This is a genomic window from Cognatundibacterium jejuense, from assembly GCF_014284255.1.
GTDB classification, from domain to species: Bacteria; Pseudomonadota; Gammaproteobacteria; order Burkholderiales; family Burkholderiaceae_D; genus Undibacterium; species Undibacterium jejuense.
Genome location: NZ_JACOFV010000005.1, coordinates 115,344 through 230,686 on the forward strand (window position 1 = coordinate 115,344; position 115,343 = coordinate 230,686).

A 115,343-nucleotide genomic window follows, 5' to 3' on the forward strand; every position below is an offset into this window, starting at 1 on the left:
TAGAAGAATGAGAAATAGCGTGAAATAGTGTGAAGTAGCGCGGACTTATCGCCGGAAAGCTACTCAGTGTATGAGTGAGCGCGGCGGTAGTCCTGGAAGTCTTAACAGTTTATTTTGTTGTTTATTTATTGTTGTATAGTCCTTTGGAGATAAAACCATGACGATTCGCGTCGCAATTAACGGCTATGGCCGTATCGGCCGCAACATCCTTCGCGCTCACTACGAAGGTGGCAAATTCAAAAACGAAATCCAGATCGTTGCTATCAACGACCTCGGCAATGCTGAATCTAATGCCCACCTGACACGCTACGATACAGCGCACGGCAAGTTCCCTGGCACAGTCAGTGTTGAAGGCGACACAATGATCGTCAACGGCGATAAAATCAAAGTGTTTGCAGAACGTAACCCAGCGAATATCCCTTGGGGTGAATTGAATGTTGACGTTGTTCTGGAATGCACAGGCTTTTTCACGACAAAAGAAAAAGCATCTGCCCATTTGGCTGGCGGCGCGAAGAAAGTCATCATCTCCGCTCCAGGCGGTAAAGATGTCGACGCGACAGTGGTGTACGGCGTGAACCACGGTGTTCTGAAATCCACAGACACAGTGATCTCTAACGCTTCTTGCACAACAAACTGCTTAGCACCACTGGCAAAACCATTGAACGACGCGATCGGTATCGAAAGCGGTTTGATGACAACGATCCACGCATACACGAACGATCAGGTATTGACTGACGTGATGCATGAAGATTTGCGTCGTGCTCGCTCTGCCACCATGAGCATGATCCCGACTAAAACTGGTGCAGCTGCAGCAGTTGGTCTGGTATTGCCAGAATTGAACGGCAAGCTGGATGGTTACGCAATGCGTGTTCCAACCATCAACGTTTCTGTTGTTGATCTGACTTTCATCGCTAAACGCGACACAACCGTTGAAGAAATCAACAAAGTCCTGAAAGAAGCATCCGAAGGCGCGTTGAAAGGTATTCTGGATTACAACACAGCACCGTTGGTATCCGTTGACTTCAACCACAACCCAGCATCTTCTACTTACGACGAAACGTTAACTAAAGTAAATGGTCGTCTGGTTAAAGTCTCCAGCTGGTACGACAACGAGTGGGGCTTCTCTAACCGTATGCTCGACACGACAGTGGCATTGATGAGCGCAAAATAAGTCTTATTTTTGCGATCTTAAAAATACCCCGAACTTTCGGGGTTTTTTTTTGTCCAAAACTCACCCTCAAACGAATTCACTGCATTCATGGTATTCATGGCATACAGGGCATTTAGGGCATTCAGGTTTGTGTGCGGTCAGTGAGTCAACGGATTTTCAGGCATTCAGTTATGCAGGAGACTTTACGATGGATATGAAGAAAGTAGTTGCCGACAACAAAGGTTTTTTAGTGTTCATGCTCGGCATGGTGTTGGTCAGAAGTGCTGTCGCTGATTATTATTCTGTGCCATCAAGTTCCATGTATCCGACCTTATTGGAAGGTGATCGCGTAATTTGTGACCGCATCGCTTACGATTTTAAGCTGCCATTTACGGATGTGATCGTAAAGCATCTGGATGATCCTCAGCGCGGTGATATTGTTACTTTTAGTTCACCCGAAGATGGTACGCGTCTTGTCAAACGTTTGGTTGCGATACCTGGTGATGTGGTTGAAATGCGCGATGAGCATTTATACATCAATGGTCAGGCAGCTAATTACGAACCTATTTCTGTTGCCAATGCCGATCACCTGACCCCACAACGTGAGTTCTCCGGAGAGCAGCGTGTCTACAAAGAACGCCTCGGTAGTCTTGATCATCACATCATCGTCATGCCCGAGCGTTTTGCTCTGCGTACTTTCGCGCCAGTGAAAGTGCCGGACGGTCAGTACATGATGCTTGGTGATAATCGCGATAACAGCAAAGATTCACGTTATATCGGATTGGTAAAGCGCGAACTCATCACCGGGCAAGTCAAGCGTCTGATGTTTTCTTTAAACGGCGATCACTATTACTTGCCGCGCTTTGAGCGTTTTGGTTCTAAAGTGTAGTTGATCGATAAAATTGGCGATGAAGTTGATTCCAAAAGGAATTCCATGAAATTCAATTATTTGCTTGCCGTTGCCGGCATGCTCGCACTAATTAATGCGCCAGCTTGCATGGCGGCATCGAGTGACACGTTTCGCTGTCAAAATGACTTGGTGAGACTTGGTGAAACTAAATCTTCTGTCTCGCAAAAATGCGGTGAACCAGTTTTTAAGGACGCATTTTGCAAACCTGCTGACAAAGCGCCTGCTGCAAACAATGCAAATGTCAGCGTTGTTCCATGCGAAGCTGTCGATGAGTGGACTTATAACCCGGGCACCGGGCAATTTATGACGACTTTGCGCTTCGAAAGTGGCAAACTGGTTTCCATTAAGTATGGGGCGAGAGCGAAGTAGTTTTAAATTCTATTCGTTCAAACTTGTTTGCAAAGCCGTGCAATGCCAAGCAATCATAGTCCTTAAACTCCTCACTCCCGTGCAGGCGGGAGCTGAGTGGTAAATCAACGCCTAACTATGCTGATAAGCAGACTAACCCTGTCAGGGAAATCTGCATGCAGTTTTAAATACGATAACCAAGTGCTGCAGAAATCTGTTCGGCGGTGTCGGTCAGATTGCTAAGCCAGTCTTCTTGCAAACGATCAGCTGGAGCGGAAATCGATAAACCTGCGATCATCTTGCCGCTATCGTCGCGTATGCCTGCCGCCATGCAGCGTACACCGAGTTCGAGTTCTTCGTTATCTCTGGCGTAGCCATTGCTACGCACGTCTGCCAATTCTTTTTCCAGCTTCGACAGATCAGTGATTGAATTTTTGTTGTGTCCTGCTAATCCGGTGCGTGTTGCGTAGGCGCGGATCGCTTTTGGTTCATCCAGCGATAAAAATAATTTACCGGTAGAAGTGAGATGCAGCGGGGCACGACCACCAATGGCCCGTACAACTTGCATGCCTGAACGTTCGGAATAGGCGCGATCGATGTACACGATCTCATCGCCCTGGCGCACGGACAAATTGATGGTTTGATTCGTTTGTTTATGTAAAGCACGCATAAAATCGACGGCAGCTTCACGCACATTCAGGCGGCTTTTGACGATATTACCCAGCTCCAATAAACGCATGCCCAGTTGGTAATAGCCTGTCTCAGCACGATCTACAAAGCGGGTAGTGACTAGGTCATTCAGGATGCGGTGTGCAGTTGATGGATGAAGGCCTGTCACGATGGCGAGTTCTTTGAGACTAACCGGGTCTTGATAGCGCGATAGCGCATCAAGCAATGAAACCATGCGTTCTATGACCTGAATAGAAGTTTTATCAGTAGCTGTAGCGTCGATTTTCATAGGATCTGTGATGCAATGCAATAGGATTGTTATACCATAATGTGAAAAGTTCGTCATTGATTCGCGTTGTAAAAGCCCATACAAAGCCAAGATAACGAAAAAAATGATGCAAATTTGCGAATTTTTAAATAAATTGTTCACTTAACTTGGCTGCAGTGCAACATTTGGTTTGCAGGTACTTCTTTTGCTATTTTGACGATCTTTCAAATTTTCTATTAATCGTAAGTAACACTGAAAAATTAGCGCAAGATTGCGCGGGAATGCGCAGCTTTGTCATGTAAAATTCCGCGGCGAGATCAGTGCACCTCAGTTGGTGCTCAGTTGGTGCTCGGTTGGTGCTCAGTTAGTGATTAGTCAGCGCTTGCAAGAGATGTCGATCTATTGGAATGTCTTGTTGTGTCAGCGTCTCCCGATTGGGTAGCGTAACGAAGCACAATGATTTCATGTATGCCTTATAGAATTCTGTCGAAGGAAGATGTATGCCAGTCAAAGAACAAGCTGTGAGCGAATTTAAAAGTAAGAGTGGTTTTAAACGCATTTTCTCAGCGTTTTTTTACTCTATCGATGGTTTTAAATCCGCATGGAAAAACGAACATGCGTTTCGCCAGGAATTAGTATTGGTCGTGATCGGGATCGTGGCCGCATTGGCGTTGCCAGTTTCTTCATTTGAAAAATTAATGATGATCGCGGTGCTGCTGCTGATATTGGTAGTGGAGTTGCTTAACTCAGCGATTGAGGCCGTGGTTGATCGCGTTTCTTTAGAGCGCCACTCTTTATCAAAAAACGCCAAGGATTTTGGTAGTGCAGCCGTACTGCTCACATTAATTATCGCGGTGGCGACCTGGTCTGTTATTTTATTTAATCGTTTTTACTACTGATCACTGACATGATGGCAAGCTTACGTAGCACAAAAAATACCGATCTCGAAGCAGCATTGGCTGCCGCAATTAATAACAAAACCAAGCCCTTGGGTAGCCTGGGTCGTCTGGAAGAATTGGCAGCGCAAATAGGCTTGATTCAGCAAACAACTACACCCAAGTTAAACGCCCCAGGCATCATGATTTTTGCTGGCGACCATGGTGTAGTTGCTGAGGGCGTATCGGCGTATCCGCAGGATGTAACGTGGCAGATGGTAGAAAATTTTCTGGCGGGTGGTGCGGCGATTAATGTGTTCGCTAAACAGAATGGTATTGATCTGCAGATTGTTGATGCTGGCGTCAATCATGATTTTGGAGCACGTGAATTTTTACACAATTGCAAGGTTGCGAACGGTACCTGTAATTTTGCACAAGAACCCGCAATGACTTCGGCACAATGTCAGATGGCTTTGCAAAACGGCCGCGATCTGGTCGCTCGTTTGAGCGGTAATGTGCTCGGTTTTGGTGAGATGGGTATTGGCAATACGACCGCTGCGGCAGCGTTGATGCATAAATTAAGCGGCGTCGCCGTTGCCGATTGTGTTGGTGCTGGTACCGGTTTAAATAGTGCTGGTATCTTGCATAAGCAAAAAGTCATCGAGGCTGCAGTGGCCTTGCATGCAAAGGTGACTGAACCGCTCGATGTTCTGGCATGTTTTGGCGGCTTTGAAATTGCGACCATGGTAGGTGCGATGCTGGCTGCGGCCGAACGCCGCATGGTTTTGCTGATCGATGGATTTATTGTAACCAGTGCCTTGTTGGTGGCAGCAAAAATGGAACCGGCGATCTTGGATTACTGCGTCTTTTCTCATCAATCCGATGAGAGTGGACACGCGCGTATGCTGCAAGTATTAGGCGCAAAACCTGTGTTACAACTGGACTTGCGTCTGGGTGAGGGAACTGGTGCTGCTTTGGTTTATCCTATGCTCCAGGCAGCGGTCAATTTCCTGAATCAAATGGCGACATTTGGTTCCGCCCAAGTTAGCGAAAAAAGTGCGGGCTAAGTCACTATTATGATAGCTAGTCTGCGCCATCACTGTTTGCATCAATTGCGTCTGTTCTTCATCGCGATGCAGTTTTTTACACGTATCCCTATCCCGCAATGGGTGGGTTTTGATGCGTCATGGTTGCATCAGGCGTCGAGGTATTTTCCTGCCGTTGGCTGGGTGGTCGGTAGTGTGGTTGCTGCGGTGTATATCGCAGCTCTGCAATGGTGGCCTGCGGCGATTGCTGTCGTGCTTTCTATGGTGGCGGGGATTTTACTGACGGGCGCTTTTCATGAGGATGGATTTGCCGATGTATGCGACGGCTTCGGTGGTGGCATAACACCAGAGCGCGTGTTGGAGATTATGAAGGATTCTCGCGTCGGTGCTTATGGGGCGATCGGTATCTGCCTGATGCTCTTGTTGAAATTTGCCTTGTTGGTGAGTTTGCCGACAGTACTGGTTGTGCCCGCTTTATTAATTGCACATCCTTTATCGCGTTTGGTTTCTTGCAGCCTGATTTGGTTGCTGGATTATGCCAAGTTAGAGGGCAAGGCCAAGCCCTTAGCTCAGCATATGAGTTCGAATGAATTTGGTGTCGCTTGTCTGAGCGTGATTTTGCCGCTCGGTGCGATTCTGTTGTGGCAGCCAGTCATACTTGAACGATTACTTCCTGCTTTGATACTGATGCCATTGGCCGCGTTTTTTCTGGCGAGAATATTTGTTAAGCGCATCGGTGGATATACTGGCGATTGTCTGGGCGCTGTTCAACAAATAACCGAAGTTGTTTTCTACCTCGGCTTACTGGCTCACGCTCCTGGCTAAACATGCGTCTGTATCTGATCCGGCATACTAAACCTGACATTGCATCGGGTATTTGCTACGGTCAGAGCGATGTTCCAGTCAAAGAGAGTGATATTGCTGAGCTGGTGCCGACTTTTCTTTGTCATTGGTCTGATAGTATTCCTGTGTACACCAGTCCACTGTCGCGTTGCTTGAAACTGGCGCAACAACTTCACTCTCATCCCATCGTTGATGCCCGTCTTATGGAGTTGAACTTTGGTGCGTGGGAGATGCAAGCATGGGAACAAATTCCTCGCTGGCAAATCGATGCATGGGCGGCGGATACTGTTCACTATGCCCCCGGTGGCCGCGAAAATGTAATGCAAATGACGACCCGCGTCATCGCATTTATTTCTGACTTGCAAGAGCATGCTGTTGAACAAGCTGTCGTTATTTGTCATAGCGGAATCATTAAAATTCTGAGTGCTTGGCAGTGCGGAAATACTTCTGTCGATTTAGCGCAACGGGTAACAGAATTGCATGCCAATATTGAATTTGGTTCTTGCACTCAACTAGAAATACTGATGTAGTACTAACATTGTTTTTTTGTATATTGCTTGTGCAATTTGACCTGCATGGTTAGCTTTCTGTGGCGCAATTTCTTTTGCGTTCTACGGTTTGACTGAGTCATGAGTCCTGAGTACTGATACCGCGTGTTAAGCGTTAAGCAAATGATAGAGCTAAGAAAAGCCCCAAGAATCAATGTTACCTGGCGTACCGGCATCAAGCTCAAGGACGGTAGCTTGATGTTTTGTAGAGCCGTCAATATTTCTAAAACAGGGCTGCTGCTCGATTGCCCCCAAAGATTAATGCGCAATCAAACCTATCACGCAATGATAGAAATTCCCTCCATAGAAATTCGCAGCGAAATTATCCGTGTTAGTTGTCAATGCGAGATCAAACACATTGTATTAACCGACGATCATTACCGGGTCGGTATTGCCTTAGACGGATTATCTGATTTGCACCAAGAACTCATCAACGCCTGGGTATCAAAGGCAAATCAAAAAGCCACTGTCGAATAGATAACATTTTCCTACTATTTGTGTGGCTACACCTCTGCCTCCACCATATCACCTTGCCCGCATCGCCATCCATCTATAGAATGGCGGGGTTTTGGTGCTCGCGGACGTGTCCATGTCTGCGGTTAAACGGGAAACATGATGTTATTTCTGTATCAAATCAATCAGGCTTTGTCGCTGTATCGCATCGCTATGTTGATTTCAAATAAGACTTAACGTGAATGTGCTGCCCCCGCAACGGTGAACAAATTGCTGAACTTAGTGCTCAGCCAGCCATCTTCCAATACCACTGTGCTATTTGCATGGGAAGGTCAGATGGTGATATTTGTCAGCCCGGATACCGGCCAGAATACGTGAAGTAATACGAACGGGGAGTTTCGTCGTTAGCTGACGCCAGGCGTCTGACTAAGTTTGGGTAGTGTAAGCACCCGACGATCTTTGTTCTGCGATTATTTTGTTCTATGCAGCCTGCGGGGACGTTGGCTGCGTGCTCTATTTATTATCTATATCATGAATCTAGTTTTAAAACCTCTTGCCATTTCTTTGGCTGTGGCTGCCGCTTTTTCAGCGAATGCCTCCGCGCAATCTGTCCCAAATAATGCACAAAATGTCGTTGTAACCGCTGGCCGTCAGGTTCAGGCCGCCAAAGATGTGTTGGCAGACAATGTCGTTATCACTTCTGAGCAAATTGCAAACGCAGGTTCCGAATCTTTGGTTGATTTGCTGCAACAACAACGTGGTATTGAAATTACCCGTAATGGTGGCGCTGGCACGACTTCTTCCGTGTTAATGCGCGGTGGCAGCAATGCGCAAAACGTGGTCTTGATTGACGGTGTACGGTACAGCTCATCCACACTCGGCGGTGCTAGCTGGGAAACCATTCCACTTGGACAGATCGACCACATTGAAATCGTCTACGGACCACTCTCGAGTTTGTATGGTGCTGATGCAATGGGCGGCGTGATTCAGATTTTTACTAAAAAAGGCAATGGCCCTGCAGCATTGACAGCTTCTGTTGGTGCCGGTAGTTATGGTTTGCGTAAAATGCAGGCGGGTGTTTCTGGCTCATCCGGCAATGAATTCAATTATGCGTTGAACGTCGGTCATGAAAACAATATTGGTTTTTCTGCGACCAATCCGAATGCCGGAAAATATAGCTATAACGCGGACAAGGATGGCTATAAACTTGATAGCGCAAGTGGTAATTTCAACTGGCAATTGGCGCCAGGATATGAAACTGGTGTGAAGTTCATGCAAAGCCGACTGAACGCGCAGTTTGACGCAGGTTCATCGTATGATGACCACTCCGTTGAACAGTTGCAAACCATTGCTGTATATGGCAAAGCAAAGGTCAATGACATCTGGACGGCTAATCTGCAAGTTGCTCAGTCGAATACGCTCGGCTATACCGATGCTTCATATGGTCAAAGTCAGATCGATACGCATCAGAATCTGTTCAGCTTACAAAATGATATTCGCCTTGGTAAAGACGTATTACAAGTGATCGCAGAAAGTCGTCAAGAAAAAGTCAGAGGTACTACTGCAGAATTGAACCAGAAACGCACCACTAATTCAGTTGCAGCTTCTTACGTATGGAAGTTAGACGCCCATTTAGCTAGTGTTAGCATTCGTAATGATAATAGCTCTGTGTACGGTTCAAATACGACTGGCAGCCTTGCTTATGGCTATCGTTTGACGCCAGACTGGCGCGTCAATGCCAGCTACGGCACAAGCTTCCGTGCGCCGACTTTTAATGAGCTTTACTATCCAGGCTATGGTATTGCGAGTAACCAGCCGGAAAAAGCAAAAAATGCTGAAATCGGCGTGTATTACGAGCAAGGCAGCAGCCAATTAAGTGCCGTCTATTACCAGAATAAAGCAACTAATTTATTGGTCAGCACCAATGTTTGTCCAGTTCAACAATCTACGCATCGATACGGGTGTGCTTATAACGTCGACAAAGCAACCATGTCTGGTTTGACCTTGGGTGCCAATACCCGTTTCGGTGACCTGGCTTTGCGCGGCGCTTTAGATATCCAGAATCCGGTCGATGATACAACAGGCAAACGTCTGGCACGTCGCGCTAAGCAGCATGCGAGCTTTTCTGCCGAATATACTTTGGCACAAGCGAAACTCGGCGTAGAAACAATTTTCTCTGGCGATCGTTTTGATAACGTCACTAACACGCGTACATTGAGCGGTTATAGCCTGATGAATTTGTATGGCACTTATGCGTTGAACAAAGATCTGTCCGCGGTAGCACGTTGGAATAACGCGTTAAACAAAGATTATGCTTTGGCATATGGTTACAACACGCCAGGTTCGAATGTGTATGTTGGCCTGAACTACGGTTTCAAATAAATCAGGATAGTCGAAAAATCATCCCGGCAAAGTTAGTGTTACTCGCTGGGATGGTTTTTTCAGAGCGGGAATTTCAAAGTAGTACCAGATGTTTTAACGAAAATTCGGTGACCTCGCACGATCTTGGAAACCAATTTTTTGATGCAAAGGCTAAACGCTAAATTTGATTGTCAGCGTTTAGCCAATTTTTAAGCCAGAGTGACGAAACTGTCTGTCAGTATTTTCGTTTCTTTCGCTTCCCCATTTTTATGGTTCAGGCATGACAAAAATGTCTCTGTGTTCTTTTCGTCAGGTTCCGCACCAGCCTTTGCTCTTGGCTGCGAAGCGCGCCAGTCTGATTATTCCTCTTTTAATTTTCTTATCTGTTTTCAGCATTGTCATTGCCTGCCTGACCGGCTCGGTGAGTTTGAGTCTGAGCGAATTGTGGCATGCCATGATGGAGCTGATACATGGAGAGCCCTCGTCACTCGCTGCCAGTTTGTTGGAACTGCGACTCGGGCGTGCTTTGAGTGGCTTTATTACTGGTGCCACGTTGGCGCTCTCTGGCGTCATGATGCAGGCCTTATTGCGTAATCCGCTCGCTGATCCGTATGTGCTCGGGATTTCTGGTGGTGCGTCGGTTGGCGCTTTGGCGATGATTTTATTTTATGGCGCGTTCTGGATGGTCGATTTAGCAGCGTTTGCCGGCGCGATCGCTGTTGCCTTGTTATTGTTTGCATTGGCATATCGCGATTTGCGCGGTAGTGGTAGCAGCGATGGTAGTGCGCCGATTTTATTGCTGACGGGGGTGATTGTAGCGTCTGGTTGTGGTGCCTTGATTACGCTCATGCTGTCAGTTGCACCAGACAGCCGTTTGCGCGGTATGGTGTTTTGGATGATCGGTGACTTGTCGAACACGCAGGGCAGCTCTATGCCCTGGATCGTTGGCGTGTTGGTATTGATATTTGCGATGCGTAATGCGCGTGGCATCAATGTAGCGGCAATGCATGCGGACAACGCCACGACGCTGGGTGTGAATATCGGTCGCTTACGCCAGTTATTATTTTTGTGCTCAGCTTTGCTGACGGCAAGTGCTGTGAGTACTGCGGGCAGCATTGGTTTTGTTGGTTTGATTATGCCGCATGCATGCCGCTTTGCATTGGGGCCTGATCATCGCTTGTTGATTCCTAGTGCAACTTTGGCGGGGGGAAGCTTTTTGGTGTTAGCTGACACCATTGCCCGCACCGTCGTGGCGCCGCAGCAGTTACCTGTGGGCGTGATCACGGCGATGATCGGTGTGCCGATGTTCCTGCTGCAATTGCATCAATTGCGGAGACGCTAATGGAAACCCGTTACCTGAGTTTGAAGGCTGGTCAGCGGCTATTAATCGATAAATTAAGCTGGCAAGTGAAAGCCGGTGAATGCTGGTGCATCATTGGTCGTAATGGTGCGGGTAAAAGCACGCTGTTGCGTACCTTAGCTGGCTTGCGTGAAGCGGATGGCGGACAAATTTTTTTACACGATAAACCTTTGCCTGCATGGCCTTTGCTGGCGTTGGCGCGTGAGCGTGCTTTTTTGCCGCAAAGCCGAGTCGATGCTTTTGCCTATAGCGCCATTGATACGGTGTTGAGTTCGCGCCATCCATATCAAGGCACCCAGTATTGGGAATCGAATTCAGATTTAGAAATCGCTATGCAAGCATTGCGTGATCTGGATGTGGAAGAACTCGCGCAACGCGACGTGCGCAGCTTGTCGGGTGGTGAACGTCAGCGCGTTGCTATCGCCGCTTTGCTGGCGCAGGATGCGCAGTTGATGCTACTAGATGAACCGGCGAACGCGCTTGACCTCGCGCATCAGGTCAGCGTGATGCAGTTGTTTTCAGTGTTATGTCGCGAGCAAAATAAGTCAGTCGTCATGGTCAGTCATGATTTAAATCTGGCTTACCGGATCGCGACCCATGCTTTGCTGTTGATGGGGGACGGCAGTTGGGTCGCTGGTCCAGCTGACAACATACTCAATGCCGACCAGCTTAGCTTGTGTCTTGGACATCCTATAGAACGTTTTACCCATCACGGCCAGACCTTGTTTTTGCCCCGCGATTAATGAAAGTCATCATGAGCAATTTAAATTCACCAGATAGCAACGTTGGTCATCAGGAAGTCACCTCAGCCGCAGAGGCCGATACCATCAATACCCGCCACCAACGCCGTATGCAACGTAAGAAAGCATTGATGGATGAAAAAATCGATCAGGCGCAACGGGCAACCGGCGTGCTGCTAGTTCATACCGGTAATGGCAAGGGCAAGAGCTCTAGTGCTTTCGGCATGGTCATGCGTGCTTTGGGACATGGTATGAAAGTCGGGGTGGTGCAGTTTATTAAAGGGGCAATGTCGACCGGTGAAGAAATTTTCTTACGCCGTTTTCCGGATGAAGTGCAATTTCATGCGATGGGTGAAGGCTATACCTGGGAAACGCAAAACCGTGAACGCGACATCGAAAAAGCAACGCTCGCCTGGGAACAAGGCAAGAAGTTTTTAAATGATCCAAGCATAGGTTTAGTCGTTTTCGACGAGCTCAATATTGCGCTCAAATATCACTACTTGGATATCAACACAGTCATTGCAGATTTAGACGCACGACCAGAAATGCAGCACGTGGTTGTGACTGGGCGTGGCGCTTTGCCAGAACTGATTGCGATTGCCGATACCGTGACCGAAATGCAGGTCGTCAAGCACGCGTTTAAAGACGGTATTGTTGCTCAGGCAGGTGTTGAATGGTAGGCGTATCAGCGAAAGTCGTGCTGGTTTCGGCGATCGCTTCTGGGCAAGGCAAAACCACGACTACCGCAGCCCTCGCAAGAAAATTAGTACAACTCGGAAAAACGGTTCGTGTATTTAAAACGGGACCGGATTTTATTGATCCCATGATGCTGGAACGCGCTTGTGGGTCACCTGTTTTTTCACTTGATTTGTGGATGGTCGGGCATGCCGCATCGCAAATGATGTTGGCGCAAGCGGCACAACACGCGGATGTGATTTTGATTGAAGGCGTGATGGGTTTGTATGACGGTAACCCTTCATCGGCTGATCTGGCGCGCGCATTTGGCGTACCCGTATTAGTCGTATTGGATGCGTCAGCCATGGCGCAAACAGTAGGTGCGCTGGCTTTGGGCTTACGTGATTTTGGTCCGGTCAATCTGGCGGGGGTGATGGCGAATCGGATTGCTTCGCCAGGGCACGCACAAATGGTGGCGGAAGCGATGCGCGATATCCCGCTACTTGGCAGCCTCACACGTCAGGAGCAAGCATTGCCTGAGCGGCATCTTGGTCTGGTACTGCCACAAGAAGTTCTGCAAATTGAAACAATTGTGGATCAGATGGCGACACAGCTAACGCTGGATATGCAAGCCTGGGATGCGTTACCTGAAACCCACTTTGAACTCGATACTGAATCCAGTATTGATGCGCAATCATCTTCAACACCGCTACAAGGAAAAACAATTGCGATTGCAAGTGATGCTGCTTTCGCTTTTTTATATCCAGCGAATTTGCAATGTTTGCGCGGCATGGGCGCAGAGCTAGTCTTTTTTTCACCGCTCGCCAATCAAGCAATACCCGCTTCAGCCGATGCAGTGTATTTGCCTGGCGGTTATCCTGAATTGCATGCGCAAACGTTAACCCAGGCAAACGTTTGGCTGGCATCGATTCGCGCCGCACATGCATCTGGAATGCCGATCTGGGCAGAATGCGGTGGCATGATGTCGATCACCGAAGCTCTGGTTGATCAGAATGAGCAAGCCTGGCCCATGGCTGGCTTGTTGACTGGAACCGTGCATATGCAAAAACGATTGGCCGCCTTGGGTGGGCAAAAGTGGACGCATTCTGATGATTCTGGCGAGCCTGCAGAGTTGCGAGGGCACACTTTTCATTACTCGCGCTTTGAAACCAATTTGCAGCCGATCTCGCAAACGACGAAGCAGCGCGATGGCGCTGCAGGTGAAGCAATTTATCAATCTGGAAGTTGTCGTGCGTCGTATTTTCATGCGTATTTCCCGTCAAATCTGTCTGCAACTGCAGATTTATTTTTACCGGTGCAATCATGAAACGTATGCTGGTCTTTGGTGGCGCTCGCTCAGGCAAAAGCGGCTTTGCAGAGCGTATTGCGCAACAATGGAGTGAGTCTGAAAAACGAGTGATTTATGTTGCTACGGCTAGCGCATCGAGCGATCCGGAAATGCAGGCGCGGATAGCCCATCACCAAAGTCAACGTCCAGCCCATTGGACGACGGTTGAGCAGAAACTTGAGCTGGGTGCCATCATTGAAAAGTACAGCCAGCCGGATACCGTAGTGCTGATTGATTGCCTGACCGTCTGGTTATCGAATTGTCTGTTTGCTGAAGCGACAGAGTTTCCTGAGATCGGCATCATCACGCCACCAACAACGTTCACGCAGCAAAGGCAAGCACTGCTCGGTGCGCTCGCGCACGCCAAGGGCGACGTGATATTGGTATCGAACGAAGTGGGCATGGGTATCGTGCCTATGGGGGCGATTTCAAGGTGGTTTGTTGATGAAGCAGGGCGCTTAAATCAAGCTGTCGCAACGATCTGTGAGCAGGCGGTGTGGGTCGCTGCTGGATTACCTCTGTATTTGAAAGGACAGACATGCTGATGATGAGTGCGACTGTTCTCGCTTGCTGTGTCGTGCTGGGATTGGCGCTGGACATGTCGATTGGAGAAGTCCGTCGCTACCATCCTTTGGTTGGCTTTGGCAACATGGCGAATGTCATTGAGCGTAGGTTAAATCATCCAGAAGCAAGTCGTTGGAAAGGCGCGTTGGCGTGGTGCGTGACGGTAATACCTTTGGTGTGTTGTACGCAAGTTGTGCTGATACTTGCCGCCCGCTTTAGTTTGTGGCTTGCCCCTTTATTGAATGTGCTACTGCTGTATTTTTGTGTCGGCTTGCGCAGCTTGCGTGACCATAATTTGCCGATACAGTCCGCTTTGCAACAGGGTGATCTGGACACTGCCCGCCGTTTGACATCGTATATTGTCAGTCGCGATACCGCACATGCTGATGAAGAATATCTGGCCAAAGCCAGTGTTGAGTCGGTGTTGGAAAATGGTTGCGACGCCGTGTTCGGAACCTTGTTCTGGTTTGTGTTGCTCGGTGGTGCAGGTGCTGTTTTGTATCGCGCATCAAACACGCTGGATGCAATGTGGGGTTATCGCAATCAACGTTTCTTACGTTTTGGTTGTGTTGCTGCACGCATTGACGATGTCATGAACTGGATACCGGCGCGACTGACAGCACTTAGTTATGCTTTACTGGGGCAAACACGGCTGGCTTTAAAGTGTTGGCGCACGCAGGCACCGGCTTGGTCTAGCCCGAATGCGGGGCCAGTAATGTCGTCTGGTGCTGGCGCGTTGGGTCTGGCTTTAGGTGGCAGTGCCAGTTACGATGGGGTCGATGAAGTGCGTCCACCATTAGGCATGGGGCGAAACGCAACAGCGCAAGATATACAAAGTGCCTGGCGACTCGTGCTGAATGTCAGTATTTTGTGGACTGGTATTTTGGTATTGGCCGTTATCGTCATGAGCGGAACTTTGTATGCAGCATAACTTGTTGGCCCATGGTGGCAATTTACGTGACGCCGTAAAAAATTTTAAGCGTCCTTTAGAGCAATGGTTGGATTTGTCGACCGGAATTAATCCGCATTTTTATCCTGCACCGGTATTGGCTGACAATGCCTGGCACCGTTTGCCAGAGCATTCAGACGAACTCATCATCGCGGCACAAACTTATTACGCCGCGCCCACAATGTTGGCGGTTGCTGGTACGCAGGCAGCGATTCAGGCATTGCCTTTGTTACGTCATCACTTGCATGGTGTCGCGAGAGTCGTGGTGTCTGCCCCCTCGTATGCTGAACACGCTCACCAATGGCGACGCGCTGGAAATCAGGTGACCGAAGCTAATTATGTTTCGGTCGATAGCATGGTCGATCAAGCTGACGTGGTTGTGTTATGTAATCCGAATAATCCCACCGGCGAAATCATCGCGCCTGAGCAATTGTTGAAATGGGCTGAACGCCTCGCACAGCGTGGTGGCTGGTTAGTCGTCGACGAAGCTTTTGGTGATACCTTACCGATGTTGAGCGTCGCGGCAGAAACGCAGCAATCTGGTTTGATAGTGCTACGGTCTGTCGGTAAGTTTTTTGGTTTAGCAGGAATACGCTTAGGCTTTGTCGCAGCGCAGACTGAGCTATTGCAACAACTCGCAGCAATGCTGGGGCCATGGGCTGTGAGTGGTCCTGCTCAGCAAATCGCCATCGCGGCGTTAAACGATCGCGTCTGGCAAATGGCGACCCGCACGCTATTGCATGCGCAAGGTGAGCGTTTGCGAAGCCTGTTGAAGCAACATGGGATCAACTCGTCGGGGACAGATTTGTTTCAATGGGCAAGCCATCGTGATCTGGATGGACAAACCGAAATTTTATGGCATTTCATGGCAGAACGCGGTGTCTGGTTGCGCTGGTTCCCGGAAGCTTCGGATCGTCTGCATGGTGGGCCTCACGGTTTGCGTTTTGGTTTGCCGGGAAGCGAAGCAGGTTGGCAGTTATTAAGCAGTACTTTGAATGAATGGACACAGCAGCATGTATAAATCTCTTTGGCTCGCTTTGGCGACTTGTCTGATGGCATTATCAGCGAGCAGTTTTGCTGCTATCACAGTGACTGACGACTTAGGAAATATCGTTACGTTAGAACGCCCGGCACAAAGAGTCATTAGCCTTGCGCCGCATGTCACCGAATTGATTTTTGCGGCAGGCGCCGGAAGTAAAATCGTCGGTACCGTCAAGTATAGCGATTACCCTGAATCGGCAAAAAGTATTCAACGCGTCGGTGACTTACGTCAGGTAGATCTGGAACGTATCATCGCCTTAAAACCAGATTTATTAGTCGTATGGATGCATGGCGCTTTTAATCAACAACTAGAAACGCTACGTAAATCAGGCATTCCATTTTTCTTTAGCGAACCACAAAAGCTCAATCAAGTTCCCGACACGTTGACTAAATTTGGCCAGATGATGGGTACGGAAAATGCCGCGCAAGCCGCCGCGACAAGCTTTAGCCAGCAGTTGCAACAACTCAGTTCGCAGTATCAGAATAAGCCTAAGGTCAGGACTTTTTATCAAGTCTGGGGTCGTCCGCTCTATACCCTGAACGATAAGCACATCGTTAGCGATGCGATTCGTCTTTGTGGCGGTGACAATATTTTTGGTCAACTGTCGGCCTCCGCACCTGTTGTGACAGTGGAAGCCGTATTGCAAGAAAATCCTGAACTGATCATCGGTACTGATGCCAAAGGCGAAAGCAAGAACGATATTGTTCAATGGAAAAGCTTTAACACCTTGCTGGCAAATAAAAATCATAATTTGTTGTCCATTGATGGTGATTTAATGAATCGACCGGGGCCAAGAATTATTGATGGCGCAAAAGCGATCTGTTCTGCATTGGAGCAGGCACGCCAACATCGCAGTAGCGCTTCAGGTAAAGGCCAAAAATGAGTATGTATCAACGTGTAGCCTGTCTTTCGACTGAGGCCGTCGAGGTGATGTACGCATTAGGGGCTGAGGATTTAGTTGCAGGTATCTCCGGTTACACCGTCAGACCAGCGCGGGCACGTGAAGAAAAGCCAAAAATCAGCGCGTTTTCTTCAGGTAAGGCGGAACGCGTGTTAGCGGTGCAGCCTGATCTGGTACTGGCATATTCCAATATGCAGGCAGAACTGTGCAAAGAATTAATTAGTACTGGGGTAGAAGTACACGCATTTAATCAACGCACTATCGCGGGGATTTTGCGAATGATTAAAACGGTCGGCAATCTTGTCGACAAGCAGGCAGAGGCTAACGCGCTGATTGCCAGCTTACAGACTCAGATTGATTACATTAAGGCACAGACCAATGATGACCAGCCTCGTCCCAAGGTCTATTTTGAAGAATGGAACGAACCTTTGATGTCAGGTATTGGCTGGGTCTCAGAGTTGATCTCGGTTGCGGGTGGTAATGATGTGTTCTCTGATCTGGCGGTGCACTTTAGCGCCAAACAAAGAATTATTGCCGATCCTATGGAAGTTGTCAGGCGTGCTCCGGACATTATTATCGGTTCTTGGTGCGGTAAAAAATTTCGTCCAGAAAGCCTGAAGGAACGTGAAGGCTGGAGACAAATACCAGCTGTCCGCGAAGGTTATGTATTTGAAATCAAATCGCCAGACATTTTGTCGCCAGGTCCAGCGGCGATTGAGCATGGCTTACTTCAATTGCGTCAGATTATTGGCACATGGCAAAAAAGCCATGTTTAGTCCAAATTTGAAACTATCCATGTCATTTTTCTTGAAATATTAGCGATACAATCAACTTTCTTATTTTCCGCTACAATCCGCTTGCACCGATTTTTGTACCTTTGCGGAAACTATGAGTCCCAAGGTATTTTAAATCGCTAAGTCATGCAGTTGCGCGTGTTTTTCATTGTTTTGACATTGTTGTTGAAGAGCTGAACCAATGATTAAATGTCTGCGCCCTGTCCAAACTCCGTTTCCAGGTTAAAACATGTGGATTGTTCAGATAGCACTTAGACGCCCTTACACTTTTATTGTAATGGCCCTGCTCATTTTATTGTCTACGCCGTTGGTTTTAACCAAAATGGCGACCGATATTTTGCCTGACATTAATATTCCGGTCGTGAGTATTATCTGGAACTACGGAGGTTTGTCAGCGCAGGAAATGGGGCAGCGTATTACTGCTACCAATGAACGCAGTCTGACGACGACAGTCAACGATATTGAGCACGTCGAGTCGCAATCTCTGGCAGGCATTGCCATCATCAAAATTTTCTTTCAGCCTAACGTCAATATTCAGATGGCAATCGCACAGGTTGTGGCGATTGAACAAGCACAGTTACGTCAATTACCAGCGGGGATTACGCCACCGCTGATCATCAAGTACTCGGCGTCGAGTATTCCTGTCATCCAATTAGGCTTGTCGAGCCCGACCATGACTGAGCAAGCCCTCGGTGATACGGCAATTAACTTCTTGCGTCCGCAATTGATTACCGTGCCTGGGGCAGCAATTCCTTATCCTTACGGCGGGAAGATGCGTGTGGTGTCGGTGGATTTGGATAATCAGGCCTTGCTGGCAAAGGGTTTAACGCCGACCGACGTGGTCAATGCAGTCAATGCACAGAATTTAGCCTTGCCTTCAGGAACAGCAAAAATTGGCGGTACTGAATTTAACGTCGCCATGAATGGTTCGCCGGATACGATCGCTGGTTTGAATAATATCCCGGTGCTGGCAAAAAACGGCAGCACCACCTATTTATCGGAAGTTGCCAGAGTGCGTGACGGTTTTACTCCGCAAACCAACATTGTCCGTCAGGACGGGCAGCGTGGTGCTTTGTTATCGGTGTTGAAAAATGGTGGTTCTTCGACGTTGGATATCGTCAACACACTCAAAGGCATGTTGCCCGCAGTGGCGCAGGGTGTGCCTAAAGATTTAAAAATTTCTACTTTGTTTGATCAATCGGTCTTTGTCAAAGCGGCGATCAGCGGCGTGATTCATGAAGCTTTAATTGCTGCCTGCCTGACCGCTGCAATGATATTGCTGTTCCTTGGTAACTGGCGCAGTACTTTGATTATTGCGGTATCGATTCCTTTATCAATTTTGTCTTCGATTCTGGCTCTGTATGCGATGGGAGAAACCATCAATATTATGACGCTGGGCGGTCTGGCATTGGCGGTGGGTATTCTGGTCGATGATGCGACAGTGACGATTGAGAATATCGAGCGACATTTACATCAGGGCGTCGATCTGCACAAGGCGATTTTGGACGGCGCCGGAGAGATCGCGATTCCGGCACTGGTATCGACGCTGTGTATTTGTATTGTGTTCGTGCCTATGTTTTTCCTGGCTGGGGTCGCCAAGTATTTGTTCGTACCTTTGGCAGAAGCCGTGGTGTTTGCCATGTTGGCATCGTATGTCTTGTCAAGGACATTGGTACCGACGATGGTTATGTTGATGATGGATCACGCGCACATCGATCCGAATGCCAAACCAAGCCTGTTACAGCGCGTGTATCGCCGTTTTGATGCTGGATTTGAAAAATTCCGCGGTGGCTACATCATCATCTTGTCTACCTTGTTGACGCATCGTAAAGCGTTTGGTGGCGTATTTCTGGCGTTCTGCGTATTGTCTTGCGGCCTGGTATTTACCTTAGGGAGAGACTTTTTTCCTGCCGTTGACTCGGGGCAGATTCGCTTACACATGCGAACTCCTACCGGTACCCGATTGGAAGAAACCGCGCGGATTGCTGACGAAGTCGAGAAGGTGATACGAACTGTCATTCCTGCGAAAGAGCTTGTTACGGTACTTGATAATATCGGCTTACCATACAGCGGTATTAACTTGTCGTACAGCAATGCAGGTACCATCGGTAGCATGGATGCCGAAATTTTGATGTCCTTATCCGAAGACCATCAAGCGACAGCAACGTATGTTGATCAATTACGTCGCGAGTTACCTAAGCATTTTCCGGGTGTAGAATTTTTCTTCCAACCTGCTGATATCGTCACGCAGATTCTGAACTTTGGTTTGCCTGCGGCGCTGGATATCCAGATTGCTGGCGCTGACTTACATGGCAATTATCAACTCGCTAGTAAGTTGATGAAGCAGGTTAAAACAATACCAGGAGCGGTGGATGTGCATATTCACCAAAAAAATAATCTGCCGACCCTGGCATTGAATATGGATAGAAGTCAGATCAAACAACTAGGTTTAAATCCGGTCGATGTGGCGCAGAACTTATTGGTTTCTTTGTCAGGCAGTTTTCAGACAGCACCAGCGTTTTGGCTCAATCCTGCCAATGGCGTGGTATATAACATCGCGGTGCAGACGCCTCAATATCAAATCAATGATCTCGACGCTCTATTGCGTACACCAGTAAAAGCAGCGAATGCTGTACCGAATGCCAACGGTAATATGCTGACGCAAATGCTGCGCAATCTGGTGGATGTGAAGCCTGCAGAACAGTTTGCGGTAGTTTCCCATTACAACATCAAACCAGTCATCGATTTGTATGTCAGCGTAGAAGGTCGTGATCTGGCAGGCGTCGCTGGTGAAACAGAAAAATTGGTCAATCAGTTACGTGCAGAATTGCCACGTGGTACCACAATTAATATTCGTGGCCAGGTCGAAACGATGAAATCCTCATTCGTTGGTTTGGGCATTGGTCTGGCAATGGCGATCGTATTGGTGTACCTATTGATTGTCGTGAACTTCCAGTCGTGGATAGATCCATTCATCATTATTACGGCATTACCTGCAGCGTTGGCAGGTATTGTCTGGATGTTGTTCTTAACTGGTACGACGTTGAGCGTACCCGCCCTGACGGGGGCGATTATGACCATGGGTGTGGCGACGGCAAATAGTATTTTGATGGTGTCGTTTGCGCGTCAATGTATGAATGAAGGCTTGCCACCATTGTCAGCCGCCTTGGAAGCCGGGGCGACTCGGATACGTCCGGTGTTGATGACTGCATTGGCCATGATCATTGGTATGATTCCAATGGCAATCGGTTTTGGCGAAGGTGCTGAACAAAATGCACCGCTAGGTCGCGCCGTCATCGGTGGCTTGCTATTTGCAACCGTTTCTACTTTGTTTTTTGTTCCTATTGTGTTCGCTGGCATTCACCGTTATTTGAATCACCGCCAGGAAAAAATCAATCAGCGCGGCGGACATACTGATCATGCCGTACCTGCCAGCGCACCAGTTGTAGAAGAAGGGAAGTCTTAAGATGTCTGAACAATCTGAAAAACGTCATGCCAACATCGGTATTCACGGAAGCCAGCATCATCACGCAGCGCATCCGCATCGCGGCCCTATTTTGCGTCGTGCCCGTCTGATCAGCCTCGGTGTGTTGATTTGCCTCGGTTTAGGTGGCGTTGCGACCTTCGCTTTACGTGCCAACCATGCCCATGCTTTGGAACAAGCAACAGCAGAACATAGCAAATTGTATGTGACAACGGTCAATGCGAAGCCTGCTTCTGGTAAAGGCGAACTGACTTTGCCAGGCACTTTGCAAGGCATAATAGAAGCGCCGATTTACTCACGTAGTAGCGGTTACGTTTTACGTTGGAACAAAGATATCGGTGCGCGTGTTGCCAAAGGTGATGTGTTGGCAGAAATCGATACGCCAGAAATTGATCAGCAACTGGCACAAGCCATTGCCGCTCGTGATCAGGCCGCATCCAGTCTTGATCTGGCAAAAACCTCTGCTGAACGCTGGGAAGCTTTACGCAAAAAAGACGCGGTAACGCAACAAGAATTGAATGAGCGTAGCAGCGCCTTTACGCAAGCGAAAGCCAATCTGGCAGCGGCGAATGCGAATGTGCTACGTCTGCAAAGACAAGAGCAATTCAAACGTATCATTGCTCCTTTTTCTGGTGTCATCACACGTCGCAATGTAGAAGTTGGTGACCTGATCGACGCCGGTAACGGCGGCGCTGCTAAAGCCTTATTTAGCCTGGCGCAGGTTGATACTTTGCGGGTTTATGTCTATGTGCCGCAAGCTTATGCTCAACGTATCAAAGCGGGTGATACGGTCAGTATTTCGCAAAAAGAATTATCAGGACAGATTTTTCATGGCACGGTGGCGCGCACTGCGGGTGCTATCGACGTGGCAACCCGCACCATGCAGTTGGAAATTAATTTGCCGAATAAAGACAACACGCTGTTAGCGGGGGCGTATGTTGAAGTCGCCTTACCAGTTGGTGGAACCAGCAACATCTTAACCGTGCCATCGAATGTCATCCTGTTCCGTCCTGAAGGAACTCGCGTGGCGATTGTGGATGCCAAAGGTACCATCCAATTGCGGACGGTCAAAATCGGCCATGATTTAGGCAATAAGCTGGAAATTCTTGATGGCATTAGCGTCAACGATAAGCTGGTCTTAAATCCTGCTGATTCGCTGGCGGACAAAGATACAGTCATCGTTTTACCAGCCAAGCCTGAAGAAGAGAAAAAGGCGGCCGCATGAAAGCCGCACGTTACAGTTTTGCATTGACTTCACTGAGTTCACTATTGTTGTTGGGGGGCTGCACGACTGGGCCTGACTACAAAAAGCCAGAAATGGCGCTGCCATCGCAATGGAAAACCGACGTACCATTTGTCGCCGCTACCGCTGTCGATAGCGAAACAAAAGGCAACTGGTGGGAGTTATTTCACGATACTGACTTAAACCAACTTGCTACCAGTTTATTGGCGAACAATCAGCGGTTGCAAGCTGCGGTGGCGCATTATGAGCAAGCTAAAGCGCAGGCCAGTGTTGCTAATGCTGGGTTGTTCCCACAAATCGGTGCCCAAGCTGGTAGCTCACGCCTGAAAATTTCCGCTGATCGTCCTTTAGCAGCGTATAACGCCGTTAATCAATCGACGGTACAAAATAGCCGTCAACTAGGTTTTGCCGTGAACTATGAAGCGGATTTGTTTGGCCGTGTGCGGAAAAGCATAGAAAGTGCACAAGCCGCTGAACAAGCCGCTAGTGCGGATCTGGAAAACGTGCGGTTAGTGTTGATGGCTGAACTCGTCGCCGATTATTTTAGCTTGCGCGCATTAGATGCCGAAATTAAGGTCGTGCGCGAAGCCATCAGCTTGCAGGCGAAGGCATTGCAATTTATTACTGACCGACATGATCTGGGTGCTGCGTCCGGGCTCGATCTGGCGCAACAACAAGCGTTATTGGAAGCGAATAAAACCCAACTCGAACTACTGCAAAAGCAACGCATGCAGTTTGAACATGCACTTGCAACGATGACTGGCAAGCCAGCACCCGAATTCAATCTGACAAGCCAGGTGATGAACCTGAATCCGCCTACGATTCCAGTCGCAGTGCCATCGGAAGTATTGCAACGTCGTCCCGACGTAGCATCTGCCGAACGTGCAGTGGCGGTGGCGAATGCCAATATCGGCATAGCACGCGCAGCCTATTATCCATCCTTGATGCTGCAGGCAAATGGTGGCTGGAATAGTACTGAATTCGGTAACCTGATCAGTGCCCCTAGCATCTTATGGTCACTCGGTGCGTCAGTAACCCAGACTTTGTTTGATGGCGGTAAAACTGATGCCAACGTCAGTTACGCTAAAGCGGCCTACACTGCGACGATTGCGAATTATCGTCAAAGTGTGCTGGTTGCCATGCAGGAATTGGAAGATGGCATGCAAGGCGCGGTATTGCTGGCGCATGCACGTCAGCAGGCGCAGGCTAGTGTGAATAGTGCTCAGCGCGTATTGGATTTGGCAAATGCTCGCTATACCGGCGGTCTGGCAACATATCTCGAAGTGATCACCGCGCAGCAAACTCTGTTAGCCGATCAGCGTCAATTGGTACAAATTCAAGGCCAGCAAATGTTGACTGCCGTTTATGTGATTAAAGCCAGCGGTGGTGGTTGGAAGTCTGCAGAAGCAAGCGCTACAAATAATACTACAGGCAATACTGCAAACAACTCAGCGACGATGTAACTTGCGCGAAGCTGAGGGCATTATATTTTTGCTCTCAACTTCGCCGCACGTATTTCTGGCAGATTCGCCATTCGATTCTGGAATCAAAATGAATATCTCTACTCTGATGGTGCAGGGCACCACTTCCGATGCAGGAAAAAGCACTGTCGTGGCGGCACTGTGCCGCTTACTACAAAGACAAGGCGTGCGTGTTGTTCCCATGAAACCACAAAATATGGCACTCAACAGTGCTGTGACAATTGATGGTGGCGAGATTGGCCGCGCACAGGCCTTGCAAGCGCAAGCAGCACGTTTGCCTGCACACACAGATATGAATCCAGTCTTGCTCAAACCGTCTTCTGATACTGGTGCCCAAGTCATCATTCATGGCAAAGTGCGCGCCGATATGAATGCGCGTGATTACCAACAGTACAAAACCATCGCCATGGGCGCCGTGTTGGAGTCGTATGCGAGACTCCAGCGCAATTACGATGCCATCATCGTTGAAGGTGCCGGCAGCCCGGCAGAAGTCAATCTGCGCGAACGAGATATCGCTAATATGGGCTTTGCTGAAGCAGTGGATTGTCCAGTTATTTTAGTCGCGGATATTGACCGTGGTGGCGTGTTCGCACACTTTTTGGGAACCTTGGCCTGCTTATCTGAATCCGAACAAAAGCGCATCGTCGGTTTTGTAATTAATCGCTTTCGTGGTGATATCAGTTTGCTCGAACCAGGCCTGAAATGGCTGGAAGAAAAGACAGGCAAACCAGTCTTGGCGGTACTGCCGTATCTGCATGGCTTGCAACTTGACGCTGAAGACGCGATTCAATCGAGTCAGTCCAATAGCGGTAAATTTAAAATCATTGTGCCGGTGATTCCGCGTATTTCCAATCATACTGATTTTGATGCTTTACGCGCGCATCCAGATGTGGATCTGCAATTTATCAGTATCGGGATGACGATACCGGCGGCTGACTTGATTATCCTGCCAGGCAGTAAAAATACCCGTGGTGATTTGGAATTTTTGCAAAGTCAGGGCTGGCAAGTGGCAATAGAAAAGCACCTGCGTTACGGTGGCAAAGTCATTGGTATTTGCGGTGGTTATCAAATGTTAGGACAAGTCGTTAGTGATCCCCATGGCGTAGAAGGCAATCCAGGAGATAGCACAGGCTTAGGTTTGCTCGATATCACCACAGAACTGACATCTGAAAAACGACTGGAGCAAGTGACTGGCACGTGCGCATTTGGTGACCTTACTGTCCCGGTAGAAGGTTATGAAATTCATATGGGGATCACCTATGCCAGCAACGATACCTTGCCAGCGTTTAAAATCAACGGCGAAGATGAGGGTGCACGTTCTCCTGATAACCTGATTCTCGGAACGTATCTGCATGGCCTGTTCGATCATCCGGACGCTTGTCACGCTTTATTGAAATGGGCAGGTTTGCAAAGCAATTTAAAACCAGATCTGGCTGCGTTGCGGGAGCAAAGCATAGACCGCATCGCTGATGCGTGCCAGTCGTTGGTAGATGCATTGCAGTCGCTCTCAATCGCAAAGTAAGAATTGCGAATGAGAAGGTTTATTGGGAATGATTGGAAAAAATCAAAAGTTCTGGAAGCTGGTGCAACAAGTTATAAGAGTAAAGATTGTTAAAAAAATAAAATTTCATCATAATGAAATAGCGACCTTCAAAAGCGTTGCCGCTTTCTCAGGCGTGTCTGGCGTTAAGCCTCCTGTCACCTCAACTTCCCGATATCACATGAAAACTGTACTCAAACATATTTCTCTGTCCGCCATATTCACTCTGTCAATGCTGCCAATGGCGAAAGCTGATGAAGCGCGCTTGTTTCAATACTCCACAATCGATGCGCTGCTTGCTGGTAACTACGAGGGTGATATGAGCGTCGCAGAGTTGGCCAAGCACGGCAATTTCGGTTTGGGTACCTACAATCGTGTTGATGGTGAAATGATTTTGTTGGATGGCGTGTTTTATAAAGTCAAAGGCAGCGGTAAAGTAGAATTAGCTAACCCTCAGGAATATTCGCCGCTGGCCATTGTTACTGACTTTAAGCCAAGCGCAACTTTAGAAATCTCGGATGCAAAAACGCTGGCTGAACTCGAAGCAAAATTGGATGCGAATCTGGACAATAAAAACTTGTTTTATGCGATTCGTTTAGAAGGGGATTTTGAGGAGATGACGACCCGTGCAATTTATCCACAAGACAAGCCGTATAAGCCTTTAGCAGAAGTATCGAAAACCCAGTCAGTATTTATTATCGGTAGCAGTAAAGGCCAATTGATCGGCTTTCGTAGCCCGGCATTCGTAAAGGGTTTTAATGTCCCTGGTTACCACTGGCATTTTTTGTCTGCCGATCATCGTAGTGGCGGCCACGTATTGAAGCTGCACTTATTAACGGGAAAAGCCCAAATTGCGACTATCACTGCAGTAGAGCTTAAAGTGCCAACGACTGATGGCTTTAAGCAGGCAGATCAATCTAAAGATCGTTCGCAAGAGTTACATGCGGTAGAAAAAAGTAGAAATTAATGTAGCAAGGAACGGTTGAAATCCTGGATGAGAACGAGAGTGATGCCAGCTCTTTTTAACCGTTTTGATTTCGTTTTTATGCATTGTCATTCGTTGACCTGGTACGCATTTCAGGTCAACGAGCTTTAAGTGGCACATCTTGTAAATCCCAATTGAAGTCAGACATGTATTTATCAATAATATTTTTAATCTGACCATTGGCGCTTAATTTTAGAGTGGCCTCCCGTAAAGCTTCTATGGTTTGTGGATTCGCAGTTTTTTTCGACATATATAAAACAAAATCTCTTCGACCAATGAGCAAAGATTGTCCGAGTTTGTCTGGCGTTATTCCAGCCTGTAAACTCGAATAGTAAATCCCGACACTGGTACCAATTCCTGCGTCCAGGCGTCCTGCAGCGAGCATTTTGATGATTTGCACATAGTCATTGACAGCGTATTTGATAATATTGCTATTATTGTCAAAATCATTGTCAAACTGGCCTCCACGTAATACACCAACCGTTAAACCTTGCATTTCACTCAGGTTATTAAAATGATTTTTGTTTGTACTGACGATGATAATCGGCATACTCACAACAGTTGCAACCGGTATAGCAACTTCCCCTAATTTGTCGTTACCAATCCTAAGCACGATATCGGCATTGCCAGATTGAATATCGATGATGGTGCGTGCGTAAGGAACGACCGTATTGGAATGCGGCAGCCCGGCTTGTTCAGCAATTTTATTGGCGATTTCATACATCATGCCAGTCGGTTTGCCATCCGCCGTTAAGAAGCCGAATGGTGTTACTGCAATAGTATCAATTCGTAGTTCGGCGCCTAGTGTTTGATCACTTTCAGTAAAAAAAATGAACATGAAACTTAGGAGCAACAGGTTGTAACCGATACGGCCACATGTTCTTCTCATATTTTTCCAATCAAGAAAAAAACAAAGACGTGAGGAACTTTGCTAAGGCTACATGTTTATCCAGCTCGAAATGCGCTTAATTATTTAGTATAGTTGAGAGGACGATGAAGAAAATGCACTTTTATTGTGAATTTGTGTGAACATTGATGCAGAATAATGCCTGGTTCATTTTAAAGTCAGGAATTACTAATTTTGCCATGGCTAAGCAAGAAATAATCGTGGGATTGCGCTGGTAGTGAAGCTTTTAGTTCAAAAATTTCTCGTTTTATTGGCCTCATTTGTTGGATAGTTAAGCAGCACGTAAACAATCTACTATATTCATCCTCGCTGCTCGCCACGCAGGGATAAACCCGCCAACAAAGCCCATAAATAAAGAAAAGAGCAACGTTTTGACGATGATGTCCGGATTGAGCTTGAATTGAAAAGCGAGTTCGCTAAAGGTCTGGAAATTGGTCGTTGAGATATCGACCGCCTGCATCCATGAGGCGGCAAATAAACCGATACAACCGCCGACGAATGATAGCAGTAATGACTCAAGCAAAAAGGCAGTCAGCACCGCACCTCGACGGAAACCTAAAGCGCGTAACGTACCGATTTCACCTACCCGCTGGGCGACAGCAGCAAACATCGTGATCATCGCGCCGACTACCGCGCCGATAGAAAAGATCACCGACAAACTTAAACCCAGAATCCGTATGAAGGTGGCGAGTGCTTCGCTTTGTTCTGCATAAAACTGTATCTCTGGTTTAACGTCTAATTGCAAACGTTGGTCGTTGCCAATCAGGGTTTTGATTTTTTCAAACGCGCTCCTATCCGCGAGGCGGAACACCATGGTTGAATAAACATTGCGCCGGAACGCTGCCATCATTTGATCGACATCGCCCCAGATTTCGCTATCAAAGCCGGTTTTTCCAGAATCAAAAATACCGACCACCACCCAGTCGCGTTGCGCAAAGTGCAGAGTTTCACTGAGCTGTGTTCCGCGAAAACCTTTTGCAATCGCGATGCCAACAATAATTTCTGAAGTACCGGGTCGAAACATACGACCTTGCACGATCTTCATTTCCGGTCTGAGTTCCAGCCCGGTTAGAGAACTGCCACGCATCGTGACATTGCTGGGTTTGCCATTGCTGCGTTTGGGTAAATTGTTAAGGACGACGGGTTCTTTGGTAACCAGCACTTGTCCTTTTTCATTGGTGGCAATGCCGGGCAAACTTTCTATGATAGCGGCCTGATCGCGCGAAATGGCGCTGTTGATTTCTGCACCGGCACCTTTACGCAACACCAGCGCGTTGTCGGCTTGACCAGTGGCGACCAATGTAGCGCGTATGCCTTCACTCATCATCAACACAACAGCAAACACAAACACCACAAGCGCCATACCGCCGGCGGTCAGCAACGTTGTGAAACGGCGTACCCAAAGATTTCTGGCGATGTAAGAAATAGGAATGGCTTTCATGCTACGTGCCTCAGGCCATTGACGATATCGATGCGACTCATTTTCCATGCAGGCCATGTAGCTGCCACCACGCCAACGATGACGCTGGCCAAGAACTGGTACAGCATCGTGGTATCGGATACTCTAAACACGGGAAATAAGGTGCCGACCGATTTGGCAAACGCATTCGCAATCGGAATGGTAGCCAACATCCCTAAACCCCCACCCAGCAAGGCAATCACCAGACTTTCTCCAAACAATAATTTGATGACAAACTCCGGAGAAAACCCCAAGGCTTTGAGCGTCGCATATTCTGCAATTCGTTCACGCGCCGTCATCATCATGGTGTTCGCCATCACCGCCATGATAATCACGACGATCACAATACTGACGGCATTAATGGCGACCAGAATTGCCTCGCTCATAGAAACAAATCCTAGTTGGAATGCTTTTTCTGTTTCGGTCAGCGTTTCCGCCAGTGAGTTCTTAAACAGTGTGTCGATACGCTCAGAGATGAGGGGCGCGTTATTTGGTTCGTTGATCCGCACGATGTAAACACCGACATAATCAGCGGACGACGCTTGTCGTTTGCGCACGGTTTCAGCCAGATATTGCCAATGAAACAGTAATTGTGATTCATCGGTCTTGGCATCAATACCATCCCAGATACCACGCAGAGTGAAGTTCCAGGTGCCCGGAAAAATCGTGCCGCGGATAGGAATCTGATCACCAATTTTCCAGCCATATTGATTGGCGAGTTTGCGACCAACAATCGCTCCCTGACGATCTAACAAAAACGCCTTTTTTTCATCATCTTTCAAAACGTATTCTGGATATAGCGCCAGATAGCTGGCTGCCTCGACCGCAAATTGCGGAAAGAAATTGCGTTCCGTGATATACACGCCACCAAACCAATTCGACCAACTAACACCCGTCACGCCCTCAACAGTTTTGAGACGCTCAGCATAATTTAAAGGAAGCGGGAAGGTCAGGGACGTAGCGTTGCGTGTGACCAGACGCACGCTGGAGGTACCTTCAACACCGGCATACCAGGCGTCTACAATCGTGCGCAATAAACCAAAAGCGCAGATCGCCACCACCAAACCGACCATCGTTAAAATGGTCCGCAAGCGGTGTCGAAAAGCATTTTTGAGGAGTAGTCTAAAAATGAACATGGTTTAGTGTGAAACGGGTAGTACAGCGGTATTTATTGCATCATCTGGCACCAGCACGCCTTTTTCCAGATGTACCAGACGTTTGGCACGCGACGCCGCTTTGGGATCATGTGTCACCATGACAATGGTTTTTCCGAGTTCACTGTGTAGTTCGTCCAGCAAATCTAATACCTCGCCAGCAGTCACGCGATCGAGATCGCCCGTTGGTTCATCAGCGACGATCAGCGTTGGGTCTGTCACCAAGGCACGGGCAATTGCTACCCGTTGCTGCTGTCCACCGGATAGTTCGTTGGGATAGTGATCCATCCTGTCAGTTAAGCTGACCATCGCTAACGCAGCCTCCACATGCTTTTTGCGTTGGTTGCGCGATAAGTGTGTCAGTAATAATGGCAATTCCACATTTTCAAATGCAGTGAGTACTGGCATCAGGTTATAAAATTGAAAAATGAAACCAACGTTCGCTGCACGCCAGTCAGCCAATTCACCTTCGCTCAAATTCGCGATATTCACACCAGCGATTTCTATGCGGCCCGAGGTCGGTTTGTCGATTCCTGCAATCAGATTGAGTAGCGTACTTTTGCCTGATCCACTTGGCCCCATGAGTGCAATAAATTCACCGCTTTGTACTTCCAGATTTACACCTTCCAACACTGGAATATGTTGGCCGCCTCGCTCATAAGATTTATTCAGGTCGGTAATGCGGATCAATACTTTGTCCGCTAAAGCTTGTTCAGATGCGCTCATTTACCGATCACCACTTGTGCGCCTGCTTTTAATTTTTCAGAGGGCGAGAGTACTAACTTGTCACCGGATTTAATATTGCCAGTCACTTCGAGGTTGTCGCCGATTTTGCGACCAGTTGAAATCGGTAAAAGCTCTAATTTGTCGTCATTAATGCGGAATACTTGCTTAATACCATCTCGTTCAATAATGGCTTTGGGATTTAAGGCCAGTATTGGTTTTTGATCGGTATCGGTGATCGCTTTGGACAGGATGGTCACTTTTGCACTCATCTCAGGCAGGATGCGTGGGTCGAGTTTTTCAAACCGAATCTTTGTCATGACGGTCGCTTTAGCGCGGTCAACGGTCGGGACGATGCTGACGATGCTACCGCGAAAGCGATTGTCGGGCAGGGCATCCAGCGTAATTTCAACTGGTTGCCCTATCTGGGCTTTGGCAAGATTGCTTTCGGATACGTCCGCTTCCACTTCCAGGGTGCTCATATCCGCCATCGTTACCACCGCGCCCTGACTGCCAGCAGCATTAGAAAATGGTGTGATGATGTCGCCGACATTGGCATTTTTGACCAATACCACACCATCAAATGGGGCGCGGATTTCTGTGTAGTCCTGGTTGACTTGTTGTACTTTTAAAACAGACTGAGCGACGCCGACGCCCATTTGGGCGGATTGATAAGCGGCTTTTGCTACGGCGACACGATTTTTCGCAGTATCAATCGCTTGAGCAGAAATGAAGCCCTGGCTTTGCAAACCCAAGCTGCGTTTAAGTTCCACTTCAGCATTGAGTAACTCAACATTCGCCTGTGCCACACCAGCTTCAGCCTGTCTGATACTGGCCTGCGCCTGCATTTTGGCAGCGACGATGTCACTGGCATCCAGTTGTGCCAACAGGTCGCCTTTTTTGACTTGACTACCTTCGCGAACATTTAACTGCACCAGGCGCCCAGTGGCCTTACTTGCCACTGCTGCGCGGGTTTGTGCAACGACGTATCCTGAGGCAGTCAGTTGCGCGTATTGCTGGGAAGGGTAGGTGGTAATGACTGACGTTACCTGAACCTCGGTTTTGCCAGGCTTTAATATGATGCCTGCTGTGGCAACAATGACGCCCGCAAGAGTGAGCCAAAGGCCAATTTTTTTCTTTTTGCCGGGACTACTATTGCCGCGGTCAATTTTTAATTGTTTTAGCGTAGCTGCAGTGCTCGTCGCGTTGTCCATAGATATCTTTTATGTCCTGAATGAAAGCAAAGAAAAAAACGTGCGTATGCAAATTCTACACGGATAACGTTTTTATTATTGTTGCGTTGATTTCATCTCGCTTCGGCATAGGTATTTTGGCACTCGATATGACTGCAATGAAATAGGTAAATCCAATCAATAAAATTACTTAAATGCAACATTTGGCATTGCTATTGAGAAGCTTTGCTGCAATTTTTTCGGTTTCAGAGCTGCAAGTTAATCATTTCTTATATAGCAAGCTTATAATTCAGGCGTCGCCATTTAAAATTTCACATTTTTCGGAACCAAGTCAACTTTGGCGAATCCAACTCACTTATGAATCAAGTTTCTATTCCAGGTCGGCCAAATTTTCAGCAATACCAGTCGGGCGAGGGGCGTGCCATCGCGCTGGCTATTTTTGTGCATTTATTATTGCTTGGCTTTTTATGGGTAGGTATTAAGTGGCAGAACACTACGCCAACCGCCGTTGAGGCTGAGGTGTGGGATATGACCATGCGTGAGGCGGCGCCGTTGGCGGTGCCAGTCGAGCCGGAGCCTGTCCCGCAGCCAACAATTGCACCACCACCGCCAGTCGCCAAAGAAGAAGCACCTAAGGAAGATCCTGAAATTGCGATAGAGCAGGATAAAAAACGCAAGTTACTTGAAAAACAAAAAGAAGACGAGCGCAAGCAAGAGATAGCACAACAGCAAGCTGAACAAAAGCGTAAAGATCAAGAGTTACAAGCCAAGAAAGAAAAAGAGGCTGAGAAGCAACGTCTGGCAGATAAAGAACTGGAAAAGCAAAAGCAAGACAAGCTCGATAAACAGAAGCTTGCTGAGCAAAAAGCACAGCAGGCGAAAGAAAAAGCGGCCAGCGATAAGTTGTTTCAGGAAAACATGCAACGCCTGTCCGCTCAGGCTGGCGCAACTGGTAGCGGTGGAAATGGTACGGCAGCCCGCTCAACTGGCAATAACCGTGGCGATCCGAGTTATGTTGCAAAAATTGCTGCAAAAATTCGGTCAAATACGAATTACAATGTGTCGGATGCTGTTGTTGGCAATCCGGCAGTTGATTACCAAATTGACTTGTTGCCGGATGGTTATTTACGTGGACCGGTACGCAAATTGAAATCTTCTGGAATTCCAGGTTTTGACGATGCGGTGGCTAAAGGTATAGAAAAAGCGCAACCATTTCCTAGAGATAGCTCGGGAGCTGCGGCGACGAGCTTAGTTTTGCACTACAAAATGAAAGAAGAGTAATTTGCAATGATGTCTATGATGAAAAAAATCGCAATTACTGCTGTGTTAGCGGCGGGCGTGAATTTAATGGGTACCGTACCAGCTTACGCTCAATTGCGCGTTGAGGTTTCTGGCGTCGGCTCTATGCAAATACCGGTCGCCATCGCAGCCTTTGGCAATGAGTCAATGACACCACAGCAAATCAGTAGCATCATTAAAGACGATTTGTCGCGTAGTGGCTATTTTAAAATTATCGATACTGGCGCGGTGATGACCGAAACGACGCCAGTTAATTTCGATGAATGGAAACAGCGTGGTGCAGAAGCTTTAGTGGTTGGGAGCGTTCAAACCCTCGCCGACGGCCGTTTCGATGTGCGCTACAAATTGCTCGATACGATTAAGTCGTCCACTTTATCCGGATTTGCGGTGGCTACACCACCGACTAATACGCGTATAACTGCTCATAAAATTGCTGACGATATTTACGAAAAATTGACTGGTGTTCGTGGTGCGTTTTCAACCCGCATTGCCTATGTGACCAAGTCGGGATCAGAATATCGCCTGGAAGTTGCTGATGCAGATGGCGATGGCGTTAAGGTCGCATTGCGTTCGAATGAGCCGATCATTTCACCTGCCTGGTCGGCAGATGGAACCAAAGTCGCTTATGTCTCTTTTGAAGCCAAAAAACCAGTAGTCTGGGTGCAAAATCTGGTGACTGGTGAACGTAGGGTTGTGGCCAACTATAAAGGCAGTAACTCCGCGCCAGCCTGGTCGCCTGATGGTAGCCGTCTGGCGATTGCCTTATCGCGCGACGGACTGACGCAAATTTATTCTGTTGGTGCGGATGGCTCAGATTTGAAAAAGCTTACCAGCAGTAGCAGCATTGATACTGAACCGCAGTTTTCTGCCGATGGTCAATCAATTTATTTCTTAAGTGATCGTAGCGGTGGCCCGCAGATTTATCGTATGAGTGCCAATGGCGGTGAAGCTAAGCGCGTCACTTTTAACGGTAGCTACAACATAACGCCGCGCATTTCTCCAGATGGAAATACGCTGGCATATATTTCTCGACGTGAGGGGAAGTTCCAATTGTATGCATTGGATCTGGCCAGCGGTCAGGAACAACGCTTGTCAGATACCAGTAAAGACGAGTCGCCTAGCTTTTCGCCAAATGGTCGCTATATTATGTATGCAACCGAATCTGGCCGACGCGGTGCGTTAGCAGTAGTTTCTATCGATGGCAAAGTAAAACAAAGATTGACGGTGCAAGCCGGAGATATTCGGGAGCCCACTTGGGGTCCTTTCATGAAATAATTTTCATTAACTTTTATCAGGAGAGAATATGCGCTTCAATTCCCAAACAAAAACTCTGGCTTTGATGATTTCCAGCGTTGTGCTGATGACTGCTTGCGCGTCTAAAGTACCGCTCGAAGACAAAGCTAAAGTGGAAGAAAAATCAGTGCAAACAACAACTCCCCCAGCTGCTGATCCTAATGCAGTTAAGACAGTACAGACTGGCTCTGTTGATCCATTGAATGATCCACAAGGTGTATTGGCTAAACGCAGTGTGTATTTTGATTTTGACAGCTACGTTGTCAAGGATGAGTACAAATCTGTGGTTGAAAATCACTCCAAATATTTGACAACAAACAAGCAACGTAAGATTCTGATTCAAGGTAACACCGATGAACGCGGTGGCAGTGAATACAATCTGGCATTGGGTCAAAAACGTGCAGAAGCTGTACGTAAATCCATGAGCTTGTTGGGTGTGCCTGAGTCTCAAATCGAAGCCGTCTCTTTGGGTAAAGAAAAACCAAAAGCGACTGGTCATGACGAAGCGTCTTGGGCTGAAAACCGTCGTTCTGATATCGTCTACCAATAATTTTTATGCATAGCAGTATTGCAGAAATCTTATAAAGTTTAACGCCGGTCACTTTGCAGTAGCCGGCGCTTTCTATTTTGGGCTGATGAAAATCGTATTATTGAGATTCTTACTTAGCACGCAGTGAGGTTACTGCTTGCCTGGTTCTGTTAGGTACAATAAGTCAATCACCCACATTTTGCGTCAGTTCTTTTTTATATCGATTGCTATGAAACTTACTTCTTTCCGTACCTCGATTCTCGTTGCAGCGATGCTCTCAGCGTTAGCACCTGGTATCGCTTCTGCAGGTCTGTTTGATGATGACGAGGCGCGCAAAGCAATTCTCGATTTACGTGCTAAATTAGATGCTGTCAATGTCCGTGTAGATAAAACCAATGACGCTAAGGTCGATAAGAGCACTGCTTTAGATCTGGCGAACGAGAATGAGCAATTGCGCTCTGAAATAGCCAAATTACGCGGACAGATCGAAGTATTAGCGAACGATATCGCTAATACCCAGCGCCGTCAGCAAGATTTTTATGTCGATCTCGATAACCGCATGCGCAAACTTGAGCCTAAGCGTATGACTGTAGACGGTAAAGATGCGGTCGTTGAAGTCAATGAGCAACGTGCATTTGATAATGCGATGGCTTTGTTCAAAGATGGTGATTATAAAAATGCCGCACCAGCATTTAGTAGCTTTATGACTGCATATCCGCAGTCGGCATATATGGGTTCTGCTCAATATTGGCTGGGCAATTCGTATTACGCGCAACGTGACTGCAAGAGCACGATCTCAGCAATGCAGCAATTGGTAAAGACTTATCCTGATCATCCTAAAGCACCAGATGCAATGCTCAATATTGCAGGTTGCTATACCGAGCTGAAAGAAAAAGTCGCAAGCAAAAAAACCTTGGAAACCTTGATCAGCCAATATCCTGGTACCGAGGCTGCACAAGCGGCTAAGAACCGCCTATCCTCGCTCAAGTAGCAGGCATAAGGATTTAATCCTGAAGCAGGGATTGACAGAGGGGCTGAAACGCCATATAATTTCGGTCTTTCGGGTCGTTAGCTCAGCTGGTAGAGCAGCGGACTTTTAATCCGTTGGTCGCAGGTTCGAATCCCGCACGGCCTACCACGAATATAAAATAAACTTAAGTTGCGCCTAAGTTTTTAGATTTTTAGCAGGTTTTGGGTCGTTAGCTCAGCTGGTAGAGCAGCGGACTTTTAATCCGTTGGTCGCAGGTTCGAATCCCGCACGGCCTACCAAAACAAAATGTGAAAAGCCAACCCGCATGGGTTGGCTTTTTGCTTTTGTGCTTACTTTTCACGTACCTTCTTTGATATAGCCAGCTTCTTCGTCGAAAAGCATCAGATGTGCCTGGGTACGAGATTTCTATTCAACTTGTCATAAAGCGCTCGTGAGATTTAATGATGCAGTTTTAGCTTGTATTTCTTTGTATATTTAGTATTGTTAATGCTAGCCGTGGCTTACGCATCAACGTCAGTAATTGGGCGCACTTAAAAGCAGGTTCATCATAATAGTAATAAGTAGAGACTGATCGCCATCCGATCAGTGAAAACTAAGTCGTTCCCGTTTTGCATCGTCCAGATCCTCTATTTCAAGTTTCATTGACGCTTTAAGTTGCGAAATTTCGCTTGAAAATCTATTCAAAGTTTTCGTTATATACAATGCTGCATTTGTCATTTGTTTAATGAAAGGAGGCGTATGCGTACTGTCGTACTTTTCTTTGTCTGCGTCTTTTTTTTATCTGCTTGCGATAAGCCGCGATCTGTAGCACCTCAACTTCAGAAAGTTAATTTTGCTTATACAAGCCAGCCTCAATCTGCATTGATACACATTGCGATTGAAAAAGGATTTTTCCGTGATGAAGGTTTGGATGTTCACGGGACAGTATTCGAGCTTGGGAGAGCGGCCATGGCGTCCATGTTGAAGGGTGATGATGATATTGCATCCGTGGCTGAGACGCCAATTATGTACCATGTTGTTAAGGGGGGAGAGATCTCGATTTTTGCCAATGTAGTCACTACGAATACCAACAATGGCATCCTCGCCCGCCAGGATGCGGGAATTCAACGACCTGAAGATCTGAAAGGTAAGCGTGTTGGATTTCCTAAGGGATCGACAGCGGAATTTTTCTTAAGTGCCATGCTGAGCGCGCATGGACTGGAGATGAGTGATATTCATTCAGTCTATTTAAAGCCCAATGAGTTGCAGGCTGCGATCATGGATGACGTTGTTGATGCAATTTCAATCTGGAATTACAAATTAGCGCTGATTGCAGATGCTTTGGGATTTAACGGTATCGTATTTCTGGATAAAGAACTGTATACAGAATCTTTTAATCTGGTCTGTCAACCGGACTACACAAAACGTCATCCAGAAGTACTCGAGGCATTATTGCGGGGTTTATTGAGAGCGGAAAAGTTTAGTCTTACTCATCTGCTTGAATCACAAGAAATTATGACCAGAAGAACGCAGGTACCTCTTAAAACGGTGCAAAAAGTCTGGCCCGAATTTAAATTTAAAATATCCTTGGCACCGACCTTGTTGATTACCTTAGATGATGAGGCGAGATGGGCTTTACAGAATCAATTTGCGGAAGCGATTCAGGAACCGGATTTTTTGTCGCACATTTATTTCGATGCTTTGCGCACGGTAAAACCCGAGGCGATCAAATTTAGGCAATAGACGATGAGAATACTGGTTCGTTTGCGATTGGTTTCGATAGGCTTGTTCGCCGGGCTTGCTTGTGCATTGGTTTTACTTGCATGGTCAGTGGCTAAATATAACGAGGTAAAGACATATAACCACATGCTGTGGAACTTGCATGCGGCTGTTTCAGATAAAGCATTTCAGCGCGATCAATATTTCTTATTTAAGCAAAGCGCCACCAAAAAAATCTGGTCAAAAAGACAGGCGGACGTAATTAACTTGGTAAATCAAATTCAGTCTGAAAATTTGATTGAAGATGACCGGGATAAGTTTCGTGAATTGATCGACAATTTGAATTCTAGTGAAATTATTTTTCAACGAATTTTTGTACTAAATCAGTCTAAGTCCACGGCTTCATCCTCTTGGCTTGATGCAGACAGGCAATTTGATATTCGTCTCATTAGCCAGATGTTGTTGAAAGACGTGGCCACTACCGATGTGATTGATGCGCTACAAATAGAGAGCGAGAAAAGGGTCGATGCAGCTTATCTTCAGTTGATGTTAAGTATTGCCGTTGGCATTTTTATTCTGGTTGCGTTGACAATTTCTGCGCTTAGAGTAACGGCTGTTTCGTTGAAGAACCGACTTCATCACTTACATGATGGTACCAACTTTATTGCTGCTGGTCGTCTCGAACATCGCCTTTTAGTTGCTGGAAATGATGAACTCAGTGAATTGGCAAACTCGATCAACACAATGACTGCAGATTTGCAGGCATTCAAAGGCTCATGGGAAGCGGAACTTGATCGACGAAAAAATATAGAAATTGAACTTCGTCGCAATGATGCTTTATTGAAATCTTCTGCTCGTATCGCCGGGGTTGGTGCCTTGGAACTGGATTTTACGACACAAGAAGTCAGATGGTCGGAGCAAAGTTGCACTATCTTCGGTATGCCTGCTGGATACCAACCTGATTATGACGCCTTATTGAATTTTTTTACGCCGACTGCCCAAACGATACTTCAGTCAAAAATGAGTCAAATGTTGGACGGCGGTGACTCGTTCGATATTGAACTCGAAATGATGACCGGGCAAAATAAGGTGATTTTTGTGCGAATTCTTGGGCAGATAGAATACAGTCCCGATCAGCATGCAAGAATGATTGCGACATTGCAGGATGTGACCGCGCAGCGTTTGATGGATAGGATCAAATCTGAATTTATCTCCATGGTTAGCCATGAGCTGCGCACACCTTTAACTTCAATTCGTGGCTCGCTAGGTTTATTGGCGAGCGAAGTCTTAGGAAGTCTGGATGAAAAGTCTAAGAAGCTGGTGGTGGTTGCTCATCGAAACTCAGTACGCCTGATTGGTCTGGTGAACGATATTTTAGATATCAATAAGCTGGCGTCTGGTGCGATGCATATGGATATGCAAAAGCATGATCTGGTTCCATTGATATTCCAAGTGATAGAAAATAATGCTGCGTATGCACGAGAGTTTTTTATTGAACTCGATTTTCAGAGCGAGATAAGAGCCGCTGTCGTGGAGGTCGATGCCGGTAGATTGATGCAAGTGTTGACCAATTTGATTTCTAACGCGGTCAAATTTTCTGGTGATCCACCTGTCGTTTCTGTAAAGCTTGAGCAGCAGGGCGCCGAATATAAGATTAGCGTCAGCGATACGGGGCCTGGCATTTCTGAGCAGTTTAAAAGGAAAATCTTCGGACAATTTGCACAGGAAAATAATTCCAATACCAGAATGAATGGCGGAAGTGGTCTGGGTCTGTACATCAGTAAAAACCTGATTGAAAAAATGGGCGGCAGCATTGGTTTTGATAGTACACCCGGAGTCGGAACTACATTCTGGATTACGTTGAGGGCGCAAACGCCGGAAGTTGAAAAGCAATTTGTTAAATCAAATGAAGCGATAGGGCTTTCAAATTGAGTTTGGCTAACATAGATGGATATCTTGGTTCACGGTTGACGTTGGGTGCCAAAATCCGGATAATTTGGGTATGAAATTTAGCTATGAAATTCGGTTTTGAACAGGGTGGCAAAGAAGTGTGATGAAGACGAAAATCTCACATTTTTTGCAAGAGCTGGGCGTGCCAGTTGAGCCTCTCGAATTTAAGGACGCAGGTGTCAGCCTGTGTCCTTTTTTGTTTCTGGTTTTATTTTTCACTACTATTTTTGCAACTTATTTTGCAACTTATTTTGAACTAAAGCATTACTAAATTACCAGGCACCGCACAATGAAAAAAAATTCCACAAAAAAGCAAACGCCTGCGGTGCAGCCGGTACAGGAAAAACATGAGATACGTCCCGGACAGTCGTTGGAGCTGCTGAAGGAACTGCATATCCTTACGCGCGATGGCAAATTGAATCAGGACAGCCGTCGCAAGCTCAAACAGGTCTATCATCTGTATCAGTTCATTGAACCCTTGCTATTAAAGTTGCAGGAATCTCATGCCAATATCAGCCTCGTTGATCACGGTGCTGGTAAATCTTATCTCGGCTTTATTCTGTACGATTTATTTTTTAAATCTGGACAAGCACAAAGCCAGGCACATATCTATGGCATAGAAACACGCGACGAGTTGGTGCAGAAATCCACCGAACTCGCACAGCGCCTTAATTTTCCCGGGATGTCTTTCTTGAATTTATCGGTGGCAGATTCCACACATTCTGACAAATTGCCTGAGCAGATAGATATCGTCACAGCATTGCATGCTTGTGATACGGCGACGGACGATGCAATTCAATTTGCATTAAAAAAGAAAGCAAAGTTTATGGTGCTGGTGCCGTGTTGTCAGGCGGAAGTGGCTGCTGAATTGCGTAAGAGTAAAGGTGATGCTGTACGTAGCAACCCGCTGTCAGAAATGTGGCGTCATCCGATTCATACTCGTGAATTCGGTAGTCAGATTACTAATGTACTGCGTTGCTTGCAATTAGAAGCACATGGTTACCAGGTCAGAGTCACAGAACTTGTCGGTTGGGAACACTCGATGAAGAATGAATTAATCGTCGCCGAATATAAAGGGACACCAGCAAAACGCCCCGGTGACAGGTTAGCGGAAATACTCAATACCACTGGACTTGATAACTTGCGTGAACGTTTCTTTGTTCCTCAATGATGTGCGTTGACAACGTAGCATGGATTCTAAGCTATCGTAAAATTTGATCGTCATTGCGATGTCATAAAAAATGATTAGTATCATTTTTATGTAAGGTAGGAATAATGACTGGTATTACTAAAGAACATTAAAAAGGAAAGCAAATATGCTGGCCGCCGTTGACCTAGGTTCAAATAGTTTTCGTATGCATATTGCACGTCATGAAGGCGACGCCATTCGCGTCGTCAAGAGTGCGCGTGAACCTATCAGATTGGCGGCAGGCCTCGATGAAAGCGGTAATCTGACTGCGGAGGCCATGCAAAGTGCAATTGACTGCCTTAGCCGTTTTCGCGAGATCCTCAATGCTTATCCAGTTGAAAATTTACGGGTAGTTGCAACCAACACTATACGTATAGCAAAAAACGCCGCTATTCTTTTACCGCAAGCAGAAGCCGCAATTGGCCATTCTATTGAAGTTATTTCGGGTGAGGAAGAAGGCCGCCTGATTTACATGGGGGTGTCGAATGCCGTCGCTATTCCTGGCGAGCGCCGCCTCGTTATGGATATTGGTGGTGGCTCAACCGAGGTGATACTTGGTCGCGGGCATGAAATCGTCCAGGTTGAATCCTTCAGCATTGGTACAGTAAAAACCAGTGCCAATTTTTTTCCTGATGGCCGTTTAACAGAAGCAGCATTTGAAGCTGCTATTTTGTCGGCGCGTTCTATGTTTGAAGATGCCGCGCCACCCTACCAACCCCAGCATTGGCGCAAGGCCTATGGCTCGTCGGGCACCATGCGTGCGATCGCCGATGCCATCATCAAAGGTGGTCTGGGTGACGGCAAAATCACGATGTTGAGTTTGAATGCCTTGAAACAATACTGCATTCAATGTGGCAAGCTCAGTGATTTGGAATTGAGTGGCATTAAACCCGAACGCGTTGCCATGGTCGTCGGTGGTCTGGCGATATTGATCGGTTTGATGACGGAGTTCAATATTGAAGTATTGATCCCGATTGAAGCAGGCTTGCGTATGGGCGTGATGTGGGACTTGTATCTGCGCGCCACCAAACGAGACCGGCGCGAAGTGTCAGTGCAGAAAGTCGCCAATGTGTTTAACACCGACATGTCGCGTGCCAATCGGGTCGTTGATATGGTGAAATCTTTGTATCAACAACTTAAACCCTCGTCTGATAATTATTTGCGTTTGTTATTGTGGAGTGCTCGCTTACATGAAGTAGGGATGGTGATTTCTCATACCGGCTACCATAAGCATGGTTCCTACATGATAGAAAATGCCGATATGGCGGGCTTCACCACGAGCGAACAACGCATCATGAGTAAATTGATTCTGAGTCAGAAAGGGAATCTGCGTAAGATTAGCGAAGCCTTGGTTGACCCTGATTTTGCCAAAGCTGTCTTATCCTTGCGTTTATCCGTCATGCTGATGCATTCGCGCGCTGAGATTGATTATGAAGACATCAGACTCAAAATGAAACGTAGCGTAGAGCTTGAGATGCGCCGTGATTGGGTCACTTTACATCCTACGGTCGCGTATTGGTTGCAAAAAGAAATCGAATGCTGGCGTGAGGTTGGTGTAGATTTTTTAGTCAGGACGAATGTCTAAACGCAGGTTTTAAAATGAAAAAGGAATTCAATAATTTGAATTCCTTTTTTTTGGTCTATTTGATACGCTGGCATCGGCGGCTGCTATCCGCCAATTCCAACCTTACATTAAAAATCAAATTGCGCTGATAGTTTATAGATGCGTGGTGAGCCCGGGAATAAATAGCCACCCAGTGATTGCGTTGCATCCCGCCAGTAGAACTTGTTGAGCACATTGTCGACGTTAAAGCGTAAGGTCGTCGTTGTATTGCCTATACGTGTCACGTAACGGGCACCGAGGTTATAAACCTGGTAACCAGGAATAATGACGCTGTTATCCGGTGTATATGCTTTGTTCCCTGAATACTGCCAACTCGCGTTCAGATTTAAACCTTTGACTTCGGTGACAGTATAGTCCGCATAGATCGTCGCCTTCAGTTTTGGTACATCCAATACACGCTTGCCTTCTAGTGTGGCATTGCCAGTGTCTTGCTGAGTGGCGTTAAGCTCAGTTAAGCTGGCGCTGAGTGTCAGTTGTGATGTGATTTTCCCTAAAGCCGACAGCTCCAGTCCGGTATGTTGTGCAGTACCGTTTTGAACATAGTTATTATTGCTATCAATGTATTGTAGTGGCTTTTGAATCCGGAAAACGGCAGCACTTACACTCAAATCGCGTGTTACGTCGGACTTGAAGCCCATTTCAATTTGCTTCGATTTGGCAGGATCAAGTAATTGATTCTGGTTGTTTGTCCCAAATGGTGCAATCGTTCCATGTTCCAGACCTTGTGCAAACGAGGCGTACAAGGATGTGTTCTGCGTAGGTTTGTATACCAGTGCCGCATTTGATACCCAATAATTGTGTTGGTAACCACTCAGACCAAGTTGTGTTCGCTCAATATTCAGGTGACGGATACCCGCATGTACTGTCCATGCATCATTGAGGCTGATGGCGTCTTGTAAGAAGGCAGACCATTCTTTATCGGTTCTTTGCAGTAACACTGGGCCGGTGGTGTTGCTGGATTGACCAACGACGACAGGATTGAAAACATTGCTGGTACCAACGAAATCATACACATATGCGCCGAAGAAATCTTTGCGTTGCGAGCTGCTTAAACCGGTCGCAAATTGATGTTGGAAATTACCGGTAGTGAATTTTCCATTCAGCAGTGCCTGAGTCCCCCAGGACGATTTTGCTTCGCCTACGCTTTGGTAATCGTAAATATCGTAATCACCGTTCGCACAATAGCCGCTGGCGAGGTTAGCTGAACCACATCCGAGTGGAAATGCCGTGTAATCATTACGTTTGAACTCATGCTTGTTGATGGCAACGCTGGCAGTCCAGGCATTGTCCAGTTTGTATTCGTAACGTACGCCGATATTGCTATCTGTCGTATCAACGGGTTTAGACCACGGCTGATTGTTGAGCATCATGTCGGCACGAATTCCACGTGGTAAATCGGTGCCATTTGTTAATTGAAAACCTGGTGCAGAGATTTGCGCGCGGTGTTGGTAGTCAAAGTCGAATTGTAGTAATGACTGCGGTGATAAATGCCAGTCAAATGCGCCAGAAATAAACTGGCGGTTGCCGTTTGCGCCGATGATGTAAGAGCGCATTCTTTCTTCGGCGGCATTGATACGGTAGCCAAATTGCTTGCCTGAAGACATTCCACCCAAATCGAATGTGCCGTATAAGGTGCCGCGTTCAGAGATGCTGGTAGTAACGCTGCGCAGGTCGTTATTTGTCGGGCGTTTAGTCACATAATTGATGACGCCGCCGGGTGTTGCAAAACCAGACTGGAAGCCGGAAATACCTTTTAATACTTCAACGGTTTCTTTGCTTTCCAATGGAATCGAGCCATCTGCAGGAATCGCAAAGCCATCTTTACGATAGCTGTATTCGTTATCGAGTGCAAAGCCACGGATAGAGAACTGCTCAGCATAACCTACTGCATTGTAAGCATCATTGACGCTGGCATCGTACTTCATGACATCCGTGGTCAAACGGATTTGCAAGTCTTGCAGTTGTTGCGCGGTCCAGGTATTGACGGAAAATGGCGTATCAAGCAATTTTTCATCAATAAAGCCTGCTGCCTTGGTGTGGTCTGCTTTAGCGAAGGTCTTGTTGCCAGAGACCACAACTTCTTGCACTGATGCAGAGTTTGCTGTTGCGTTGTTCTCTGGCTCTGCCGCAGCGTAAGCGCCTTGCATGCAGACGAGTTGTGCAATGGCGATGGTGATCAGTGTCGGGCGAAATACCAGCGTGGTTGCCTGGCGGCGGGTAGGGTGTGAAGTTACTTGTGTCATTATGTGCTCGTTATACTTGTGGTGCGCAGGGTGGCAGCACAGCAAAGGAGCAAACAAAGCATAGACAGGAGAAAACGACGTGAACTTTGCGCTTCCCTTCGCTGGCATTATCCAGATCAGGTTCAAGGGACTCTCTCACCCGGAAATGTATTCCAGGACCCCTAGCGAAGGCGTTACTTTAACATGAAATCAGCATTAAGACTTTTGATGATGGTGACCGTTAACTACCCTATGTCTGATTTGTTGCTTTTTTAGGTTTGCTGATACCCTGGGGGAGTATATTTTTAGGTCGTTTGTTATCAAGGAGGTAAACGTATAAAAACGTCTATACTCCCTGATTTTAATGTTCACTAAGCCGCTTGTCTGGCGGGTTTGAAATTCATCCACAGACCTTCGGCTGAATAGATGAATAATGCAATCCAGATGGCAATGAAACCAATTAGTCGATGGGTATCGAGATTTTCATTGAATATCCATACACCAAGCAATAACTGCACAAATGGTGCAATGTACTGAAGCAAGCCCAGTGTCGTCATCGGTATGCGGCGCGCACCAGCGGCAAACATCAATAAAGGAATGGCAGTGATAGGGCCACTTAATGCGAGCAAGATTTTGACATCAGTTCCAGCTGATACCAGTGCATTTTGTCCATGCATGGTGAGCCATGTCAGGTAGCCAAAGGCAAACGGGAAGAAGATTGCGGTTTCCAAAGACAAACCTTCCAACGCGCCTAATGCTGCAGTTTTTCTTAATAAGCCATACGTACCAAAAGTCGCCGCTAGCGCGAGGCCTATCCATGGTAAATGCCCGGTCTGGAAGGTCATCCATGCCACGCCCAAGGCCGCAAAAGAAATCGCCAACCATTGACCAGAGCGCAGTCTTTCTTTGAGTAGTACCGAGCCAATCAGAATATTAACCAGCGGTGTCATGAAGTAACCAAGACTGGAATCAATGACCTTGCCATCATTTACCGCCCAGATATAGATAAACCAATTACTTGATAATAAAACGGCGCTGAGAGCGAAGCTGGCAATCAGTTTAGGCTGACGGCGCACCATCGCCAGCCAACCCCATTGCTTGCGCCAGGTAAGTACAATGGCTAAAAATAACAGCGACCACAGCATACGGTTTAATAAAATTTCTAATGAAGGAACCGAGTGCAAGGCTTTGAAGTAGAGTGGGAACAAACCCCAGATCGTGTAGGCAGAGCCGGCTAATAATATGCCTTTACGCATGTGCTGCATCCTAAATAAAGGAGGCCGCAAATGCGGCCAGAGAAGGTATTATCGCCGTAAATCTGAAAGTATGCTCAATACCACCCGAAGTGTTGGAAATGTCTGGAGTGAAATTATCCGAACAGCAATGCCGAAAAATTATTTTTCTCTGGCAAGGGCGATTTGTTTGCACAGTACTTCTGTGCCATCCAGAATGCGCGGACCAGCGCGGTTGAGCAAATCCCCCTTAACGGCATACAAATGATTTTTTTTGACCGCTGTCAGCGTCTTAAATGAGCGCCATTCATTGAGTGCATCGGCGTTTTCACCACCAGTAATAATTGCATCTGGATTACTTGATAACAGGGCTTCTGTCGTAATCGTTGGGCTTAACTCTTTCAGTCTGCCGAAAACGTTTCTACCGCCACATAAGCGAATCGCAGCCGAGATCATGTGTTCGTCATTGAGGGTCATTAATGGCTTATTCCACACCTCATAAAATACAGTTACCGGCGTCGACGAATCAGGCTGGCGATAGGTTTTTCGCAAATCCTCTAAGCGCTGTCTGAATTTAGCAGCGGCGGCTTTGCCTACAGTTTCAGTGCCCGCCAATATCGATAATCTTTCTATCGACGTTGCCACCATTTCATAATTGCGCGGTTCACTTTCGAAAACGGTGATGTGATTGCTGCGCAGTTTACTGGCTAGAACTTTGCCATTACCTGTGCCCCAGATAACGACTAAATCCGGCTTAATCGCGAGTAGGCGTTCGGTATCCATCGCAAAGACATTGCCGACGGATGGCAAGTTTTTTGCTGCTTCGGGGAAGTTGCTGTAATCGCTGACGGCAACGACGCTTTTTGCAGCGCCAGCTTCAAACAGTAATTCGGTGGCGTGGGGTGCCAGGCTAACGATGCGTTGCGCCGGCTGCGTCAGGGTAACCGTGTGCATGGCATCGTCTTTGACACTGACTGCTGCAAATGATGTTGCAACGGTCAATGACAATAAGAAAAAGCTGCCGAGGTGGTGCAACATGAGATTCAAATTTCCAGATTATCGATCAGGCGGGTGTTGCCCAGTTTGGCTGCTGCTAACACGACCAGAGGCGCACCTTGTGCAAGGTCGCCTGCTGATGGTGGTTGTAGGTCAGCGCGTTTGCGGATAGAAATGTAGTCTGGTTTCCAATGGCGTCCGGCAAGTTTTGCCATAGCGTTGCGTTCGAGTTCAAACATATCCAGATGACCGCTACGCACTTCATTCGCGACTTCATTTAATGCCGCATACAAAGCCGGTGCTTCTGCACGTTCCGCTTCAGATAAGTACATATTGCGGGACGACAAAGCCAGGCCGTCGTCAGCGCGATACGTATCAGCCGCAATAATTTCGGTTGGCAAGGCAAATTGCTTGCTCATGTTACGGACGATCATCAATTGTTGATAATCTTTTTTACCGAACACGGCAACACGTGGTTGTACGCAGGAGAAGAGCTTCAGTACCACGGTGGTCACACCAGTAAAAAATCCAGGGCGGAACTCACCTTCCAGGATGTTGCCCAGATCATCCGGTGGGCGCACACGGAATTCTTGTGGTTCAGGATATAAATCTTTTTCAGTGGGCGCAAATAAAATATAGACACCTTCTTTTTCCAACTTTTCTACGTCAGCCTGAAAAGTGCGCGGATATTTATCGAAGTCTTCATTTGGGCCAAATTGCAGGCGATTTACAAAAATCGAGGCAACGATAGGATCGCCATGTTTTTTTGCCAGACGCATCAGCGACAAATGGCCTTCATGTAAATTGCCCATGGTAGGTACAAATGCGGTACGCAATTGTCCGCTCAGATGATCGCGCAATTCTTCGATGGATGAAATGATTTTCATGGTGAGAAATTAATTGAATTCAGTTGTTTTCAGTTGTAATTCAGTGTGCCCGTTTCGCTAGGTCGCATTATCAGGACACACCTTGTGTTCAAGCTGGTGAGTAGGCGAGCCGTACATAGATCGGTGCAAATGCCTCAGCCTGCGTAATTTCGATCAGCGTCTCTTTTGCAAGCTCTAACAGGGCGACAAAGTTCACTACTAAGACTGGTGCGCCACGCGACGGATCAAACAGATCGGAAAACTCGACAAATTTCGCCGACTGCAACTTACGCAAAATACCAGACATATGTTCGCGCACTGACAGTTCTTCTCGACTGATTTTGTGATGTGCAACTAAGGTTGCACGTTTCAAAATATCTGCCCATGCAGCTTGTATATCGGCCAACTCCACTTGTGGCCAGTGCAGTACCGTGTTCTGTTCGACAAACACCTGTGCGTGAAGAAAGTCGCGCCCTAATTGCGGCACAGCATTCAAATCATACGCGGCTAGCTTCATTTGTTCGTATTCCAACAAACGTCTGACCAGCTCTGCGCGTGGATCCTCAGCTTCTTCGCCCGCTGCGCTTTTGGTCGATGGCAACAGCATGCGTGATTTAATTTCTATCAGCATGGCCGCCATCAATAAGTATTCGGCCGCAAGTTCCAGATTGTGATTGCGGATCTGATCAACATATTTCAGATATTGCAAAGTTACTTGCGCCATCGGAATATCCAGGATATTGAAATTTTGTTTGCGTATCAGATACAACAATAAGTCCAACGGCCCTTCAAATGCTTCCAGAAAAACTTCGAGGGCATCTGGTGGAATATATAAGTCATTTGGTAACTTAAATAGCGGCTCACCATAGAGCTTGGCAAAAGCCAAACCATCCACCACATCTGGTGTGCTATCAGTAGCACCGACCAGTGGCAGATCAATAGGGGGGAGTGCAGTAGTAGTCACAAGCTAGCCGTAAAGACGGGCTTATCCTTTGTTTTGGTAAACGTAGGGTTGCTGCGGTACGATGGAATCCAGAGTATCTTTTTGTACGCTCAGATCCACTGGTGCTTTATCCCATAACAGGGCGCGGCCATCACGCTGGCTTTGCTCGAGTTTAGGATTGGCGCTTTTTAAACTTTGGATGAAGTGAGTCGCTTCGGATTCGTACAAAGAGAATTGCTTAGAGAATTTCATAGTTTTGAAATAAACATATAAAAGAACGGATGAAGCCGCATTTTACTCTTAATTTCAGCAAAAACCGCATTTGCGCACTGATCGCAAGCAAGTAGTTGAATCAAACTTCTATAAAATTGAGTTTCTGGAGAGGCAGTGCGCCAATTTACAGATCGCTGCTTTGTACCCATTTTGTCGTTGGTACTACCTTATAGGTCTGCAATTTCTGTAAAAGTGATTCTGTTTGATTGTCGTGGATCAGGATCTCAAGATGGTTTGCGCGTAAAAAGCCTTGTTCGCCCGTATGTTGTAAAAACTGAAGTAATCCATCATAAAAACCATTGACGTTCAGCAGGCCGATTGGTTTTTCATGAAAACCTAATTGCGCCCAGGTCATAACTTCAAATAGTTCTTCGAGTGTGCCGATACCGCCTGGCATCGCAATAAACGCATCAGATAATTGTGCCATCAATGCTTTGCGTTCATGCATGTTATTGACGATATGTAATTCAGTCAGACCAATGTGTCCTACTTCTTTGTCCATTAACGCTTTGGGGATGACGCCAGTGACCTGACCGCCGAGTTTTAAAACTTCATCGGCAATAATGCCCATCAGACCGACATTGCCGCCCCCATACACAAGGCGGAGCTCATGCTTGACCAGGGTGGCAGCTAATTGACGAGCTGCTGACGTATATTCAGGCGTTATTCCTGGTGATGCTCCGCAATAAACGCATACTGATTTCATGCTGGGCTCATTTTTCGCAAATAATCTTGCGACAGCTTCTCGAATACTTGCTTAGTTTCTCCGCGCAAGTAGGGACTAATCAGCGAGATGACTTGATAGCAGCCGCGAGCCAGAGATTCAGACATTGTTTGTAATTCTGTGTATTTGCGAGGGTTGCGCACATATTCATAAGACAGCCAATACGTGGCAACCACCACCATATTGGTCGACAGCGCATCAATGTCCATATCTGAGCCTTCAAACTCGCCATCGGCACGCAAGCCATTGCAAAGTTCATTTGCCACTTTGATTTTGTGGGAAAGTATTTGCTTGAAATTGAGTTCTAGTTTGCGGTTACGTGACAACAGGTCGTTCAGATCGCGGTAGAAAAAACGATAGCGCCAGACCAATTCAAAGGTCAGATGCAGATAAGTCCAGATATCCTGAATATTGGCTTTACGACCGTGCGGGAAAGCGAGTTTTTTGTTAATTTCAGCTTCGAATTGCGTGAAAATGGAATTAACAATGTCATCTTTATTTCTGAAGTGATAATAAAGATTGCCCGGGGAAATATTCATTTCCTCAGCAATGACGGTGGTCGTGATATTCGGTTCCCCGAATTCATTAAATAAACGAAGGGATAGTTCGAGGATGCGTTCCCGGGTGCGGCGAGGGGCTTTGTGTTGCATGTCATTCAATCTCGATAGATGATGGACGAACGCAAAATTGCTCCACCGGCGCTCTTGGCCTATCGACGTAACGTCGTACCATAAGCACTCGTTTTGTGAATCTGCCTGGTTGGAATAATTTACGTTAGTCCTATATTATTTCATAAGAATAACATTGATCCAGCCAAGCTCAAAACTTGTCTATGATTCTACGCTGCTTTGTGCCGTTTCCGGCACCTGAATCATGCATGTTTTTGCTAGTTTGTCATGCAAAAACTGACCGTTTTTATCGAGTCTCGAAGTGAGTGCCCAGCCCGTGATGCCGAGGCTGATAACAAGCACCATCGGCCATTCTTTGAGCCCGAACTGGTAGTCCAGTGCCATTGCTGGTATGAACCACATCCATGCTAAAAAATAACGAACAATTGCTTTTACCAGAGGGAGTTTGCCGCCATCGAGGTCAGTAACGCGAATCCGCCAGGTTTGCATTGCCAGCGTTTGTCCGCTGCGACTCCAGCAAAATACAAAATACGCTCCGATGACAAGAAACAACCACGCTTGGCGCCCATGCCGAAGCATCAACGCGCTTTTACTTTGCGTTGTCACATCAAATATAAAACCAAAAACAAAAACGATGCCAAATAACAACATGGCCTCATAGACCATGCAGATTAACCGGCGGCGTAGTAGGGGTGCTTGTAATTCGATAGTCACAGAATTATTTCGATGAGGCTTGAGAGTTTGCTGCCGTACTTGCTGGTGTTTCTGCGACAGCAGGTGTAGCACTTGCTGGGGTAGCATTCGTTGTAGATACGGCGGAAGCAGCTGCTGGCGCTACCTGTGCTGTCGGTTTGATGAATGTTGGCGCTGGCACTTTGTTTGTCTTCACAGGAGTCGGTCCGACTTTAATCGGTGCGATGATCTGTGGGCTTCTAATGGCTTCTGATGACAAATTGGTCAGACGCTTTTTCTTTTCATGTTCATCAGCCAGACGTTTTTTCTCTTCCGCGCTGAGTTGCTGATACTGTTCCCATTGTACGGATTTGTTTTCTGACTTGATTTGTGTCACGTGGGCATAATTTTCACGTGCCGCGGCACGTTGTTCTGGTGTTAATTTTACCCAGTCGCGCATTCTTTCTTGCAGACGTTGTTGTTCATCTGGCTTCATCGTTGCGTAGCGATTTGCAATTTCCAGCCATTTTTTCTTACGTGTCTCTGGCATTTCCGGCCATTCGGCGGACAAAGGGGCTAAGGCTTGCTGTTGCGCAGCGCTTAATTCCGACCAGTGTGGCTTAGCTTGATGTGCTGTTGATCGAGGAACTAAGGGCTTGACCGATGCTGCAGGAGTTGAGGCTGGAGCGGAAGATAAAGACGGAATCGCACCGTTAGCGAAAGCTAACGGCAGCGCGATAAAGCTTATTGTGAAAGTGACTAACTGACGTAAGTTGCAAAACTGCACGCTTATTCCTCCGCTTTGTTTAAATAAGCAGTAAATCCGGTATCCACATAAGCTGCAGGTGGCAATTCATCAACTAATACCGCTGTGTCAATATCAGCTAATTCGTTGATGCGTTGTTGCTTTTCATTTTCGTAAATGCCCGCTAGCCCGGCAATCAATGCCAGCAATGGAATAATGATTCCGAGTTTACCTAGCCAAGTTGAAGGACCTGGGAAGGAAAAACCATTCGTGCCAGCAAGCACTCCGCTAAATACATGCACTTTGGCGCCGCTATCTGGCTTCTTACGCGCGAGCGCTGCTTTACGTGCTTGCGCTAACCTGTCTAGCGTGGGCGTAGGCAAGCTCTCGGCTGATTCGTTCAGCGCGCGCCGGACTTTGTAAGCAAAGTCGAGATCTTGAGATTCTTTTGAGTAGTTCATAGCTGTATTCCTTTAGCCTTTAGGGATGCGGCCAATGCGTGAGTTGCACGGGAGCAATGCGTTTTGACGCTGCCTTCTGAGCAACCCATCGCTTCGGCGGTTTCTGCCACATCCATGTCTTCCCAATAACGCATGAGGAATGCTTCCCGTTGACGTGCTGGAAGCTTTTTTATTTCATCATCAATAATATTCAGAACTTGTTCGCGTTCTAGCTTGTCTGCGGTGGATTCTGCTGCTTCACTACCTTCTTCTGCGGCATAACTTTCCAGCAAATCAAAATTATCATCGCCATCATTATTATTTGGAGTGATGCTAGAAAATAAACTTACCCATGTGTTGCGTACTTTTTCACGCCGAAAGAAATCAAGAATGGTATTTTGCAATATACGCTGAAATAACATGGGCAGCTCGTTAGCGGGCTTGTCTCCATATTTTTCAGAAATTTTGATCATTGCTTCCTGAACAATGTCCAGAGCAGATTCTTCGTTCCTTACCGTGTAGAGAGCATGCTTGAAGGCACGTCTTTCTACGCTTTCGAGGAAATTTGATAATTCTTTTTCAGTAGCCATTGTTGGCAATATTCATATAGTTACTCAGCGATTTTCAAAACGACATTCAAAACGACAGTTTCTTTAAAATCACGCACAGGTATTTAAAATTGCGCATATGCTAGCAAAAATAGCGCATTGTGTCCTTATTTTGTGCACAGATGAATATATTTCAATCTTAAAAAGCTAATTAATTAGCGAATTGCACTTGACCAAAATGCTGCAACGCATTACCGTATGAGTCCGCTCCAAAATCTCGGAGCACCAAATATCTGTTCGGAATAACCCACAATGTTATCGCCAGCAGGTGCGCTTTAAATGAAGCTGTTTGTTCTGACCCATGCCACAAGCGTGAGAAGTCTGTCGTTACATAGCCTTACCACTGATTGAGCGAGTGCCTTAAGCATTGCCTGGAACCATCTCCAACGGAGCTGTAAAGGGGAGTGTGACTGCACAAAAAGGGATTTCAGCTTACCGGACTTGTATGTCGATTTCGCCAGGAAAGAGCATCCGATCAATTTCCTATGGACCTTGAAAGGACACAATAATGAGTTCAGAATTTACAGGCGCAGAGATACTGGTTAAGTGTCTGGCCGAAGAGGGTGTTGAGCACGTTTTCGGATATCCGGGCGGCGCAGTACTCTACATCTACGATGCAATTTTCAATCAAAATAAGTTTCAGCATATTCTCGTGCGCCACGAACAGGCAGCGATTCATGCGGCTGACGCTTATTCCCGATCATCCAATAAAGTCGGCGTTGCCTTAGTTACCTCCGGTCCTGGTGTGACCAATGCAGTAACCGGTCTGGCAACTGCTTATATGGATTCGATTCCTATGGTGGTGATTTCTGGTCAGGTTCCTAGTGCCGTTATCGGTCAGGATGCTTTCCAGGAATGTGATACCGTGGGTATTACCCGTCCTTGCGTCAAGCACAATTTCCTGGTGAAAGATGTGCGCGATCTGGCAGAGACGGTCAAAAAGGCGTTTTTTATTGCGACGACTGGTCGTCCTGGTCCAGTGCTGGTGGATATTCCCAAAGATATCTCTATGCACAAAACGACTTACCACTACCCCAAAGAAGTGGAAATGCGCTCTTACAAGCCAGTCGATAAAGGGCATGCAGGTCAGATTCGCAAAGCTGTGCAACTGTTATTACAAGCCGAACGCCCGATGATTTACACCGGCGGCGGTGTGATCCTTGCGCATGCCGCACCAGAACTGAACAAGCTGGTGGATGAGCTGGGCTTCCCATGCACAAATACGCTGATGGGCTTGGGGGCGTACCGCGCCAGTGACAAAAAATTTGTCGGCATGCCGGGTATGCACGGCACCTATGAAGCAAACATGGCGATGCAACACTGCGACGTGTTGATCGCAATTGGGGCGCGATTTGACGATAGGGTGATCGGTAACCCGAAACATTTTGCTTCGCATCCACGCAAGATCATTCATATTGATATCGATCCGTCTTCCATTTCTAAACGCGTTAAAGTTGATATTCCAATTGTTGGCAATGTCAAAGATGTGTTGATCGAAATGCTGTCGCAATTGAGCGCAGTGGAAACACGTCCGGATCCGAAAGCACTGGCAACATGGTGGAAGCAGATTGAAGAGTGGCGTGGTCGTGATTGCCTTAACTATCCTACCTCCAATGAAGTGATTAAGCCGCAATCGGTCGTGCAAAAAGTTTGGGAAGTCACTAAAGGCGATGCGTTTGTTACTTCCGATGTCGGACAGCATCAGATGTGGGCTGCGCAATACTATGGCTTTGATAAACCGCGTCGCTGGATTAATTCTGGTGGCTTGGGAACCATGGGCGTAGGCTTGCCATATGCGATGGGTGTGCAAATGGCTAATCCTGATGCGACGGTTGCCTGTATTACTGGGGAAGCGTCTATCCAGATGTGTATCCAGGAATTGGCGACGTGCAAGCAATATCATCTGACGCCAAAAATTATTTTGCTCAATAATCGTTTCCTGGGTATGGTCAGGCAGTGGCAGCAGATTGATTATGGTTCGCGCTACTCTGAGTCCTATATGGATTCGTTGCCGGACTTTACTAAACTGGTTGAAGCCTATGGGCACGTCGGTATGAAGATAGAAAACCCAGCCGACGTTGATGGCGCAATTCGTGAAGCGTTTGGCATGAAGGACCGTTTGGTATTTATGAATTTCATTACTGATCAAACAGAAAATGTCTGGCCTATGGTGAAGGCAGGTAAGGGTTTGACTGAGATGCTGCTTGGTTCGGAGGATCTGTAATGAGACATATTATTTCTATTCTCCTTGAGAACGAAGCGGGTGCTTTGTCGCGTGTGGTTGGTTTGTTTTCTGCACGTGGCTACAACATTGAAACCCTGACTGTTGCGCCGACCGAAGATGCAACGCTGTCGCGTATGACGATCGTAACGACGGGTTCAGATGACGTGATTGAACAAATCACCAAACATCTAAATCGTCTAATCGAAGTGGTGAAAGTGGTTGATCTGACTGAAGGTGCGCATATAGAACGTGAATTGATGCTCATTAAAGTGCGTGCTGTTGGAAAAGAGCGCGAAGAAATGAAACGCACAGCGGATATTTTTCGTGGCCGCATCATTGATGTGACTGAAAAAACCTACACGATAGAACTGACTGGAAATAAAGGAAAGCTGGACGCCTTTATCGACTCCATTGATCGCGCCGCGATTCTGGAAACAGTCAGAACGGGTGGTTCGGGAATCGGACGCGGTGAGCGCATCCTTAAGGTGTAATAGTCGAATTTCGATTCGCTACAAGTAACGAAATTATTTAAATTAATTATTCAAATTATTCAAATTATTCAAATTAAATAGGATACAAAATGAAAGTTTTCTACGATAAAGATTGTGATCTCTCTTTGATCAAAGGTAAAAATGTTGCGATCATTGGCTACGGCTCTCAGGGTCACGCCCATGCGCAAAATTTGAATGACTCTGGTTGTAACGTGACCGTTGCCTTGCGTAAAGGTGGCGCTTCCTGGAGTAAAGCTGAGGGTGCTGGCCTGAAAGTGGCAGAAGTTAATGACGCAGTTAAAGCAGCTGACGTCATCATGATTTTGCTGCCGGATGAAAATATCGCTCAGGTTTATGCTGAAAACGTTGCTCCATACGCGAAGCAGGGTGCAGTTCTGGCATTTGCGCACGGCTTTAACGTGCATTATGGCCAAGTTGTTCCACGTGCAGATCTGGACGTGATTATGGTTGCGCCAAAAGCGCCTGGTCACACAGTACGTGGTACTTACTCTCAAGGTGGCGGCGTTCCTCACCTTATCGCTGTTTATCAAGATAAATCTGGTTCTGCACGTGATATCGCTTTGTCTTACGCAATGGCGAATGGTGGTGGTCGTGCCGGTATTATTGAAACCAACTTCCGTGAAGAAACTGAAACAGATTTGTTTGGTGAGCAAGCTGTATTGTGCGGTGGTGCGGTTGAGTTGATCAAAGCTGGTTTTGAAACGCTGGTTGAAGCAGGTTACGCACCAGAAATGGCTTACTTCGAATGCTTACATGAATTGAAATTGATTGTTGATCTGATTTATGAGGGTGGTATCGCCAACATGAACTATTCGATTTCTAACAACGCAGAGTACGGCGAATACGTAACAGGTCCTAAGGTTGTGACTTCCGCTACAAAAGACGCGATGCGCCAATGCCTGAAGGATATTCAGACTGGTGAGTATGCGAAGAGCTTCATCTTGGAAAACAAAGCTGGCGCGCCAACCTTGATTTCCCGTCGTCGTTTGACGTCTGAGCATCAGATCGAAGAAGTTGGCGCAAAATTGCGTGCGATGATGCCTTGGATTGCTAAAAACAAATTAGTTGATCAATCGAAAAACTAATGTAGTCAGCTCTACTGATTGAAAAAATCAAAGTCGCCCGGTTGTTCAGGGCGATTTTTTATTTGTTAAAAATGTCAAAAACAAAGGAAGAATTTGATTCAAAACAAAGTTCAGTCCTACTTTGTGCAACTTCAGGAGTTAAACGCGGTCTTATTTTTATGATCAATCAAAATAGCTTTAATTGATCAAATTTACCGATAACTAAGTGAGAAGGAACTAACATGAAAAAAATGATTGGATTAACATCCGCCATGCTGTTTTCGTTGCCAGTTTTTGCGCAAAGTATCTCCGGCACCGTGATTACCCTGGCGGGAAATGCAGAAATCAAAGCAGACAATGATCAGGCTGTCGTGACTTTTTTTATTGAAGAACAAGACAAAGATAAGGCCGTAGCTGCATCGCGCGTGAATCAAAAGATGAAAGCCGGTACCGAGTTGATCAAAAAAGAAGATCCTCAGGCTGAATTGCATACGCGTGGCTATTACAGCTACCCAATATATAACGACGCCACCAAAACCGTGGCGGGGCAAGCACCTAAGCAGCAGTTAGTCGGTTGGCGTACTGGACAGTATCTCGAAGTTAAAACGCAAAATTTAAAACAATTGCCGTCGACTGCCGCAGCTGCGCAGTCAATTCTTGCACTCAATGGGGTTAATTTTGGGTTGTCAGATGCGACGATTGCTAAATTGGAATCAGAGCGGATTGCTGCTGGTTACAAAGATTTTTCTCAAAAGTTGACTATGATCACCCACACTATGGGCAAAAATCCGGAGGATGTCGTGATTGAATCCCTGGATTTTGATAATGCCGGAAGCAATATGCGCCCAATGGCGATGGCTGCTGAACCTATGATGTTGAGATCTGCGCGCGCAGCAGGACCGGTTGATGCACCCAGTTTTGAGCCTGGTTATACATCCTTGTCGATTCATATTACAGGCAAACTTAAGTTGAAATAAATTGCATGATAAGTTGCCTGATAAGTTGCCTGACAATCAAGGCGGTTTTCCAGACTGCCAAAGAGGGTTATACTTGAAAGATCAATTGCAAGTTTCTGCCCGACCTGTTCGGGCTATTTTTATCGAATCAGAATCGAATTAGAATCGCATGCCATCTTTTAAATCACGCAGACCCAAAGGTAGTTTTAAGCTTTTTCCAAAAGGCGTTCGCAAATCACAGCAAAAAGTGGATGCTGACGGTAATAGTTTACCGGTGACAGCGAAACAACGTGCTCGTGGCGTTTACTTGCTGCCAAATGCTTTTACTACCGCCGCCTTGTTTTGCGGCTTTTATGCCATTGTGATGGCGATGGATCAAAATTTTCTGAAAGCAGCCATTGCGATTTTTGCTGCCATGGTGTTGGATAGTTTAGATGGTCGGGTAGCACGGATGACCAACACGCAAAGTGAATTCGGTGCGCAATACGATAGCTTATCCGACATGATTTCATTTGGCGCAGCACCTGCATTGGTGGCTTATGAGTGGACTTTACGTGGCATGGGTAAATTGGGCTGGATAGGAGCATTTGTGTATTGTGCTGGTGCCGCCCTGCGTTTAGCCCGTTTTAATACCAATATTGCAGTGGTTGATAAGCGTTATTTTCAGGGATTACCTAGTCCTGCTGCAGCTGCATTGATTGCCAGCTTTGTGCTGTTGATGGATGATTTAGAAATTTTGCCGGTCAATCTGCATTGGTACGCCTGGGGTATCACTTTGTTTGCGGGTTTGACAATGGTGACCAATGTACCTTTCTATAGTTTCAAAGATTTGAATTTGAAGCGTAGCTTTCCGTTTATCGCGCCGCTGATTATTTTGTTGGTTTATGTGGTCGTGGTCAGTGACCCACCTAAGGTTTTATTTGGATTGTTTGTTCTGTATGGCTTGTCTGGTTATGCAGTATTACTTTGGCGCTGGAGAAATGGCCGCCCGATTAGCATCATTCAGACCAGTCACGAAAGCCATGAAGAAAACGATGGATAGTGATTTTTAGAAATAAAATTTTGTTTTTTTGATGTTAAGCCACGGCATTCAAAACACGCTGTGGCTTTTTTAATTTCAGACCTAATTTAATTGGGATTCATGTGCTATAAATTCTTGCACTTTTTTTAGATCGCGCTTATAGTCTAAGGCATGAACTTTCAAGTTAAATCACTCCCAGTAATCACAACTAACGGTCTCGTTGGTTTGCTATTGCTATCTGCAAGTCTACTAGTGCGGTAACGCGCTAAATCCCCCATTCCCCCAATTCGAGTAGTCCCTCTTTACCCATGTGTGTCTTGCAAGGGTGGGCCGGAGAATATTCAAAAACTCAATTTCATTTCTATATTGGTAAAATCTAAAGGAGAACATCATGGCTGACAAACTCATCATATTCGATACAACATTACGCGACGGCGAACAATCCCCTGGTGCATCAATGACCAAGGATGAAAAAATTCGCATTGCAAAGCAGTTGGAACGCCTGAAAGTAGACGTTATTGAAGCAGGTTTTGCGGCAGCTTCTCCGGGAGATTTTGAATCTATCAAAGCGATTTCTGCGACGATTAAGGATTCCATTATTTGTTCTTTGTCGCGTGCAAATGACCGCGATATCGCACGCGCTGCTGAGGCCTTGCAAGCAGCACAACGTAAGCGTATTCATACATTTATTGCGACTTCACCATTGCATATGGAAAAGAAGTTACGGATGTCCCCAGATCAGGTTTTGGAACAAGCGATTCAGGCGGTCAGATACGCGAGAAATTTCACTGATGACGTCGAATTTAGTCCGGAGGATGGTAGTCGCTCAGAAATGGATTTCTTATGCCGTGTGATTGAGGCGGTGATTAAAGAAGGTGCGACCACGATTAACTTTGCTGATACCGTCGGCTATGGGGTGCCAGAGTTGTATGGAACGATGCTCAAAAATTTGCGGGAACGGATTCCAAATTCCGATAAAGCTATCTGGTCAGTGCATTGCCATAATGACCTCGGTATGGCGGTCGCGAATTCCCTGGCTGGCGTGATGATTGGCGGCGCACGTCAGATCGAATGTACGATCAATGGCCTCGGTGAGCGAGCTGGTAATACAGCCTTGGAAGAAATCGTCATGGCGGTGCGTACCCGTAAAGATTACTTCAATCTGGAATTGGGTATTGATGCGACGCAGATTGTGCCAGCGTCCAAATTGGTTTCGCAAATCACTGGTTTTGCTGTGCAACCAAATAAAGCCGTGGTCGGTGCGAATGCGTTTGCCCATGCATCCGGAATTCATCAGGATGGCATCTTGAAAGCGCGAGATACCTATGAAATTATGCGTGCCGAAGATGTGGGTTGGAGCGCCAACAAAATCGTTCTTGGTAAGCTTTCCGGACGCAATGCATTCAAGCAGCGTCTCGATGAATTAGGTATTACTTTGGAATCCGAAGCTGATGTTAACGGCGCCTTTGCTCGCTTTAAAGAATTGGCTGATCGCAAGTCTGAAATTTTTGATGAAGATATTCTTGCCTTGGTCTCGGATGAGGAGCAGGCTAATGACAATGAGGCTTATCATTTCGTGTCTTTGGCGCAGCATTCAGAAACCGGCGAAATGCCAGCGGCAAAAGTAGTGTTCTCCAATCAGGGTAAAGAAATCAGTTGTGAAGGCATAGGTAATGGCCCAGTCGATGCAATCGTCAACGCGATTGAATCTAAGGTTGCCAGTGGCGCTGAATTATTGCTGTTTTCGGTCAACGCAATTACTACTGGTACTCAGTCGCAGGGCGAGGTGACTATGCGTTTGTCGAAGTCGGGACGCATCGTTAATGGCGTTGGCGCTGATCCGGATATCGTGGTGGCATCTGCCAAGGCTTACTTGTCAGCCCTGAACAAACTGGAGTCCAAATCTGAGAAGCTTAATCCGCAGATTTGATTTCCGTTGCGATTTCGTGTTATAGTCGCGGGTCCCGTTATGTTGACGGGTGTTTATTTCACGATAACGACGGTTTTGTAGTACGTTTTTTGTTGCTACGACTCTTGTTATCGCATGTAAAGGAAAATTATGTCTATCGAAAAAAGTGCAAAAGCCGCTATCGTAGCGGACAACGCCCGTGGTCAAAACGACACCGGATCTCCAGAAGTGCAAGTTGCTTTGTTGACAGCACGTATCAATGACTTGAACGGTCACTTCAAAGCCCACGGTAAAGATCACCATTCCCGTCGCGGTTTGATCATGATGGTTAACCGTCGTAAAAGCCTGTTGTCTTACCTGAAAGGTAAAGACCTGAATCGCTATCGCTCACTGATCGAAAAACTCGGCTTGCGTAAGTAATTCTTGCTGTATCTGGCAAACAATTTATAGTAAAAAGCCTGCGTCAGTTGACTGTCGCAGGCTTTTTGCTTATTTGGCGTGCATAATGAGCGTCAAATAAGTGCCGTATAATTAAGTGCCATATAAGTAAAAAGTTTTGGCGAATTTTCAAAGTATGTGTTGAAAATAAGCAAAAAAGCAATCTTTAGGGATTGCTCGCGGTGAGGTGAACGACAGCCCCTGAAAATCTGTCGGCATAATAGAAAGGACACATTGTGTTTAATAAAGTAACTAAAACCTTCCAATACGGTCAGCATCAAGTCACTCTGGAAACAGGTGAAATCGCTCGTCAGGCTTCTGGCGCCGTTATCGTATCTATTGAAGATACCGTTGTGTTGGCAACTGTTGTTGCTAAAAAAGATGCAAAACCAGGTCAGGATTTCTTTCCTTTGACCGTGGATTACATGGAAAAAACTTACGCTGCCGGCCGTATTCCTGGCGGTTTCTTTAAGCGTGAAGGTCGTCCATCTGAAAAAGAAACACTGACTTCCCGTCTGATCGATCGCCCAATTCGTCCATTGTTCCCAGAAGGTTACCTGAACGAAGTGCAGGTAATCGTTCATGTTTTATCTGTGAATCCAGAAATCGACCCTGATATTGCTGCCATGATTGGCGCATCTGCTGCTATCTCTGTTGCTGGCATTCCATTTAGTGGTCCAGTCGGCGCGGCGCGCGTTGGTTATATCGACGGTCAATATGTATTGAACCCAACAGCGACACAATTGAAATCTTCTAAATTGGATTTGGTTGTTGCTGGTACTGAAACTGCCGTATTGATGGTGGAATCTGAAGCGCAACAATTGTCTGAAGAAGTGATGTTGGGCGCGGTTGTGTATGGTCACGAGCAAATGAAGGCTGTGATTGATGCAATTCATGATCTGGTGCGTGATGGCGGAAAACCTGAAGTTGAATGGGCACCAGCACCTAAGAATGAGCCTTTGATTGCTGCAGTTACAGCAGTTGCAGAGCCATTGCTGCGTGCGGCGTATCAGACTAAAGAAAAGCAGGCTCGTACAGAACAATTAAAGGCTGCAACTTCCAGCGTTTCTGCTGCATTGGCTGAGCAAGCGGCAGCAGCCGGTGTTGCTGCACCGGATTCTTCTGAAGTTGGTAACATCCTGTTTGATCTGGAAGCGAAAATTGTTCGCTCCCAAATCCTCGAAGGTGAGCCACGTATTGATGGCCGTGACACACGCACCGTGCGTCCAATCACTATCCGCACTGGCGTATTGCCACGTACGCACGGTACAGCATTGTTCACACGCGGCGAAACTCAAGCGTTGGTGATCGCTACTCTGGGTACTGCGCGTGACGAGCAGAAAATTGACGCTTTGATGGGCGAATACTCAGACCGTTTCATGTTGCATTACAACATGCCTCCGTTTGCAACTGGCGAAACAGGTCGCGTAGGCACGCCTAAGCGTCGTGAGATTGGTCATGGCCGTTTGGCTAAGCGTGCATTGCAAGCAGCATTGCCAGATCCGGAAGATTTCAGTTACTCAGTACGTCTGGTTTCTGAAATTACTGAATCCAATGGTTCTTCTTCCATGGCGTCGGTTTGCGGTGGCTGCCTGGCGTTGATGGACGCTGGCGTGCCAATGAAGGCGCATGTTGCCGGTATAGCGATGGGCTTGATCAAAGATGGCAATAAGTTTGCTGTGTTGACCGATATTCTGGGTGATGAAGATCACCTCGGTGACATGGACTTTAAAGTTGCTGGTACTGCCGAAGGTATTACTGCATTGCAAATGGATATCAAAATCCAGGGTATTACTAAAGAAATTATGCAAGTTGCTTTGGCTCAGGCTAAAGAGGGGCGCGTGCATATTCTGGGTAAAATGCAAGAAGCAGTGCCAGTGGGTAAAACTGAATTGTCTGACTTTGCACCACGCCTGATCACAATCAAGATCAATCCTGAAAAAATCCGTGATGTCATCGGTAAGGGTGGTGCAGTGATTCGTGCCTTGACGGAAGAAACTGGCACGCAAATTGATATCAGCGATGAAGGTGTAGTCACTATCGCTTCTGTTGATGCCGCTGCTGGTCAGGAGGCTAAACGTCGCATTGAAGAGTTGACTGCAGAAGTTGAAGTGGGCAAAGTCTATGAAGGTACGGTTTTGAAATTGTTGGACTTCGGTGCAATCGTTCAAATCATGCCAGGCAAAGATGGCTTGCTGCACATCAGCCAAATCGCCAACGAGCGCGTTAATGCGGTTGCTGACTACCTCAAAGAAGGTCAGCAAGTACGTGTAAAAGTGCTGGAAACTGATGATCGTGGTCGCTTTAAGTTGTCTATGAAAGCCGCAGTTGCTGAAGGCGAAGCTCAGCCACAGCAACAACAGCAGCAATAATCGACTCCATCTCAAAAATTCGTGATGAATTTTTGAGTGTTTGATGATTTAAGTTAAAAACGTCCGTGCAAAACACGGGCGTTTTTTTTATGGCATACAATGGCTGTTTAAATTTTGCTGGAGTAGCTATGCGCGCAATCGAAATCAGTAAATTTGGTGGCCCCGACGTATTGCAGTTGACGGAAAGGCCTGAGCCGCAAGCTGGTGCTGGTGAAGTATTGATACGCGTACACGCTGCTGGTATTAATCGCCCCGATGTGTTGCAGCGTATGGGGTTTTATCCTGTGCCGCCCGGTGCCTCGGACCTTCCTGGCCTGGAAGTGGCAGGTGAAATCGTTGGTGGTGACCTTGTGGGATGCGAATTTAAGCTTGGTGATCACATTTGTGCCTTAGTGCAGGGTGGTGGCTACGCTGAATACTGTGTGGCGCCTATTGCACAGTGCCTTCCTATCCCTGTTGGGCTTTCTATGATCGAAGCGGCCTCGTTGCCAGAAACCTACTTCACAGTATGGAGTAATGTCTTTGACCGCGCGCGTCTGACTGAGGGGGAGTCGCTGTTGGTGCAGGGTGGTACTTCTGGTATTGGTGTGACGGCGATCCAGATTGCCCGCGCCTTGGGTCATCGTGTGTTTGCCACGGCGGGATCGGAACAAAAGTGTCGTGCTACAGAGAGATTGGGTGCGGAGCGCGGAATCAACTATAAAACTGAACAATTTCCAGATGTAGTCAAATCATTGACGGATGGCAAGGGTGTGGATGTGATTCTGGATATGGTTGCTGGTAGTTATATTCCGCGCGAGATTGATTGTCTCGCTGATGATGGTAGGATTGCGATCATTGCTCTACTTGGTGGTAGTAAATCGGAAATAGATTTGGCTCAAGTCTTGCGTCGACGGTTGACGATTACCGGGTCAACTTTACGTCCGAGATCTGTGCAATTTAAGTCGGCGATTGCTGCTCAATTGCGTGTGAAGGTGTGGCCTTTGCTTGAGACAAAGAAAATAGCGCCTGTAATTTATCAGGTTTTTCCGATGGAGCAAGCATCTGTCGCGCACGCAACGATGGAGCAGGGTGATCACATTGGCAAGATAGTGCTGCAAATTTTGTAATTTTAAAATGCGTTCCGTTGTTGCAAATATATTGTGGTATTCCCTGTGTTTGGAGGTCTAGCTGGTTTGACCGTGCACATGTCCGCAAGATACAATAGACGGTTATTTAATTTGTGACTTACTATGACTATGCGGCGAACTCTTATAGCTGGCAATTGGAAGATGAATGGCAGTTTTTCTGCTAATCATACCTTGCTAACCGGAATAATTGCTGGTTTGCCAGCAAATGACGCTGTTGATGTACTGATTTGTGCTCCTGCGCCTTACCTGACTCAGTGTGCTGAAGTTTTGGGTGATTCGCGTGTTGCATGGGGTGGGCAGGACGTTTCTGCGCATACTCATGGCGCTTTTACTGGTGAGGTGTCGGCTGGCATGTTGGCTGATTGTTTATGTAAGTACGTGATTGTTGGTCACTCTGAGCGTCGCGCGTACCATGCTGAGAGTAGTGAGCTTGTGGCGCAGAAAGTTTTACAGGCTTTGGCGCAGAATCTGATTCCTGTTGTTTGTGTTGGTGAAACATTGGAGCAGCGTGAAAATGGTGCGACCAATATTGTGGTTGCTGAGCAGTTGCAGGCAGTACTGGATGTATTGAGTGCTGATCAATTGATAAATATTGTCCTGGCCTATGAGCCCGTGTGGGCCATTGGTACTGGAAAAACAGCAACGCCGCAAATGGCGCAAGATGTACACGCATTCTTGCGTTCTCAATTGGCTGTAAAGAATGCTGAAGCCGCAAATGCAGTGCAGATTTTATATGGTGGAAGTATGAAGCCGGAAAATGCAAAAGAATTGTTGGCAATGGCTGATATTGACGGCGGCTTGATTGGTGGAGCTGCCTTGAAGGCGATGGATTTTTTGGCGATCATTTCTGCTTGCTGATAAATTAATGTAGTGATGTGGATTAATCTTTTTTAGGTGTTTTGAATGCAAACTTTTTTTACTTTGGTAGTTGTGGTTCAGGTGTTGTCCGCATTGGCGATTATTGGTCTGGTGCTGTTGCAGCACGGTAAAGGTGCTGACATGGGGGCCTCTTTTGGTTCTGGTGCTTCGGGTAGTTTGTTTGGTGCAACGGGCTCATCGAATTTCTTGTCTCGCTCGACTGGTGTGGCTGCGGCCTTATTTTTTATTGCAACATTATCGTTGGGCGTGATTGCTGGTAATCGTAAGGCGTCGACTGGTGTAATGGATAATGTATCTGTGATGAAAACTGTGTCATCTGCAAGTGCTTCCGCGCCAGCAGTTTCTGCTTCTGCGGCTCAAGTAAATCAGATTCCAAAATAATTTCCGAAAAACCCAGCAAAAAAACTTGAATTTCCGCAATTGTGCGTTGAACAATGAGGTCAATCATAGTAGAATGCTGGGCTTAGGCCGACGTGGTGAAATTGGTAGACACGCTATCTTGAGGGGGTAGTGGCGAAAGCTGTACGAGTTCGAGTCTCGTCGTCGGCACCAAAGCAATAGGTCAGATTTTCTTTTCTGATTTTGTCGAGGAAGTGGTCATTTTTTTGAATTTGTGTCAAACAGTGATTTGCTTCAATGTGGCGTTCAATTACAGGTAGCCTAACGTGAACCTCGAAAATTATTTCCCAGTTCTTCTCTTTATTCTGGTTGGCATTGGTGTTGGTGTGGTGCCTCAAGTTTTAGGGCGTGTTCTTGCTCCCTATAAGCCAGACTCTCAAAAAACATCTGCGTATGAGTGCGGTTTTGAAGCATTTGAAGATGCTCGCATGAAATTTGATGTGCGCTATTATCTGATCGCAATTCTGTTTATTCTCTTTGATCTTGAAACGGCATTTTTCTTTCCGTGGGCTGTTGCTTCGCACGACCTGGGTTGGACTGGCTTTTTGATCATGTTGGGTTTCGTGTTGGAATTTGGCGTAGGTTTTTGGTACATCTGGAAAAAAGGCGCTCTGGATTGGGAGTGATGGATTATGGCTATTGAAGGTGTATTAAACGAAGGCTTTGTTACGACAACAGCCGATAAGTTGATCAACTGGACACGCACGGGTTCGATGTGGCCGATGACGTTTGGTTTGGCTTGCTGTGCAGTTGAGATGATGCATGCGGGCGCGTCACGCTACGATCTGGATCGTTTTGGTGTAGTATTCCGTCCGTCTCCGCGTCAGTCTGATGTGATGATTGTTGCGGGTACGCTGTGCAACAAGATGGCACCCGCTTTGCGTAAAGTTTATGATCAGATGGCTGAGCCACGCTGGGTCATTTCAATGGGCTCATGCGCAAACGGTGGTGGTTATTACCATTATTCGTATTCTGTAGTTCGTGGTTGTGATCGTATTGTTCCTGTGGATATTTATGTGCCAGGATGTCCTCCGACAGCTGAGGCGCTGATTTATGGTGTGATTCAGTTGCAGAACAAGATTAAACGTACTAATACTATCGCTCGCTAATCGCGTGAATGCTAAGGCAGCCGTTAAATATGACAACTAAATTAGAAAAACTTGAGATTGCGGTCAAAGCCGTCTTAGGTGATCGTATTATCGAGTTAAAAAATGCTTTGGGCGAATTGACTGTGGTCGTTTCGCCATTAGAGTATTTGCAGGTGATGCGTGATTTGCGCGATCATCCTGATACCCATTTTGAAGAACTAATCGATCTTTGCGGTGTGGATTATTCTGCTTACGGTGACGGTGCTTGGGAAGGTGCGCGTTTTGCGGCCGTTTCTCATTTGCTGTCTGTGAAGAATAATTGCCGTTTGCGCGTACGTGTGTTTGCTGCAGATGATGAAATGCCAGTGATTCCTTCTCTGGTAAATATCTGGAATGCTGCCAACTGGTACGAGCGCGAAGCTTTTGATTTGTTTGGTATTTTGTTTGACGGACACAATGATTTGCGTCGAATTCTGACTGATTATGGTTTTATTGGTCACCCGTTCCGTAAAGATTTTCCAGTGTCTGGCTACGTTGAAATGCGCTACGACGCGGAGCAAAAGCGTGTTGTGTATCAGCCTGTGACGATAGAACCGCGTGAAAATACGCCGCGTATCATTCGTGAAGAAAATTACGGGATCAAATAATGGCCGAAATTAAGAACTATACCCTCAACTTTGGTCCTCAACATCCGGCCGCGCATGGGGTTTTGCGTTTGGTGTTGGAGTTGGATGGCGAAGTGATTCAGCGTGCGGATCCGCATATTGGGTTGTTGCATCGTGCAACTGAAAAGCTGGCTGAACAAAAAACTTTTCTGCAATCCGTTCCTTACATGGATAGGCTCGACTACGTGTCGATGATGTCCAATGAGCACGCCTACGTGATGGCGATTGAGAAAATGCTAGGGCTTGAAGTTCCTATGCGTGCTCAATACATTCGCGTCATGTTTGATGAAATTACACGTGTTCTGAATCACTTGATGTGGATCGGCGCCCATGCTCTCGACGTTGGTGCGATGGCGGTGTTTTTGTATGCATTCCGCGAACGTGAAGATTTGATGGATTGCTATGAAGCGGTCTCAGGCGCACGTTTGCATGCGGCTTACTATCGTCCAGGTGGTGTGTACCGTGATCTGCCGGAAAAAATGCCGCAGTTCACAACTTCGGCGTTAAAAAATGCCAAAGTGATGCGTGAAATGAATGAAAATCGCCATGGTTCCCTGCTCGATTTTATTGAGGATTTCACAAACCGCTTCCCAGGCTATGTTGATGAATACGAAACCCTGCTGACTGATAACCGTATCTGGAAACAGCGTTTGGTTGGTATTGGTGTGGTCAGTCCTGAACGTGCTTTGGCAAAAGGCTTTACTGGGCCAATGTTGCGTGGTTCAGGCATTGAATGGGATTTGCGTAAAAAGCAGCCTTACGAAATTTACGATTTGCTTGATTTTGATATTCCGGTTGGCGTGAATGGTGATTGCTATGATCGTTATTTGGTGCGTGTTGAAGAAATGCGCCAATCAAATCGTATCATCAAGCAATGCGTAGAGTGGCTGAGAAACAATCCGGGTCCTGTGATTTCTGAAAATCACAAAGTGACGCCACCACATCGCGTGGATATGAAGTCGAATATGGAAGCATTAATCCATCACTTCAAATTGTTCACTGAAGGTTTTCATGTTCCTGCTGGCGAAGCCTATGCAGCGGTTGAACATCCGAAAGGTGAATTTGGTATTTATTTGATGTCCGATGGCGCGAATAAACCATATCGTCTGAAGATCCGTGCGCCAGGTTATGCGCATTTGCAGGGTCTGGACGAGATGGCAAAGGGTCACATGATTGCTGATGCTGTAACTATCATCGGTACTCAGGATATTGTGTTTGGTGAGATTGATAGATAAAAGACGCTGACTGGCGTTGATTCGAGGCATTGGCTATGGTGTTATCAGAGCAGGCATTTAAAAAAATTGATCGCGAACTTGCAAAGTTCCCGACTGACCAACGGCAATCTGCCGTCATGGCGGCGTTGGCTATTGCTCAGGACGAAACCGGTTGGGTATCTCCAGAGGTCATGCAGACTTTGGCAGATTACATCGGTATGCCTGCGGTCGCGGTTCAAGAGGTGGCAACCTTCTATAATATGTACAACACGAAACCTGTGGGCAAGTTCAAGATTTCCGTATGTACTAATCTGCCATGTGCTTTGTCTGGCGGTGAGCGCGCTGCGCTGCACTTAAAGCAAAAACTGGGTATCGATTACAAAGAAACGACAGCGGACGGCCAATTTACTTTGGTTGAGGGCGAATGTATGGGCGCGTGTGGTGATGCGCCGGTCATGCTGGTCAATAACAAGCGTATGTGCAGCCTGATGTCGAACGATAAGATTGATGGTCTGGTAAGCGAACTGAAAGAGGCGGGTAAATAATGACGAGTCTGCATAATCGCCATATTAAGCCTTTGATTCTGGCTGGTCTGGATGGCAAAAACTGGCATCTGCAAGATTACGTAGCCCGTGGTGGTTACGAATCTCTGAAACGTATTTTGTCGGAAAAAATTCCGCCAGAGCAGGTAATAGCTGAGTTGAAAGCATCTTCACTGCGTGGTCGCGGTGGAGCTGGCTTCCCGACTGGCTTGAAGTGGAGCTTCATGCCACGTCAGTTTCCAGGTCAAAAATATCTGGTATGTAATACCGACGAAGGCGAACCAGGTACATTTAAAGATCGCGACATCATTCGCTATAACCCGCATGCTTTGATCGAAGGTATGGCCATTGGTGCGTACGCGATGGGCATCACAGTTGGCTATAACTACATTCACGGCGAAATTTTTGCTGACTATGATCGCTTTGAAGAAGCGATTGAAGAGGCGCGCGCTGCTGGTATGTTAGGTGACAAGATTGCAGGCTCTGATTTTTCTTTCCAATTGCATGCATTCCATGGTTATGGTGCGTATATATGTGGTGAAGAAACAGCCTTGCTCGAATCACTCGAAGGAAAAAAAGGTCAGCCACGCTTCAAGCCACCTTTCCCGGCAAGTTTTGGTCTGTACGGTAAGCCGACAACCATCAATAACACAGAGACTTTTGCTGCTGTTCCGTTTGTATTGGCAATGGGTGGCGAGAAATACGCTGCCTTGGGTAAGCCAAACAATGGCGGTACTAAAATTTTTTCTATGTCCGGTGACGTTGCTAAACCAGGTAACTACGAAGTTCCAATGGGAACACCGTTTGCTACACTGCTCGAATTAGCTGGCGGCATGCGCGATGGTAAGAAAATTAAAGCGGTTATTCCAGGTGGTTCTTCAATGCCAGTATTGACTGGTGACGTGATGATGGCCACCGATATGGATTACGATTCCATCGCCAAAGCCGGTTCTATGCTGGGTTCAGGTGCTGTGATCGTGATGGATGAAACACGTTGCATGGTCAAATCATTGTTGCGCTTGTCTTACTTCTATTTTGAAGAGTCTTGTGGTCAATGTACGCCTTGCCGTGAAGGTACTGGCTGGTTGTATCGTATGGTTCATCGTATTGAGCACGGTCAGGGGCGTCCTGAAGATCTGGATATGTTGAACTCTATTGCTGACAACATTCAAGGCAAAACGATTTGCGCTTTGGGTGATGCCGCTGCAATGCCAGTTCGTGCATTTATCAAGAATTTCCGCGAAGAATTTGAATATCACATCGAGCATAAGCATTGCTTGGTTCCCACTTACCTGTAAGCCAGATTCGGTTAGCACACTTAGAGTAGACCATGGTTGAAATCGAAATAGACGGCAAAAAAGTCGAAGTCCTAGAGGGTAGTATGGTGATGGATGCGGCCAATAAACTTGGCACATACATCCCTCATTTTTGCTATCACAAAAAATTATCTATTGCGGCGAACTGCCGCATGTGTCTGGTTGAGGTTGAAAAAGCACCTAAGCCATTGCCAGCTTGCGCGACACCAGTAACGCCTGGGATGATCGTACGTTCATCCAGCGATAAAGCGGTGAAAGCACAAAAAGCGGTAATGGAATTCTTGCTGATTAATCACCCACTGGATTGCCCGATTTGCGATCAAGGTGGTGAGTGCCAATTGCAAGATCTGGCTGTCGGCTACGGTGCTACAGCTTCACGCTACGAAGAAGAAAAACGCGTGGTGTTCCACAAAGATGTGGGGCCGCTGGTTTCAATGGAAGAAATGAGTCGTTGCATTCATTGCACACGTTGCGTACGTTTCGGTCAGGAAATCGCTGGGGTGATGGAGCTCGGCATGCTTAATCGTGGCGAACACTCTGAAATCACATCGTTTGTCGGTCAGACAGTTGATTCCGAATTGTCTGGCAATATGATCGATCTGTGCCCAGTAGGCGCATTGACGTCTAAGCCATTCCGTTACTCAGCCCGCACATGGGAATTGTCTCGTCGTAAATCCGTTAGTGCACATGATGCCCTTGGTTCTAACCTGATCGTTCAGGTCAAGAACGGCAAGGTCATGCGCGTTGTGCCGATGGAAAACGAAGATGTGAATGAATGCTGGATTTCTGATAAGGATCGTTTCTCTTACGAAGCCTTGAATAGTTCTGAGCGTTTGACTAAGCCCATGATCAAACAAGGCGGTCAATGGCAAGAAACTGATTGGCAAACTGCACTCGAATACGTCGCTCACGGTCTGCGCAATGTAAAACATGAGCACGGTGCTGAGGCCATCGCAGCGGTTGCGGCGCCACATTCCACGCTTGAAGAATTATCTTTGCTGCAACGCGTCGTGCGCGGTCTGGGCTCTGATAATGTTGATTTCCGTCTGCGCGAATCTGACTTCAGTTTGAATGGTCAGATCAAGCCTTGGTTGGGTACATCGATCAGCCAGTTTGGAAAATTAAAAAACGTCTTTATCGTCGGTTCTTTCTTGCGTAAAGATCACCCAGTTCTGGCTGCACGTTTGCGTCAATCCGTAAAATTGGGCACCAAATTAAGCGTCTTGAATTCCAGTGACGATGATCAGTTGATGAAGCTGACTAACAAAGCAATTCTGGCACCATCCGCATGGGTTTCTTTCCTCGCTGAAGTAGCGGTTGCAGTTGCCGCTAAAAAGGAAGTGGCGGCTCCTGCTGGTTTTGAAGGTGTTAATGCAACTGAAGTTGCATCAAAAATCGCTGATAGCCTGATCGCAGGGGATGCAGGTGTGTTTTTGGGTAACACCGCGTCCTACCATCCAGAAGCAGCGAAATTGCACGCGCTGGTGCAGTGGATTGCCAAAAATGCAGACGCAACTTTCGGATATTTGACCGAAGCAGCGAACACTGTAGGTGGCTACCTCGCGAATGCGATTCCGGCTACCTCTGCAAAGCCAGTTTTCGCTGAAGCTAAAAAAGCTTACATCGTATTGCACGCTGAACCAATGTTGGATTCTGCGCATCCGGTACAAGCAAAAGCCGCCTTGGCGCAAGCTGATATGGTGGTTGTCATGTCACCGTTCAAACACGGCGCAGAATACGCTGACGTACTGTTGCCTGTATCACCTTTCACAGAAACGTCTGGTACGTTTGTGAACTGCGAAGGTCGTCCGCAAAGTTTCCACGGTGTGGTAAAACCTTTAGGTGATACTCGTCCGGCGTGGAAAGTCTTGCGCGTCTTAGGCAATTTGTTGGGGCTGGGAAAATTCGACTACGAAACTGCTGAAAGTATTCGTGATGAGGTATTAGGTCAAGCGGATATCGTTTCACGTTTGAACAATCTGACATCCGCTGCACCAACGCTCAGCACTGCTGGAACTGGTCTGGAACGTTTGACAGACGTGTCGATTTACAGCACTGATGGCATTGTTCGTCGCGCAGAATCACTGCAAAAAACGGCAGATGCTCAAGCAACGCTGGCATGGATTAGTGCTGGCTTGGCGCAAAAATTGGGTGTCAGCAACGGCGATATGGTCAAGTTCACGAAAGGTGGTTCAATCTTGTTGAATGTTGGTGTTGATCAATCTCTTCCTGAAAATGTAGTCCGGGTAGCGGCAGGTCATGAAACGACCAGCAATCTTGACGGCATGTTTGGTGCAATTACTGTGGAGCGTGCGTAATGAGTTTGCTGCTCACTATTGAAAGCGTGGGGCAGGGTACGTTTGGCTATTTATGGCCTTTAATCTGGACCCTGATTAAAATCGTTGCTATTACCCTGCCAGTGATGGGCTGTGTTGCTTACCTCACGCTGTGGGAACGTAAAATGATTGGCTGGATGCATATCCGTCTTGGCCCTAATCGCGTTGGTCCCGCTGGCTTGCTGCAACCGATCGCCGATGCGGTGAAACTGCTGTTAAAAGAAATTATCGTTCCGGCAAAAGCTAACAAAGTGTTGTTTATCTTGGCGCCAATCATGACGATTATGCCGGCTTTAGCTGCCTGGTCTGTGATTCCTTTCGGACCAGAAACAGTATTGGCAAACGTTAATGCTGGTTTGCTGTTGGTAATGGCAATTACTTCGATGGAAGTCTACGGTATTATCATCGCGGGTTGGGCTTCTAACTCTAAGTATGCATTCCTAGGTGCAATGCGCGCTTCCGCACAGATGGTTTCCTATGAAATTGCCATGGGCTTTGCTCTGGTCATCGTATTGATGGTGTCCGGTAGTTTGAATCTTACTGATATCGTTAATGGCCAGTCTAAAGGCTACTTCGCGCACATGGGTCTGAATTTCTTGTCTTGGAACTGGTTGCCGTTGTTGCCGATTTTTGTTGTGTATGTCATTTCTGGTATCGCTGAAACGAATCGTCACCCATTCGACGTGGTAGAAGGTGAATCTGAGATCGTTGCAGGTCACATGGTTGAGTACTCTGGTATGTCGTTTGCCATGTTCTTCCTGGCTGAATACGCGAACATGATTTTGATTTCTGCGATGGCATCGTTGATGTTCCTTGGCGGCTGGTCGTCACCATTTAGTTTCCTGGACTTTATCCCGGGTTGGATCTGGCTCGGTATCAAGACTTTTGTTGTGGTTTCCATGTTCATCTGGGCACGTGCATCTTTCCCACGCTATCGCTATGACCAGATCATGCGTTTGGGCTGGAAAGTATTTATCCCCCTGACTTTAGTGTATTTGGTGTTTGTCGCAGCGTGGATGCAAACGCCGTGGAATATTTGGAAGTAAGAGGCTGAAGAAAATGGAAGCAATTAAAGATTTTTTTGGCAGCCTGATGCTGCGCGAATTGATTAAGGGATTGGCATTGACCGGTCGCTATATGTTCGCTCGCAAAATTACTGTCCAATTTCCGGAAGAAAAAACACCGCAATCCCCACGGTTTCGTGGATTGCATGCTTTACGGCGCTACCCGAATGGTGAAGAGCGTTGTATTGCATGTAAATTGTGTGAGGCGGTTTGTCCTGCGATGGCAATCACGATTGAATCCGATCAACGTGCTGACGGTTCCCGCCGTACTACTCGCTACGATATTGACTTAACTAAATGTATTTTCTGCGGTTTCTGCGAAGAATCATGCCCGGTTGACTCTATCGTTGAGACACATGTTCTGGAATACCACGGCGAGAAACGCGGCGATCTGTATTTTACAAAAGAGATGTTGTTAGCCGTAGGCGATCGCTACGAAACACAAATTGCGGCAGCTCGTGAAGCTGACGCAGCTTACCGATAATTGGAACGGTTTCGATATGGAATTTACAACCGCATTATTTTATGTATTTGCAGCGATTTTGATTCTCGCTGCGACGCAGGTGATTACAGCGCGTAATCCTGTGCATTCGGCACTGTTTCTGGTGCTCGCATTTTTTACCGCATCCGGTATCTGGATGTTGCTCAAAGCAGAGTTTCTGGCCATCGTTCTGGTGTTGGTTTATGTTGGCGCCGTCATGGTCTTGTTCTTGTTCGTAGTGATGATGCTTGATATCGATCTCGACAAGTTGCGTGCGGGATTCTGGAGTCACTTTCCATTGGCGTTGACAGTTGGTGTGGTGGTGGTGTTGGAAATGTCGGCGGTGTTGTGGCGCGGTTTCCTGACTGTCGGCAGACAGATTCACGGTGACTCCGGCAATATTGGTGATACTAAAAATCTGGGTCTGGTTATTTTTACACATTACCAATTAGCGTTTGAAGTTGCAGCGGCAATTTTGTTACTGGCGATTGTGGCAGCAGTGGCTTTGACTTTGCGTCGTCGTAAAGACAGTAAGTATGTTGATCCAGCACAAGCGGTCAAGGTACAAAGCAAAGATCGGGTACGTATTGTGAAGATGAAAGCAGAGTCTGACCGTGTGACTCTTGCAGCAACAGAAAAGCAGGGGAACTAATATGGCTTTGACATTGACGCATTACCTGGTTCTGGGTGCCATTTTATTCGCGATATCAATTGTTGGTATTTTTTTGAATCGCAAAAATATTATTGTGCTGCTCATGGCAATCGAATTGATGTTGCTCGCAGTGAACATTAATTTCATCGCGTTTTCTCATTATTTAGGAGACGCAGCGGGACAAATTTTCGTGTTCTTCATTCTGACGGTGGCGGCTGCTGAGTCCGCAATCGGTTTAGCGATTCTCGTAGTCATGTTCCGTAGCCTGGATACGATTAACGTTGAAGATCTGGACGCACTCAAGGGATAATGTGGATGGGTTGTTGTGGTGAGCAACAACCCCTCATTCGCTGGCGATTTAAAAAAAGTAACAAGCTAACAAAAGGGTCATCATGGCGGGGCAACTTAACCCACAACTATTATTGGCTGTACCTCTGGCACCATTGGCAGGATCTGCCATTGCGGGTTTGTTGGGCACCAAGTTCTTCGGTAACGTCGTGGGACGTAAAGTCTCACATACGGCAACAATACTTGGCGTATTGGTTGCTTTCATCATTTCATGCATGACCTTAAATGCGTTGATTGATGGCGCGCCAATTTACAACGCTACTTTGTATCAATGGATGCAGGTGGCAGGTTTGAAGCTGGAAGTAGGCTTTCTGGTCGATAATCTGACAGCAATGATGATGTGTGTGGTGACCTTCGTTTCACTGATGGTTCATATCTACACTATAGGTTATATGGCTGAAGATGAAGGTTACAATCGCTTCTTCTCATACATTTCCCTGTTCACGTTTTCGATGTTGATGCTGGTGATGAGCAACAACTTCTTGCAACTGTTCTTCGGTTGGGAAGCAGTGGGTCTGGTGTCATATCTGTTGATTGGTTTCTGGTACACCAAGCCAACAGCAATTTACGCGAATATGAAAGCTTTCTTAGTCAACCGTGTTGGTGACTTTGGCTTCATTCTCGGTATTGGTCTGATTCTGGCTTATGCTGGTTCTATGAACTACGCAGAAGTCTTCGCGAAGAAAGAAGAATTAGCAAAACTGCTGTTGCCTGGAACGAACTGGATGTTGATTACCGTTGCCTGTATATGCCTCTTCATCGGTGCAATGGGTAAGTCGGCGCAGTTTCCACTGCACGTTTGGTTGCCAGATTCGATGGAAGGTCCAACTCCAATTTCTGCGCTGATTCACGCGGCGACGATGGTGACTGCTGGTATTTTCATGGTTTCCCGTATGTCCCCGTTGTTTGAATTGTCTGATACCGCCTTGTCATTCATTCTGGTGATAGGTTCTATCACGGCCTTATTTATGGGTTTCCTTGGGATTATCCAAAACGATATCAAACGTGTGGTTGCTTATTCGACTTTGTCGCAGTTGGGTTACATGACTGTCGCACTCGGCGCTTCCGCCTACTCGGTTGCTGTATTCCACTTAATGACACATGCGTTTTTCAAAGCGTTGTTGTTCTTAGCGGCTGGTTCTGTGATCATCGGAATGCATCACGATCAAGACATTCGCAATATGGGGGGCTTGCGTAAATACATGCCTATTACGTGGATCACTTCTTTGATAGGTTCCCTGGCTCTGATCGGTACACCTTTCTTCTCAGGTTTCTACTCCAAAGATAGCATTATTGATGCTGTGCAAGCTTCACATCTGACCGGTGCTGGTTTTGCTCAGTTTGCCACCTTGGCTGGTGTTTTTGTAACGGCGTTCTACTCTTTCCGTATGTACTTCCTGGTGTTCCACGGTAAAGAAAACTTTGGACATGCTCATGGCCACGATCCTCATGCACACGATCACAAGGCACACGACAGTCATGCCCACGACGATCACGCGGATCATGATGAGCACCACGGCCTCGCACCAGGACAAAAACCGCACGAGTCTCCATTCGTGGTCTGGTTCCCATTGGTGATGCTGGCAATTCCATCTGTGATTATTGGTTTTATCGCGATTGAACCTATGTTGTTTGGCGCATTCTTTGAAAAAGTGATTACTGTCAATGAAGCTCACAAAGCAATGGAAGAATTGAAAGATGAATTCCATGGTCCAGTAGCGATGGCCGTCCATGCATTTACGTCTTTGCCGTTCTGGTTGGCCTTGGCTGGTGTGGTTACTTCGTATTTCTTCTACATGGTGAAACCGGCGATTCCGACGGCAATCAAGAAGCATTCAAGCGCTATCTACAATCTGCTTGATAACAAGTACTACATGGATAAATTCAATGAAATCGTATTCGCAGGCGGTGCTCGCGTGTTGGGTGGCGGATTGTGGAACATCGGTGACAAAGGTTTGATTGATGGTTTGGTGGTAAATGGTAGCGCGAAGTTAGTAGGTTGGTTCTCGCGTGGCATTCGTTTGTTCCAAAGTGGTTATATCTATCACTATGCTTTTGTAATGATTTTGGGTGTTCTGGGGTTCCTTGTGTACTTCATGCCATTCCCTTTTGCTAAATAAGTGACCTCGGCTATAAAAATATAATCATGATGCAGTCAACTTCCTCCTTACTCAGCCTGGCGATTTGGTGTCCGATCGCGTTTGGCCTCTTTGTATTAGCTTTCGGTCGGGATGAAAATCCCGGTCTGGTGCGCGGTGTTTCGCTTATCGGTTCTCTGGCAAGCTTTTTGGTAACTTTGCCTTTGATTACCCATTTTGATAACAATGCGCATGGCATGCAATTTGTTGAAAAATTCGCGTGGATAGAAAAATTTAACGTTTTTTACTCATTGGGAATTGATGGTATCTCTCTGTGGCTAATCCCTTTGACAGCGTTCATTACCGTGATCGTGGTGATCGCTGCATGGCAGGTAATTGAGAAGCAAGTTGCTCAGTATATGGGTGCGTTCCTGATCTTGTCTGGACTAATGATCGGTGTATTTTCAGCGTTGGACGGCATGCTGTTCTACGTGTTCTTCGAAGCAACTTTGATTCCTATGTACATCATTGTGGGTATCTGGGGCGGCCCGAATCGCGTGTATGCAGCGTTCAAGTTCTTCTTGTACACCTTGCTCGGTTCTTTGTTAACACTGGTTGCCATCATTTATCTGTACAACAAAGCAGGTCATTCTTTCGATATTCTTGATTGGCACAAACTGCCGTTGAGCATGTCAGAACAAATCATGATCTTCTGTGCTTTCCTGATGGCGTTTGCAGTGAAAGTACCAATGTGGCCAGTACATACATGGTTGCCAGATGCTCACGTGGAAGCGCCTACCGGTGGTTCTGTTGTGTTGGCAGCGATCATGTTGAAATTGGGCGCTTATGGTTTCTTGCGCTTCTCCTTGCCAATCGCTCCTGATGCAAGCCATTACATGGCCGGTTTCATGATCACGTTGTCTTTGATCGCGGTAATCTATATTGGCTTAGTAGCTTTGGTACAGGCTGACATGAAAAAGCTGGTTGCGTATTCTTCCATTGCGCATATGGGTTTCGTTACTCTGGGCTTCTTCATGTTTAACGCGATGTCCATGCAAGGCGCAATTGTGCAGATGATTTCCCACGGTTTTATTTCCGGGGCAATGTTCTTGTGTATTGGTGTACTGTATGACCGCGTACACTCACGTCAAATCGTCGACTACGGTGGCGTGGTTAACAAAATGCCTAAGTTTGCTGCATTGTTTGTATTGTTCTCCATGGCTAACTGCGGTTTGCCTGCGACGTCGGGTTTCGTTGGTGAGTTCATGGTGATTTTGGGCGCAGTTCAATTTAATTTCTGGATTGGTATGCTGGCTGCTACGGCCTTGATTTTTGGTGCAGCTTACTCTTTGTGGATGGTTAAACGTGTTGTATTCGGTAAAATTACGAATGACCATGTTGCTCACTTAAGTGATATCAATAAGCGCGAGTTTTTTATGCTGGGTGTTTTAGCGATTGCAGTCATTGCAATGGGGCTGTATCCAGCACCATTTACTGATGCGATGCAAGTCTCAGTAAGTGATCTTTTGAAGCATGTGGCTGTGTCTAAGTTGCCACTCTAATTAAGGATATAGACAAGCAAGCCCGTCACACGGTTTTCGATTCGCAAATCGTGTGATAGCAGATCAATGCTAGTAGAACTGAATAATATGAACTTCACACCACTTTATCCTGAAATATTTTTGCTGCTGGCGACCTGTGCAATTTTGCTGGTCGATATGTTTTTGGCGGACAGCAAGCGTAACGTGACTTATGTCATGAGTATTGTCGCGTTGTTTGTGTGCGGGGCTCTGACCTTAGCGACGGCAAATAGCGGAGGATCGACCTACGTTAGCAATAACATGTTTGTGTCTGATCCTATGTCTATGCTGCTGAAGATGTTCTCCTACGTCGCGGTGGGTATGACGCTTATTTACTCTCGTCAATACGTTACAGACAGAGGTATGACTAACGGCAAATTGGGCGGAGAATTTTACGTTCTTGCTTTGTTCGCCTTACTTGGTCAAATGATTATGATCTCAGGAAATAATTTCCTGATTATTTACTTGGGCCTGGAATTGATGTCCTTGTCGCTGTACGCATTGGTTGCTTTGCGCCGCGATCACACGGTATCTACGGAAGCAGCGATGAAGTACTTTATTCTGGGTGCTTTAGCTTCTGGTTTCATGTTGTACGGTATTTCGATGTTGTACGGTGCCACTGGTTCGTTGGATTTGTCTGAAGTTGCAAAAGCTGCAGCATCCCCAATCGCTAATAAAACGATTCTTGTGTTTGGTATCGTGTTCCTGGTTGCTGGCCTGGCGTTCAAACTAGGTGTTGTGCCTTTCCACATGTGGGTGCCTGACGTTTATCAAGGTTCTCCAACTGCAGTTACCTTGTTGTTGGGCGGTGCGCCAAAATTGGCAGCGTTTGCAATTACCTTCCGTTTGTTGGTCGAAGGTTTGTTCTCCCAGGCAGTTGATTGGCAACAAATGCTGGTTGTACTGGCTGTATTGTCCATGGCTATCGGTAACCTCACGGCAATTGCGCAGACAAATTTGAAGCGCATGCTGGCGTACTCCACCATTTCTCAAATGGGTTTCATGTTGCTAGGATTGTTGTCTGGCGTTGTGAACGGCAACACCAGTATGGCTGCTGATGCCTATAGTGCGTCGATGTTTTACAGTATTACCTACGTCTTGACGACACTAGGTACTTTCGGTGTGATTATGTTGTTGTCACGTTCTGGCTTCGAAGCAGAAAATCTCGAAGATTTGAAAGGTCTCAACAGGCGTTCCCCATGGTTTGCATTGGTCATGTTGTTATTGATGTTCTCATTGGCTGGTATTCCTCCAATGATGGGTTTTTACGCAAAATTGTCCGTGTTGCAATCCGTAATTGCAAGTGGGCAGATCTGGCTCGCACTGGTTGCAGTATTGTTCTCTCTGATTGGTACTTTCTATTACCTGCGCGTGGTGAAATTAATGTACTTCGATGAGCCTTCGGATAGTGCAATCATCAATCCTAGCTTTGATGTTCGCATGATCTTGAGCTTGAATGGTATTGCTGTACTTGTATTAGGCGTCATGCCGGGCGGTTTGATGACTGCATGTCTAAATGCAATTGTTAAGACACTTGCATCGTAAGATGGAAAAGGTTGAATCTTTTGAGTAGCTCTGCATCTGTGTGGTTGGTGGTAGTGTTGGCAGTATTGGCTGCCAACCTGCCATTCATCAATGAGCGCTGTTTCGCCTTGTTTGCGATACAGCGTTTTTCTTTGGTTAAGCCTTTTTGGCTGCGCATCGTCGAGATCATCGTGCTTTATGTGTTTGTCGGTGAATTCGGTTTTGCGCTTGAACGTAATGCTGGCAATGCGTTCCCGCAAGGATGGGAATTCTATGCAATCAGTTTTTGCCTGTTCATTGTCTTGGGCTTTCCCGGTTTTGTATATCGTTATTTGAGGCGCGATCATGTCTGAAATAGATTTAACAGACAGCCATTTGCGCGAACATAAAATAGATGGTGTTCTGGCCTACGACGGAGATTTTCTTCAGGTTCAGAAGGACCGAATTACCCTCCCAGATGGTAAGCAGGCAACGCGTGAATACATAAGACACCCTGGTGCGGTCGTCATCATTCCTTTATTTGATGACGGTACCGTTCTGATGGAAAGACAATTTCGCTATCCTTTGGACAGAGTATTTATTGAATTTCCTGCCGGTAAAATTGACCCAGGCGAAGATAAATTGATCTGCGCACAACGCGAGTTGAAAGAAGAAACAGGCTACACTGCACAAAGTTGGCGGCATGTTTGCACCATTCATAATGCCATCGCTTATGCCGATGAGCATCTTGAAATCTATCTGGCACAAGGCTTGACGGCGGGTGAGGCGAGATTGGACGAGGAAGAGTTCCTGGAAACATTCGTAGCTACCCAATCTGAGCTGCTGGATTGGGTACGTGAGGGCAAGATCACTGATGTGAAAACGGTCATAGGTACGTTCTGGTTGGAAAAAATCCTGAAACAGCAATGGTAGTTTGAAGCTTATTTAAACCGATTAACGGTGAATCAACCCTGACCTAATAAAAAAGCCGCTGGAATATTTCAGCGGCTTTTGTTTTAGCAAAACCAATATTACATATTCGGATAATTAGGACCGCCACCACCTTCAGGTGTTACCCATACGATATTCTGGGTTGGGTCTTTAATATCGCAAGTTTTGCAGTGAACACAGTTTTGCGAGTTGATCTGCAAGCGGTCTTTGCCGTCATCCGTCTTCATGAACTCGTATACACCTGCAGGGCAGTAACGTGCTTCCGGGCCTGCGTATTTAGCCAGATTTACATCCACTGGAACATTGGCATTTTTTAATGTCAGGTGGATAGGCTGATCTTCAGCATGATTGGTGTTCGAAATGAAAACAGAAGATAAACGATCAAACGTCAGCTTGCCATCCGGCTTTGGATAAACGATAGGCTGGAACTCAGAAGCAGGGCGCAGACATTCGTGATCAGCATGGGTATGGCGCAGAGTCCAAGGTGCTTTACCGCCGAAGACCACTTGATCGATGCCGACCATCAAAGTGCCGAGGTACAAACCTTTACTCATCCATGGCTTAAAGTTGCGCGCTTTGTGCAATTCTTCATGCAACCATGATGCTTCGAACGCTGCGCTGTAGGCAGTAATTTCATCGTATTGACGATTTTCACCCAAGGCCGCAAATACCGCATCCGCGGCCAGCATGCCGGTTTTGATCGCGGCATGGCTACCTTTGATGCGGCTGGCATTTAAGAAACCAGCATCACAACCGATCAAGGCGCCACCAGGGAAAGTCAGTTTAGGTAAAGATTGTAAGCCACCAGCAGTAATCGCGCGCGCACCGTAAGCGATACGTTTACCGCCTTCAAAGAATTTGCGAATTTCTGGATGTGTCTTATAGCGCTGAAACTCTTCGTATGGTGACAGGTAAGGGTTTTCGTAACCGAGACCAACGACGTAACCCACTGCCACCTGATTATTTTCCAGGTGATACAAGAAGGAGCCACCGTAGGTATCTGCATCTAAAGGCCAACCAGCGGAGTGGATGACCAGACCAGGCTGATGTTTCGCTGGATCGATTTCCCACAATTCTTTAATACCAATGCCATAAGTCTGTGGATCTTTACCTTTGTTTAGATCATATTTAGCAATCAGTTGCTTACCAAGGTGGCCACGGGCACCTTCCGCAAACAAAGTGTATTTGGCATGCAATTCCATCCCCAACTGAAATGCAGGGCCAGGTTCGCCTTCACGATTGACACCCATATTTCCAGTGGCGACACCTTTCACAGAACCGTCGTCGTTATACAAAATTTCTGCCGCAGGGAATCCTGGGAAAATTTCTACGCCCAATGCTTCAGCTTGCTGCCCTAACCAACGTACGACATTCGCCAGAGAAATAACGAAATTGCCATGGTTTTGGAAGCACTGTGGCAACATCCAGTTTGGTGTTTTGTGTGCTTTAGTTTCGGTCAGAAACAAGAAGCGATCTTCTGTTACTGGCGTATTGAGCGGTGCGCCGAGTTCTTTCCAGTTTGGAATGAGTTCGGTCAGTGCCTGCGGATCCATAACTGCACCAGACAGGATATGCGCGCCAAGCTCGCCGCCTTTTTCAAGGACGCACACGGACACCTCAGAGCCTTTTTCTGCTGCTAGTTTTTTTAACTTAATCGCCGCAGATAAACCTGCAGGCCCACCACCCACAATAACGACATCGTATTCCATGGTGTCGCGTGGACCGTATTGTTCAAGAATGTTTTGGGTCATGGGAGGTAATCACTTTCTGGAAATATTTTCGAACGAACGTGCTAAATTATCTTCAGCATATTATCTGCCGTCATCTTAATCTGCAAGTTTCTGATTAGAAGAAGCTCACCAACTGGCTGCTTCTCAATATTCGAATTATCGCAGACGGTGCTTTGCTATGCATCAATTTAGCGATATTTACTGTTGAAATAGCCCTAAAAATGCAGATAGAGCTAAAATCCATACAACACAAGCATGATCTGTATGTCATCATAGCAAGTGACACAGAATGCAGGCTATTAATCATTTTTCGCGGAGATACTGATGGGCATAGAAGTCAACTTTGAAGGCAAGATTGCGCTGATTACCGGCGCTTCCAGTGGCTTAGGTGCCCGTTTTGCAAAGGTGTTAGCTCAGGCCGGTGCACAAGTAGTGCTGGCATCGCGCCGTATCGATAGGCTCAAAGAATTGCGGGCAGAGATTGAAGCAGAAGGTGGTGCTGCACACGTGGTCGCACTTGATGTAACGGATTACTCGAGCATTAAGTCGGCAATTGCCCATGCGGAGACCGAAGCAGGCCCTATCGATATTCTGATTAATAATTCTGGTGTGTCGACGACGCAACGTCTGGTTGATGTTACGCCAGACGATTATGCGTATGTCATGGATACCAATCAGCGCGGTGCATTTTTCGTTGCCCAAGAAGCCGCTAAGCGTATGATTGCCAGACACAAAGGTGATTCGAGAAAGCAACACCGCATCATTAATATTGCTTCGGTCGCTGGCTTGCGCGTGTTACCGCAGATCGGCATTTACTGTATGAGTAAAGCTGCTGTCGTTCATATGACGAAAGCTATGGCAGTCGAATGGGGAAAATACGGTATCAATGTCAATGCGATTTGCCCTGGCTATATTGCGACAGAAATTAACGAAGAGTATTTTGAAACTGAGCAAGGTCAAAAGCTGATCGAAATGCTGCCACGCAAGCGCGTTGGCGCGCCTGAAGATCTGGATGGTTTATTGCTTTTGCTGGCGGCAGAAGAATCGCGTTTCTTGAACGGCGCTATCGTGACCGCGGATGATGGGATGAGCGTTCAATGATGAAGGTAGGTGACAAGAAACTGGTGTACACCGTCACCATTCCGATTCGCTGGGGTGATATGGACGCAATGGGACATGTCAATAACACAGTGTATTTTCAGTACATGGAGCAGGCCAGAATCGAATGGCTGGCGATGATGGGATGCCTGCCCGATGAGAACGGCAATGGTGCTGTCATCGTCAATGCGCATTGCACATTCAAAAAGCCGTTAAAATATCCGGGGCAAGTAGAAGTGTGTACGTATATCTCCAACATGGGACGGACGAGTTTTGAAACAACGCAAGAAATGCGTTCGGTCGGTGATGGCTATTCTCTTTATGCTGAGGGCGGCGCTAAAGTAGTGTGGGTTGATGCTGTGACAGAAAAATCCGTTGTTTTGCCTGAAGTCATCAAGCAGACATTTGCTGAATTCAAAAGCGAACAAAAACGTCGCCGATAATCTGAGCTCGCATACAGTCTCGTTTAAGCGTCATGACTTCAAATTAATATTGATTTGCCAATTTTGCTGTTGTAGGATGATTTTTTGCAAAGAGAACTCATTCTATGTCAGTGCCATTCAAAATCCCTTTCATATTGGTGTTTGCTTTGCAGCTTGGCGGTGTGCAGACGAGTGCTGCTGAGCTTACTCAAAATACTAAAGTTGAGGCGGCATCGGTCAGTCAGAATATGGCGGGCGATTGGGGAGGGACCTTGGCAGGTACTCTGCGTCTTATTTTACACGTCAAAAAGTCACCGTCTGGTGAATACGCATCGGTCTTAGAAAGCGTAGACCAAGGGCATGCCATGATTCCGGTTGATAGTATGAATGTAACCTCTGAGCACCTCGATTTTATTGTGAATGCTGTTCATGGATCATTCGATGCCACATGGAATGCTAAAACTAAAGCTTGGGTGGGAACCTGGAAACAAGATCAGGCAATGCCACTGACATTAGCACGATCAAATGGCATTATCCCCAAATTAAGCCGCCCTCAGGAAGATGCTATTGATGCAGCGCCTTCAGCGTATGCGCAACAGATCGTAACCTTCGATGGGGGTAGTGCGGGTGTTAAATTAGCTGGCACGTTTAGTGCCCCAAAGGGAGCGGGGCCCTTTTCCACTGTCATTTTCATTGCTGGATCAGGCCCGCATACGCGAGAAGAAGTAGTTGCTGGACATCGATTTTTTTATGTGTTGGCCGACTATCTGAATAAACGTGGTATCGCTGTACTCCGCTATGATAAACGCGGGGTCGCGCAATCGAGCGGCGATTATAAATCTGCTACCTCAGCCGAATTTATCTCCGATGCTGCGGCAGCTGTCCGGTATTTACTTAGCAGGGCAGATGTTGATCCAAAGCGTATCGGCTTACTTGGCCATTCTGAAGGGGGACTGATTGCCCCTGTTGTTGCCGCTCACGATCCACAAGTTAGTTTTATCGTTCTGTTGGCGGGCCCCGCTATACCGGGAGATAAACTCTTGGCAGAACAAATATACCTGATAGAAAAAGCATCGGGTGTTCCGGCAGAGCGTGCGGTGATTGGTCGCGAAGTGAACGAGGAATTATTTAAAGCAATTGCAGAGTCAAAGAATGAGTCTGAGGCAAAATTAATGGCCGCGACTATATTTGATAAAGCTGTTGAAGAACATAAAATATTTGGTAACGCGGAACAAATTAAAGCGACCGCCCTGTCAGGGCTTACGACGCCGTGGATGCGTTACTTTCTAAGCTACGATCCAGTTCCAGTACTTCGTCAGATAAAAGTTCCGGTGCTTGCTCTTAACGGATCACTTGATTTGCAGGTTCCGGCTAAATCTAATCTGGCTGCGATGCGACTAGCCTTGAGCGAAAACAAAGAGGTGACGATAAAGGAGCTGGCTCATCTTAACCACTTGTTTCAGGTCGCAAATACGGGAGCACCGGCAGAATACGCACAGATTGAGGAAACCATGAACTCTGAGGCTTTGAACGTCATTGGCGAATGGGTATCTGATCATGCAAAATCAAAGCGATGATTTTATTGGCTTGAATTAAATAACACGTCTATTAATTTGCTAGCTTTGGTAGATTACTCTCTCCACTCTTATTCTTACAGTACGACGTTTTTAACAAATAGGAAAACTATTTTATGAAAGCATCAATTAAATTCCTTGTAGGGGCGGCACTCACCATCGTGACTTGCATGTCCCAAGCGGGTTTTGCAGGTCTGAGTGGCGAATCTTCAGCAGAAAAAACTGCAAACAACCAAAAATTTGAAGGTGACTGGAGTGGTACTTTGGCTGGTGCATTACACCTTGTTTTGCATGTCAAAAAATCTGCTTCAGGTGAATACACAGCCGTTCTTGAAAGTGTGGATCAAGGACATGCGGTGATGCCAGTCGACAAACTCGATGTCTCCGCTGAACATCTATTTTTATCGGTCAATGCAGTCAAGGGGACATTCGATGCAAAATGGGATGATAAGACTAATGCATGGATTGGTACTTGGACGCAAGGTCAGCAACTGCCGCTCATATTGTCGCGATAATGTATAACTGAAGACACGAATATTGAACCTAAATGAGCGTTTTTTTAGAACCTGTACAACCCGCGTTGTAATTGTGTAAGGATTGGCATGGCGTCCCCATCTTGCTAAACTCAAACCCTTCGATTGACTCATCAGCCCTATGTCTTGGAGACTTAAATCAATGAGCGTAATCAATTCAAAAGTAGCCAACATCGGTGATTTGAAGCTGGAACATTTCAAAAAAGCTGACAAGTTTGAGAGTCATTTTATTCGGATTGGACAACTGCTGGGAGCGAAAGATTTGGGCTACTCTTATGATATCGTGCCACCCGGAAAGTCCTCTTGTCCTTTTCACAGTCATCGTGCGGAAGAAGAAATGTTCTTCATCGTGAAGGGTTCCGGAACGTTGCGTTACGGCGATGAAACCAGAAAAATTCGTGAAGGCGATGTGATTTGTTGTCCAACCGGCGGACCAGAAACTGCGCACCAAATCCTTAACGATTCTGATGCTGATCTCGCCTATCTCTCTGTCAGCACAATGATGCCAGCTGAAGTGTGTGAATACCCCGACTCAAAAAAAGTTGGTGCGTTTGGTGGTAGTTTGCGTCACATGACACATACTGACGATGCGCTGGATTATTGGAAAGACGAAGTGCCTTCCGGATGAGTGGTGGATTTTATTTAACGTTGCAACGGGTGACGTCTTGGATCGATCGCTGTTGATAATTCTGCTGCTTGTATCGATCAAATAACCTTTGTAGCGGACTATCAAGCCAATGACTGCGACTTTAATCTCAACATTGAAGTGAAAGGTGTCTTCGTCAACATATTCATAGCTTTCTCCTCGTGGGCACAGTATCTGTGGCAATCGCAGTGTCAAGAAATACCAGTTTCTCACAATATAGTGAAGTTGTCCGTTGTCCAAAACAAGGGCAATTCCAAACTTGAATGGCCCAAATTGCTCACAAATCAAGTGCTCTAGTCGTCCAGAACCGCATGCAATGATGCTGGTGAATTTCTTCTCTCCAAACTGTCTCGTCCAATACTCTTTGCCATCTTTTTTTTCGATCGTGAATTCTATTGGAATTCCTTTTCCAGCCTTTGGAAATCCGAAGCTATTTGCGATTAATCGGGATAGTATATTTTTACCTCTGATAACCGAGGCTGTTCCGACAAACTTTGAACCGGATGTTGCTGCATGTAATTTTTCAATTGCGACAGGTAAATCACTTGCTGCACTACCAAGCACTTTTTTGAATATTGATAGCCCGGGTTTAGCTTTTTCTGATTCTCTTAGGCCAGTATAAATATTACGCTTTAAAAATAATGTCTCGTAATCGGATAGCTCGAGTTCGGTTGTTGCTGGCCGGGCGCCATTGGAAGGAGGGTGTTGGCGCAATAGCCGCAAAACAATTGCTTCAAGCGCCATGCAAGGAATATACGGGCCGTCGTTTTCTTCAGCTAACAAATGCCATGATCTTGTTGATGGCAAGCCATCTTTAGATTCACCTGATATTTCAACAAACATGCCGCCACGATGTTCGCCCCAGCGCGCATGGGTGATCACGAAGTGAAATAGTGGGGCAAAGAAAATTAATGATGGGAGTATCCGAAATTTCACTAAGTACGAAAATGCGTTAAGCAATCGCAATAAAATTTCTGGTGTAGGGCCAGCTCCCATCCAAATAGAATCTAACTCTGTCCATATTTTAGGAAGTACTTTTAAATCAGGAACATCAACTAGAGAAAATCGTGTGCTCTGTAATGGAAGTTTGCCGGGCGGACTAATCGTATAGTGGCGTGATTCAGTAAAACCGTATGCCGTGATTTTTTTACCATCCTCAATCGTCTGGATTGATTGGCCTGCATAGGCGGAGATGGCTTTAATTACATTTGCCCCAACAATGGCATATGGAGACGGTGCGATGCCTCCCTGGATACTCTTAACTCTTTCCCAATCTGACGAAAGATGACGTACTACGGCCGCGGTCAGTACAGGGAAGCTACTTACACCTGATAATAAAAAAAGATTTGATTGTTTCGCTTGTGAGTCAAATTGAGTAATTCCATCTACAAATTCCGCCCCATCGGCAAAATCCATATAGTTAATTTTTGCTGTAATACACGCCTTGACAACTCTGTATGGGTCGTCGCCATAAATCTGAAAAGGACCGGAGGCATCGATTAATAGATCGGCACTGACATGCTGAATTTGATCGGTTAAATTGTTGTCACGGTCAATTCTCCATGGAATGAATCTGGCAGATCCAGATTGTGTGGAGCAGAACATCTGCGCTTTGTTTAGAGACCTGCCCGCGACATAAATTTCAATTTGATCGTTAGGTGCTAATAACTCGCACAGCCTTCCACCGAAGACACCATAACCGCCCAGAATAATTATTTTCATTGCTTTCACCGGATTAGTACGCCTGAGGTTTGCGCTGCGAAACTGCAGCTATACTGACAAGTTCGTTCTTCGAGGGGCAGTATTTATTTTATCGACTTCAGATTTTCGATGTATTCGATGCCTAGAATTTTAAGAGCCAGATTTCTTATTAATTTACAGACCGGATATAAAATTTTAGCGCCTAATTTTGTTCGAAATAGATAAAAATTAATGCGATTGAAAATACCTGAAGGTGAACTCAAGAGTGTCAAAAGATGGATCGCGTCCGGACCGTAATACATAGCATTGTTAAATTTCACTACCATCCCTTGGTCAATATCGAGACCTGCATCGGTGATTTCGTCCAGCAGTGTGCTGGGCAGTCGCGCATCGACGAGGTGTAGTTCTCCAACGGCTTCTCTGATTCGAATGTATTTGCAATACGTTTTGCAGACTGGACATTCTCCGTCGTACACTAGCCACACAACATGCGAGTTTTGAGTGGGGTAGTGCATATAATCTCCCTTTGAATGGAGGTTTAATGAGAGCGCCAATTAATGATAGGGTATAGTATATTTAACTAATTAGCTAAATACAACATGAAAATAGACAAAATATTTGAGGCACTGGCTTCGAACCCACGTCGTAAAATTTTGGCTTATTTGTCGGAATCGTCGATGACCGCCGGTGAGTTGGCGGAAAGATTCGAAATGAGTAAGCCGTCGCTTTCTAAACATCTGAAAATTTTGGAAAGTGCTGATTTGGTCAAGAGTGAGAAAAAGGGACAGTTTGTTCACTATAGCCTGGCTGATGATAATTTGATCGGTACCTTGCATACCTGCCTTGCGACTATTTGCCCGGTGGGCGGACCTTTGGTGCGCGAGAGCGCAGCGAAGGCAAAAAAGAATGCCGGACAATCGTAAGGCTGACATCAGTTCTTGTATTCATTGCGCGGCGGAACAGAGGTACCATTTTAAAAATGGCCTTGTATTTATTACCGCATAATCCCCAGCAATTTGTGCACCAATTCACTCGACGTCGAGGCTGAAAATTTTTTCATCAATTTAGCGCGGTGCATTTCTACTGTGCGCGGGCTTAAGCCAATTTGTCGGGCGATGAGTTTGCTGGTTTTGCCTTCGACTAGCAGGGCAGCGATTTCGCGTTCTCTGGGGGTTAGTTCAGCGCTGACCGGGCGTTTTGCGCTGAGGTCTTCGAAGGTCCAGATTCCTGCTGCATGAGGATCTTTTTTATCCAGTCCGCGGCCGGACACATGGCACCAGAATAATTCCTGGTTTGCCCGCTTCATGATGCGCTCATCAGAATAGGAACCTTTGGCATTCATAATTGGCACAATTCTCGCGCCAGTTCTTTCAAATTCGTCCGGTGTTGGATACAGCACCTGAAACGATGCGCCAACCAGGGCGTCTTTCTGGTAGCCAAACATCGCTGCCAATGCATCATTACAGGCGTGTATGATGCGATTCTGGGATACGCACATACCTATCGGTGCTAGTTGAAAAATGCTGGCAAAATCGATGGTTTGCGGTGGATTCATTTTAAACGAGAACAAAATTGCGTAGTTTTACGGTATTGCGCAGTATAACGTAGCATCTTATGCTTAAGGGCTATTAAAGAATAAGCATGCATTTTTGTATTCGGATTAGCTGCCTATCTGAAGCAGACTTCCGAAAATCGATTAAATTTATTAAATTCGTTGATAGTACTTGAATGCAATAAAAAAACCTATCCAATCAATCCTGAAATCAGAAGGGGACAGTGATGAATAAAGTTTATCCTGACGCACAAACCGCCTTGGCGGACATAGTAAAAGATGGGCAGACGATCGCCGTTGGCGGATTCGGTCTGTGTGGCATTCCCGAGGCTTTGATTGCCGCTTTGCGTGATACTGGCGCAAAGGAATTAACCGCAATCTCAAATAATGCAGGTGTTGATGGTTTTGGTCTGGGGCAGTTATTGACGACTCGTCAGATCAAAAAAATGATTTCTTCGTATGTTGGTGAAAACAAAGAATTCGAACGCCAATACCTGGCTGGCGAATTGGAGCTGGAGTTTACCCCACAAGGCACATTGGCAGAAAAATTACGTGCTGGTGGTGCTGGTATTCCCGCTTTCTTCACTAAAACTGGCGTCGGTACTATCGTTGCTGACGGTAAAGAAATCCGCGAATTCGATGGCCATCAATATGTGATGGAACGTTCTTTGGTATCTGACGTGTCTCTGGTCAAAGCCTGGAAAGCCGACAAAGCCGGTAATCTGGTTTATCGTAAAACTGCACGTAACTTCAATCCTAATGTGGCGATGGCAGGAAAAATTACCGTTGCAGAAGTGGAAGTTCTGGTAGAAATTGGTGAGATTGATCCGGATGAAGTGCATACGCCGGGCATTTTTGTGCAGCGTATCGTCGTCAATGCGCAACCGGAAAAACGCATAGAACAACGCACCGTGCGTCCATCTAACTAAGATCAGGAGAAAGAAATGGCTTGGAATCGTGATGAAATGGCTGCGCGTGCAGCATTGGAATTGCAAGATGGTTTTTACGTCAATCTTGGTATTGGATTGCCAACTTTAGTAGCGAACCATGTTCCACAAGGGATGGAAGTCTGGTTGCAATCAGAAAATGGTTTACTGGGTATCGGTCCTTTTCCAACAGAAGATGAGGTTGATGCTGATTTGATTAACGCTGGTAAGCAAACTGTGACGACCTTACCTGGTTCATCCATTTTTAGTTCTGCTGATTCTTTTGCGATGATACGCGGTGGCAAGATCAATCTTGCTATCCTGGGTGCAATGCAGGTGAGCCAGAAAGGTGATTTGGCTAACTGGATGATCCCTGGCAAGATGGTGAAGGGTATGGGCGGTGCGATGGATCTGGTCGCTGGCGTTGGCCGTGTTGTAGTCTTGATGGAGCATGTTGCTAAGGGTGACGCGCACAAGATTTTGAATCAATGTAACTTGCCGTTGACTGGCGTTGGCGTGGTCAATCGCATTATTACCGACCTCGGTGTGATCGATGTGACGCCGCAAGGCTTGAAGTTGGTTGAGCTGGCGACTGGCGTGACAGTGGATGAGATTGTGACGAAAACAGAAGCCAAACTTGATGTGACAGCGTTTGCCTGATGTAGGGCTCAAGCTGATTTGAGGGTTTGAATTAACATTCCGCCAAAAGCCAACGATTTGCTCGTTGGCTTTTTTATTTTGAATTTTATTTGATCTGAGTCATGTTTTGGCGTGTCGGCGGATCACCAGTTGGCTCTGGGTTATGTCCTTCAGTACTTTTTATCCATGAAAAGCCATCGGAATACGGGTGAATTAATGGTATAAATGTAAAATCTGATGCAAGTGATGTCTATCAGAAATATCAATCAAAGATAGTTTCAACGACAAAAGTCGTATCCACGTTATCCGGGAGTTTTTATGCGATCGACACGAAAATCCGTGCAATGCTTGTCGCCGACTGGTTTGCATACCATGTCATACAAAGAATGGGGTGATGCCAACAATCCTAAGGTATTGGTATGCGTTCACGGTCTGGCTCGGGTTTCGGATGATTTTGATTCCTTAGCGACAAGTCTGTGCGAAGAATACCGAGTTGTTTGCCCTGATGTGGTGGGGCGTGGTTCTTCAGGGCGACTACGCAACCCTATGCATTACCAGATTCCTCAGTACGTTAGTGATATGGTGACCTTGCTCGCCAGACTGGAAGTGGATACGGTTGATTGGTTTGGTACATCCATGGGTGGTTTAATTGGTATGGGTATTGCTTCACTTGAGGGGAACCCAATCCGTAAATTACTACTCAATGACGTAGGTCCAGCACTTAATCCTGTGGCGCTGAGCCGTATTGGCGAGTATGTGGGGCAGGCGGTGGCCTTTGAGCGCTTTGATGAGGCGCTGGCTTACATTAAGTCAATTTCGCAACCTTTTGGTGCGCACACTGATGCGCAGTGGGAGAAGTTGGCGCGTGATGTTTTGCGAAAAAATGACACCGGGCAATGGATTAAACATTACGATCTGGGGTTATGTCAGCCTTTTAAAGCGACAACGCCAGAACAGGTTGTTGCTGGCGAAGCTATGTTGTGGGCAGCATATGACGCAATCAAAAGCAAGACTTTGGTGGTGCGTGGGGCAGATTCCGATTTATTGTCGTCTGAAACAGCAACCGAGATGACCCGTCGCGGACCACGTGCGAGTTTGGTACTGATACCGCATGTTGGGCATGCGCCGACTTTTGTCAGTGCGGAACAAATCGCGATTGCACGTGATTTTTTTCTGAATGATTGAATATTTTAAAAATCTTAAAGAGTTTTAGAGGTAAGGCAGAGAAATGGAAATTAAAAGATTACATGTGGGCGCCCGTTTGTCCGAGGTGGCGATTTATAACGGCGTGGTGTATCTGGCAGGGCAGATCCCAGAAAATACCAGCAACGATATTGCAGGTCAGACTGCCGAAGTGTTAGGGCATGTTGATCGCTTGCTGCAAGAAGCTGGAAGCGATAAAACACGTATTTTGTCATGTCAGATCTTCTTATCAGATATCAGCTTGATTTCTGAGATGAACAAAGTGTGGGACGACTGGGTCGCGCCTGGTAACTCACCACCGCGTGCGACAGTAGAGGCAAAATTGGCGAATCCCGAGTGGTTGATTGAAGTTGTTGTTACAGCGGCGCAAAAGTAAAGATTAGTATGGTATCGACCTCCATTTCCGTTTCGGCTTCACGATTTTCTGATGGTCTGACAGACGCAGAAAAAGAGCGCCTAGCCTGTGCGCTGGAATTTGTTACGCCATGTTATTCAGAGCTTAGTGTTGTAACTGGGCAGAACGTGTTGCAATTTGTTGAGGGCGTCCTATCGACACTGGCGATGCTGCGAACGGATGTGGATTCGATGCTGGCGGCAATCTTATTTGAATTGCCGGATCTTAATCCCGTTGCGGCACAACAAATCGAGGTACGTTTTGGGAAAGAGATTGACGACCTAGTCAATGGCATCCGCCGCCTCATGAAATTGCGTGAAGCAACCTGGTCGCAGCAAGATTTGGGTAAGGGTAAAGATGCCGCAGGTAAAGCGGCGGCGCAAATGGAAACCCTGCGCAAAATGGTGTTGGCAATGGCGACTGATATGCGCGTGGTGTTAGTGCGCTTGGCGTCCCGCGTTACCACCTTGCGTTATTTTGCTGAATGCAAGCGTGACGATGGGGCGACGCGCCAGTACGCATCTGAGACTATGGATTTATACGCGCCTTTGGCCAATCGACTCGGTGTGTGGCAATTGAAATGGGAATTAGAAGATTTGTCTTTCCGTTTTTTGGAGCCGGAGCAATATAAACGTATTGCCAAAATGCTTGAAGAAAAACGGGTTGAGCGTGAAAGTTTCGTTGTCAATGCGATCGCCCGTTTGACTGCAGAATTAAAGGCCGCGGGTGTTAAAGCTGAAGTCAGTGGACGTCCTAAGCACATCTACAGTATCTGGAAAAAAATGAAGGGTAAGTCGATGAATTTCGACGAGCTCTATGATGTGCGTGCATTTAGGGTGATTGTCGACGACATCAAGGATTGTTATACGGTGCTAGGTATCGTGCACAATGCCTGGGCGCCGATTCCGAAAGAGTTTGACGACTATATTTCCCGCCCAAAATCAAATGGCTACAAATCATTGCACACGGTGGTGACGGTGGAAGATGGTCGGCCACTTGAGGTGCAGATACGTACGCGTGAAATGCATCAGTTTGCTGAATATGGTGTCGCGGCGCACTGGCGCTATAAAGAAAGCGGCGGCTCTAATTTTACGGCTCAGGAGTACGACGAGAAAATCGCTTGGCTGCGCCAATTGTTGGCGTGGAAAACGGAAATTGCTGATGCGGTTGTTGAGCATGAAGACGTGCAGCGTGAATGGGTTGAAAAGCTCAAGGCCGCGAGTCTGGATGACAGAATATATGTGTTGACGCCACAAGCGCGCGTGATCGAATTGCCATGTGGTGCAACCGCTGTTGATTTTGCTTACCAGTTGCATACGGATGTCGGGCACCGTTGTCGCGGTGCTCGCGTGGATAACGTTATGGTGCCGCTCAACACCCGTTTGCAAAATGGGCAGACGGTGGAGATCATTACTTTAAAATCAGGCTCAACGCAGTCAGGTCCATCGCGTGATTGGTTGAGCCCCGAATATTCTGTCAGTACCCGCACCCGCACCAAGATTCGCGCCTGGTTTAATGCAATTGACCAGCAGGAAACCTTGGCTTCTGGTCGGTCAATGGTTGAAAAGACTTTGCAGCGCGAGGGCAAGACCGCGGTTAATCTCGAAGAGCTGGCGCGCAAACTGGGCTTTGCCGCCTTGGATGAATTTTTTCTATCAGTTGGTAAAGAAGAATTTAGTCTGCGTCAGATAGAAACAGTCTTGCGCGACAACGCGCCTGTCGAAGAGCCAGATGAGTTTGTCGCGAACAAGAGCCGCGCATCGAGTGTCACGCAGGGTGCTAAGTCGGGTGTTTTGGTGGTCGGTACAGATGGCTTGATGACGCAATTGGCGCGTTGCTGCAAACCTGCACCGCCAGATAACATTGTCGGCTTTGTAACGCGGGGTAAGGGAGTCTCTATCCATCGCCTGACCTGCAAAAATTTTGCAGAAATGCGCAACAAAGCTCCTGAACGCGTGATACAGACCACCTGGGGTGAGCAGGTGAAAGATACGGTGTATCCGGTCGATATTTTCGTCATGGCACAAGATCGCCAGGGTCTGCTGCGAGATATCTCGGAGGTTTTCTCGCGTGAAAAAATTAATGTTATCGGTGTGAATACACAAAGTGCTAAGGGGCAGGCACGGATGTCCTTCACGGCGGAAATCGGCGGCACAACACAATTGCAAAGGGCATTGGCGGTTATTCGTGAAGTCAACGGCGTGCAAGAAGTACGACGTCAGTAAGAGTGATTTTTTATTTGGTGGCGGTCAATTTACCCAGAAAATCAGGCCCTATATAAAAAAGTGCCCTTGGGGGCTAGTAATTATTTCACTGGTTCTGCTATACTCTCGTTTCTTTAGACGCGTAGCTCAGCTGGTTAGAGCACTACCTTGACATGGTAGGGGTCGTTGGTTCGAGTCCAATCGTGTCTACCATAGAATTTAGTAGTACCTTTAGATAAGAGCGAGAAAGGCATCCTGGTTATGACACCGCGAACTACCACGCAAATGGTTTGGGAGCGACTCTAGTCGAGGATCTTTTTCGTCTGTATCAAATTTGAAAAAGCACGGCTAGCCGTGCTTTTTTTTCGTCTGCATTTTTTAATTCCCTTTTTTTAGCAAACTTCTTTCTCTTTGGAGAGTGATATGGTCTCAGTAAAACTTCCTGATGGTTCGCAACGACAATTCGATGCGCCGGTAACGGTTGCGCAAGTTGCATCCAGCATTGGTGCGGGTCTGGCTAAGGCTGCATTGGCTGGTCGTGTTGATGGTAAGTTGGTTGATACGTCTTATTTAATTGAGAATGATGTCGAGCTGGCGATTGTTACGGATAAGGATGTTGATGGTTTGGAAGTGATTCGTCACTCGACAGCACATTTGTTAGCGTACGCTGTGAAGGAGTTGTTTCCTGAGGCGCAGGTTACTATCGGTCCGGTGATTGAAAATGGCTTTTACTATGACTTCTCGTACAAGCGCCCATTCACACCCGATGATCTGGTGCTGATTGAAAAGAAAATGGCTGAATTGGCTAAGAAGGATGAACAGGTTACTCGCAAGGTATTGCCACGCGATGAAGCGGTTGCTTACTTTAAGTCGATTGGTGAGGCGTATAAGGCGGAAATCATTGAATCGATTCCGGCGGATCAGGATGTTTCTTTGTATACAGAAGGTAACTTCACTGATTTGTGTCGCGGTCCTCATGTGCCTTCAACAGGCAAATTGAAAGTGTTTAAGTTGATGAAGTTGGCAGGTGCTTACTGGCGCGGCGATTCCAAAAACGAAATGCTGCAACGTATTTACGGTACTGCGTTCGCTAAGAAAGAAGATCAGGAGCAATACCTGCACATGCTGGAAGAGGCGGAGAAGCGCGATCACCGTAAGCTCGGTAAGGCATTGGATTTCTTCCACTTTCAGGATGAGGCACCTGGCCTGGTGTTTTGGCATGCAAAAGGCTGGACTATCTGGCAGCAAATTGAGCAATACATGCGTAAGGTCTATCAAGACTGCGGTTATCAGGAAGTAAAGGGTCCGCAGATTCTCGACAGCAGTCTGTGGAATAAAACTGGTCACTGGGATAACTACAAAGACAACATGTTTGTCACTGAATCGGAAAATCGTGCATACGCATTGAAGCCGATGAATTGTCCTGGCCATGTGCAAATTTTCAACTCTGGTATGAAGAGCTACCGCGATTTGCCATTGCGTTTCGGTGAATTCGGTCAGTGTCATCGTAATGAGCCATCCGGTGCTTTGCACGGCATTATGCGCGTACGGGGCTTTACTCAGGATGATGGTCACATCTTCTGTACTGAAGAGCAGATTCAGGATGAGGTAATTGCATTTCACCCGCAAGCAATGAAGGTGTATCAGGACTTCGGGTTTGAAAATATTGCTATTAAATTGGCATTGCGCCCAGATAATCGTATTGGTACGGATGAGATTTGGGATAAAGCTGAAGAAACTTTGCGTGCTGGTTTGCGTAGCTGTGGTGTGACTGAGTGGGAAGAGTTGCCAGGTGAGGGGGCATTCTACGGTCCTAAGATTGAGTATCACCTCAAAGATAGTCTCGGTCGCCCATGGCAAGTTGGTACGATGCAGGTCGATTTCTTCATGCCAGGCCGTCTGGGTGCGGAATATGTGGCTGATGACAATAGCCGTAAAGTGCCTGTCATGCTGCACCGTGCGATTGTTGGTTCTATGGAGCGTTTCATTGGTATTTTGATAGAAAATCACGCCGGTGCCTTGCCTTTATGGTTGGCGCCAGTGCAAGTTTCTGTGTTGAATATCTCTGAGTCGCAAGCGGAATACACCAAGGCTGTTGCAGAAAACCTGAAAAAACAAGGGTTTAGAGTAAATACTGATTTGCGTAATGAGAAGATTACATATAAAATACGCGAGCATTCTATTCAAAAATTACCTTACATATTAGTAATCGGCGATAAAGAACGGGATGCCAACACAGTGGCTGTGCGTACGCGTGGCAATCTGGATCTGGGGGTAATGCCTCTGGATGCCTTCATCTCTCGCCTTCAAGGTGAGATAGCAAACAAGGTTTAACAGATCAGTCAGCAATCTCCCTTTTTTAGGGAGATGGCACGGTGAAGATTTTATTTTTTAAAGGAAACTGCAATAGCTACCGAAAGAACACATCGTATCAACGGTGAAGTTACCGCGCCTGAAGTGCGCTTGTCTGGCGTTGATAACGAACCTCTGGGGATCGTTAAACTGGGTGAAGCCTTCCGCTTGGCCGAAGAGGCTAATGTGGATTTGGTGGAGATTGCACCAACCGCGCAACCTCCAGTTTGTCGTTTGATGGATTACGGCAAGTTTAAGTACCAAGAGCAGAAAAAAGCTCACGAAGCCAAATTGAAACAAAAAGTCATTTTGGTGAAAGAAGTGAAATTCCGCCCAGGTACTGACGATGGTGATTACAACATCAAACTGCGTAATTTGATCAAGTTCCTTGATGATGGCGATAAAACCAAGATCACTCTGCGTTTCCGCGGTCGTGAAATGGCGCACCAAGAGATCGGTATGCGCGTTCTTGAACGTTTGAAACTGGATCTGGAACCGTATGGTCAGGTAGAGCAGTTTCCAAAGATGGAAGGTCGTCAGATGGTCATGATTCTGGCACCGAAGAAAAAGAAGTAATTAGTTAATTAGCTTTAATGTAGTAAAAAAGAATTTTGCGATGTGCGTTGAATGCGTATTGCGAAAGACCTGCCACGAAAGTGGCGGGTCACATAAGTGAGAAGTAGGCATCCAAGAGTAGCGATCGTTGCTGCCACCTACCATCATATAAAATGAGGCTGTCGTAATAGACAGATAGTGCTATGCCAAAAATGAAGACGAAAAGCAGCGCAAAAAAGCGCTTCCGCGTACGTCCAGGTGGTACCGTTAAACGCGGTCAAGCTTTCAAACGTCATATCTTGACTAAGAAAACTACCAAAAACAAACGTCAATTGCGCGGTTCCGTAGGTGTTCATGACACCAACATGGTATCCGTAATGCGCATGATGCCTACAGCTTAACCTCATACTCATTATTAAGGAGTTATTATGCCTAGAGTAAAACGTGGGGTTACAGCTCGTGCCCGTCATAAGAAAGTTTTAAACCTTGCAAAAGGTTACCGTGGTCGTCGTAGTAAGGTTTACCGTATTGCTAAGCAAGCAGTTATGCGCGCTGGCCAATACGCATACCGCGATCGCCGCAACAAAAAACGCGTATTCCGCGCACTGTGGATTACTCGTATCAACGCAGCAACACGTCAACACGGTATGACATACAGCGTGTTCATGAACGGCTTGAAAAAAGCTTCTATTGAACTCGACCGTAAAGTACTGGCAGACATGGCTGTGATGGACAAACCAGCATTTGCTGCGATTGTTAATCAAGTTAAAGCCAACCTGGCTGCGTAATTAGTAATTTGTAGTCGCTTGCGATGTGTTTATACATGTCGCATCTATCAAGCGGGGCAGAGGTTGATTCCTATGCCCCGTTTTGTTTTCAGCGCATTGAGAACTTTGAATCAAACTAATCTTGTTCCGTTGCTGTGCTAAAGATATTTTTCTTACTGTCGCAGAACGTTTGCTTGGCTAAGTTTTGTAAAAGTTCTATCATTATCAGTTTGTAAGCGGGAACAACGCATGAACCCTTTAGACCAAATCGTCAGCCAAGCCTGTGCTGATTTTCTTGCGGCAGCAGATGCCGCTGCGCTGGAAAATGCGAAAGCCTTATATCTGGGCAAAAGTGGCCAGATTACCGAACAAATGAAAAGTCTGGGTAAGCTCTCGCCAGACGAGCGTAAGACACAAGGCGCGGTGATTAACGCCGCCAAAGTACAAATTGAAACCGCCTTGACTGAGCGCCGTGACGCGCTCGCTAATGCGCAATTGCAAGCACGTCTGAATGCGGAGGCTATCGATGTGACTTTGCCTGGTCGTGGCCGCAGCGTCGGGGGGATTCACCCTGTCATGCGCACCTGGCAACGGGTAGAAGAAATTTTCCGTTCGATTGGTTTTGACGTGGCCGATGGTCCGGAAATCGAAACCGACTGGACCAACTTCACTGCATTAAACAGCCCGGAAAATCACCCGGCGCGTTCTATGCAAGATACGTTTTATATTGATGGCAAAGATAGTCAAGGTAAGCAGTTATTGCTGCGTACCCATACTAGTCCTATGCAAGTGCGTTATGCGCGCATGAATAAACCGCCAATCAAAGTCATCGCACCAGGTCGTACCTACCGCGTTGATAGCGATGCGACGCACTCACCGATGTTTCATCAGGTTGAGGGTTTGTGGATCGCTGAAGATATCAGCTTCGCCGATCTCAAAGGCGTGTATCTGAATTTCGTTAAGGCGTTTTTTGAAACCGATGATTTGCAGGTTCGTTTCCGTCCATCGTACTTCCCATTTACAGAACCATCGGCTGAAATCGATATCGCTTTCGGTAGTGGTCCGTTGAAAGGTCGTTGGCTTGAAGTTTCCGGCTCTGGTCAAGTGCACCCCAGCGTGATTCGCAACATGGGTCTTGATCCAGAAACTTATATCGGCTTTGCTTTTGGTTCAGGCCTCGAACGTTTGACGATGCTGCGTTATGGCGTCAACGATCTGCGTTTGTTCTACGAAGGCGACTTGCGTTTCCTGAAGCAATTCAACTAAATTTTTTGAGCGCGCTGCGCTCAGGCATCTCACATTAGACGGCTGAATTATGCAATTTTCTGAAAACTGGCTTCGCACCATGGTTGATCCGAAAATGTCTTCGGATGAACTCTCTCATCTGTTGACCATGTCGGGTTTAGAGGTCGAAGAAGTTGAGCCTGTGGCTCCTCCTTTTAACAATGTCGTGGTCGCGGAAATTCGCGAAATCGCCAAACACCCTGATGCAGATCGCTTGAATATCTGTCAGGTTGATGTTGGCACCGGCACCTTGCTAAACATCGTTTGCGGTGCGCCTAACGTGCGCGTCGGCATGCGTGTGCCGTGTGCGATGGCTGGCGCGATTTTGCCACCAGGCGCGGACGGTAAGCCATTCGAAATCAAAGTTGGTAAGCTGCGCGGCGTTGAATCGCAAGGTATGTTGTGCTCCGCCCGCGAATTGAAATTATCGGATGATGCTGGTGGCTTGATGGATCTGCCGGCGGATGCGCCAGTTGGTCAGAATTTCCGTGATTACTATCAGCTCAATGATTTGAAATTTACCATTAAGCTGACACCAAATAAAGCAGATTGCTTATCCGTATTAGGCGTGGCGCGCGAAGTGTCGGCCTTGACTGGCACGCCTATGCATTTGCCAACCACCAAGGAAATTCCGGTCACGCTGGATGAAATTTTGCCAGTCAAAGTTTCTGCGCCAGATTTATGCGGTCGCTTCTGTGGTCGTGTAATACGCGGCGTGAACGCGAAAGCGGCAACGCCAGAATGGATGAAACAGCGTCTGGAACGCAGTGGACAGCGTCCTATCTCTGCATTGGTCGATATATCTAACTATGTAATGTTAGAGCTCGGACGTCCGTCACATGTGTTTGATCTCGATAAGATCCAAGGTGGAATGGATGTGCGTTGGGGTAAGACTGGCGAGTCAGCCAAGCTCCTGAACGGCAATACCGTTGAGGTTGATGAATGGATCGGTGTCATTGCTGACGATAAAGAGATTGAATCTCTGGCTGGTATCATGGGTGGTGATTCAACTTCCGTGACACTGGATACGCAAAATATTTATCTGGAAGCCGCATTCTGGTGGCCGAACGCAATTCAAGGTCGGTCTCGTCGTTTCAATTTCTCTACCGATGCCGCACATCGTTTTGAGCGTGGCGTTGACTTCGAAAACATCGTTGAGCACATCGAACGTATTACTGCTTTGATCGTTGAAATCTGCGGTGGCACTGAGCAAGTCAAGGTTGGGCCAGTGGATGATCAGATCGTCAATCTGCCACAGCGTTTGCCAGTTAAATTGCGTACTGCTCGTGCGCAAAAAGTCATTGGCGTACCTTTGACTGATGCTGCGATTGCGGATATTTTTACGCGTTTGAATTTGCAATTCACGCATCAGGATGGTGAGTTCCTGGTGACGCCGCCATCATATCGATTCGATATCGAAATCGAAGAAGATCTGATCGAAGAAGTAGCGCGTGTTTATGGTTTCGAAAATATCCCTGCTTTGCCGCCAGTGGCCGCTAGCGCGATGTTGATCGCACCTGAAAACGAGCGTTCATTGTTTGCAATTCGTCGTTTAGTCGCAGATCAGGATTATCAAGAAGTCGTCAACTATAGCTTTGTCGAAGAAGCATGGGAAAAAGACTTTGCTGGCAACGATGCGCCGATCAAATTATTGAATCCAATTGCAAGCCAGATGGGTGTAATGCGCACGAATCTGATCGGTAGCCTGATCGCGAATGCACGTTACAACCTGAATCGTAAAGTTAACCGCGTCCGCATTTTCGAAATTGGTGCAGTCTATTTGCGTGATCAGGCGGTCGCTGATGGTGCTTTGTCGGTGGCTGGTTATCATCAGCCTAAGCATCTGTCTGCGCTGGCCTATGGACCAGTTGTCGAAGAGCAGTGGGGCGCGGCACAGCGTAACGTTGACTTCTTTGATGTGAAAGCCGATTTAGAGGCATTGTTTGCACCTAAAGCTTTACGTTTTGTCAAAACTGAACACGTTGCATTGCATCCTGGACGTAGCGCAAGCATAGAATGTGATGGTAAACACATCGGCTTCATAGGTGAATTACATCCGCGCTTGCAACAAAAATATGACCTGCCATTGGCACCGGTGGTATTTGAAGTGGAAGCTTTAGCATTGCAGGAAGTGAATGTCCCGGTTTACCATGAGATTTCTAAGTTCCAGGCAGTGACACGTGATCTGGCATTGGTCGTAAAACAAGGCGTTGCGGTGCAAGATTTGCTGGATGTATTTAAGGCGGAAGCGCACAATAATGAAGTCTGTAAAATTGTGCAAGCCATTGTTTTGTTTGATGAATATCGCGGTAAAGGTTTGGAAGCAGATGAAAAAAGTCTTGCATTCCGCTTTAGCTTGCAAGATACTCAAAGTACCTTACAAGATGACAGAGTGGAAACGGCAATGGCTGCTCTGACCTCCGCAGCTGGCCAGAAATTTTCGGCTAAGTTGCGTTAATAGCATAACTGGCATTGCCTGATAAAGATTAGATGAGTTTGATAATGAATGACGTAAATTCCGCTGAATTTCAATCGGTATTAGATGCCGATTTGAATCGTGCGATGCTAGAAGCAAGGGCTCGTTCTCAAGCGGAAAAAGAGTTGCCTACCTTAACTAAAGCCGAGTTGGCTGAATTGCTCTTTGAGCAAGTTGGCCTGAATAAGCGCGAAGCGAAGGATATGGTAGAAACTTTTTTTGATGAAATTCGTGATGCTTTGGAGCGAGGTGAATCGGTAAAATTGTCTGGTTTTGGCAATTTTCAGTTGCGTGATAAGCCTCAGCGTCCAGGGCGTAATCCCAAAACTGGTGAAGAAATTCCTATCACCGCTCGTCGCGTCGTTACTTTCCATGCGAGTCAAAAATTGAAAGGCATGGTGGATGATGTCAGCGGTCAACCTCTTGCTCATGCTGCTTAAAAATAGATGACTGAAATTAAGATTGAATCTGTCAGCTTGCCTCCGATTCCTGCTAAACGGTATTTTACAATTGGCGAGGTCAGCGAATTATGCGGCGTTAAGCCGCATGTATTGCGCTACTGGGAGCAGGAGTTTTCGCAATTAAAACCGGTCAAGCGCCGTGGCAACCGACGCTATTATCAACATCATGAAGTTTTGCTGATACGACGTATTCGCGAACTGTTGTATGAGCAAGGGTTTACAATTAACGGTGCTCGTAACAAGCTCGGAAGTGGATCGGCAAGATTGCAAAATCAGCTTGATGAGCCTGATGAAATGCCAGTCAATTTGCATCAGATCAGAGATGAATTGCGTTCTATTCTGACCTTATTAGTGCCATAGTTGGGTATTAAATAAAAATCCCCGGTTACTTTAAAGTACCGGGGATTTTTTTATATCTTATGGTTCAAATTCAGGCAATGGCCTTCATGTGGGTTTTTGCCTGACGAATTTGTCGTTCTCTGGTTGAGTTGCGTACTAATTTCGGAGAAGGGGATAATTCATTCTGGTTGGTTTGCTTTGTTTTAAATACGCTCACCGCAGCACTTAATTCACTTGCCTGACTTTCCAGCTTATCGGTAGATTCGGTTGCTTGCCCAACCAACGCGGCATTGTGCTGAGTAATTTCATCAATGCTGTTGATCGCCTCATTAACACTTGAAATGCCAGCGCTTTGTTCCTGACTGGCATTACTTACATGCTTGATAAGATCTGTGACTTGTTCAACATTTTCAGCGATCTCACGCATCGTTTTGCCGGCCGTGTTGATCATCGTGCTGCCGTTTTTTATCGCTTCGCCAGATGAGACTATCAAAGCTTTAATTTCCTTTGCGGCATTGGCACTGCGTTGCGCGAGGTTTCTGACTTCACTTGCAACGACTGCAAATCCACGACCTTCCTGACCGGCACGGGCGGCTTCAACGGCAGCGTTCAACGCCAGAATATTGGTTTGGAAAGCAATGCCATCCATAACCCCGATGATTTCAGAAATTTTCTTTGAAGTAGTGGTAACGGTTTGCATCGTATCAATGGCTTTGTCCATGACCTGCAAACCTTGTTGAACCGAATCAGCTGAGGCGTGAATGAGCGTGCTGGCTTGCGACAGGTTGCCAGCATTTTCTTTAATTGTGCTGGTCAATTCTTCTACTGAACTGGCTGTTTGTTGTAATGCGCCCGCCTGATTTTCAGTGCGACTTGCAAGATCAATATTTTCATCATGGATTTCTTTTGCAATTGTATTGACGTTTTCGGCGCCGGTGCGGATATTGTCGACCAGATTGCTTAAACCAAGATTCATTTTTCCTACTGCATTGATTAGTTGGGCGAGTTCGTCTTTGCCGTCGCTGGTTTCCGTATGTTGAAGATCGCCGTCGGCTGTTTTTGCAATTGCCGACGTCAGTACGCCAATATCGCGTGCCAAAGAAAAATAGATGCCGAGCAAGAAATAACACGCAAGTAAAACGAGAGCAATAATTGCCGCAAACATTCTGATGATTTTTAAATTTAACTGGTGAATATGTGTGTCTAAACGTTCATTAACCAGATTAGTCGCAGCAAAATCAGATTCGGCCAATTTATTTAGGCCTTCCTGGCCAGCCGCTAAAAATGCTGTGCCTGAGCTTTGATTGACTGAGGATAAGACTTCGTCTTTAGCGCGCTCCAGAAATTTAAGTCCGATTGTCAAGTTGTTGCGCAAATTTTCCAGCGTGCCTTTGTACTCTGGATTTTCTTTCTCAAGTGCAACGGATTGTTCTGTAAGTTGTTTGATTTCCTGCTGCGCCAGCATTTGCAATGAATTCAACGTAACATCTTCACCTGCTTCAAATAATCCACTGTCAATGTAGGCAGCACCGCGAGCGGACATGATGGATAATTTTTCAACAATCGATGGAATGTTGTTCAAATAGATGCCCGCTAATTCATGCGTCGTAAAATCGCTATCGAGCGCCAGTTTGCTGGAATAAGCGGTGGTAATAATTTTTTTTGTTAAGAGATCAAGTAATTGGCTGTATTGAACAAAGCTTTCAGCGGCCTTCATGCCTGCCTGTTTGGCTGAAATCGCTTGCCATTGCTTTTTGATTTCATCGGCAATCGCTTTATTGCTGATTTTGTCGAATGACTTCTCAATCGTCGCCTTGCTGGCATTAACCAGGTCGCCAACTTGTTTGTTGCCAGTCAATTGCATATGCATTAGAGCGCGATATTTTCTGAGCTCCATTTGCAATGATTGATATTGTTGAATCTGCTGTATCGCCACCTGTTTTTCTTTGGTGGCGGCTACCTCAGTTTGCATTTCGCTAAACAACATTGCCACCACGACAAAAAGTGGGATGGCAAATGCTGTGGCGACGAAAGCGACTTTATGGCCGATGCGAAAGCCTTGCATCAGGCGGATTGCAGGAGAGATAAGATTGAGCACGATATATTTGAAACTAAAATGCGGTTTGGGGGAATTGATTACCGGAAAGATTAATCCTCAAATGTTACGCAGCTATGACTATTGTGACTTTTTGTAAGCACTGTAAAAACGTGATACAAATGACATTTTGTTGAGAATCTGGGGGGGGGGAAGCGATTGGATGGGGAGGGCACTGAAATCTCGCGTGTATCAAATGTCATAACCATGCATGGGATATAGCACCGTGGGCCCTACGGTACTATGGATAAATTATCTTATGCGTTGACGCGGCGAGATTCAGCGATAGCCAATCAGTGTAAAGCCTGGGTACTACCTGGGGTGCTGACCACACTGAAACAGACTGGCAGCGGTGTCTGGAAATGTTTTCAAAAAATTTTTGAAAAACACAAGCCGGAAAAATTTGAATTATATCGTTGATACGCTTCAAGAATTTCTGGCGAAGAAAAAGGGCTTAACAGTAAAGTTAAGCCCTTAAAAATTTGGCTCCCCGACCTGGACTCGAACCAGGGACCTGCGGATTAACAGTCCGTCGCTCTACCGACTGAGCTATCAGGGAATAGAAGATAAAATCTTCGTTAAACTTTTTTGCAGTGATTTTTTATTAAGTTCACTACGTACTTCAAATTCTGTGGCTCCCCGACCTGGACTCGAACCAGGGACCTGCGGATTAACAGTCCGTCGCTCTACCGACTGAGCTATCAGGGAACAGAGACAAAGATTATATGCGCCGAAGCATCACTTGTCAACGCCTCGGCGGTTTTCAATTACAAAACTTTGGCAATCGATGCGATGACTTGATCGATATTTTTGTTGTTGAGTGCGGCAACACAGATACGACCAGTGTCCACGGCGTAGATAGAGTTGTTCTCGCGCATTTGTTGTACTTGCTCTTTTGTGAGTCCAGAATATGAGAACATGCCGCGTTGTTGCATCACGAAATCAAACTGATGTGCTGGTGCTTTTGCTTTTAATTTTTCTACGAATGCTTGACGCATCTCACGTATACGCACACGCATGCCTGCCAGTTCTTCTTCCCACAATTGGCGCAGCTCTGGCGTTGCCAGTACGGTAGCAACAACCTGACCGCCATGGGATGGTGGGTTGGAGTAGTTGGTACGAATTACACGCTTTAATTGCGACATGATGCGTGCTGCTTCATCCGCGCTGCTCGCAACGATGCTCAAAGCACCAACACGTTCTCCATATAAGGAAAATGATTTAGAAAATGAATTGGAAACAAACAAGGCACCACCAGCCTCGGCAAAACGACGTACTACCTGACCATCTGCTTCGATACCATCACCAAAACCCTGGTATGCCATGTCAAGGAAGGGAATCAATCCACGTTCCGTGACGACATTGATGATTTTTGTCCACTGATCGTCGGTAAGATCCGCGCCAGTCGGGTTGTGGCAGCAAGCGTGCAACAACACGATGGAGCCTGCAGGCATCGCCTTGAGTGCAGCGAACATGCCACTAAAGTTCACGCCGCGGGTAGTTGCATCATAGTACGGGTAGGTATTGACTTTAAATCCGGCTGATTCAAATAATGCGCGATGATTTTCCCAGCTAGGATCGCTGATCCAGACCTCGGAGTCTGGAGCGAAACGTTGCAGAAAGTCGGCGCCCAATTTCAACGCTCCGGTACCGCCAATTGCTTGCGCCGTAATCGCGCGCTTTTCTTTTATGACAGCACTATCCGCGCCAAATACCAGCTCTTGAACTGCTTTGTCGTAGGCGGCCAAGCCTTCGATAGGCAAATAAGTGCGCGGTGCATATTTCTCAATCAGGATGGCTTCGGCTTTTTTAACGCATTCCAACAACGGAACCTTGCCATTGTCGTCATAATAGACGCCAACACCCAGATTGACTTTGGCGGGACTTTGATCGGCATTAAATGCTTCCGTGATCCCCAAAATAGGGTCGCGAGGAGCCATTTCTATGGCTGAAAACAGAGGAGAAGAGGTGAGGGCGGTCATCGTGATAATATGGATAATTGTCTGTCCTTGTCGACAGAGATGGTTGGTATGATGTTTTAAAGCAAACTACATAAGACTTACGCAAAAATTCAGGCTAGGGTGAGCCAGAGACGATGCTACCGGTGTGCAGCAATGGCATTTAGTGTTGCGCCAGGGTATTGCGCAAGCGAGCCTGTTTGGGTAAGTTCTATGACAGCCTCATATTTTAGCAAAGGTAACAGCACCATGGCGGTAGCACCAGTGAATTCAGTCGCTTTATCTGAAACTTTGGATGAAGCAAAGTTTATTTCTTTCCCTAATTCAGCTTTTCAGCTTTACCAAATGTTTGAACCCGCGGGCGATCAACCTGCGGCGATAGCGAAGTTGGTTGAGGGAATTGATGATGGTTTGTTTTTTCAGACTCTATTAGGTGTGACGGGCTCAGGTAAAACCTACACTATGGCTAATGTGATTGCCCGTACTGGCCGCCCGGCAATTATTTTTGCGCCAAATAAGACTTTGGCCGCACAGTTGTACAGCGAGTTCCGTGAGTTTTTCCCACGCAATGCGGTCGAGTATTTTGTTTCTTACTACGATTACTACCAACCAGAAGCCTACGTCCCGCAACGCGATTTGTTTATTGAGAAGGATTCAGCCATCAACGAACATATCGAACAAATGCGTTTGTCTTGTACTAAATCCTTAATGGAAAGACGCGACGTCATTATCGTCGCCACCGTCTCGGCGATTTACGGTATCGGTAATCCTAACGAGTACCACAAAATGATTCTGACTTTGCGCGCCAAGGACAAAGTCAGTCAACGTGATGTGATCGCACGTCTGATACAGATGCAATATTCCCGCAATGAGGTGGATTTTGGGCGTGGTACGTTCAGGGTGCGTGGCGATACGATCGATATTTTCCCAGCGGAGCATGCAGAATTAGCATTGCGAGTAGAGATGTTCGATGACGAAATCGAAAATCTACAATTGTTTGATCCTTTAACTGGCCGGATTAAGCAAAAAATTGCCCGCTTTACCGTCTACCCTGGTTCGCATTACGTGACGCCGCGTGAAACTGTGTTACGGGCAATAGAAACGATCAAAGTGGAATTACGCGAGCGATTAGACTTTTTTCGCCGCGAAAACAAACTGATTGAAGAACAGCGCATAGAACAACGCACTCGTTTTGACCTGGAAATGATGGCTGAGATTGGCTTTACTAAAGGGATTGAAAACTATTCTCGGCACTTGAGCGGTGCCAAGGCTGGTGAACCGCCACCGACACTGGTTGATTATTTGCCAGCTGATGCCTTGATGTTCCTGGATGAATCACATGTCCTGACTGGACAATTGAATGGCATGTACAACGGTGACCGCGCGCGTAAAACCAATTTGGTTGATTACGGCTTCCGTCTGCCGTCAGCATTGGATAACCGGCCACTCAAATTTGCGGAGTTCGAGAGTAAATTGCGCCAAACAGTCTTTGTGTCGGCAACCCCAGGTGATTATGAACATCAACATGCAGATCAGGTCGTTGAGCAGGTTGTACGTCCTACTGGTCTGGTTGACCCAGAGATTGAAGTGCGTCCAGCCTTAACACAGGTCGATGACTTGATGGGGGAAATTACCGATCGCGTGAAGAAAAATGAACGCGTATTAGTCACTACCCTGACGAAGCGCATGTCGGAACAATTGACTGAATTCTTGGGTGAAAATGGCATCAAGGTGCGCTATTTGCATAGTGATATTGATACCGTAGAGCGGGTAGAGATTATTCGCGATTTGCGTCTGGGCACCTTTGATGTTTTGGTCGGAATTAACTTGCTGCGCGAAGGTTTGGACATTCCGGAGGTGTCCTTGGTGGCGATTCTGGATGCCGATAAAGAAGGTTTCTTACGTTCAGAGCGCAGTTTGATTCAGACCATTGGTCGCGCTGCGCGTAACCTGCATGGTAAAGCAATCTTATACGCCGATAAAATCACCGATTCAATGCGACGTGCAATGGGTGAAACAGAGCGCCGTCGCAACAAGCAATTGGCGTTCAATCTCGAAAACAATATTACGCCAACCGGCATTCGTAAGCAGATTAAAGACATTATTGATGGCGTCTATAATCCCCAAGAAGCGAAGGAAGATTTGGCAATAGCCCAAGAGGCGGCTAAATACGAAATGATGAGCGAGAAGCAAATCAGTCGTGAAATCAAACGTCTGGAAAAACTCATGCTTGATCATGCCAAAAATCTTGAATTTGAAAAAGCGGCACAAGTGCGAGATCAGTTGGCACACCTTAAAGAATTATTATTTGGCGCTGGTGGGCATGATGTACTTGGAGTCATCGCAGGTAAATAAAAAAAGCGATAGAGACTATCGCTTTTTAGACAACATGTTTGTTAAATGACTGCTTTTTGAAGTGGGATGATGTGGATGGTGTCTTAAGCACGATCCACGTCTTCAATGTTAAGCGCAATCTTTCAAGTCAGGTGTTGCAATGCAGATTTGATTTCTGCCACCTTGCTTGGCTTGGTATAGCATTGCGTCCGCTTGCAAGAACAACGCATTTTCTGTTTTGAAACTAGGAAAATCGGCGACGCCACCGCTGAAGCTAAAGTTTTTGATTTCACCCGGAGTTACTTCAAAGGCAACCTTGCCGAAAGCTAGTCGCATTTCGTCTAGCTTGCGTTTGCCTTGTTCAAGATCTGTATCCCAAAATACAGCAACAAACTCTTCACCACCAAAGCGGCTCAGTAAATCATGCTCACCCAAATGTGCCGACAAAATCAGCGAAAGTCGCTTAATAACGATGTCACCGAAATAATGTCCCCAGGTGTCGTTAATGGTCTTGAATTTGTCAATATCGATGACGCCATACGCGAGAGATTTTTCAGATCTGGCGGCGCGTCGTATCATATCGAGTGCTTTGTTTTGTAAGCCTACTTTATTAAGCAGACCGGTTGCACGGTCGCGGCTGATTAAATCCTTACTTGCACGAATTTTATTGATACGATTGAGCACCTGACGGGTTAGTACATCGATGTCTGTCACATTCAGGATTTCATCAAAGCCGCTATCGAGCGCTTTGCGTGCCAGTGCGGGGGAAGACTCATCTTGCAGCATGATGATTGCCCGACCGGGATCAAACTCAATATTCTTTTTTAAGACACCTACTAAGGCTTCGGTGTTCAAATATTGGGCTTCGTTGATTAATACGATATCAGGCTGGGTTTCTTTAACCCGCAGATGTAAAGCGCGTGCGTCTAAGCATTGAATTAATTCTACGCCGTTTTCTTCTAACATCGTTGTATCAAGCGGTGCTGTGTCGCCGAGATAAACAATCGCATTTAATTCGCCACGTTTGTGTTTGCCGAACAGATTAAATAATTTATCGACCAAAACATCGTTCGTGATAGGTTTTTCCGCGTAAGCCAGGCAATTGCTTTCCACTAATTTTTGCTGTAATAGGAAACGCTCACCTTGGCGTACAGTTTGCAAATACACATAGTGTTTACTCTGCGGCAGACGCTGCAGTAAATCACTGAGGAACATGGTTTGACGACGTTGCTGAGACATGTCATTTTGCATGTTATACAGCACGTCCAGATCGATTACGAACAGGTCATTGCCATCGGAGGTTTGTACCGCTGTGACGAAGTCACTCATCTGGTCAAAAAACAGGATGTCAAAATCGTACTTGTGCGCGCAAAGCAAGAGTTCTTTTTTGTTATCTTTGATGAAAAAAGTCTGGGTAAGCAGCAGTACTTTATTTTTGAAAATTGATACAACTTCTGGCATTTTGACTCCGTGCACTTTTTGCCTTTTCAACCTAGACACCATAGCCTATGTTGCGCGGAAGAATTTTATACGAAATTCTTCCTAATTCGTTTTATTTCATGATGAAAATTTGTGCAGGGTTGTTTATTTGGTATTTAAGAATTAGCTAGACCCGCAATGCAGCTTGATCTTGCCAATTATGATTGCCTTTTGACGAGAATCTCTAAATTTAGATGTAGTAACCCGCAATTACCACATTGATGTCAATCCGCTTAACAATTCAATGGCTCTTAAATTGTGTACTGCAGTGCGTCTCATTGTAGACTAAAAGAGTTGTGGCATTAAGTCAAAGCAATGCTGACATACTAGACTATATTTCTGGAGACATCATGGCAAGTAAAAAAATTCTTATGCTGGTCGGCGACTTTGTCGAGGACTATGAGGTAATGGTGCCGTTTCAGGCGCTGCTGGCGATTGGGCACCAGGTTCATGCGGTTTGCCCCGATAAACAAGCTGGTGACTTTGTGATGACCGCTATTCATGACTTCGAAGGGCAGCAAACATACACAGAGAAGCCTGGGCATCGGTTTACTGTGACACATGATTTTGCCAAAGTGAACGAGACTGAATACGATGGTTTGTTGATTCCTGGTGGTAGAGCACCAGAATATTTACGTTTGAATTCCCGCGTCATCGCGATTGTGCAATATTTTGCACAAAACAATAAACCTGTGGCAGCGGTGTGCCACGGTGCCCAAATCTTAGCCGCTGCAAAAGTATTGGAAGGTGTTCGCTGTTCCGCCTACCCCGCTTGTCAGCCAGAAGTGGAGGCTGCTGGTGGGCATTATGCGCAAATCGCTGTAACAGAAGCAATCACAGATAAGAATTTTGTGACAGCGCCGGCTTGGCCAGCGCACCCGGCATGGATTGCTCAATTTTTGTCTCTATTAGGTACAAAAATACATTTGTAAATCTAACACTACCCGTATAATCGACAACTGACGCAAAATTGCTGGTTGAGCTTTGCTGCAATCCTTAGCAACAAATTTGCGCCAGTACTGCGTGATTTCTTGTCGATGTGCGGGAGAATTTATGTGTGAGATTTTTGTTAAGGCCGATCCTGGCTTGTATGAATCAAAAGCGCGCTCTATACGCCTCCATGGCGTTGTGACCTCTATCAGGCTGGAAAAACTGTTCTGGCACACCTTGCAAGAAATCGCTGAACGCGACGGTCTCAGTACCAATCAATTGATTACCAAACTCTACGATGAGTTGAACCAATATCGCGGTCATATCGATAATTTCTCGTCTTTTTTGCGTGTTTGCTGTTTGCGTTATACATCACTGATGGTGGATGGTGACATTTCCAGCGATAAGCAAATGCCGCTTGCAAGTCTTACCTCGTCCCGACTTATCAACATTCCTTTGATGAGTTGATTGAAGATAAAAGTAGTCGCGACGTGCTGCTTCATTTTTGCTTGATTTATAAAAAATTAACAAAATAGTTCAGCTACTAGATTCATATTTCAAAACTAAACCATTTATCAAATATTTATGAAATCAGCTTTACTCATTATTGATGTACAGCGTGGCTTGTTTGATGCAGAACCTCGCCCTTTTGAATCCGATTTGGTGATTTCTCGCATCAACACCCTAACCGAACGTGCTCGGTTGGCTGCTACTCCAGTCGTGTTTGTACAGCACGAGGCAGCAGGAACTGCATTAGAGTTTGGTTTTGAAAGTTGGCAGCTTGAGCCTAGCCTGATTGTTGAAGAGGGGGATGTGATTCTGCGAAAAACTACACCAGATTCATTTTTGAATACCAATTTGGCTGAATTGCTGCGTCAATGGGACACTGAGCAAGTGATGATTTGTGGCTATGCGACCGAGTTTTGTGTAGATACCACCACACGGCGCGCTGCGGCTTTGGGTTTTCCGGTTATTCTGGTTGCAGATGCCCATACCACCCATGATAAAGGCCATGCTAGTGCGGAGCTGATCCGTGCGCATCATAATGCCACGTTACCGAATATCCGAAGTTTTGGACCAGCAATCAAAGCGATTATCAGTGAACAGATCGTGTTTGGCTTGTCAGTGTAAGTTTGAGAAGAAAATTTTTCGGTGCGTTTCGGTGCGTTTTGGTGTTTGGGTGGTGAGTAGTCCGTAGTGAGCAGTGAGTTGTAGAGCAAACAGTAGTAAAAAGAGGTTAATAAAATGAAGTAAATTCAAAAAAAATCAGATGGAGACAAGGATGGACAGACTTAAAGGACAGGCTGCAAGCGTGCGCAATACCGTCAGCATCAGCGGCGGCAATGAAAGTGAAGTCAGTACAACACATATCGCCATGTTTCAAGTTGGCGATAAACAAGTGACATTGAAGTCAAAAGAGCCAGTATTAATTAATGAGGGCAATGAAGTCGTTCTTGCTGGCACCGATAAAAGCGGTGTATTCAAGGCGCTGGCATATAAGAATTGCGCGACCGGTGCAGAAGGTAATGCCGGTTGGTTTGGTCGTATGTTGTTTGGTTTGTTCTTTCCTATCGTCAGTGTGATTGTTTGGCGAACTTTTCCTGGTGACTCGTTCAGTTTAATTCCCAAGCTGTTTGCGATGATGTTCCTCTGTACCGGCGTTTATATGCTTGCCAGTGGGGCTAATGTTTTTCGCGCTGTAGGCGTGGTAAAGGAAGCAGAAGCCTGAATTTGATGAGCTGAAAATAAAAATGCCAGCGCAAAATATTCGCGCCGGCATTTTTTATGTGTTGTGAATCTGATTTAGTCTTTTGCTACACGTTGAGCAATATGCGCTAAAGCTTCCTCGACCTGATCAATCAAAATCAGGCATAAATCACCTTCATTTAATCTGTCCATCGCCAGGTCGATAGCGACAAATTCGCCATTGATTTCATCGATGCGCGTGGTTTTAGTTGCACTCTTCAAGCCTTCACGCAACAGTGCAACAACTTCACCATCCGCACGACCACGTTGGCACTGATCCTGGTATA

General features: G+C 46.6%; 108 protein-coding genes, 6 tRNA genes and 2 riboswitches (1 of these 116 only partly in view). Of the genes, 86 read left to right on the forward strand and 28 right to left on the reverse strand.

From position 1 onward, the window contains the following. The first annotated feature begins 157 nt into the window (after positions 1 to 157). From gap to H8K32_RS07160, 3 genes are all read left to right on the forward strand, one after another. Positions 158 to 1,171 carry a type I glyceraldehyde-3-phosphate dehydrogenase gene (gap, locus tag H8K32_RS07150; protein WP_186911797.1) on the forward strand — a complete coding sequence of 338 codons (1,014 nt, stop codon included), beginning with the start codon at positions 158 to 160 and terminating at the stop codon, positions 1,169 to 1,171. Positions 1,172 to 1,358: 187 nt separating this feature from the next. After that, a complete protein-coding gene (gene lepB / locus H8K32_RS07155) occupies positions 1,359 to 2,039 on the forward strand; it encodes a signal peptidase I (RefSeq protein ID WP_186911798.1) in 681 nt (226 codons plus the stop codon). A 45-nt stretch (positions 2,040 to 2,084) separates the two neighbouring features. Continuing rightward, on the forward strand, positions 2,085 to 2,429 hold the full coding sequence (locus H8K32_RS07160) for a DUF2845 domain-containing protein (protein WP_186911799.1): 345 nt from the start codon (positions 2,085 to 2,087) through the stop codon (positions 2,427 to 2,429). 163 nt (positions 2,430 to 2,592) lie between these two features. Here H8K32_RS07160 and H8K32_RS07165 read toward each other — a convergent pair whose 3' ends face one another. Next, positions 2,593 to 3,366 (reverse strand): IclR family transcriptional regulator, encoded by a 774-nt coding sequence (locus H8K32_RS07165; protein ID WP_186911800.1) that lies wholly within the window; start codon positions 3,364 to 3,366, stop codon positions 2,593 to 2,595. A gap of 479 nt (positions 3,367 to 3,845) precedes the next feature. Here H8K32_RS07165 and H8K32_RS07170 point away from each other — a divergent pair, with 479 nt between their 5' ends. From H8K32_RS07170 to budA, 20 genes are all read left to right on the forward strand, one after another. Beyond that, positions 3,846 to 4,244 carry a diacylglycerol kinase gene (locus tag H8K32_RS07170; protein ID WP_186911801.1) on the forward strand — a complete coding sequence of 133 codons (399 nt, stop codon included), beginning with the start codon at positions 3,846 to 3,848 and terminating at the stop codon, positions 4,242 to 4,244. An 11-nt stretch (positions 4,245 to 4,255) separates the two neighbouring features. Next, positions 4,256 to 5,287: a nicotinate-nucleotide--dimethylbenzimidazole phosphoribosyltransferase gene (gene cobT / locus H8K32_RS07175; protein WP_186911802.1), complete on the forward strand. Its 1,032-nt coding sequence runs from the start codon at positions 4,256 to 4,258 to the stop codon at positions 5,285 to 5,287. A gap of 9 nt (positions 5,288 to 5,296) precedes the next feature. After that, the gene (locus H8K32_RS07180) at positions 5,297 to 6,091 is read left to right on the forward strand and encodes an adenosylcobinamide-GDP ribazoletransferase (protein ID WP_186911803.1); all 795 of its coding nucleotides are present in this window, start codon (positions 5,297 to 5,299) and stop codon (positions 6,089 to 6,091) included. A gap of 2 nt (positions 6,092 to 6,093) precedes the next feature. Next, entirely contained in the window at positions 6,094 to 6,639 is a 546-nt protein-coding gene (locus tag H8K32_RS07185) for a histidine phosphatase family protein (RefSeq protein WP_186911804.1), read from the forward strand. Positions 6,640 to 6,780: 141 nt separating this feature from the next. Continuing rightward, positions 6,781 to 7,134 carry a PilZ domain-containing protein gene (locus tag H8K32_RS07190; protein ID WP_186911805.1) on the forward strand — a complete coding sequence of 118 codons (354 nt, stop codon included), beginning with the start codon at positions 6,781 to 6,783 and terminating at the stop codon, positions 7,132 to 7,134. Positions 7,135 to 7,209: 75 nt separating this feature from the next. Next, a riboswitch (cobalamin riboswitch) is annotated at positions 7,210 to 7,494 on the forward strand. 147 nt (positions 7,495 to 7,641) lie between these two features. Then, the gene (locus tag H8K32_RS07195; protein ID WP_186911806.1) at positions 7,642 to 9,492 is read left to right on the forward strand and encodes a TonB-dependent receptor domain-containing protein; all 1,851 of its coding nucleotides are present in this window, start codon (positions 7,642 to 7,644) and stop codon (positions 9,490 to 9,492) included. Positions 9,493 to 9,760: 268 nt separating this feature from the next. Beyond that, the gene (locus H8K32_RS07200; RefSeq protein ID WP_186911912.1) at positions 9,761 to 10,813 is read left to right on the forward strand and encodes a FecCD family ABC transporter permease; all 1,053 of its coding nucleotides are present in this window, start codon (positions 9,761 to 9,763) and stop codon (positions 10,811 to 10,813) included. Further along, positions 10,813 to 11,574, forward strand: a complete 762-nt coding sequence (locus H8K32_RS07205) for an ABC transporter ATP-binding protein (RefSeq protein ID WP_186911807.1) — start codon at positions 10,813 to 10,815, stop codon at positions 11,572 to 11,574. The genes H8K32_RS07200 and H8K32_RS07205 overlap by 1 nt, the downstream gene beginning before the upstream one ends. Positions 11,575 to 11,585: 11 nt before the next feature. Further along, positions 11,586 to 12,251, forward strand: coding sequence for a cob(I)yrinic acid a,c-diamide adenosyltransferase (gene cobO / locus H8K32_RS07210; protein ID WP_186911808.1), 666 nt, complete (start codon positions 11,586 to 11,588; stop codon positions 12,249 to 12,251). Further along, the gene (locus tag H8K32_RS07215) at positions 12,245 to 13,573 is read left to right on the forward strand and encodes a cobyrinate a,c-diamide synthase (RefSeq protein ID WP_186911809.1); all 1,329 of its coding nucleotides are present in this window, start codon (positions 12,245 to 12,247) and stop codon (positions 13,571 to 13,573) included. Before cobO ends, H8K32_RS07215 begins: the two co-directional genes overlap by 7 nt. Beyond that, on the forward strand, positions 13,570 to 14,139 hold the full coding sequence (gene cobU / locus H8K32_RS07220) for a bifunctional adenosylcobinamide kinase/adenosylcobinamide-phosphate guanylyltransferase (RefSeq protein ID WP_186911810.1): 570 nt from the start codon (positions 13,570 to 13,572) through the stop codon (positions 14,137 to 14,139). The genes H8K32_RS07215 and cobU overlap by 4 nt, the downstream gene beginning before the upstream one ends. Next, complete coding sequence (gene cbiB / locus H8K32_RS07225; RefSeq protein WP_186911811.1) at positions 14,133 to 15,089, forward strand: adenosylcobinamide-phosphate synthase CbiB; 957 nt, start codon at positions 14,133 to 14,135, stop codon at positions 15,087 to 15,089. The genes cobU and cbiB overlap by 7 nt, the downstream gene beginning before the upstream one ends. 1 nt (position 15,090) lies before the next feature. After that, positions 15,091 to 16,128 (forward strand): threonine-phosphate decarboxylase CobD, encoded by a 1,038-nt coding sequence (gene cobD, locus H8K32_RS07230; RefSeq protein ID WP_186911913.1) that lies wholly within the window; start codon positions 15,091 to 15,093, stop codon positions 16,126 to 16,128. Continuing rightward, positions 16,121 to 17,032, forward strand: a complete 912-nt coding sequence (locus H8K32_RS07235) for a cobalamin-binding protein (RefSeq protein ID WP_186911812.1) — start codon at positions 16,121 to 16,123, stop codon at positions 17,030 to 17,032. The genes cobD and H8K32_RS07235 overlap by 8 nt, the downstream gene beginning before the upstream one ends. After that, positions 17,029 to 17,826: a cobalamin-binding protein gene (locus H8K32_RS07240; protein WP_186911813.1), complete on the forward strand. Its 798-nt coding sequence runs from the start codon at positions 17,029 to 17,031 to the stop codon at positions 17,824 to 17,826. Before H8K32_RS07235 ends, H8K32_RS07240 begins: the two co-directional genes overlap by 4 nt. A gap of 247 nt (positions 17,827 to 18,073) precedes the next feature. Then, positions 18,074 to 21,310 carry an efflux RND transporter permease subunit gene (locus H8K32_RS07245; RefSeq protein ID WP_186911814.1) on the forward strand — a complete coding sequence of 1,079 codons (3,237 nt, stop codon included), beginning with the start codon at positions 18,074 to 18,076 and terminating at the stop codon, positions 21,308 to 21,310. A 1-nt stretch (position 21,311) separates the two neighbouring features. After that, on the forward strand, positions 21,312 to 22,553 hold the full coding sequence (locus H8K32_RS07250; protein ID WP_186911815.1) for an efflux RND transporter periplasmic adaptor subunit: 1,242 nt from the start codon (positions 21,312 to 21,314) through the stop codon (positions 22,551 to 22,553). Further along, on the forward strand, positions 22,550 to 24,034 hold the full coding sequence (locus H8K32_RS07255) for an efflux transporter outer membrane subunit (RefSeq protein ID WP_186911816.1): 1,485 nt from the start codon (positions 22,550 to 22,552) through the stop codon (positions 24,032 to 24,034). The genes H8K32_RS07250 and H8K32_RS07255 overlap by 4 nt, the downstream gene beginning before the upstream one ends. 106 nt (positions 24,035 to 24,140) lie before the next feature. Further along, positions 24,141 to 25,574: a cobyric acid synthase gene (locus tag H8K32_RS07260; protein ID WP_186911914.1), complete on the forward strand. Its 1,434-nt coding sequence runs from the start codon at positions 24,141 to 24,143 to the stop codon at positions 25,572 to 25,574. Positions 25,575 to 25,773: 199 nt separating this feature from the next. Further along, positions 25,774 to 26,559: an acetolactate decarboxylase gene (gene budA, locus H8K32_RS07265; protein WP_186911817.1), complete on the forward strand. Its 786-nt coding sequence runs from the start codon at positions 25,774 to 25,776 to the stop codon at positions 26,557 to 26,559. Between the two features lie 115 nt (positions 26,560 to 26,674). Here budA and H8K32_RS07270 read toward each other — a convergent pair whose 3' ends face one another. From H8K32_RS07270 to H8K32_RS07290, 5 genes are all read right to left on the reverse strand, one after another. Continuing rightward, entirely contained in the window at positions 26,675 to 27,466 is a 792-nt protein-coding gene (locus tag H8K32_RS07270) for a substrate-binding periplasmic protein (RefSeq protein WP_186911818.1), read from the reverse strand. Between the two features lie 289 nt (positions 27,467 to 27,755). After that, a complete protein-coding gene (locus H8K32_RS07275; protein WP_186911819.1) occupies positions 27,756 to 28,925 on the reverse strand; it encodes an ABC transporter permease in 1,170 nt (389 codons plus the stop codon). Continuing rightward, positions 28,922 to 30,079: an ABC transporter permease gene (locus H8K32_RS07280; protein ID WP_186911820.1), complete on the reverse strand. Its 1,158-nt coding sequence runs from the start codon at positions 30,077 to 30,079 to the stop codon at positions 28,922 to 28,924. Before H8K32_RS07280 ends, H8K32_RS07275 begins: the two co-directional genes overlap by 4 nt. A 3-nt stretch (positions 30,080 to 30,082) precedes the next feature. Beyond that, a complete protein-coding gene (locus tag H8K32_RS07285; protein ID WP_186911821.1) occupies positions 30,083 to 30,823 on the reverse strand; it encodes an ABC transporter ATP-binding protein in 741 nt (246 codons plus the stop codon). After that, positions 30,820 to 32,034, reverse strand: coding sequence for an efflux RND transporter periplasmic adaptor subunit (locus tag H8K32_RS07290; protein WP_186911822.1), 1,215 nt, complete (start codon positions 32,032 to 32,034; stop codon positions 30,820 to 30,822). Before H8K32_RS07290 ends, H8K32_RS07285 begins: the two co-directional genes overlap by 4 nt. Positions 32,035 to 32,370: 336 nt before the next feature. Here H8K32_RS07290 and tolA point away from each other — a divergent pair, with 336 nt between their 5' ends. The 10 genes from tolA (at position 32,371) to H8K32_RS07340 (ending at position 42,547) form a co-directional block, all read left to right on the forward strand. Next, the gene (tolA, locus tag H8K32_RS07295) at positions 32,371 to 33,294 is read left to right on the forward strand and encodes a cell envelope integrity protein TolA (protein ID WP_186911823.1); all 924 of its coding nucleotides are present in this window, start codon (positions 32,371 to 32,373) and stop codon (positions 33,292 to 33,294) included. Between the two features lie 9 nt (positions 33,295 to 33,303). After that, on the forward strand, positions 33,304 to 34,587 hold the full coding sequence (gene tolB / locus H8K32_RS07300; RefSeq protein ID WP_186911824.1) for a Tol-Pal system beta propeller repeat protein TolB: 1,284 nt from the start codon (positions 33,304 to 33,306) through the stop codon (positions 34,585 to 34,587). Between the two features lie 28 nt (positions 34,588 to 34,615). Further along, positions 34,616 to 35,155, forward strand: coding sequence for a peptidoglycan-associated lipoprotein Pal (pal, locus tag H8K32_RS07305; protein ID WP_186911825.1), 540 nt, complete (start codon positions 34,616 to 34,618; stop codon positions 35,153 to 35,155). 208 nt (positions 35,156 to 35,363) lie between these two features. Further along, positions 35,364 to 36,125 (forward strand): tol-pal system protein YbgF, encoded by a 762-nt coding sequence (gene ybgF, locus H8K32_RS07310; protein ID WP_186911826.1) that lies wholly within the window; start codon positions 35,364 to 35,366, stop codon positions 36,123 to 36,125. 71 nt (positions 36,126 to 36,196) lie between these two features. Then, positions 36,197 to 36,272, forward strand: a tRNA-Lys gene (locus H8K32_RS07315). Between the two features lie 55 nt (positions 36,273 to 36,327). Continuing rightward, positions 36,328 to 36,403, forward strand: a tRNA-Lys gene (locus tag H8K32_RS07320). Between the two features lie 460 nt (positions 36,404 to 36,863). Continuing rightward, the gene (locus H8K32_RS07325; protein ID WP_186911827.1) at positions 36,864 to 37,847 is read left to right on the forward strand and encodes an ABC transporter substrate-binding protein; all 984 of its coding nucleotides are present in this window, start codon (positions 36,864 to 36,866) and stop codon (positions 37,845 to 37,847) included. A 3-nt stretch (positions 37,848 to 37,850) separates the two neighbouring features. Then, positions 37,851 to 39,755, forward strand: a complete 1,905-nt coding sequence (locus tag H8K32_RS07330) for a sensor histidine kinase (protein ID WP_186911828.1) — start codon at positions 37,851 to 37,853, stop codon at positions 39,753 to 39,755. A gap of 307 nt (positions 39,756 to 40,062) precedes the next feature. Beyond that, complete coding sequence (locus H8K32_RS07335; RefSeq protein WP_186911829.1) at positions 40,063 to 40,944, forward strand: class I SAM-dependent methyltransferase; 882 nt, start codon at positions 40,063 to 40,065, stop codon at positions 40,942 to 40,944. Between the two features lie 145 nt (positions 40,945 to 41,089). Beyond that, positions 41,090 to 42,547, forward strand: coding sequence for a Ppx/GppA phosphatase family protein (locus H8K32_RS07340; RefSeq protein WP_186911830.1), 1,458 nt, complete (start codon positions 41,090 to 41,092; stop codon positions 42,545 to 42,547). A 107-nt stretch (positions 42,548 to 42,654) separates the two neighbouring features. Here H8K32_RS07340 and H8K32_RS07345 read toward each other — a convergent pair whose 3' ends face one another. From H8K32_RS07345 to H8K32_RS07400, 12 genes are all read right to left on the reverse strand, one after another. Beyond that, entirely contained in the window at positions 42,655 to 44,829 is a 2,175-nt protein-coding gene (locus tag H8K32_RS07345; protein WP_186911831.1) for a TonB-dependent siderophore receptor, read from the reverse strand. A 76-nt stretch (positions 44,830 to 44,905) separates the two neighbouring features. After that, positions 44,906 to 45,002: riboswitch (TPP riboswitch) on the reverse strand. A gap of 177 nt (positions 45,003 to 45,179) precedes the next feature. Further along, positions 45,180 to 46,064, reverse strand: a complete 885-nt coding sequence (gene rarD / locus H8K32_RS07350; protein ID WP_186911832.1) for an EamA family transporter RarD — start codon at positions 46,062 to 46,064, stop codon at positions 45,180 to 45,182. A 138-nt stretch (positions 46,065 to 46,202) separates the two neighbouring features. Next, complete coding sequence (locus H8K32_RS07355) at positions 46,203 to 47,078, reverse strand: cobalamin-binding protein (protein WP_186911833.1); 876 nt, start codon at positions 47,076 to 47,078, stop codon at positions 46,203 to 46,205. Between the two features lie 5 nt (positions 47,079 to 47,083). Next, positions 47,084 to 47,923: a pantoate--beta-alanine ligase gene (gene panC, locus H8K32_RS07360; protein WP_186911834.1), complete on the reverse strand. Its 840-nt coding sequence runs from the start codon at positions 47,921 to 47,923 to the stop codon at positions 47,084 to 47,086. A gap of 88 nt (positions 47,924 to 48,011) precedes the next feature. After that, positions 48,012 to 48,866, reverse strand: a complete 855-nt coding sequence (locus H8K32_RS07365) for a segregation/condensation protein A (RefSeq protein ID WP_186911835.1) — start codon at positions 48,864 to 48,866, stop codon at positions 48,012 to 48,014. Between the two features lie 21 nt (positions 48,867 to 48,887). Then, positions 48,888 to 49,097, reverse strand: a complete 210-nt coding sequence (locus H8K32_RS07370; RefSeq protein ID WP_186911836.1) for a DUF3460 family protein — start codon at positions 49,095 to 49,097, stop codon at positions 48,888 to 48,890. Positions 49,098 to 49,242: 145 nt separating this feature from the next. Then, on the reverse strand, positions 49,243 to 49,824 hold the full coding sequence (locus H8K32_RS07375) for an LOG family protein (protein ID WP_186911837.1): 582 nt from the start codon (positions 49,822 to 49,824) through the stop codon (positions 49,243 to 49,245). Next, positions 49,821 to 50,492 (reverse strand): TetR/AcrR family transcriptional regulator, encoded by a 672-nt coding sequence (locus H8K32_RS07380; RefSeq protein WP_186911838.1) that lies wholly within the window; start codon positions 50,490 to 50,492, stop codon positions 49,821 to 49,823. Before H8K32_RS07380 ends, H8K32_RS07375 begins: the two co-directional genes overlap by 4 nt. A 180-nt stretch (positions 50,493 to 50,672) precedes the next feature. Further along, complete coding sequence (locus H8K32_RS07385; protein WP_343067940.1) at positions 50,673 to 51,185, reverse strand: RDD family protein; 513 nt, start codon at positions 51,183 to 51,185, stop codon at positions 50,673 to 50,675. Positions 51,186 to 51,189: 4 nt separating this feature from the next. After that, the gene (locus tag H8K32_RS07390) at positions 51,190 to 51,930 is read right to left on the reverse strand and encodes a DUF3106 domain-containing protein (protein WP_343067941.1); all 741 of its coding nucleotides are present in this window, start codon (positions 51,928 to 51,930) and stop codon (positions 51,190 to 51,192) included. A 2-nt stretch (positions 51,931 to 51,932) separates the two neighbouring features. Further along, a complete protein-coding gene (locus tag H8K32_RS07395; RefSeq protein ID WP_186911840.1) occupies positions 51,933 to 52,349 on the reverse strand; it encodes a DUF3619 family protein in 417 nt (138 codons plus the stop codon). Further along, positions 52,346 to 52,918, reverse strand: a complete 573-nt coding sequence (locus H8K32_RS07400) for an RNA polymerase sigma factor (RefSeq protein WP_186911841.1) — start codon at positions 52,916 to 52,918, stop codon at positions 52,346 to 52,348. The genes H8K32_RS07395 and H8K32_RS07400 overlap by 4 nt, the downstream gene beginning before the upstream one ends. Positions 52,919 to 53,444: 526 nt before the next feature. Between H8K32_RS07400 and H8K32_RS07405 the strand changes: the two genes are divergently transcribed. From H8K32_RS07405 to H8K32_RS07540, 28 genes are all read left to right on the forward strand, one after another. Then, positions 53,445 to 55,160 carry an acetolactate synthase 3 catalytic subunit gene (locus H8K32_RS07405; RefSeq protein WP_186911842.1) on the forward strand — a complete coding sequence of 572 codons (1,716 nt, stop codon included), beginning with the start codon at positions 53,445 to 53,447 and terminating at the stop codon, positions 55,158 to 55,160. Then, a complete protein-coding gene (gene ilvN / locus H8K32_RS07410) occupies positions 55,160 to 55,651 on the forward strand; it encodes an acetolactate synthase small subunit (protein WP_186911843.1) in 492 nt (163 codons plus the stop codon). The genes H8K32_RS07405 and ilvN overlap by 1 nt, the downstream gene beginning before the upstream one ends. Before the next feature lie 89 nt (positions 55,652 to 55,740). Continuing rightward, complete coding sequence (gene ilvC, locus H8K32_RS07415; protein WP_186911844.1) at positions 55,741 to 56,757, forward strand: ketol-acid reductoisomerase; 1,017 nt, start codon at positions 55,741 to 55,743, stop codon at positions 56,755 to 56,757. A gap of 221 nt (positions 56,758 to 56,978) precedes the next feature. Further along, positions 56,979 to 57,713 (forward strand): SIMPL domain-containing protein, encoded by a 735-nt coding sequence (locus tag H8K32_RS07420; RefSeq protein WP_186911845.1) that lies wholly within the window; start codon positions 56,979 to 56,981, stop codon positions 57,711 to 57,713. Between the two features lie 148 nt (positions 57,714 to 57,861). After that, positions 57,862 to 58,734 (forward strand): CDP-diacylglycerol--serine O-phosphatidyltransferase, encoded by an 873-nt coding sequence (gene pssA, locus H8K32_RS07425; protein WP_186911846.1) that lies wholly within the window; start codon positions 57,862 to 57,864, stop codon positions 58,732 to 58,734. Between the two features lie 370 nt (positions 58,735 to 59,104). Next, positions 59,105 to 60,643 (forward strand): 2-isopropylmalate synthase, encoded by a 1,539-nt coding sequence (locus H8K32_RS07430; protein ID WP_186911847.1) that lies wholly within the window; start codon positions 59,105 to 59,107, stop codon positions 60,641 to 60,643. Between the two features lie 129 nt (positions 60,644 to 60,772). Further along, on the forward strand, positions 60,773 to 61,042 hold the full coding sequence (rpsO, locus tag H8K32_RS07435; protein WP_186911848.1) for a 30S ribosomal protein S15: 270 nt from the start codon (positions 60,773 to 60,775) through the stop codon (positions 61,040 to 61,042). 254 nt (positions 61,043 to 61,296) lie between these two features. Next, the gene (gene pnp / locus H8K32_RS07440; RefSeq protein ID WP_186911849.1) at positions 61,297 to 63,432 is read left to right on the forward strand and encodes a polyribonucleotide nucleotidyltransferase; all 2,136 of its coding nucleotides are present in this window, start codon (positions 61,297 to 61,299) and stop codon (positions 63,430 to 63,432) included. 128 nt (positions 63,433 to 63,560) lie between these two features. Then, on the forward strand, positions 63,561 to 64,541 hold the full coding sequence (locus tag H8K32_RS07445; protein WP_186911850.1) for an NAD(P)H-quinone oxidoreductase: 981 nt from the start codon (positions 63,561 to 63,563) through the stop codon (positions 64,539 to 64,541). Between the two features lie 129 nt (positions 64,542 to 64,670). After that, positions 64,671 to 65,420 (forward strand): triose-phosphate isomerase, encoded by a 750-nt coding sequence (gene tpiA, locus H8K32_RS07450; protein ID WP_186911851.1) that lies wholly within the window; start codon positions 64,671 to 64,673, stop codon positions 65,418 to 65,420. 45 nt (positions 65,421 to 65,465) lie between these two features. Beyond that, positions 65,466 to 65,822, forward strand: a complete 357-nt coding sequence (secG, locus tag H8K32_RS07455) for a preprotein translocase subunit SecG (protein WP_186911852.1) — start codon at positions 65,466 to 65,468, stop codon at positions 65,820 to 65,822. Between the two features lie 86 nt (positions 65,823 to 65,908). Further along, positions 65,909 to 65,993, forward strand: a tRNA-Leu gene (locus tag H8K32_RS07460). A 113-nt stretch (positions 65,994 to 66,106) separates the two neighbouring features. Then, complete coding sequence (locus H8K32_RS07465) at positions 66,107 to 66,466, forward strand: NADH-quinone oxidoreductase subunit A (protein ID WP_186911853.1); 360 nt, start codon at positions 66,107 to 66,109, stop codon at positions 66,464 to 66,466. A gap of 6 nt (positions 66,467 to 66,472) precedes the next feature. Next, positions 66,473 to 66,949, forward strand: a complete 477-nt coding sequence (locus H8K32_RS07470; protein ID WP_186911854.1) for a NuoB/complex I 20 kDa subunit family protein — start codon at positions 66,473 to 66,475, stop codon at positions 66,947 to 66,949. Positions 66,950 to 66,978: 29 nt separating this feature from the next. Then, on the forward strand, positions 66,979 to 67,575 hold the full coding sequence (locus H8K32_RS07475) for an NADH-quinone oxidoreductase subunit C (RefSeq protein WP_186911855.1): 597 nt from the start codon (positions 66,979 to 66,981) through the stop codon (positions 67,573 to 67,575). Continuing rightward, positions 67,575 to 68,828 (forward strand): NADH-quinone oxidoreductase subunit D, encoded by a 1,254-nt coding sequence (locus H8K32_RS07480; protein WP_186911856.1) that lies wholly within the window; start codon positions 67,575 to 67,577, stop codon positions 68,826 to 68,828. Before H8K32_RS07475 ends, H8K32_RS07480 begins: the two co-directional genes overlap by 1 nt. Before the next feature lie 35 nt (positions 68,829 to 68,863). Continuing rightward, positions 68,864 to 69,352: an NADH-quinone oxidoreductase subunit NuoE gene (gene nuoE, locus H8K32_RS07485; protein ID WP_186911857.1), complete on the forward strand. Its 489-nt coding sequence runs from the start codon at positions 68,864 to 68,866 to the stop codon at positions 69,350 to 69,352. Beyond that, on the forward strand, positions 69,352 to 70,647 hold the full coding sequence (nuoF, locus tag H8K32_RS07490) for an NADH-quinone oxidoreductase subunit NuoF (protein ID WP_186911858.1): 1,296 nt from the start codon (positions 69,352 to 69,354) through the stop codon (positions 70,645 to 70,647). Before nuoE ends, nuoF begins: the two co-directional genes overlap by 1 nt. Before the next feature lie 32 nt (positions 70,648 to 70,679). Continuing rightward, positions 70,680 to 72,983 (forward strand): NADH-quinone oxidoreductase subunit NuoG, encoded by a 2,304-nt coding sequence (gene nuoG, locus H8K32_RS07495; RefSeq protein WP_186911859.1) that lies wholly within the window; start codon positions 70,680 to 70,682, stop codon positions 72,981 to 72,983. Beyond that, complete coding sequence (nuoH, locus tag H8K32_RS07500; protein ID WP_186911860.1) at positions 72,983 to 74,047, forward strand: NADH-quinone oxidoreductase subunit NuoH; 1,065 nt, start codon at positions 72,983 to 72,985, stop codon at positions 74,045 to 74,047. The genes nuoG and nuoH overlap by 1 nt, the downstream gene beginning before the upstream one ends. Positions 74,048 to 74,060: 13 nt before the next feature. Then, positions 74,061 to 74,549 carry an NADH-quinone oxidoreductase subunit NuoI gene (nuoI, locus tag H8K32_RS07505; RefSeq protein ID WP_186911861.1) on the forward strand — a complete coding sequence of 163 codons (489 nt, stop codon included), beginning with the start codon at positions 74,061 to 74,063 and terminating at the stop codon, positions 74,547 to 74,549. A gap of 16 nt (positions 74,550 to 74,565) precedes the next feature. Then, positions 74,566 to 75,198 carry an NADH-quinone oxidoreductase subunit J gene (locus tag H8K32_RS07510; RefSeq protein ID WP_186911862.1) on the forward strand — a complete coding sequence of 211 codons (633 nt, stop codon included), beginning with the start codon at positions 74,566 to 74,568 and terminating at the stop codon, positions 75,196 to 75,198. A gap of 1 nt (position 75,199) precedes the next feature. Further along, positions 75,200 to 75,508, forward strand: a complete 309-nt coding sequence (gene nuoK, locus H8K32_RS07515; RefSeq protein WP_186911863.1) for an NADH-quinone oxidoreductase subunit NuoK — start codon at positions 75,200 to 75,202, stop codon at positions 75,506 to 75,508. A gap of 82 nt (positions 75,509 to 75,590) precedes the next feature. Beyond that, positions 75,591 to 77,666 (forward strand): NADH-quinone oxidoreductase subunit L, encoded by a 2,076-nt coding sequence (nuoL, locus tag H8K32_RS07520; RefSeq protein ID WP_186911864.1) that lies wholly within the window; start codon positions 75,591 to 75,593, stop codon positions 77,664 to 77,666. A 26-nt stretch (positions 77,667 to 77,692) separates the two neighbouring features. Beyond that, positions 77,693 to 79,186, forward strand: coding sequence for an NADH-quinone oxidoreductase subunit M (locus H8K32_RS07525; RefSeq protein WP_186911865.1), 1,494 nt, complete (start codon positions 77,693 to 77,695; stop codon positions 79,184 to 79,186). A gap of 66 nt (positions 79,187 to 79,252) precedes the next feature. Beyond that, a complete protein-coding gene (gene nuoN / locus H8K32_RS07530) occupies positions 79,253 to 80,749 on the forward strand; it encodes an NADH-quinone oxidoreductase subunit NuoN (RefSeq protein ID WP_390312741.1) in 1,497 nt (498 codons plus the stop codon). A 20-nt stretch (positions 80,750 to 80,769) separates the two neighbouring features. Next, a complete protein-coding gene (locus H8K32_RS07535; RefSeq protein WP_186911866.1) occupies positions 80,770 to 81,081 on the forward strand; it encodes a DUF2818 family protein in 312 nt (103 codons plus the stop codon). Then, positions 81,074 to 81,640 (forward strand): NUDIX domain-containing protein, encoded by a 567-nt coding sequence (locus H8K32_RS07540; protein ID WP_186911867.1) that lies wholly within the window; start codon positions 81,074 to 81,076, stop codon positions 81,638 to 81,640. The genes H8K32_RS07535 and H8K32_RS07540 overlap by 8 nt, the downstream gene beginning before the upstream one ends. Before the next feature lie 98 nt (positions 81,641 to 81,738). On the opposite strand, the gene H8K32_RS07545 is transcribed toward H8K32_RS07540, so the two are convergent. Next, on the reverse strand, positions 81,739 to 83,367 hold the full coding sequence (locus H8K32_RS07545; protein WP_390312769.1) for an electron transfer flavoprotein-ubiquinone oxidoreductase: 1,629 nt from the start codon (positions 83,365 to 83,367) through the stop codon (positions 81,739 to 81,741). A 345-nt stretch (positions 83,368 to 83,712) separates the two neighbouring features. Between H8K32_RS07545 and H8K32_RS07550 the strand changes: the two genes are divergently transcribed. The 5 genes from H8K32_RS07550 to H8K32_RS07570 all read left to right on the forward strand — a co-directional run bounded on the left by H8K32_RS07550 (position 83,713) and on the right by H8K32_RS07570 (position 87,643). Further along, positions 83,713 to 84,489 carry an SDR family oxidoreductase gene (locus H8K32_RS07550; RefSeq protein WP_186911869.1) on the forward strand — a complete coding sequence of 259 codons (777 nt, stop codon included), beginning with the start codon at positions 83,713 to 83,715 and terminating at the stop codon, positions 84,487 to 84,489. Continuing rightward, positions 84,486 to 84,929 carry an acyl-CoA thioesterase gene (locus H8K32_RS07555; protein ID WP_246447182.1) on the forward strand — a complete coding sequence of 148 codons (444 nt, stop codon included), beginning with the start codon at positions 84,486 to 84,488 and terminating at the stop codon, positions 84,927 to 84,929. Before H8K32_RS07550 ends, H8K32_RS07555 begins: the two co-directional genes overlap by 4 nt. A 104-nt stretch (positions 84,930 to 85,033) precedes the next feature. Further along, the gene (locus tag H8K32_RS07560; protein ID WP_186911870.1) at positions 85,034 to 86,485 is read left to right on the forward strand and encodes an alpha/beta hydrolase family protein; all 1,452 of its coding nucleotides are present in this window, start codon (positions 85,034 to 85,036) and stop codon (positions 86,483 to 86,485) included. A 113-nt stretch (positions 86,486 to 86,598) separates the two neighbouring features. After that, positions 86,599 to 86,997, forward strand: coding sequence for a hypothetical protein (locus H8K32_RS07565; protein WP_186911871.1), 399 nt, complete (start codon positions 86,599 to 86,601; stop codon positions 86,995 to 86,997). A 160-nt stretch (positions 86,998 to 87,157) separates the two neighbouring features. Then, on the forward strand, positions 87,158 to 87,643 hold the full coding sequence (locus tag H8K32_RS07570; protein ID WP_186911872.1) for a cupin domain-containing protein: 486 nt from the start codon (positions 87,158 to 87,160) through the stop codon (positions 87,641 to 87,643). On the opposite strand, the gene H8K32_RS07575 is transcribed toward H8K32_RS07570, so the two are convergent. Then, positions 87,548 to 89,383, reverse strand: a complete 1,836-nt coding sequence (locus H8K32_RS07575) for an SDR family oxidoreductase (protein ID WP_186911873.1) — start codon at positions 89,381 to 89,383, stop codon at positions 87,548 to 87,550. The genes H8K32_RS07570 and H8K32_RS07575 overlap by 96 nt on opposite strands. 83 nt (positions 89,384 to 89,466) lie before the next feature. Then, positions 89,467 to 89,877 (reverse strand): DCC1-like thiol-disulfide oxidoreductase family protein, encoded by a 411-nt coding sequence (locus H8K32_RS07580; RefSeq protein WP_186911874.1) that lies wholly within the window; start codon positions 89,875 to 89,877, stop codon positions 89,467 to 89,469. Positions 89,878 to 89,961: 84 nt separating this feature from the next. Here H8K32_RS07580 and H8K32_RS07585 point away from each other — a divergent pair, with 84 nt between their 5' ends. Then, positions 89,962 to 90,285 (forward strand): metalloregulator ArsR/SmtB family transcription factor, encoded by a 324-nt coding sequence (locus H8K32_RS07585; RefSeq protein WP_186911875.1) that lies wholly within the window; start codon positions 89,962 to 89,964, stop codon positions 90,283 to 90,285. 71 nt (positions 90,286 to 90,356) lie between these two features. Here the strand turns inward: H8K32_RS07585 and H8K32_RS07590 are convergent, their stop codons facing one another. After that, positions 90,357 to 90,917 carry a PAS and helix-turn-helix domain-containing protein gene (locus H8K32_RS07590; protein WP_186911876.1) on the reverse strand — a complete coding sequence of 187 codons (561 nt, stop codon included), beginning with the start codon at positions 90,915 to 90,917 and terminating at the stop codon, positions 90,357 to 90,359. Between the two features lie 224 nt (positions 90,918 to 91,141). On the opposite strand from H8K32_RS07590, the gene H8K32_RS07595 reads away from it, so the two are divergent. The 14 genes from H8K32_RS07595 to H8K32_RS07660 all read left to right on the forward strand — a co-directional run bounded on the left by H8K32_RS07595 (position 91,142) and on the right by H8K32_RS07660 (position 104,535). After that, positions 91,142 to 91,843 (forward strand): CoA transferase subunit A, encoded by a 702-nt coding sequence (locus tag H8K32_RS07595; protein ID WP_186911877.1) that lies wholly within the window; start codon positions 91,142 to 91,144, stop codon positions 91,841 to 91,843. A 15-nt stretch (positions 91,844 to 91,858) separates the two neighbouring features. Then, positions 91,859 to 92,500, forward strand: a complete 642-nt coding sequence (locus H8K32_RS07600) for a CoA transferase subunit B (RefSeq protein WP_186911878.1) — start codon at positions 91,859 to 91,861, stop codon at positions 92,498 to 92,500. A gap of 297 nt (positions 92,501 to 92,797) precedes the next feature. Next, a complete protein-coding gene (locus H8K32_RS07605) occupies positions 92,798 to 93,664 on the forward strand; it encodes an alpha/beta fold hydrolase (protein WP_186911879.1) in 867 nt (288 codons plus the stop codon). A 43-nt stretch (positions 93,665 to 93,707) separates the two neighbouring features. Further along, positions 93,708 to 94,058 (forward strand): RidA family protein, encoded by a 351-nt coding sequence (locus tag H8K32_RS07610; protein WP_186911880.1) that lies wholly within the window; start codon positions 93,708 to 93,710, stop codon positions 94,056 to 94,058. 8 nt (positions 94,059 to 94,066) lie between these two features. Continuing rightward, on the forward strand, positions 94,067 to 96,301 hold the full coding sequence (locus H8K32_RS07615; RefSeq protein WP_186911881.1) for a RelA/SpoT family protein: 2,235 nt from the start codon (positions 94,067 to 94,069) through the stop codon (positions 96,299 to 96,301). A gap of 115 nt (positions 96,302 to 96,416) precedes the next feature. Next, positions 96,417 to 96,493 (forward strand) — tRNA-Val (locus H8K32_RS07620). 210 nt (positions 96,494 to 96,703) lie between these two features. Further along, positions 96,704 to 98,614 (forward strand): threonine--tRNA ligase, encoded by a 1,911-nt coding sequence (gene thrS, locus H8K32_RS07625; protein WP_186911882.1) that lies wholly within the window; start codon positions 96,704 to 96,706, stop codon positions 98,612 to 98,614. 72 nt (positions 98,615 to 98,686) lie between these two features. Next, a complete protein-coding gene (gene infC, locus H8K32_RS07630; protein ID WP_186911918.1) occupies positions 98,687 to 99,208 on the forward strand; it encodes a translation initiation factor IF-3 in 522 nt (173 codons plus the stop codon). Positions 99,209 to 99,390: 182 nt separating this feature from the next. Next, positions 99,391 to 99,588, forward strand: a complete 198-nt coding sequence (gene rpmI / locus H8K32_RS07635; protein WP_110253942.1) for a 50S ribosomal protein L35 — start codon at positions 99,391 to 99,393, stop codon at positions 99,586 to 99,588. A 27-nt stretch (positions 99,589 to 99,615) separates the two neighbouring features. Next, the gene (rplT, locus tag H8K32_RS07640) at positions 99,616 to 99,975 is read left to right on the forward strand and encodes a 50S ribosomal protein L20 (protein ID WP_186911883.1); all 360 of its coding nucleotides are present in this window, start codon (positions 99,616 to 99,618) and stop codon (positions 99,973 to 99,975) included. A 228-nt stretch (positions 99,976 to 100,203) separates the two neighbouring features. Further along, complete coding sequence (gene pheS, locus H8K32_RS07645) at positions 100,204 to 101,220, forward strand: phenylalanine--tRNA ligase subunit alpha (RefSeq protein WP_186911884.1); 1,017 nt, start codon at positions 100,204 to 100,206, stop codon at positions 101,218 to 101,220. Positions 101,221 to 101,269: 49 nt separating this feature from the next. Then, on the forward strand, positions 101,270 to 103,696 hold the full coding sequence (pheT, locus tag H8K32_RS07650; RefSeq protein WP_186911885.1) for a phenylalanine--tRNA ligase subunit beta: 2,427 nt from the start codon (positions 101,270 to 101,272) through the stop codon (positions 103,694 to 103,696). A gap of 44 nt (positions 103,697 to 103,740) precedes the next feature. Next, on the forward strand, positions 103,741 to 104,154 hold the full coding sequence (locus tag H8K32_RS07655; protein WP_186911886.1) for an integration host factor subunit alpha: 414 nt from the start codon (positions 103,741 to 103,743) through the stop codon (positions 104,152 to 104,154). Between the two features lie 6 nt (positions 104,155 to 104,160). After that, complete coding sequence (locus tag H8K32_RS07660) at positions 104,161 to 104,535, forward strand: MerR family transcriptional regulator (protein ID WP_186911887.1); 375 nt, start codon at positions 104,161 to 104,163, stop codon at positions 104,533 to 104,535. 70 nt (positions 104,536 to 104,605) lie between these two features. Here the strand turns inward: H8K32_RS07660 and H8K32_RS20660 are convergent, their stop codons facing one another. The 4 genes from H8K32_RS20660 to H8K32_RS07680 form a co-directional block, all read right to left on the reverse strand. Further along, positions 104,606 to 106,612 carry a methyl-accepting chemotaxis protein gene (locus H8K32_RS20660; protein WP_186911888.1) on the reverse strand — a complete coding sequence of 669 codons (2,007 nt, stop codon included), beginning with the start codon at positions 106,610 to 106,612 and terminating at the stop codon, positions 104,606 to 104,608. A gap of 480 nt (positions 106,613 to 107,092) precedes the next feature. Continuing rightward, a tRNA-Asn gene (locus H8K32_RS07670) sits at positions 107,093 to 107,168 on the reverse strand. A gap of 73 nt (positions 107,169 to 107,241) precedes the next feature. Continuing rightward, positions 107,242 to 107,317 (reverse strand) — tRNA-Asn (locus H8K32_RS07675). Between the two features lie 59 nt (positions 107,318 to 107,376). Further along, positions 107,377 to 108,591 carry an amino acid aminotransferase gene (locus tag H8K32_RS07680; RefSeq protein WP_186911889.1) on the reverse strand — a complete coding sequence of 405 codons (1,215 nt, stop codon included), beginning with the start codon at positions 108,589 to 108,591 and terminating at the stop codon, positions 107,377 to 107,379. A 225-nt stretch (positions 108,592 to 108,816) separates the two neighbouring features. Here H8K32_RS07680 and uvrB point away from each other — a divergent pair, with 225 nt between their 5' ends. Further along, positions 108,817 to 110,922: an excinuclease ABC subunit UvrB gene (uvrB, locus tag H8K32_RS07685; protein WP_186911919.1), complete on the forward strand. Its 2,106-nt coding sequence runs from the start codon at positions 108,817 to 108,819 to the stop codon at positions 110,920 to 110,922. A gap of 108 nt (positions 110,923 to 111,030) precedes the next feature. On the opposite strand, the gene H8K32_RS07690 is transcribed toward uvrB, so the two are convergent. Then, on the reverse strand, positions 111,031 to 112,362 hold the full coding sequence (locus H8K32_RS07690) for a diguanylate cyclase (RefSeq protein WP_186911890.1): 1,332 nt from the start codon (positions 112,360 to 112,362) through the stop codon (positions 111,031 to 111,033). A gap of 368 nt (positions 112,363 to 112,730) precedes the next feature. On the opposite strand from H8K32_RS07690, the gene H8K32_RS07695 reads away from it, so the two are divergent. The 4 genes from H8K32_RS07695 to H8K32_RS07710 all read left to right on the forward strand — a co-directional run bounded on the left by H8K32_RS07695 (position 112,731) and on the right by H8K32_RS07710 (position 115,039). After that, positions 112,731 to 113,312, forward strand: a complete 582-nt coding sequence (locus tag H8K32_RS07695; protein ID WP_186911891.1) for a DJ-1/PfpI family protein — start codon at positions 112,731 to 112,733, stop codon at positions 113,310 to 113,312. A 121-nt stretch (positions 113,313 to 113,433) separates the two neighbouring features. Next, positions 113,434 to 113,778, forward strand: coding sequence for a ribbon-helix-helix domain-containing protein (locus H8K32_RS07700; RefSeq protein ID WP_186911892.1), 345 nt, complete (start codon positions 113,434 to 113,436; stop codon positions 113,776 to 113,778). Positions 113,779 to 113,895: 117 nt separating this feature from the next. Then, positions 113,896 to 114,441: a cysteine hydrolase family protein gene (locus H8K32_RS07705; RefSeq protein WP_186911893.1), complete on the forward strand. Its 546-nt coding sequence runs from the start codon at positions 113,896 to 113,898 to the stop codon at positions 114,439 to 114,441. A gap of 151 nt (positions 114,442 to 114,592) precedes the next feature. Then, positions 114,593 to 115,039, forward strand: a complete 447-nt coding sequence (locus H8K32_RS07710) for a hypothetical protein (protein ID WP_186911894.1) — start codon at positions 114,593 to 114,595, stop codon at positions 115,037 to 115,039. Positions 115,040 to 115,113: 74 nt separating this feature from the next. Here the strand turns inward: H8K32_RS07710 and cphA are convergent, their stop codons facing one another. Then, a protein-coding gene (cphA, locus tag H8K32_RS07715) for a cyanophycin synthetase (protein WP_186911895.1) crosses the window boundary here: on the reverse strand, positions 115,114 to 115,343 show its 3' portion. The gene runs 2,341 nt beyond the window's last position; only the last 230 of its 2,571 coding nucleotides appear in the window; the start codon falls outside the window, past its right edge; its stop codon occupies positions 115,114 to 115,116.

Bases quoted from the DNA above. Each gene is read 5' to 3' on its own strand.
- gap (WP_186911797.1), top strand. From the start codon at position 158: ATGACGATTCGCGTCGCAATTAACGGCTATGGCCGTATCGGCCGCAAC.
- lepB (WP_186911798.1), top strand. From the start codon at position 1,359: ATGGATATGAAGAAAGTAGTTGCCGACAACAAAGGTTTTTTAGTGTTC.
- H8K32_RS07160 (WP_186911799.1), top strand. From the start codon at position 2,085: ATGAAATTCAATTATTTGCTTGCCGTTGCCGGCATGCTCGCACTAATT.
- H8K32_RS07165 (WP_186911800.1), bottom strand. From the start codon at position 3,366: ATGAAAATCGACGCTACAGCTACTGATAAAACTTCTATTCAGGTCATA.
- H8K32_RS07170 (WP_186911801.1), top strand. From the start codon at position 3,846: ATGCCAGTCAAAGAACAAGCTGTGAGCGAATTTAAAAGTAAGAGTGGT.
- cobT (WP_186911802.1), top strand. From the start codon at position 4,256: ATGGCAAGCTTACGTAGCACAAAAAATACCGATCTCGAAGCAGCATTG.
- H8K32_RS07180 (WP_186911803.1), top strand. From the start codon at position 5,297: ATGATAGCTAGTCTGCGCCATCACTGTTTGCATCAATTGCGTCTGTTC.
- H8K32_RS07185 (WP_186911804.1), top strand. From the start codon at position 6,094: ATGCGTCTGTATCTGATCCGGCATACTAAACCTGACATTGCATCGGGT.
- H8K32_RS07190 (WP_186911805.1), top strand. From the start codon at position 6,781: ATGATAGAGCTAAGAAAAGCCCCAAGAATCAATGTTACCTGGCGTACC.
- H8K32_RS07195 (WP_186911806.1), top strand. From the start codon at position 7,642: ATGAATCTAGTTTTAAAACCTCTTGCCATTTCTTTGGCTGTGGCTGCC.
- H8K32_RS07200 (WP_186911912.1), top strand. From the start codon at position 9,761: ATGTCTCTGTGTTCTTTTCGTCAGGTTCCGCACCAGCCTTTGCTCTTG.
- H8K32_RS07205 (WP_186911807.1), top strand. From the start codon at position 10,813: ATGGAAACCCGTTACCTGAGTTTGAAGGCTGGTCAGCGGCTATTAATC.
- cobO (WP_186911808.1), top strand. From the start codon at position 11,586: ATGAGCAATTTAAATTCACCAGATAGCAACGTTGGTCATCAGGAAGTC.
- H8K32_RS07215 (WP_186911809.1), top strand. From the start codon at position 12,245: ATGGTAGGCGTATCAGCGAAAGTCGTGCTGGTTTCGGCGATCGCTTCT.
- cobU (WP_186911810.1), top strand. From the start codon at position 13,570: ATGAAACGTATGCTGGTCTTTGGTGGCGCTCGCTCAGGCAAAAGCGGC.
- cbiB (WP_186911811.1), top strand. From the start codon at position 14,133: ATGCTGATGATGAGTGCGACTGTTCTCGCTTGCTGTGTCGTGCTGGGA.
- H8K32_RS07235 (WP_186911812.1), top strand. From the start codon at position 16,121: ATGTATAAATCTCTTTGGCTCGCTTTGGCGACTTGTCTGATGGCATTA.
- H8K32_RS07240 (WP_186911813.1), top strand. From the start codon at position 17,029: ATGAGTATGTATCAACGTGTAGCCTGTCTTTCGACTGAGGCCGTCGAG.
- H8K32_RS07245 (WP_186911814.1), top strand. From the start codon at position 18,074: ATGTGGATTGTTCAGATAGCACTTAGACGCCCTTACACTTTTATTGTA.
- H8K32_RS07250 (WP_186911815.1), top strand. From the start codon at position 21,312: ATGTCTGAACAATCTGAAAAACGTCATGCCAACATCGGTATTCACGGA.
- H8K32_RS07255 (WP_186911816.1), top strand. From the start codon at position 22,550: ATGAAAGCCGCACGTTACAGTTTTGCATTGACTTCACTGAGTTCACTA.
- H8K32_RS07260 (WP_186911914.1), top strand. From the start codon at position 24,141: ATGGTGCAGGGCACCACTTCCGATGCAGGAAAAAGCACTGTCGTGGCG.
- budA (WP_186911817.1), top strand. From the start codon at position 25,774: ATGAAAACTGTACTCAAACATATTTCTCTGTCCGCCATATTCACTCTG.
- H8K32_RS07270 (WP_186911818.1), bottom strand. From the start codon at position 27,466: ATGAGAAGAACATGTGGCCGTATCGGTTACAACCTGTTGCTCCTAAGT.
- H8K32_RS07275 (WP_186911819.1), bottom strand. From the start codon at position 28,925: ATGAAAGCCATTCCTATTTCTTACATCGCCAGAAATCTTTGGGTACGC.
- H8K32_RS07280 (WP_186911820.1), bottom strand. From the start codon at position 30,079: ATGTTCATTTTTAGACTACTCCTCAAAAATGCTTTTCGACACCGCTTG.
- H8K32_RS07285 (WP_186911821.1), bottom strand. From the start codon at position 30,823: ATGAGCGCATCTGAACAAGCTTTAGCGGACAAAGTATTGATCCGCATT.
- H8K32_RS07290 (WP_186911822.1), bottom strand. From the start codon at position 32,034: ATGGACAACGCGACGAGCACTGCAGCTACGCTAAAACAATTAAAAATT.
- tolA (WP_186911823.1), top strand. From the start codon at position 32,371: ATGAATCAAGTTTCTATTCCAGGTCGGCCAAATTTTCAGCAATACCAG.
- tolB (WP_186911824.1), top strand. From the start codon at position 33,304: ATGTCTATGATGAAAAAAATCGCAATTACTGCTGTGTTAGCGGCGGGC.
- pal (WP_186911825.1), top strand. From the start codon at position 34,616: ATGCGCTTCAATTCCCAAACAAAAACTCTGGCTTTGATGATTTCCAGC.
- ybgF (WP_186911826.1), top strand. From the start codon at position 35,364: ATGAAACTTACTTCTTTCCGTACCTCGATTCTCGTTGCAGCGATGCTC.
- H8K32_RS07325 (WP_186911827.1), top strand. From the start codon at position 36,864: ATGCGTACTGTCGTACTTTTCTTTGTCTGCGTCTTTTTTTTATCTGCT.
- H8K32_RS07330 (WP_186911828.1), top strand. From the start codon at position 37,851: ATGAGAATACTGGTTCGTTTGCGATTGGTTTCGATAGGCTTGTTCGCC.
- H8K32_RS07335 (WP_186911829.1), top strand. From the start codon at position 40,063: ATGAAAAAAAATTCCACAAAAAAGCAAACGCCTGCGGTGCAGCCGGTA.
- H8K32_RS07340 (WP_186911830.1), top strand. From the start codon at position 41,090: ATGCTGGCCGCCGTTGACCTAGGTTCAAATAGTTTTCGTATGCATATT.
- H8K32_RS07345 (WP_186911831.1), bottom strand. From the start codon at position 44,829: ATGACACAAGTAACTTCACACCCTACCCGCCGCCAGGCAACCACGCTG.
- rarD (WP_186911832.1), bottom strand. From the start codon at position 46,064: ATGCGTAAAGGCATATTATTAGCCGGCTCTGCCTACACGATCTGGGGT.
- H8K32_RS07355 (WP_186911833.1), bottom strand. From the start codon at position 47,078: ATGTTGCACCACCTCGGCAGCTTTTTCTTATTGTCATTGACCGTTGCA.
- panC (WP_186911834.1), bottom strand. From the start codon at position 47,923: ATGAAAATCATTTCATCCATCGAAGAATTGCGCGATCATCTGAGCGGA.
- H8K32_RS07370 (WP_186911836.1), bottom strand. From the start codon at position 49,097: ATGAAATTCTCTAAGCAATTCTCTTTGTACGAATCCGAAGCGACTCAC.
- H8K32_RS07375 (WP_186911837.1), bottom strand. From the start codon at position 49,824: ATGAAATCAGTATGCGTTTATTGCGGAGCATCACCAGGAATAACGCCT.
- H8K32_RS07380 (WP_186911838.1), bottom strand. From the start codon at position 50,492: ATGCAACACAAAGCCCCTCGCCGCACCCGGGAACGCATCCTCGAACTA.
- H8K32_RS07395 (WP_186911840.1), bottom strand. From the start codon at position 52,349: ATGAACTACTCAAAAGAATCTCAAGATCTCGACTTTGCTTACAAAGTC.
- H8K32_RS07400 (WP_186911841.1), bottom strand. From the start codon at position 52,918: ATGGCTACTGAAAAAGAATTATCAAATTTCCTCGAAAGCGTAGAAAGA.
- H8K32_RS07405 (WP_186911842.1), top strand. From the start codon at position 53,445: ATGAGTTCAGAATTTACAGGCGCAGAGATACTGGTTAAGTGTCTGGCC.
- ilvN (WP_186911843.1), top strand. From the start codon at position 55,160: ATGAGACATATTATTTCTATTCTCCTTGAGAACGAAGCGGGTGCTTTG.
- ilvC (WP_186911844.1), top strand. From the start codon at position 55,741: ATGAAAGTTTTCTACGATAAAGATTGTGATCTCTCTTTGATCAAAGGT.
- H8K32_RS07420 (WP_186911845.1), top strand. From the start codon at position 56,979: ATGAAAAAAATGATTGGATTAACATCCGCCATGCTGTTTTCGTTGCCA.
- pssA (WP_186911846.1), top strand. From the start codon at position 57,862: ATGCCATCTTTTAAATCACGCAGACCCAAAGGTAGTTTTAAGCTTTTT.
- H8K32_RS07430 (WP_186911847.1), top strand. From the start codon at position 59,105: ATGGCTGACAAACTCATCATATTCGATACAACATTACGCGACGGCGAA.
- rpsO (WP_186911848.1), top strand. From the start codon at position 60,773: ATGTCTATCGAAAAAAGTGCAAAAGCCGCTATCGTAGCGGACAACGCC.
- H8K32_RS07445 (WP_186911850.1), top strand. From the start codon at position 63,561: ATGCGCGCAATCGAAATCAGTAAATTTGGTGGCCCCGACGTATTGCAG.
- tpiA (WP_186911851.1), top strand. From the start codon at position 64,671: ATGCGGCGAACTCTTATAGCTGGCAATTGGAAGATGAATGGCAGTTTT.
- secG (WP_186911852.1), top strand. From the start codon at position 65,466: ATGCAAACTTTTTTTACTTTGGTAGTTGTGGTTCAGGTGTTGTCCGCA.
- H8K32_RS07470 (WP_186911854.1), top strand. From the start codon at position 66,473: ATGGCTATTGAAGGTGTATTAAACGAAGGCTTTGTTACGACAACAGCC.
- H8K32_RS07475 (WP_186911855.1), top strand. From the start codon at position 66,979: ATGACAACTAAATTAGAAAAACTTGAGATTGCGGTCAAAGCCGTCTTA.
- H8K32_RS07480 (WP_186911856.1), top strand. From the start codon at position 67,575: ATGGCCGAAATTAAGAACTATACCCTCAACTTTGGTCCTCAACATCCG.
- nuoE (WP_186911857.1), top strand. From the start codon at position 68,864: ATGGTGTTATCAGAGCAGGCATTTAAAAAAATTGATCGCGAACTTGCA.
- nuoF (WP_186911858.1), top strand. From the start codon at position 69,352: ATGACGAGTCTGCATAATCGCCATATTAAGCCTTTGATTCTGGCTGGT.
- nuoG (WP_186911859.1), top strand. From the start codon at position 70,680: ATGGTTGAAATCGAAATAGACGGCAAAAAAGTCGAAGTCCTAGAGGGT.
- nuoH (WP_186911860.1), top strand. From the start codon at position 72,983: ATGAGTTTGCTGCTCACTATTGAAAGCGTGGGGCAGGGTACGTTTGGC.
- nuoI (WP_186911861.1), top strand. From the start codon at position 74,061: ATGGAAGCAATTAAAGATTTTTTTGGCAGCCTGATGCTGCGCGAATTG.
- H8K32_RS07510 (WP_186911862.1), top strand. From the start codon at position 74,566: ATGGAATTTACAACCGCATTATTTTATGTATTTGCAGCGATTTTGATT.
- nuoK (WP_186911863.1), top strand. From the start codon at position 75,200: ATGGCTTTGACATTGACGCATTACCTGGTTCTGGGTGCCATTTTATTC.
- nuoL (WP_186911864.1), top strand. From the start codon at position 75,591: ATGGCGGGGCAACTTAACCCACAACTATTATTGGCTGTACCTCTGGCA.
- H8K32_RS07525 (WP_186911865.1), top strand. From the start codon at position 77,693: ATGATGCAGTCAACTTCCTCCTTACTCAGCCTGGCGATTTGGTGTCCG.
- nuoN (WP_390312741.1), top strand. From the start codon at position 79,253: ATGCTAGTAGAACTGAATAATATGAACTTCACACCACTTTATCCTGAA.
- H8K32_RS07540 (WP_186911867.1), top strand. From the start codon at position 81,074: ATGTCTGAAATAGATTTAACAGACAGCCATTTGCGCGAACATAAAATA.
- H8K32_RS07545 (WP_390312769.1), bottom strand. From the start codon at position 83,367: ATGGAATACGATGTCGTTATTGTGGGTGGTGGGCCTGCAGGTTTATCT.
- H8K32_RS07550 (WP_186911869.1), top strand. From the start codon at position 83,713: ATGGGCATAGAAGTCAACTTTGAAGGCAAGATTGCGCTGATTACCGGC.
- H8K32_RS07555 (WP_246447182.1), top strand. From the start codon at position 84,486: ATGATGAAGGTAGGTGACAAGAAACTGGTGTACACCGTCACCATTCCG.
- H8K32_RS07560 (WP_186911870.1), top strand. From the start codon at position 85,034: ATGTCAGTGCCATTCAAAATCCCTTTCATATTGGTGTTTGCTTTGCAG.
- H8K32_RS07565 (WP_186911871.1), top strand. From the start codon at position 86,599: ATGAAAGCATCAATTAAATTCCTTGTAGGGGCGGCACTCACCATCGTG.
- H8K32_RS07570 (WP_186911872.1), top strand. From the start codon at position 87,158: ATGAGCGTAATCAATTCAAAAGTAGCCAACATCGGTGATTTGAAGCTG.
- H8K32_RS07575 (WP_186911873.1), bottom strand. From the start codon at position 89,383: ATGAAAATAATTATTCTGGGCGGTTATGGTGTCTTCGGTGGAAGGCTG.
- H8K32_RS07580 (WP_186911874.1), bottom strand. From the start codon at position 89,877: ATGCACTACCCCACTCAAAACTCGCATGTTGTGTGGCTAGTGTACGAC.
- H8K32_RS07585 (WP_186911875.1), top strand. From the start codon at position 89,962: ATGAAAATAGACAAAATATTTGAGGCACTGGCTTCGAACCCACGTCGT.
- H8K32_RS07590 (WP_186911876.1), bottom strand. From the start codon at position 90,917: ATGAATCCACCGCAAACCATCGATTTTGCCAGCATTTTTCAACTAGCA.
- H8K32_RS07595 (WP_186911877.1), top strand. From the start codon at position 91,142: ATGAATAAAGTTTATCCTGACGCACAAACCGCCTTGGCGGACATAGTA.
- H8K32_RS07600 (WP_186911878.1), top strand. From the start codon at position 91,859: ATGGCTTGGAATCGTGATGAAATGGCTGCGCGTGCAGCATTGGAATTG.
- H8K32_RS07605 (WP_186911879.1), top strand. From the start codon at position 92,798: ATGCGATCGACACGAAAATCCGTGCAATGCTTGTCGCCGACTGGTTTG.
- H8K32_RS07610 (WP_186911880.1), top strand. From the start codon at position 93,708: ATGGAAATTAAAAGATTACATGTGGGCGCCCGTTTGTCCGAGGTGGCG.
- H8K32_RS07615 (WP_186911881.1), top strand. From the start codon at position 94,067: ATGGTATCGACCTCCATTTCCGTTTCGGCTTCACGATTTTCTGATGGT.
- thrS (WP_186911882.1), top strand. From the start codon at position 96,704: ATGGTCTCAGTAAAACTTCCTGATGGTTCGCAACGACAATTCGATGCG.
- rpmI (WP_110253942.1), top strand. From the start codon at position 99,391: ATGCCAAAAATGAAGACGAAAAGCAGCGCAAAAAAGCGCTTCCGCGTA.
- rplT (WP_186911883.1), top strand. From the start codon at position 99,616: ATGCCTAGAGTAAAACGTGGGGTTACAGCTCGTGCCCGTCATAAGAAA.
- pheS (WP_186911884.1), top strand. From the start codon at position 100,204: ATGAACCCTTTAGACCAAATCGTCAGCCAAGCCTGTGCTGATTTTCTT.
- pheT (WP_186911885.1), top strand. From the start codon at position 101,270: ATGCAATTTTCTGAAAACTGGCTTCGCACCATGGTTGATCCGAAAATG.
- H8K32_RS07655 (WP_186911886.1), top strand. From the start codon at position 103,741: ATGAATGACGTAAATTCCGCTGAATTTCAATCGGTATTAGATGCCGAT.
- H8K32_RS07660 (WP_186911887.1), top strand. From the start codon at position 104,161: ATGACTGAAATTAAGATTGAATCTGTCAGCTTGCCTCCGATTCCTGCT.
- H8K32_RS07680 (WP_186911889.1), bottom strand. From the start codon at position 108,591: ATGACCGCCCTCACCTCTTCTCCTCTGTTTTCAGCCATAGAAATGGCT.
- uvrB (WP_186911919.1), top strand. From the start codon at position 108,817: ATGGCGGTAGCACCAGTGAATTCAGTCGCTTTATCTGAAACTTTGGAT.
- H8K32_RS07690 (WP_186911890.1), bottom strand. From the start codon at position 112,362: ATGCCAGAAGTTGTATCAATTTTCAAAAATAAAGTACTGCTGCTTACC.
- H8K32_RS07695 (WP_186911891.1), top strand. From the start codon at position 112,731: ATGGCAAGTAAAAAAATTCTTATGCTGGTCGGCGACTTTGTCGAGGAC.
- H8K32_RS07700 (WP_186911892.1), top strand. From the start codon at position 113,434: ATGTGTGAGATTTTTGTTAAGGCCGATCCTGGCTTGTATGAATCAAAA.
- H8K32_RS07705 (WP_186911893.1), top strand. From the start codon at position 113,896: ATGAAATCAGCTTTACTCATTATTGATGTACAGCGTGGCTTGTTTGAT.
- H8K32_RS07710 (WP_186911894.1), top strand. From the start codon at position 114,593: ATGGACAGACTTAAAGGACAGGCTGCAAGCGTGCGCAATACCGTCAGC.